Raw genomic sequence first — 112,357 nt, 5'->3', positions numbered from 1 at the left:
GCTGGGGGTCCGTCAGCAGCAGCGCGACCAGGAGATCGTGGTGCTGCTGCTCGACGACGCGTCCGAGCTCGTAGTGCCGATCGTCATCGGCCCGCGGGAGGCGAGCGCGATCGCCATGGCGCAGGCAGGGCTGCCCACGCCGCGGCCCATGACGCACGACCTGCTGCGGGACCTGCTCGACGCGGTGGGCGTGCGGCTCGAGCGGGCGGAGATCGTCGCCCTCGACGGCGGCATCTTCTTCGCCGAGCTCGTGCTCAGCAACGGCGTGCGGCTCGACTCGCGCGCGTCGGACGCGATCGCCGTCGCGGTGCGCACCGGGAGCCCGGTGCTGTGCTCGGCGGAGGTCGTGGCGACGGCGGGCGTCGAGGTCGTCGACGTCGCGCAGCAGGAGGAGGTCGAGAAGTTCCGCGACTTCCTCGACCACGTCCAGCCCGAGGACTTCTCGGTGGACGAGTAGAGCGGTCCCGGTGCGTGGCGGCCCGACCCTCGGGTCGTGGTCGAGGCTTCGGGACACACCGGACAAGACAGACCTTCGACCTCGGGTCGAGGGTTCAGCGGTCGACGCGACGACGTGGCGGGCGCGACACGCCCGCACGCCCGGGGCGTCGGTCGTTGACGGCCCCGGACCGCGCCCATAGTTTGGTCGTGACATCACCCCAGGAGGCGACAGTGAACAGCAGCGGTGAGGCGAGCGTCGGTGTCGGCGCGGCAGTTCCGCAGGGCGCGCAGGGCCTCCTCTTCGGGGAGGACATCACCGAGCAGGACACCACGACCGGCTACCGCGGCCCGACGGCATGCCGCGCGGCAGGCATCACGTACCGCCAGCTCGACTACTGGGCCCGCACCGGCCTCGTCGAGCCCACCGTCCGCCCGGCGTCCGGGTCGGGCTCGCACCGCCTGTACAGCTTCCGCGACATCCTCGTGCTCAAGGTCGTCAAGCGCCTGCTCGACACCGGGGTGTCGCTCCAGCAGATCCGCACGGCCGTCGAGCACCTGCGCGAGCGCGGCGTGGACGACCTGGCGCAGATCACCCTCATGAGCGACGGCGCGAGCGTCTACGAGTGCACCTCGCCCGACGAGGTCGTGGACCTCGTCCAGGGCGGCCAGGGCGTGTTCGGGATCGCCGTCGGGCGCGTGTGGCGCGAGGTCGAGGGCACGCTCGCCGAGCTGCCGACCGAGTCCCTCGAGGACGAGGACGGCACCGCGACGAGCCCGCAGGACGAGCTCGCCCAGCGCCGTCAGGCCCGCACCGCGGGCTGACCCCTCGCCCGGCCGGACCATGGGCGGACCGACCGCGAGCGCCGTGGCACCCCCGCGAGGCGTGTGGACCTCGTCACAGCGGGTGCGGTGACCCGTCCGGCGACGCCGTGGGAGGATCGCCCGGTACGCGGTGCGTGGCGCCCTCCCCGGCCCGACGACGCCGCCACGCTCGACGGATGGAGTGCCGGTGTTCTCGAAGGTCCTGGTCGCCAACCGCGCGGAGATCGCCGTCAGGGCGTTCCGCGCCGCCTACGAGCTGGGGGCCCGCACGGTCGCGGTGTTCCCGCAGGAGGACCGCAACTCCGAGCACCGGCTCAAGGCCGACGAGGCGTACCTCATCGGGGAGCCCGGCCACCCGGTCCGGGCGTACCTGGACATCGAGGAGATCGTGCGCGTCGCCCGGGAGGCGGGCGCGGACGCCGTCTACCCGGGGTACGGGTTCCTCTCGGAGAACCCCGACCTGGCGCGGGCGTGCGCGGAGGCGGGGCTGACGTTCGTCGGGCCGCCGCCGGAGGTGCTCGAGCTCGCGGGCAACAAGGTGCGGGCGCTCAAGGCGGCGCGTGAGGCGGGCCTGCCGGTGCTCGCGTCGAGCGAGCCGTCGGCGGACGTCGACGAGCTCGTCGCGGCCGCGGACGAGATCGGGTTCCCGGTGTTCGTCAAGGCCGTCGCGGGCGGTGGCGGTCGCGGGATGCGGCGCGTCGACGTGCGCGAGGACCTGCCGGAGGCGCTGGCTGCGGCGATGCGCGAGGCGGACGGCGCGTTCGGTGACCCGACGGTGTTCCTGGAGCAGGCGGTGCTGCGGCCGCGGCACATCGAGGTGCAGATCCTGGCGGACGGCGCGGGGAACGTCGTGCACCTGTACGAGCGGGACTGCTCGTTGCAGCGTCGTCACCAGAAGGTCATCGAGATCGCGCCGGCGCCGAACCTCGACCCGGCGGTCCGGGACGCGCTGTGCGCGGACGCGGTGCGGTTCGCGCGGCACATCGGGTACCAGAACGCGGGCACGGTCGAGTTCCTCGTCGACACGGTGGGCGAGCGTGCGGGGCAGCACGTGTTCATCGAGATGAACCCGCGCATCCAGGTGGAGCACACGGTGACCGAGGAGGTCACGGACGTCGACCTCGTGTCCGCGCAGATGCGGATCGCGGCGGGCGAGACGCTGGCGGACCTGGGCATCCGGCAGGAGGACGTGCGCGTCAACGGCGCGGCCCTGCAGACCCGGATCACCACGGAGGACCCGGCGAACGGGTTCCGTCCCGACACGGGCCGGATCATCGCCTACCGGTCGCCGGGCGGGGCGGGTGTCCGGCTCGACGGGGCGACGGCGACGGCGGGGTCGGTCGTGTCGGGCCACTTCGACTCGATGCTGGTGAAGCTCACGTGCCGGGGGCGGGACTTCCCGACGGCGGTGCGGCGCGCGCGTCGTGCGCTGGCGGAGTTCCGCATCCGCGGCATCCGGACGAACATCCCGTTCCTGCAGGCGGTCCTCGCCGACCCGGAATTCGTGGCGGGCAACGTGGCGACGTCGTTCATCGACGAGCGGCCCGAGCTGCTCGCCGCGCGCGAGAGCGCGGACCGGGGCACGCGCCTGCTCGCGTACGTGGGGGACACCACCGTCAACCGGCCGCACGGGGAGCCGCGGGTCACGACCGACCCGGCGGCGAAGCTGCCGCCGTTCGACCTGACGGTCGCGCCCCCGCCCGGGTCGCGCCAGCAGCTCCTCGAGCTCGGCCCGGAGGGGTTCGCGCGGGCGCTGCGGGGCGAGCAGCGGCTGCGCGTCACGGACACGACGTTCCGCGACGCGCACCAGTCGCTGCTCGCGACGCGGGTGCGCACGCACGACCTGGCGGCCGTCGCGCCGTACGTGGCGCGGGCGACGCCGCAGCTGTGGTCGGTCGAGGCGTGGGGCGGGGCGACGTACGACGTCGCGCTGCGCTTCCTCGGGGAAGACCCGTGGGAGCGGCTCGCGACCCTGCGTGCCGCGATGCCGAACCTCGCGATCCAGATGCTGCTGCGCGGTCGCAACACGGTCGGGTACACGCCGTACCCGACGCGCGTCACGGAGGCGTTCGTCGAGGAGGCCGCGGCGACGGGCATCGACGTGTTCCGCATCTTCGACGCGCTCAACGACGTCGACCAGATGCGTCCCGCGATCGAGGCCGTGCGCGCGACCGGCACGACGGTCGCGGAGGTCGCGCTGTGCTACACGGGCAACCTGCTCGACCCGGCCGAGGACCTGTACACGCTCGACTACTACCTGCGCCTCGCGGACCGCATCGTCGACGCCGGTGCGCACGTCCTCGCGATCAAGGACATGGCCGGGCTGCTGCGGCCCGCCGCCGCGAGCCGGCTCGTGACCGCGCTGCGCGAGCGGTTCGACCTGCCCGTGCACCTGCACACCCACGACACGTCCGGCGGGCAGATGGCCACGCTGCTCGCCGCCGCCGCGGCGGGCGTCGACGCGGTCGACGCCGCGAGCGCCGCGATGGCGGGGACGACGAGCCAGCCGCCGCTGTCGGCGCTGGTCGCCGCGCTGGAGCACACCGAGCGCGACACCGGGCTGTCGCTGGCGGCGGTCGCAGACCTCGAGCCGTACTGGGAAGCGGTGCGCCGCGTCTACGCGCCGTTCGAGTCGGGTCTGCCCGGGCCGACGGGTCGCGTGTACGAGCACGAGATCCCGGGCGGTCAGCTGTCGAACCTGCGCCAGCAGGCGATCGCGCTGGGCCTGGGGGACCGGTTCGAGCAGATCGAGGCGATGTACGCGGCCGCGGACCGGATCCTCGGGCGGCTGGTGAAGGTGACGCCGTCGTCGAAGGTCGTGGGCGACCTCGCGCTGCACCTCGTGGCGGCGGGCGCGGACCCGGCGGAGTTCGCGGCGGACCCGCAGTCGTTCGACATCCCGGACTCCGTGGTCGGGTTCCTGGGCGGCGAGCTGGGCGACCCGCCCGGCGGCTGGCCGGAGCCGTTCCGGTCGCGCGCGCTCGCCGGCCGTGCGGCGCGGGCCGGGGTCACGCCGCTCTCGGCCGAGGACGAGGCGGAGCTCGCGCAGGAGGGCGAGGTGCGCCGTCGTCGGCTCAACCACCTGCTCTTCGCGGGGCCGACGAAGGAGTTCGAGCAGGTGCGCCAGGCGTACGGGGACGTGTCGGTGCTCGACACCCCCACGTACCTGTACGGGCTGGAGCCGGGGCAGGAGGTCGCGGTCGCGCTCGGCAAGGGCGTGCGCCTGCTCGTGGGCCTCGAGGCGATCGGCACGCCCGACGAGCGCGGGATGCGCACGGTGATGTTCACCCTCAACGGCCAGCTGCGCCCGATCCAGGTGCGCGACCGCGCGGTGGACGTGGACGCGCGCACCGCCGAGAAGGCGGACCCGACCCAGCCCGGCCAGGTCGCGGCACCGTTCGCGGGCGCGGTGACGCCGGTCGTCGTCGTGGGCGACGTCGTCGAGGCGGGGCAGACGGTCGCGACCGTCGAGGCGATGAAGATGGAGGCGGCGATCACGACGCCCGTCGGGGGCACGGTCCAGCGGGTCGCGATCGGCGCGGTGCAGCAGCTGGAGGGCGGCGACCTCGTCCTCGTGGTGGGCTGAGGGGCCGGCTCCCGCACGGGCGGGGCGGCCAAGGACGACTCGAGGAGGTTCCATGCAGGTCACGTTCCACGGGCACGCGTGCGTCACGGTGCGCCACGGCGGTCAGGTCGTCGCCATCGACCCCGGCACGTTCAGCGACGCCGCGGCCGCGCTGGCGGACGCCGGCACGGTGCTCCTCACCCACCAGCACCCCGACCACGTGGACACCGGCGCCCTCGGTGACGCCCTCGCGGCCCGGCCGGAGCTCACGGTGTGGGCGCCCGAGGAGGTGGCCGCCGCGGTGCGTCCGGCGCTGCCCGACGGCGCGGCGTCGCGCGTGCACGTCGTCGCGCCGGGGGACGGCCTGGACCTGGGCGGTCTGGAGGTCGTGGTGGGCGGCGGCCGGCACGCGGTGATCCACCCGGACGTCCCGCGGATCGCGAACGTCACGTACCTCGTGCGCGGGGACGGAGCGACGCTCCTGCACCCGGGCGACTCGTTCGACGCGCCGGACCCGGGCGTGCTGGGCGGGCGGCGGCTCGACGTGCTGCTCGCGCCCGTCTCGGCGCCGTGGCTCAAGCTCGCCGAGACGATCGACTTCGTGCGCGCGCTCGACCCGCGGGTCGTGGTGCCGGTGCACGACGCGCTGCTGTCGGACGTCGGGCACGGCCTCGTGAACCGGCTCCTGGGCGAGCAGCGCACCGGCGGCACGTACGAGTACCGGCCGTTGACGACCGGGGAGTCGATCGACGTCGCCGCGGGCACCCTGGACGGCGCGGCGGACGCCGTCGCGCGCGAGCTGCGCGACGAGCACCCCGAGTTCGGGGAGGTCGCGCTGCTCGAGACCGACGAGACCGTGCCGCCGCGGCCGGAGGAGGAGGCGGCCGACGTGCTGCGCTCCGACCCGGCCCGCTGAGCCGTGGAGCCGCCCGCCGTCGTCGTCGCCCGAAGGACGGCGACGACGGCGGCGCTGCTACAGCAGCGGGCGCAGGGGAGTGAGGACGACCTCGCTGAGCTTCGCCGCCACCGAGCGCGAGTCCCACTCGTCGAGCGTCAGCTCGCGCGAGTTCGACAGGTCGACCTCGAAGACCTTCTCCATCTGCTCGGCCACCCCCGGGTCCGTGATCTCGAGGTTCACCTCGTAGTTCCCCGTGAGGGACAGCCGGTCGATGTTCGCCGTGCCGATCGTCGTCCACGCGCCGTCGATGGTCGCGGTCTTCGCGTGCACCATGGCGTTGCGGTACAGGTGGATGCGGACCCCGCCCTTGAGCAGCGCCGTGTACAGGCCGCGCGACAGCCAGTCCGCGAGCACGTGGTTCGAGCGCTCGGGAACGAGGACCCGCACGTCGACGCCGCGCGCCGCGGCCGCGAGCAGCGCGGCCAGGATCTCCCGGTCGGGGATGAAGTACGCCTGCGTGATGTAGACGTGCGAGCTCGCGCGGTCGATCGCGTCGAGATAGATCCCGCGGATCGGGAACACCAGGTGCGCCGGCGCGTTGCGGGCCGCGCGCAGCCGCGGCTCCCAGTGCACCGACCCCGGGTCGGCGAGCAGCGGCTGGTCCGAGGCGCGGTTCGCGTTCCAGAAGTCGACGAACGCGTTGCGCAGCTCCCACGCGCTCGGCCCGACGAGGCGCACGTGCGTGTCGCGCCACTGCGTCGCGTACAGGGCGCCGATGTTGTACCCGCCCACGAACGCGATCTCGTCGTCGACGACGAGGATCTTGCGGTGGTCACGACCGGACTTGCGCACGTTGAGCATGAGCACGCCCGGGCGGAACACCGGGTACCGGATGACGTGGATCGGCTCGGGCAGGTCGAAGAACGCCTGGGGGACGACGAGGTTCGCGAAGCCGTCGTACACGACGAACACCTCGACGCCGCGCTCGCTCGCCTCGACGAGCGCCTGCTTGAACTCCTCGCCGAGCGCGTCGGCCTTCCAGATGTACGTCTCGAGCAGGATGCGGCGCCGTGCGCCGCGGATCGCGCCGAGCATCTCCCGGTACACGTCCTCGCCGTACGTGAAGACGGTCGTCGTGGTGCCCGCGACCTCGACGTCGGCGGGGGCCGAGCGCGGGAACGAGGCCTCGGTGGCGTTGCGGCGCTTGCGGATCGCGTCCGCGGTGACGAGCACGCCCGCGACCGTCACGGGTGCCGCGACGGCGACCACGAGCGCACGGGAGAGCAGACGGCGGGCGGTGCGCAGGGCGGAGTCGGCGGACAGGTGCACGCACTCACCGTAGCGGGCGGCACCCCGGGCGCGACCGGAAGACGGTCGCGCCGCGGGTGAGATCCCGCACGGGCCCGTCCTCGGCCCGTCCTCGGTGCGTCCTCAGTGCGAGCGCAGCGCGCGGACCAGCTCCGCCTTGCGCATGGAGGACCGGCCCTCGATGCCGATCTCGGCGGCGCGCTTGCGCAGCCTCTCGACGGTCCAGTCCTCGTAGTCGCCGGCCTTGCCGCCCTTGCGGCCCACGCTCGAGCGCGACGAGCCCGCCGCGGCGTTCGCGATGCGCGCCGCCTTCTCCTTCGAGTCGCCCTCGTCCCGCAGCTTCTCGTACAGGTCGGGGTCCTTCACGCTCGGACCCGGATCACGCTTCGGCACGACGGCCTCCTTCACCTCGGTCCGGCGGCCCGGACGGCAGCGCCGGTCTCCCGACAGGCTCTCGCCCTCGTCGCCCTCTCGCACGCGGACGACTCCTCCCGCACGGACGACGCTCCAGCACGACGACGCGCGACGTCCCCGCGTCCACGTGCCCCACGTACCCCGCCAGGGCCGTGAACCCGGACGGGTCGCCGTCACCGACGACGTCCCAGCGCACGTCCCCGTCCTCGAGCGAGAGGGCGACCGTCCGCGAGCGCCGCGACGAGCCGTCGGGGACGACCAGGGCGAGCGTGACGCCGTCGGTGAACGCGGCCGCGACACCACGGGTGAGATCGACCCGGGGGCCCGTGGTGCCCGGGCCGTCGTCCGCCGTCGTGGTGGTGCTCCCGGGCGCCGTGCCGACGCCCGGCACGGCAGCGCGACCGGCGGGCGAGCTGCGCGGCCACGACCACACGGGCTCGCCCGAGCGCGCGTCCAGGGCGACGACCCGTTCGCCGGTGACGACGACGGCGCGCTCAGCCGCGAGCGCGACGACCTGGGCGACGGGCTGCGCGAGCCGCCACCGCTCGCGCAGCCCGTCGCCGGAGCCGTCCGCGGCCGCGAGGGCGCGCACACCGTCGGCGGTGGCGACCAGCCAGGGGGCAGCGTCGTCCTCGGGGCCGACGAGCGGCCGCAGGAGCCGACCGTCGACGGCGGCGAGCACCGCCGCGTCCGGGGCGACGAGCTCGGTCGTCGCCCCGCGCCCGGGCGGCAGCACGCGGGTGCGCAGGAACGTCCCGTCGGGCAGCGGGACGACGTCGGTCGTGACGGCCGGGCCGGGGGCGTCGATGCGGGCGCCGGCGAGGGTGAGGACGGCGCTGACGCGACATCCCCGCACGACGAGCAGGCCGTCCTCGACGGTGGCGGCGGCCTGCCCGGCGACCTGGGGCCGGCACATCGGGGTGCGTTCCGCGTCGTCGGGCGGCACGTCGTGCCGCCAGCGCACGCGCGCCGTGCGGGCGTCCTGGAGCGCGAGGTGCACGACCCCTCCGGTGCGGGCCCACCGCAGCACGGTCCCGTCGGGCGCGGGGACCGCGCGGCCGAGCGTGTCGCCCAGCGGCACCGGGCCGGTCACTGGGCCGTCCGGGCCGACGACGTGCGCGACCGGGGCGAGCGCGGGTCCCGTCACGCACACGAGCGCCTCGGTCACCGGTCCCGCCGACTCGTCGGGGGTCGGTCCGCACGTGGCGGTGGCGTCGAGAGCGAGCCAGCGCCGGGCGCCCGAGGCGGCGTCGCGCCCCTCGACCCCGGCGGCGGTGACCGTGACGACCACGTCGTCGACGACGGCGACGCGCGGGGCGGCGGCGTCCGCGGACCAGGCGGGGGTCGGGGGCACCGCGAGCGAACGGACGGCGCCGGTGTGGGCGAGGCGGGCCTGCTCCGCCGTCGACGAGCGCCACGAGGCGACCGCGCCGAGCGCGACCGCGAGCGCGAGCAGAGGCGCCACGACGCGCGCGAGGAGGGTGCGTCGTCGGGCAGGGGCCGCGCGCCCGGGTGCCCCCTCCGCGGGTGTGCCGCGCCCGCCCGGCGCGGGCTCGTCGTCGGGGACGAGCTCCACCCGGTGGAGCGGGGCCATGCCTGCGACGCTACGCCCCGCGCGGCCGGGTGTCAGCGCCCCCGAGGTCACCGCCCGGGTGCTCGGGCCGGTCAGGCCTCGCTGGGTTCGAGCGCCGCGGAGAGCGGGTGGGCCCGGATCGCGGCCGCGAGCTCGCCTTCGATGCGGTCGAGGTAGACGCCGGTGGTCGCGATGGACGCGTGCCCGAGCAGCTCCGCGACGACCTTGACGTCCCAGCCCTCCGCGGCGAGCAGCGTCGCGGTCGTGTGGCGCAACGCGTGCGGGGTCGCCTCGCGACGGTACTGCGCGGGCATACGCTCGACGCAGCGGCGCAGCAGCCCGCGCACGGCCTGGGCGTCGATCCGGCGACCCCGCCACGACAGCAGGAGCGCGCGCTGCGCGTCCGGGTCGTCGGGCCGGCGGGCGAGGAGCGTCGGGCGCAGGTGCGCGAGGTACTCCTCGAGCGCGTCCGCGAGCGGGGGAGACAGCGTGACGGTGCGGACGTGGCCACCCTTGCCCTGGATGCGCCATCGCGTCTGGTCCGGTTCGCGGGAGAAGTCGTCGAGGTTCGCCCGCTCGAGCTCGGACACGCGCGGGCCGAGGACGAGGAGGAGCGCGACGACGAGGCGGTCACGGAGCTGGAGGTCCTGGTCGCGGCGCGAGACGGCGGGCTCCCCGGGTGCGCGGGCGGCGGACACCTCGAGCAGCGAGGCAGCCGAGCCCGCGGACAGCGCGGTGCGGGCGACGCGCAGCCCGTCGCGCAGGCGGGCCGGGGGAGCGGCCCACTGCATCGGGTCGGCCTGCACCCAGCCCTCGCGCGCGGCGTGCGCGAAGAAGCGCGTCACCGACTGGCGGAACCGGTTCACCGTCGCTGCCGAGCGGCCCGTGCTGCCGGGCTTGCGGGACGCATCGGCGTACCGGCCGTCGGGCGTGGTCTGGTAGCGCAGGAGCACGTCGTCGACGTCCTCGCCCGTGACGTCGTCCAGGATGCGCGCGGGTCCCGCGAGGCGCGCGAACTCCGCGACGTCCCGCTCGTAGCTGCGGCGCGTCGTGGGGGACAGGATGCCGCGCAGGGTCTGCGCGGCGACGGACGCGAGATAGCGGTCGGCTGCCTCGGCGACGGTGATCCGCTCGAGGCGGGGCGGGGCGACCATGGTGCGGGCCTCCTGGGGGACGGGTCGCCGTCAGCCTAGGACGCGCCACCCACAGCGCTGCCCGCCCGCGGCGCGCTGACCTGCACCGACGCTCTTGTGGTCGTCAGCCGCGCGCCTCGGTGCCCGCGGCGAGGTGCGCGACGTCGCCCAGGGCGACGACGGCGCGGTTGTGGAAGTAGCCGTCCTCACGCAGCGTCGTGATGCTGCCCGAGGGCACCGGGAAGGCGACGTGCCCCGCGGCGTCGACGGGCATGCCGATCCAGGCCGCGACGACGAACGTGGCGGCGAACCCGTGCGTCACGACGACCTGGTGGTCCACGTCCCGGCGCAGGAGGTCCGTCGTCGCCGCGTACACGCGCAGCGCGACGTCGAGGCGGGTCTCGGCGCCGGCGACACCGACGTCGTGCCGCAGGCGGTCGCCCGTCGCGGGCGGCGGGACGAACCGTGCGTCGAGCCACGCCTGGGGCCGCCCGCCGGCCTCGCCGTAGGACGCCTCGCGCAGCCGGGGGTCGAGGCGCACCGCCGTGCCGAGCGCGTCGGCGACCGCGGTCGCGGTGCGGCGCGTGCGCAGGAGGTCGGACGTGACGACGTCCGTGCTCGCACCGGCCGGGACACGCGCGCGCAGCGCCGCCGCGACGAGGTGCGCCTGCCGCAGCCCGGCGGGCGTGAGGTCGGAGTCGTGCTGGCCGCCGACGAGTCCGTCGACGTGGTGCGTCGCCTCCGGGTGGGTGACGACGTGCACGGTGCGCTCGCGCACACCGACGAGGTCGGGCAGCGGGGGAGGGAGGAGCGGTCGGGGAGCGTCGGGCACCGGGACAGGGTGGCACATATGGCGGACAGGACGGTGGTGGCGAGGGGAGCGTCGTGGCGGGCGTGCACCGTGACGCAGGGGCAGCCTCGCCTGGAGCGGGGGATCGATAGCTCCGGCGGACCCGGCGGCAGGATGGTGATCCGAAAAAACGCCGGCGACCCGTCGTGCGGTCACCGCTCGCACGCGCGCGTCACCATGGTGTTGACCTAAACACAATGGTTTGGGGTCTATGTCCGATTCTAGGCATCGTAGCCGATGGTGCGGTCCCGAACCACCCGTCGGCTGCTCGGCGCTGCGACGGGTCGCGGCGAGCTCGCGGACGACGGCCGGTCGCCACGCTGGTCGGCACCGTTCGTGGGCCGGGCCTGCACGGGGGACACCGTGCGCCAGGTCCACACGCCGGCCGCCGCGAGGCCGCCGACGGCGCCGATGACGAGGAACGCCAGGACGGTCAGGACGAGCACCGGCAACCAGACGAGCGTCGCGCACGTCGTCAGGACGCGTCCAGACCGACGAGCATCCGGTGCGGCGGCCGTGAACACCGAGGTCGACGCGCCCGGCGATGCCGAGACGGAGTTCGAGGGCGCCGGTGCGACGGACGCGCCGATGCCGGTCCGCGACGCACGCTGCAGGGATCGCACGGCGCGGCGAGCCGCTCGGCGGTCGGCGTTGCGGGCGGCCAGGGCGAGAAGCTGCGGTGCGTACGTCGTCGTGCTCATGACGAAGGGGAGCCCATCAGGGCGCCTGGTGATGCGCCGGAGGGCGCTTCATCTCCGGCTTAATGACATAATGTACATTATCGGCGGCTGATGATGAGTGTTGCCATGGGTCGCCAAGCTCCTGCCAGCACGGGTCCGGAGCCTGTTCGACGGCTCGCTCTGACATCATCGCCGCATGGAGCTCGTGTGCCGCCGGTGCCATCGAAGCGTGCGCGTGGGCGCGGCCGAGTACGAGACCTTCGAGCGGATGCACTACGTCTGCTTCCCCTACGAGTTCGAGCACCAGGACTTCGACGTCGACGAGAGCTGTGGACTGGCCGGCTGCCCCTCCGAGGCGAACGGCTCCGGCAGGCGGACGGTCATCGCGACGGCCCGAGCCTTGGCGACCGCCGCAGCTGCCGACGACCCTTGGAGCAACCGTTCCCTCCACGAGTACCTCGAGGCGCTCGCGCGATGGCTCGAGAACTCAGACGCGTACTACCGCAACGATGCCGACCGCAGGACCACACCCCCCGACGGGTGGACGGTCGTCGACGATGCCCTGCGCGCCGCTGCGACGCACGAATGAAGACCCGTTGCCTCACGCGCGCCAGGACATCCGCGTGGTGTTCGCGCCACCGGGCGGTTCCAGGACCTCACGAACGACTTTCCCTGGTCTTGGCATGCTGCTGACCTGGACGCGCAGATCGCCGAACGCTGTTCCACGGACGCGACAGGCACGTGAGATGCGAGGTACCAACTACTCCCCCGGCGCCCTCGTCGAGCAGAGGTGCGGCCGAGAGCCGCCGAGCACCGCGGCCTTCGACGGCACCCTGCGGGTCCGCGGGTGTGTACTGGCCCTATGGGATCCGCCGGCCTGGAACCGTCCACCCGCTGCGCGATCGACGCGGTCACCGCGCTGCGTCTCGTGCACGACGACGTGACCCTCGGTGCGCGCCGCCCGCTCGTCGGGCCGTCCGTCCTGCGCAGCCACGCGCTGTCGATGCTGTACCAGGACGTGCGCCGCGGCGCCCTCGACGACAAGACGGCGCGCGAGCGTCTTGAAGGTGTCGCGTCGCTGCGGATCCGTCTGCTCGGTGACCGGGTCTCGCGCGCGACGGCGTTCCGCATCGCGCGCGAGCTCGACGCCGACGACACGTCGGCCACCGAGTACGTCGCGGTCGCGACGCTCCAGGCCGACGTTCTCGTGGCCGGTGACGAGCAGGTCGCCGCCGCGGCGGACGGCCGGATCCCGCTCGTCGCGTACGAGGACCTCCTGCGCTGAGCGACCACGTTCGTCAGCGCTCGTGACACCACGGTCGAACCCGTCCGAGCCGGGCTCGGGGTCAGTCGTCGAACACGTGCCAGCAGATCGCGCTGCGACGCCTCTGGTCGTCGAGCACGAGCTCGCGCAGCTCGGCCGGGATACGCCCGCGCTGCCGGTCCCGTTCCGCGAGGCGCGCCGCCTCGGCGTCCTCCCCGCGTGCTGCGGCGTCCGCGGCAGCCGCGCGGATCGCGTACGCCGCAGCGCCCAGCCCGTGGGCGGCGACGTGCGCCACGGCGACGGCCTGACCGGCCGCGAGCGCCGCGTACTTGACGGGTGCGGTCTGGTCGCGGCCGGCGGCGTTGGCGACGAAGGCGGTGGTGTGGGCGGTCTTCATGGGGACGTCTCCGCGTACCCAGGCGCGGGCGACGTCGAGGGCGTCCCGGGGTCGGGTGTCGTCTGGTCGTGCGCGTTCGAAGATCGGCAGGACGTGCTCGGCGCAGTCGACGGCCCATCGTGCGATCTGGTGGTGGTGCTCGTCGGTGAGGGTGCCTCCGCGTCGGATGGTGACGAGGCGGGGGTCTCGGTCGGTGGGCAGGATCGGCATGGTGCGATGCTCCCCCGGTCCGGTGTCGGGGCACCAGCCCTGGGGGCGCGTGGGCCAGGTCGTGGGGCCGATGGCCGGGGGCTCTGGTGGGGCGAGGGTCGGGCGGCGTACGGTGCGAACGTCCCCGTTCGTCGTCCGTCCGGGAGGTGCTGAGGCCTCTCCCCCGGGCCGGGACCCTCGTGCCGTGTCGTCGGCGCGATGGGTCCTCTCCCCCGGGTCTGGCGTGTCCTGTCGGGCGGGTCGTTCTCGAGGAGGCGCTCATGGTCCGGTTCACCCGCTCCGACGATCTGCGGGGTGCGACGTTCGAGGGTGTGGACCTGCGGGGTGCGCGGTTCGTGGAGCCGGACCTGTCGGGCGTCGTGGTGCGGGGTGCGCAGGTGGAGGGTCTGGACGTCGACGCGCCGTGGTTGTCGGACGGCGATGCTCCGGTGCTGGTGAACGGTGTGGACGTGCGGGGGTTCGTGGAGGCGGAGCTGGACCGGCGGTTCCCTGGCAGGGAGCTGCGGCGGGCGGCGGACCCGGACGGTCTGCGGGTGGCGTGGGCGGCGCTGGAGTCCACGTGGGCGGCGACGCTGGAGCGGGTGGCGGCGTTGCCCGCGATCGCCGTGGACGTGTCGGTGGACGGTGAGTGGTCGTTCGCGCAGACGGTGCGGCACCTGGTGCTGGCGACGGACGTGTGGCTGGGGCGTGCGGTGCTGGGGGTGGAGCGGCCGTTCCATCCTCTGGGGCAGCCGGGTCCGCAGGCGGCGGAGGACGGGTTGGACCTGTCGCTGTTCGCTGTGGGGACGCCGTCGTTCGCGGAGGTGCTGGAGGCGCGGGCGGGCCGGGTGGCGATGGTGCGGGACTTCCTGGTGGGGGTGACGCCGGAGTCGTTGGGGGTGGTGCGTCGCAACCCGTGGTCGCCGGAGTATCCGGAGACGACGTTGTCGTGCGTGCACGTGATCCTGGAGGAGGAGTGGGAGCACCATCGGTTCGCGGTGCGGGACCTGGCTGTGGTCGAGGCGTCGCTGGCGGGGTGAGCACGGGTGGCCCGGTTGCGGTGCGTGGGGTCAGGTGGTGCGTGACACCTGGGCGGCGAGGTTGGGGGTGAGCCGGGTGAGGTCGGGGTCGGTGGGGAGCCCGTCGGGGACGAGGGTGGCGGTGACGAGAGTCTGGGCGTCACCGTACTCCACGCGGAGGTGGCCGTCGTCGAGGTCGGTGACGAGGCCGCAGGTGGAGGCTCCGGCGTCGTCGTCCGGGGTGTCGCCTTCGACGACGGTGACGAGGCAGACGACGTCCTGCCCGTCGCGGGTGCCCGACCCGGCGTAGAAGATGGCCCCGTCGAGCTCGCCGAGGCGTCGCGCGGAGGTGGGGTCCATCTCGTCGGGCGTCATCGTGTCGACGAGGGCGTCGTCGGGGGTGGGTGCGTCGGCGAGGCGGGTGACGAGGTCCTGCGGTGTCACGGGCCCGGAGCAGGCGGTGAGGGCGACGAGCGCGGCACCGACGAGGAGGGCGGGTCGGGCCGGGTGGCGGGACAGGTCCATCGTGGATGGATATCACGGCGGAGGCTACGGTGGCAGCATGGATCGTGGGGAGTTCGTCGGCTTCGTCCGTTCTCAGGGGTGGGGCGTCGTGGCGTCCCTCGGCGACGACGGTGGCCCGCAGGCGGCGTTCCTCGCGGTGGCGGCGACGGACGCGGGTGAGCTGGTGTTCGACGCGCGCGCGTCGTCGCGCAAGGTGGCGAACGTGGCCCGGGACCCGCGCGTCGCCGTGACGGTCGGCGGGACGGACGGGACGACCGTGCAGTGCGAGGGCGTCGCGGACGTCCCGGCCGGTGCGGACCGGCGGCGCTGCGCCGCGGCGTACGCGGCGGCGTTCCCGCAGTTCGCGGGGTCGCTGCTGGACGACGGCATCGTGCTGCTGCGGGTGACCCTGGCGTGGGCGCGGTACGGGGACTTCCGCGACGGCCGGTCCGTGATGATCGAGGTCGACGTGACCGGGTGGGGCACGGCCGGGGACTGACGTAGTCCCCCGTCGGGTCGGGCCCGTCAGCCGAGCAGGGCCTGCTTGGCGCGGGCGTACTCGGTGTCGGTGAGGTCTCCGGCGCGGTGGAGCGCGGCGAGGCGTTCGAGCCGGGTGACGAGGTCCGCTCCCCTGCCGGTGGGTGCCGGGTCGGTGGTGGCGCGCCCGACGACGCGCCACAGGGCACGCGTGAACACTCCCGGTCGGCGGTCGGTCCCGGCATGGTCGGGGCGCAGGTGCGGGAGCCGGGTGGAGGGCACAGTGCGGTCGTCGAGCTCGATGGCGCCGGGGCGGGTGGCGGCGAGCGAGCGGGCGAAGCGCGCGAACCGTGCGGAGGAGCCCTCGAGCAGGACGGCGCGCGTGGCGCGGGCGGTGGGGTGCTGGTCGTCGCGCCAGGTGACGGCGACGGTGGGGCCGTCGCCGGTGACGGTGACGACAGGCCGCCCGGCGGGCTGCACGACGGTGTCGTCGCCGCGCACGAGGCGCAGGCGCGTGCCGTCCCACACGAGGCGGCCCCCGGCGACGTGGAACATGGCGGGGTACCGGGGTGCGGCGGTGAACCGGGCGGCGTCGGGGGTGGGCTGCGGTGCCCGGACGATGCCGACGGGCCGGCGCCGGGGTGGGGCCGCGACGTCCTGGTCGGGGCGGGGCGCGTGGTCGGCGAGGGCTTCGACGACGGGGACGGCGAGGGTCTGCGGGGCGGCGGGGCGCGTGGCCGGTTCCGGGTCGCCGGGTCGCGCGGCCTGGTCCTCGGTGGTGCTGCGGCGCATGGTGCTCCCCCGTCGTCGTCGGTCCCCCGATCCTGCCGCGACGGGCCTGCCGGGGGCAAGGCCGGTCGCGGTGCGGGCGGGGTGTCGTCGCAGGTCGGGCGGGGGTGCGCGCCCCGGCCGGAGCACCGGTGGCCGGGGCGCGCGGTCAGGAGGTCACAGGCCGCCGAGCAGGGCCGTGAAGTCGGGCGTCCCGGCGAACGGGTCCGCGGGGCCGGTGTTCTTGCGCAGCGCGACCTTCTCCGCGAGCTCGCTGCCCGCGCGGGCGATGCGAGCGGGCAGGCCACCCCCGGAGTCGCCCTCGGCGGCCGCCCAGTCGTCGGTCGCGGCGAACACGGACGTCGTAGCGACGTCGGCCCGCAGGTAGGTGAACAGGGGGCGCAGCGAGTACTCGAGCGCGAGCGAGTGGCGGGCGGTGCCGCCGGTCGCGCCGAGCAGGACGGGCGTGCCGGTGAGCGAGTCCTTGTCGAGGACGTCGACGAACGACTTGAGCAGCCCGGAGTAGGTGGTGGTGAACAGCGGGGTGGTCACGACGATCCCGTCGGCGGCGGTGAGGCGCTCGAGCACGCCCGCGAGGTCGCCGGTCGGGAAGCCGGTGAGCATGGCGTCGACGACGGCGTGCGCGTGGTCGCGCAGCTCGACGGTCTCGATCTCGGCGCTCACGCCGAGGCCCTGCAGCTCGCGCACCGTGGCCTCGCCGAGCCGGTCGGCGAGCAGGCGCGTGGAGGACGGCTTGGACAGCCCGGCGGACACCACGACGAGGCGGCGGTCCGGGGCGGGGGTGCTGGCGGTCATGCGGTGCTCCTGAGGTGCTGACGTGCGGTGCGGGGTGCGGCCCGTCGTGGGCCGGGTGCTGCCATGCCCGACGGCGGCCGGTCGCGGGTGCGGGGCACTCCTCGACCGTACGCCGTCGGGCGGGTGGTCACGGCGCGGGTGTCGCCGGCGTCACAGGCCGAACGCGGCACCGGCGGTGGCGGTGCGGGTGTCGTCCTCGGCGGTGCGCCCGGTCCACAGGTCCTCGGTGCCGCCGACGTGCGCGGCGCCCTCGGTCCCGGCGGCGCGGGCGGCCGCGACGCGCTCGGCGTGGCTCGGCGGGTTCGCCGGCACGTGCGCCGGGCGCACGGCCTCCATCTCCTTGCGCAGCACGGGCACGACCTCGCCCGCGAGGAGGTCGATCTGCTCGAGCACGGTCTTGAGCGGCAGGCCCGCGTGGTCGACGAGGAACAGCTGACGCTGGTAGTCGCCCACGTGGTCGCGCATCGCGGCGTACCGGTCGATGACCTGCTGCGGCGAGCCGACGGTGAGCGGCGTCTCGCGCGTGAAGTCCTCCATCGAGGGCCCGTGCCCGTAGACGGGCGCGTTGTCGAAGTAGGGACGGAACTCGTCCCACGCCTTCTGGGAGTCCTTGCGCATGAACACCTGGCCGCCGAGCCCGACGATCGCGGTGTCCGCGGGGCCGTGGCCGTGGTGCTCCCAGCGCTGACGGTAGAACTGCACCATCTGCTTCGTGTGGCTCATGGGCCAGAAGATGTTGTTGTGGAAGAACCCGTCACCGTAGTACGCGGCCTGCTCGGCGATCTCGGGGCTGCGGATCGACCCGTGCCACACGAACGGCGGGACGCCGTCCAGCGGCCGCGGCGTCGAGGTGAAGCCCTGGAGCGGGGTGCGGAACTTGCCCTCCCAGTCCACGACGTCCTCGGTCCACAGCCGGCGCAGCAGCGCGTAGTTCTCGATCGCGAGCGGGATGCCCTGCCGGATGTCCTGCCCGAACCACGGGTACACCGGGCCGGTGTTGCCGCGGCCCATCATGAGGTCCATGCGGCCGTCGGAGATGACCTGGAGCATCGCGTACTCCTCCGCGAGGCGCACCGGGTCGTTCGTCGTGATGAGCGTGGTCGAGGTCGACAGGACGATGTTCTTCGTCACGCCCGTCAGGTAGCCGAGCATCGTCGTCGGCGAGGACGGGACGAACGGCGGGTTGTGGTGCTCCCCCGTGGCGAAGACGTCCAGCCCCGCCTCGTCCGCGTGCTTCGCGATCGTCAGCATGGACCGCACGCGCTCGGTGTCGTCGGGGGTCCGGCCCGTCGTGGGGTCCGTCGTGACGTCGCCGACGGTGAAGATGCCGAACTGCATGGTGTGCTCCCGAGAGTCCTAGGTCGATGCGTTTGCATGTACATGCCGCTCAACCCGGCTCCCCCCGGGTTTGTTCCCACACTCCCGGCCCGGGGGTGTGAGCGTGCACACGTCCGGGGCCGGGCGGGGGCCGCGGAGTTGCGCGGGGCATCGAAACCCGGGAGCCTGGGACGGCGCGCCGAGGCGGGCCGGCACGACGCACCGCGGGGGCCACCAGGTCGTGAGGCCCCGCGACGTTCACCGGACCTTCACGGCGCGTCGGAACACCGACCGCACGTGAGGCGTTGCCTCTCGTAGACCGGGCCGCTGCCCGCACCCCCACCGGGCGCGCCCACCCACCCCCGAAGACCCCTCAGGAGGACACCATGGCCGACCGTTCGCTGCGCGGGATGAGCATCGGTGCGAAGAGCATGGAGTCGGACGAGGGCGTCGACTTCGCCCCCCGCTTCCAGGCGCACTACGACTGCCCCAACGGGCACACCATCATCCTGCCGTTCTCGACCGACGCCGAGGTCCCCCCGGTGTGGGAGTGCCGCTGCGGCGCCGAGGCGCTGCTGCGCGACGCGGAGCGCCCCGAGCCCAAGGCCGGCAAGCCCGCCCGCACCCACTGGGACATGCTGCTCGAGCGCCGCACCATCTCCGAGCTCGAGGAGCTCCTCGACGAGCGCCTCGGCCTGCTGCGCGCCGGCAAGCTGCGCCGCAGCGCCTGACGCCTCGCCGCACCCGTCACGAGAGGCCCGGACCCCCGCGAGGGGGTCCGGGCCTCTCCACGTCGCGGCCATCACCGCGGCGACACCTCAGCGCGTGCCGCTCCGCCCCGCGACCGACCGCGCGAGGCTCGCGAGCTGGGCCGCGCGCCGTCGGGCACCCCAGACCGTGACCTTCCACAGCGCCTCGGTGACGATCGCGCGGCTCATCTTCGACCGCCCCGCCGTGCGCTCGACGAACGTGATCGGCACCTCCGTCGCGCGGCCACCCGTCCGCACGACCCGCCACGCCATGTCGACCTGGAAGCAGTACCCGTGCGACTCCACGCTCGCGAGGTCGACGGCGCGCAGCGCGGACGCGCGGTAGGCGCGGTAGCCCGCCGTCGCGTCGCCCAGGTGCAGCCCCAGCGCGAGGCGCACGTACGCGTTGCCCGCGCGCGAGAGCACCTCGCGGTGCCGCGGCCAGTTCTCCACGCGCCCGCCCGGGACCCACCGCGACCCGATGACGAGGTCCGCGCCGTCGTACGCGCCGTCCACCGTGGCGGGGCCGAGGGCGGCGAGCAGGGACGGCAGCTGCTCCGGCTGGTGGGAGCCGTCGGCGTCCATCTCCACGAGCACGTCGTACCCGGCGTCCAGCCCCCACCCGAACCCCGCGACGTACGCGGCGCCCAGGCCCTCCTTCCCGGCCCGGTGCAGCACGTGCACGCCCGGGTCGACGGCGGCCGCGGCGTCGGCGAGGTCGCCCGTCCCGTCCGGGCTCGCGTCGTCCACGACGAGCACGTCCGCGTCCGGGACGGCGGCGCGCAGGCGCGCGAGCGTGCTCGGCAGGGTCAGCGCCTCGTCGTACGTCGGCACGACGACGAGCACGCGCCCGCCCGGGACGCCGCCCTCCCCCGCGCGCGGACTCACGGTGCCTCGTCCCCGGCCGGCGCCGCGGCGGTCCGGGTGCGCCGCTCGCGGACGGCGGTGACGACGCCCGCGGCGAGGAGGCCGAGGGCGAGGAGCTCGACGACGCGGCCCGGCCAGTCCCCGGCCCGCACGGCAGGCGTGAGGCTCGTGCGCAGCGGCAGGTCGGCGACCATCTGGTCGGCGGTGAACAGGCCCGTGCTCTGCAGGAGCGTGCCGTCGGGGGCGATGACGCCGCTCACGCCGACGGTCGAGACCTGCACGGTCGCGCGGCCCGTCGACACGGCGCGCAGCCGCGACATCGCGAGCTGCTGCGTCGACTCGACGGTGTACCCGAACGAGGCGTTGTTGGTCGGCACGACGAGCAGCTCGGCGCCCGCGTCGACCGCGTCGTTCACGAGGCCGTCGTAGGCGACCTCGAAGCAGATGACGACGCCGAGCGGCACCGTGCGCCCCAGGCGGGGCGCGTCGAGGTCGACGACGCCGGTCTCGCTGCCCGCGATCATGTCGATGCTCACGCGGTCGACCTGGTCGGAGAACACGCGCAGCAGGGAGCGCAGCGGGATGTACTCGCCGAACGGTGCCGGGTGCTGCTTGGCGTAGCGGTCGACGACGCCGGTGCCCGGCTCCCACAGGAGCGACACGTTGTACCGGCCGCCGGTCTCGGGGTACTCCTGCGCGCCGACGAGGATCGGCGCGCCGACCTCCTGCGCGACGTCGTCGATGGCGCGCGCCACCTCGGGCGTGGTCTGCGGGTCGAGGTCGGACCCGTTCTCGGGCCACAGCACGACGTCGAGGTCGCCCGGCTCGACGTCGTCGAGGAGCGCGAGCGTGCCCTGCAGGTGGTTGTTCAGCACCTCGGCCCGGTTCGCGAACGACCCGAGGCCGGGCTCGCCCACGTTGCCCTGCACGGCCCCGACGGCGAGCGTGCCCGCCTCGGCGCGCGTGTCGAGCGGCACGAGCATCGGTGCGACCACGAGCGCGGCCGCGACGGCCACGGGGACGACGGCGCCGGTCACGACGTCACGGCGGCGCAGCACGGCGAGCACCGCGACCGCGAGCAGCGCCCCGACGAGCGCGACGAGCAGCGACACGAGGACCTCTCCCCCGAGCCACGCCGCGCGACCCAGCGGGGAGTCCGCCTGGGAGAACGCGAGCCGGCCCCAGGGGAACCCGCCGAACGGCACCTCGGTGCGCGCCTGCTCGGCCCCGACGAACAGCACCGCGAACGCGACGGCCTGCCGCCCGGGGTGCCCCGTGAGCCACGACCAGCGGCGCGCCCAGACCCACGCGGCACCGAGCAGCCCGACGAAGCACGCCTCCATGACGGACAGCGCGAGCCACGGCACGGTCTCGGTCGCGTAGTTCGCCCACCACAGGTGCGGCAGGAAGAACGCCAGGCCCCACACCAGGCCAACGAGGAAGCCCCAGCGCGCGCCGTCGCGGCGCAGCGCCCAGAACAGGGCGGCCACGCCGACGAACGCGAGCGGCCACCACCCGCGGTCGGGGAACGCGGTGTCGGTGAGCAGGCCGCCCGCCAGGGCGAGCAGGAGCGTCAGGGGCCGCGACGGGACGGCGGTCGACGGACCCGCGGGGACCTCGCGCTCGGGTCGGCCGTCGGGCCGTGCGTTTGGCCCAGCGTCCGGCACGGCGTCGGGCTGCCGGTCGTGGGGCGTGCCCGTCTCGGGCGCACGGGCGGCCGTGCCTGCGGGGCGGGATCGCCCGGCGGGAGCGGCCGGGGGCTCGGGGGCGTGCACGGGTGCACCCTACGCCACGGACCTGCACGAAGACCTGGCGGGCCGCCGCCGTCCGCGGAGGGTCGGCGGGGGCGGGAAAGGAGGGTGTGCGGGCTCGCGCGCCCTTCGGCCCGTACGACGCCGCCACCGGCGGAGCACGTTTTCTACTGAGCGCGCGAGCCCGGCCAGGTACCCGGCGCGGCACGCCGAGGGGTCGTCGTCGGTGGCTGATCCCCCTGCGGCCACGGGGGCCGGAACACCCTGTCGAAACTACTCCGGCTCACCGCCCTGTCAAGCGGGAGCGATCAGACGAAGGTGTCGAACAGGGGCACTCCGGCCCGCACGGTCTGCAGGCACCGCGGTCGCGGCACGTCCGGCCCGAGCTCGGGCAGCAGCGGCTGCCCTGCGCGCGCGTCCGTGCTCCACGACGACGTCGTGCGGCCCAGCGCGCCCTGCACCACGAGGTGCTCGCCGCGCCACACCGCGAGGTGCGCGGGCGCCCCCACGCGCAGCTGCCCGGCGCCGGTGTGGTCGAGCCCGGCGATGCGCCACCCGCCGCGCGTGTGCGCACGGAACGCGGCACGGGCCGAGATCTGCTGGTCCGGGTCGACGTGCGACATCGCGGCGAGCACGCCCGCCCACGGGTCGATCCGCGTCACCGGCGCGTCCGACCCGAACGCGAGCGGCACGCCCGCACCCGCGAGGTCCGCGAAGGGGCTCAGGCCCTGCGCCCGCATCGCCCCCACGCGCGCCGCGTACATGCCGTCCGGGCCGCCCCACGCGGCGTCGAACGCGGGCTGGATGCTCAGGCTCACCCCGTACAGCAGGAGCGTGGCGAGCGCGGTCGCGTCGACGAACAGCGCGTGCTCGACCCGGTGCCGCGCCGCGCGCACCGCGCCCTGCCCGTGCGCCTCGGCCGCGAGGCCGAGCCCGAGCACGAGCTCGTCCATCGCACGGTCCCCGATGACGTGGAACCCGCCCTGCGTGCCGGCCGCCGCGACCGCGGACAGGTGGTCCGCGATCTGCTCCGCCGTGAGGTACAGGTTCCCGCGGTCGCCGCGGTCCGGCCCGTCCTGGTACGGCAGCCGCATCGCCGCCGTGCGCGACCCGATCGACCCGTCCACGTTGAGGTCGCCCGCGATGCCAGCGAGCCCGGGCACGTCCGCGAGGAGCGCACGGGCGTCGTCGGCCGTGGCGCACAGCTCGCCCCGGTACCCCACGACGTGCGGCAGGCCCGACGACGCGTCCGCCGTGAGGGCGAGGATCTCCCGCAGCCCGGCGCGCGTGTCGATGTGCGGGGCGCTCATCTCGTGCACCGACACCACGCCCTGCTCGGCCGCGGCCTGCAGCGCCGTGCGGTACAGGTCCGTGCGCCGCGCCGGGGACACCGCCCGGGCGACGTCGCGCGCGACGTGGTGCGCCTCCCCCGCGACCCAGCCCGACTCGTCCCACCCGGGCCGCGTCTCGAGCGCGCAGCGGCGCGCGAGCGTCGTGGACACCACCGCCGAGTGCACGTCGACCCGAGCCGCGTACACCGCGCGGCCGCCCGCCGCGGCGTCGAGCTCCTCGCGCGTCGGGGGCCGCCCCTCGGGCCAGGACCGCTCGTCCCACCCGAAGGCGAGCACGACGTCGTCCTCGTGCGCACCGGCCGCCGCCTTCGCGACGGCGTCGAGCGCGGCCGCGAGCGACGTCACGCCGGCGCTCGCGGACAGGTCGACGCCCGCCAGGGCGAGCCCGACCTCGAACAGGTGGACGTGGGCGTCGACGAACCCGGGGGCGACGAGCGCCCCGTCGAGGTCGATGACGCGGTCGGCGCGGGCGGCGAGCCCGTCGGCCGTGTCGTCGGCACCGATCCAGGCGATGACGCCGTCGTCGACGAGGAGCGCTTCCGCGAACGGATCGGCCGGGGAGTGGATCACGCCGCCGCGGTACAGGGTTGAGGCCACAGTCCTTCACGATACCGCCACAACCCGCCGTGCTTCACCGCCCGGTGGCGGCGTCGGCGCAGGTCCGGGCGCGTGTCGTGCACGTCACGCCGTACGGCCGCAGCGCCGACCTTCCGAGCCGACCTTCCGAGCCGGCCTCGCGAGCCGGTCCCACGCCCGGGCCGACGGGGGCGCCGCCGGTGCGGGGTGCGCTCAGACGCTGGAGTAGGCGACGACGCCGCGGCGCAGGCGGTCGATCGCCTGGCGCGCGGTGCGGCGGACCTCGGGGGTGGGTGCGGCGCCCGCGACCTGGTCGAGGACGTCGATGACCTGCTTGCACCAGCGCACGAAGTCGCCGGCCGCGATCTCGGAGCCGCGCAGCACGGCGTCGAGGCTGCGCCCCACGGCCCAGCGGTGCACGGCGGTGACGAGGCCCTCGTCGAGCGGGCCGGTCGCGTCGATGTCGTGCTCGTCCTCGAGGTCGTCGACCTCGGACCACACGCGCGTGGTGGCCTCGAGCGCGCGCGCCAGCCTGCCCTGGGGGCCGCCGGGGACGTCGGGCTCGCCGTGGTCCTCGCGGCGCCCGGCGTAGACGCACGTGGACACGACGGCGGCCAGGGCGGGGGCGTCGAGGTCCTCCCACACGCCGCGGCGCAGGCACTCGGCCAGGAGCAGGTCGTTCTCGGCGTAGAGGCGGCGCAGCCACTGCCCGTCGGGAGTGACCTGCAGCCCGGTGCGCGCGGCCTCGCGGGCGGCGCGACCGGTGGTCGGGGCGCCAGGGGTGTCGGTCTCCTCCTCGTCGAGAGCGTCCTCGAGCGGTGCGGCCGGGTCCTGCGCGGGCTCGGCGGGCGCGAGGTAGCCGAGCGTGACGAGGACGTCGCAGATGCGGTCGAAGACGCGCGCGATGGAGCCGGTGCGGCCCTCGACGCGCCGCACGAGCTGGTCGTGCTCCTTCTTCAGCCGCGCCCACCGCTCCGCCCAGCGGGCGTGGTCCTCCCGGTCGGGGCAGTCGTGGCACGGGTGGGCACGCAGCTGGGCGCGCAGGCGCGCGAGCTGGGCGTCGTCGGACGCGCCGGACCGGGCGCGGGTGGTGCGGCCGGGGCGCGTGCCCGGCTCGTCGAGCGCGCCGAGCGCGTTGCGCAGGGTGGAGGCGAGGTCGCGCCGCTGGGCGGGCACGCGCGCGTTGAACGTCTTGGGGATGCGCACGCGCGCGACGGTGCGGATCCCGCCGGGTGCGTCGGCGACGGTGAGCTTCTTCACCTGGCGGTCCTGCGTCAGGACGGTGGGGCGCGGTCCGTCGAACCCGGCGCCCTCCCCCGGGTCGAGCACGACGACGTAGCCCGCGCGCCGCCCGGACGGCACCTCGACGACGTCCCCGGGCCGCAGGCGCTCGAACGCGGCGACGACCTCGGCGCGGCGCGACCGGCTCGCGGCGCGCGACAGGTCGCCCTCGCGCGCGGTGATGCGCCGCCGCAGCGCCGCGTACTCGGCGAAGTCGCCGCGGTCGCACGTCATCGCCTGCGCGTACCCGTCGAGGGCCTCGGCGTGCGCCTGCGCCTGCTTGGCCAGGCCGACGACGCCCCGGTCGGCCTGGAACTGCGCGAACGACGTCTCCAGGACCTCGCGCGCCCGGTCGCGCCCGACCTGCGCGACGAGGTTGACCGCCATGTTGTACGTGGGCCGGAAGCTCGAGCGCAGCGGGTACAGACGCTTGGACGCCAGGCCCGCGAGGTGCACCGGGTCCAGGCCCGCGTGGTCGACGACGACGGCGTGCCCCTCGACGTCGATGCCGCGCCGCCCGGCGCGCCCGGTGAGCTGGGTGTACTCCCCCGGGGTGACGTCGACGTGCGCGGTGCCGTCCCACTTGACGAGCTTCTCCAGCGCGACGGACCGGGCGGGCATGTTGATGCCCAGCGCGAGCGTCTCGGTGGCGAACACGACCTTGATGAGGCCGCGGCTGAACAGCTCCTCGACCGTCTCCTTGAACACGGGCAGCAGGCCCGCGTGGTGGGCCGCGATGCCGCGCGCGAGGGACTCCGTCCACGTCCAGTACCCGAGGACCTCCAGGTCCTCGGTGGGGATGGTCGCGGTGCGTTCCTCCGCGACGCGCCGGATCTCGGCCTCCTCCGCAGGCGACGTCAGGCGCAGGCCCGCGGTGAGGCACTGCTGCACGGCGCCCTCGCACCCGGCGCGGGAGAAGATGAAGTAGATCGCGGGCAGCAGCCCGTCCGCGTCGAGCGCGTCCACGACGGCGAACCGGGCAGGGGTGCGCCGCCCGACAACGGACCGGTCCGGCCCCGGGCGACGCCCGCCGCGGCCCCGGTACCCGCGGTCGCCGGACCCCCGCCGTCCGCCCGGCCCGGGCCCGCCGGTGCGGGGCGCGGTGCGGAACGCGGCGAGCAGGTCGGGGTTGATGGGCGGGTTCACGCCCGGGTCGGTGGGGTCCACCGTCCCGGCGTACAGGTCGAGCAGGTCCGCGCCGGGCGCGCGCCCACCGCCTGCGTGCGCGACCGCGGCCGCGGGGTTCGCGGACGCGACGAGGACGTGCTGCCACAGCGGCACGGGCCGGCGCTCGCTGACGACGACGGTCGTGTCGCCGCGCACCATCTCCAGCCAGTCGCCGAACTCCTCCGCGTTGGACACGGTCGCGGACAGGGACACGAGCTGGACGTCGTCGGGCAGGTGGATGATCACTTCTTCCCACACGGGCCCGCGGAACCGGTCGGCGAGGTAGTGCACCTCGTCCATGACGACGTACGCGAGCCCGTCCAGGGTGCGCGACCCCGCGTACAGCATGTTGCGCAGCACCTCGGTCGTCATGACGACGACGGGCGCCTCCCCGTTGATCGTCGTGTCACCGGTGAGCAGGCCCACGGCGTCGGCGCCGTGGCGGCGCACGAGGTCGGCGTACTTCTGGTTGGACAGCGCCTTGATGGGGGTGGTGTAGAACGCCTTGCGCCCGCTCGCGAGGGCGAGGTGGACCGCGAACTCGCCCACGACCGTCTTCCCCGCTCCGGTGGGCGCGGCGACGAGCACGCCGCGGCCCTCCTCGAGCGCCTCGCACGCGCGCACCTGGAAGTCGTCGAGGGGAAAGTCGAGCACCTGCCGGAAGTCCGCGAGCCGCGTGCGGGACGCCGCCTGGCGGGCCCGGGACGCGGCGTAGCGGGCGGCGGGCGATTCGTCGGCCGTCATGCCGTCAGCCTACGGTCCGCCGCCCACCTCGCCGGTCGAGAGCCCCCTGCTCAGCGGGCAGGGACGGCGGCGTCGAGCACGCGCAGCGCGCCGGGGACGACGTCGACGCGCAGCGGCAGCGGCCCGAGGTGCTCCCCGTCGGCGAACGCGTGCGGCGGCGCGGCGCCTGCTGTGGTCGGCTCGACCGTGACCGACGTCGCGCGCACGGTCCCGACCGCGCGGTGGGTGAGGTGGCGCCCCGCGTACATGCCGGGGAAGACGCGCGCGGCGCCCCACCGCCCGAGCGGGCCCGCGACAACGACGTCCAGCAGGCCGTCGTCGGGCGCGGCGTCGGGCGCGACGCGGACCCCGCCGCCGAAGCGGGGGCTGTTCGCGACGGCGACGAGCGCGCCCGGCGACTCCCACACGAACGCCCGCCCGTCCGGGCCGTCGGCCGCGTCGGGGTGCTGCGCGGCGTCGGGCACGGGCAGCAGGGGCGCCCCGGCGAGGACGTCCGGCACGTCGTCTCCCGCGGGCACGCCGCGCACCGTGACGCGGTACCCGTAGGGCCGGTAGCGGGTGATCTCGGTCAGGGCGGAGCGCGCGTACCGGGACCGTCCGCGCGGCCAGGTCGCCGCGTTGGCGTGCGCGTTCACCGCGGCGTCGATCCCGGCGGACAGCACGCCCGCGTACCAGCGCGCGACGGGCACGTGCTCGCCCGCGACCCGGGCGGCGTCGACCACGCGCACGCGCGCCCCGGCGCTCGCGGCGGGCCCGAGCGCGCCCAGGAGCGCGTCGACGCAGCGGTCGGGGCGGCCGGTGGGCAGGTCGAGGGCGTGCGCGAAGTCGTTGCCGGTCCCCACGGCGACGATGCCGAGCGGCACGCCGGTGCCCGCGGTGGCGTTGACGCCGAGGTGCACCATGCCGTCGCCGCCGACGACGACGAGCGCGTCCACCCCCGCGGCCGCGCCGGTGCCGCGGACGGCGGCGTCGGCGGACTCCTGCGCGAGGGGCAGGCTGGGGGCGCTGAGGTCGAGGACGTCGTGCCCGGCCGCGGTGAGCGCCTCGGCCGTGCGTGCGCCTGCGGTGCGGCCACGCCCGCGCCCGGCCGTCGGGTTGACGACGAGCGCGACCGTGCTCACGCGCTGCCCCCGCGCCCGGTGGGGCGCGGTCGGGGCGGGGTGCTCACAGGGCGAGCCGTGCGGCGTCGCGCTGGTCGACGCGCCGGTCGTGCAGGACGGAGATCCCGTAGGCGAGGAAGTACAGGGCGCAGATGGGCAGCGCGACGCAGAACATGGTGAGCACGTCGGGCGTGGGCGTCATGATCGCGGCGAACAGGAACGAGATGAGCACGGCCCAGCGCCATCCGGCGAGCCACGTCGCGGCGCGCACCACGCCCATCGTGTTGAGCGCGACCATGATCACGGGCACGAGGAACGCGATGCCGAACGCGAGCATGAGGCGCATGACGAACCCGAGGTACATCTGGGCGTTGATGAGGTTCGCGCTGCCGTCGGGCACGAACTCGTTGAGGAGCGCGACCGCGCGCGGCAGCATGACCCACGCGAGCGCGACGCCGGCGAGGAACAGCGGGACGGCGGCGCCGATGAACCCGAACGCGTACCGCTTCTCCTTGGACGTCAGGCCGGGCGTGATGAACGCGAAGAGCTGGTACAGCCACCACGGGCTCGACAGCAGGACGCCGAGGAACAGGGAGACCTTGACCTTCATGTCGATGGCCGTGGCGACGCCCTCGAAGTTCAGTCCCGTCAGGACGTTGCGGCGCTCGGCTGCGTCGACGAGCGGCTGCTGCAGGGCCTGCAGCACCGGCTCGTACACGATCCACCCGACGACGGCACCCAGGACGATGCCGATCGCGGCGAGGAAGAGGCGCTTGCGGATCTCGACGAGATGCTCGCGCAGGGGCATGCGCCCCTCGGGGTCACGGGGAGTGCGGGACACCGACTACGCCTTGGGGGTGTCGTCCTGCGTGGACGACGCCGTGCCCCCCGTCACGCTCGTCGCACCCGTGCCCGTCGCGCCGGTGGTGGTGCCGGTGCTCGTCGTCGCGGTGGTGCCCGACGGCGTGGTGGTCGTCGTCGTGTCGTCGTCCTCGCGCAGGTCCTTGACCTCCTTCTTGAAGATCTTCAGCGACTGGCCGACGGAGCGCGCCATGTCGGGGAGCCGCTTCGACCCGAAGAGCAGCAGGACCAGGAGGATGAGGACGACGATCGTCGCGGGGTGACGAAGGATGTTCACGGCGGGAACCTACTACCTACTCGTGGGCGGCCAGGGGCGACGTTGCTCTTCGCGCCATCATAGGTCACGGTCCTTGCGCCCCGAGGCGTCGCCCGCGCGCCGTGCACGGTCGCGACGGGTGCCCGTCAGGCGTTGAACCGCCGCCAGCGGGACCACACCTGCTCGTCGCGGCGGCGCCGCTGCACGCGCCGCTCCTCGCGGTCCGCGTGCAGCACGTCCACCCGGGCGCGCAGCTCGACCGGGTCGTCGAACAGCGTGGGCGCGGTCGAGGGCTGCGCCTCCTGCTGGGCGCGCGCCAGCTCGTCCGCCCGCGCACCGAGGTCCGCCGCGACCTGCGACGCGCGCGACAGCTCACGCCCCAGGCCCTTGACGGAGCGCCACAGGCGCCGCGCGAGGAAGAACGCGCCCACGAGCGTGCCCACGACGAGCAGCGTCCAGACCCAGAACCACATGCCGCCCACCCTAACCAGCGGCGCGGTCGTCGCCCGACGGGTCGCCACCCGGGACGTCGGCGGGCAGGTGCGCGTACGCGGCCAGGGCGGCGCTCGCGGCCTCGCGCACGTCCTGCGCGACGGCGGCCGGCTCGACGGCCAGGACGTGGCGGGCGCGCTCGGTGAGGAGCTGGCGCAGCCACACCGGGTTGGTGACGCGCAGCCGCACCTCGAACGCGCCGTCCGGCAGGTTGCGCACCGCCTCCACGGGGACCTGCTCGGCCACGGCGCGCGCGGGGCTGGCGAACGTGATGGTCGCGAGGGGCGCGTCGCCGGTGGGCGTGAAGTCCACGTCGGGATCGACGTCGTGCCCCTCGACGGCCTGGTCGAGCTCGGTCGCGGCGAGGATGCGGTCGACGCGGAACGTGCGCCGCCCCTGGGCGCGGTGGCACCACGCGAGCAGGTACGCGTGCTCGTCCTGCGTGTGCAGGGACACGGGGTCGACCTCGCGCTCGGACTCCTCGTCCGCCGCGGTGACGTACCGGATGCGCAGCCGGTGGCCCGCGACGAGCGCGCTCGTGATCGCCGCGACCACGCGCGGGTCGCCCTCGGGTGCGAGCTGCACGTCGAGCGCCGCCGCGGCCTCCCCGGTCGCGTCGGTCAGCTTGCGCAGCACCGACTCCACGACGCCCGCCCGCTCCGGATCGGCCTGCACCGCCGCCGTCTCGCGCATCGCGCGCAGCGCCGCGATGAGCGCGACCGCCTCGCGTGTGCCGAGCCGCAGCGGACGGGTCATGCCGCGGGCCTCGGTGAGGCGCACCACGCCGCGCTCGATCGAGTCCGCGTCGAAGTCGATGAGGTCGTCGGGCCAGTACCCGGGCGTGCCCGACACCCACAGGGCGTCGACGTCGTCCAGGACCTGGCGCTCGCTGACGCCGAAGTGCCGGGCGAGCTCGCCCACCGGCACCGGGCCCGCCCCGTCGAGGTACGCCACGATGCCCAGCAGGCGCACCAGCCGGTCGTCCGCGCGCTCAGCCACGCTCCACCTCCGCCTGTCCGGCGCCGTCGGCCGGGCCCGTCGCCAGTCCCGCCGCGTCGCGCAGCCGCCGCACGACCGCCTCGCGCAGGTCCGGCGGGCCCAGCACCAGCACCGCGTCCCCGTACCCCACGACCTCGTCCGCCATGGCGTACCGCACGTCGTACGCCACCTCGAGCACGTCGCGGCCCGCGCCGTCGCCCGCGCGCGCGTCGGGCACCGAGCCCACGACCGTGCCGCGCGCCCGCAGCGCCCCCGCACGCTCGGGCACCACCGCGAGGCGCGCCAGCCCGCCCGCGTCGCGCGTGCCCAGCGCCGCGTCCACGTCCACGTGCGCCGGCACCTCGAACGCGTCGCGCGGCCCCGACGCCCGCACCCGGCCCTCCACCCGGCTCAGCCGGTAGGACCGCGGCGCGCCCCGGTCCAGGTCCAGGCCCACCAGGTACCAGCCGCCGCGGCGTGCCGCGATGCGCCACGGCTGCACCCGGCGTGGCCGCACCTCGCCCGTGCTCGCCGCCCGGTACGTGAACGACACCACGCGCCGCGCCGAGATCGCGTCCATGAGCGTCGCGTACGCGTCCCCCACCGCCCGCACCCGCGGCGCCAGACCCGCCACGACGTCCATCGCGGTCTCCCCCGCCCCGGCCGCCCGCAGCTTCGTCAGCGCCCGGGAGATGTCCGTCCGCAGCGTCTTGTCCTGCCAGAACTGCGCCGCCAGCGCCAGCACACCCAGCTCCGCCGGCGTCAGGTCCACCGCAGGTAGCGCGTACGCGTCCTGGTCGATCCGGTACCCGACATCGTCCGCGTGCCCGCCCGCGTCCACCGTGACGATCGGGATACCGAGGTCGCGCAACGTGTCCTTGTCCCGCTCGAACATCCGTTCGAACGCGTCGGGCGAGGGGGCGTCCCCGTACCCCGCCACGCTCGACCGGATCTGCTGCTTCGTCATCGACGCGTTCGTGTTCACCAAAGCGATCACCAGGTTCAGCAGACGCGCCGCAGGGTTCGTCGACGAACCCCCCGACGACGACGCGACGGAGGGCGCGGAGGCAGCAGTGGGCTCGGACATCGGCACCACGCTAGTCGGTCGATAGGGTGTGCCGCGTGATCACGTGGCGGACCGCGACCGTGGTGTCGCACGCGAAGGCCTGGACCGGAGCCCAAGAGCTCAACGTCAAGCTCCACACACCCCTGCCCGGACGGCCCGACGACCCCCACGCCACCGTGCGCGCCCTCGCCTACACCCAGCTCGTCGGCACCCCCCACCCCGGCGACCACGTCCTCCTCAACGTCTCCGCCCTCGCCCGCGGCCTCGGCACCGGCGGCTACGCCCTCGTCGTCGGCCCCGCCCAGCCCGCCACCCCCCTCCCGCCCGACCCCACACCCGGCCCCGGCCACCTCGTCAAGGCCCGCTACACCCCCCTGCAAGCCCTCGTCCTCGGCGTCGACGAGCAGGAGTCCCCCCACCACGACACCCTGCGCGACGCCGACGACCTCGCCCACACCCCCGTCGTCGTCGCCGACCTCCACTCCGCCCTGCCCGCCATCGTCGCCGGCGCCCGCCACGCCGCGGCGCTCGCAGGCCGCCCCACCCCCCGCATCGCCTACGTCATGACCGACGGCGGCGCCCTGCCCGCCGCGTTCTCCCGCACCATCGCCACCCTGCGCGACACCGGCTGGATCGACACCTGCATCACCGTCGGCCAAGCCTTCGGCGGCGACCTCGAAGCCGTCACCGTCCACACCGGCCTCCTCGCCGCCCACCACGTCACCGGCGCCGACCTCGTCGTCGTCGCCCAAGGACCCGGCAACCTCGGCACCGGCACCCGCTGGGGCTTCTCCGGCGTCGCCGCCGGCGAAGCCCTCAACGCCGTCGCCACCCTCCGCGGCCGACCCGTCGCCTCCCTGCGCGTCTCCGGCGCCGACCCCCGCGACCGCCACCTCGGCATCTCCCACCACTCCCTCACCGCCTACGGCCGCGTCGCCCTCGCCCCCAGCGACCTCCCCCTGCCCGTCCCCACCCCCGACATCGAGAACCTCCCCGGCTGGGGCCCCGACCTCACCGCCCGCATCACCCACCAGACCCACACCCTCGCCGCCCCCACCGGCCGCCACCACCCCGTCCACGTCCCCGCCGGACCCGACCTCCTCCACGCCCTGCACGACACCCCCGTCCGCCTGTCCACCATGGGCCGCGGACTCGACACCGACCCCGCCGCCTTCCTCACCGCCGCCGTCGCCGGCGCCCACGCCGAGTCCCTCAGACCCGCATGACCACGACGCAGGGGGACCACGACCACCGCCGGCCCGGCCCGGCCCGCTTCACCGCCGTCACCGCACTGGCGCTCGCGGCCGTCCTCGCCGCCGCGACCAGCGCCCCCTGGAGCTGGGAGGCACCCACCTGGCTCAGCGACCTCGCCCGCGACCCCACCGGCCCGCCGCCCGAGAACGTGCCCCAGGAAGCACCCACCGCACCGCAAGAGCTCGAGACCGCCCTCGACGCGACCGGCATGTCCTTCGACGCCTACCTCCTGTGGTTCCTCGGCGCCGTCGTCCTCGTGGTCCTCGTCGTCCTCGCCCGCCGCCACCTCCCACGGCTCCTCGCCCGACGACGCCACCGCGACCTCCTCCTCGCCCCACCCGGCGACACCGCGCTCCTTGCGCAGGACCAGGTCGTCCCCGAGCTCCGCGACGCCGTCCACCGCGTCCGCGCCCACCTGCGAACCCCCGACGCCGACCCCCACGACGCCGTCGTCGCCGCCTGGGTCGCCCTTGAGCACGCCGCCGCCCGCGCCGGCACCCGACGCGACCCCGCCCAGACCCCCACCGAGTTCACCACCGCCGTCCTCACCAGCACACCGGCCGACCCCCACGCCGTCGCCACCCTGCGCCGCCTCTACCACCGCGCACGCTTCGGCGAGAACCCCCTCGGCACCACCGACCTCGACGCCGCCCGCCACGCCCTCACCCGCATCGCGACGGACCTCGGCGCCCCACCCGACACCGCCGCCCCCACCGACCACCGAGCACGACCGTGACCCCCCGCGCACGCTGGGCCCGCCTCCGACCCACCGACCGGACCACCCTGCGCACCGCCGCCATCGTCGCCGGGCTCGGCATCCTCCTCACCGCCCTCGGCATCGCCGCCACCCTGCTCCGACACCGCACCGGCTACGCCGGCGACACCGTCTGGCCCCACCTCCCCACCCTCCGACGCGACGGCAACCGACGCGACGTCTCCGACCTCGGCTGGTCCGTCCTCGGACGCGACGGACGCGTCACCCCCTCCGCAGCACGCCGCATGCGCCACCTCACCGACCAGACCCTCCACCGCCACGGCACCGGACCCCTCCACGACCCCACGGCAGCACCCGACATCGCCCGCCTCCTCGGCCCCCGCGTCGCCCGCACCACCCATGACCTCACCACCACCGGACGCCTCCCCACCCCCGCCGAGCTGCGCGCCTGGCTCACCGCCCTCGACCGCCTCCCCACCACCCCGGACCGCCCCGACGAAGGGACACCCCGATGACCCCCCACCCCGGCACCACGCCGCCCGCGACCCTCGACGTCCCCACCGTCGCCGCGCACGGCCACGCCGTCCTCGACGAGGTCGCCACCGCCGTCGTCGGAGCCCGCGAACCCCTCACCCTGGCGCTCGCGGCCGTCCTCGCCGGGGGCCACGTCCTGTTCGAGGACGTGCCGGGGCTCGGCAAGACCCTCGCCGCACGCAGCCTCGCGCGCGCCCTCGGTCTCGACTTCACGCGCCTGCAGTGCACGCCCGACCTGCTGCCCTCGGACGTCACCGGCTCCTCCGTGTACGACCCCGCGACCCGGACCTTCGAGTTCCGGCCCGGGCCGGTGTTCACCGGGCTCCTGCTCGCCGACGAGATCAACCGCACCGCCCCCAAGACCCAGTCCGCGCTGCTCGAGTCCATGGCCGAGCGCCAGGTCACCGTCGAGGGCGCCACGTACCCCCTGCCCCGGCCCTTCCACGTCGTCGCGACGTCGAACCCCGTCGAGCACGAGGGCACCTACCCGCTCCCGGAGGCCCAGCTCGACCGCTTCATGGTCCGGCTGTCCGTCGGGTACCCGGGCCGCGACGAGGAGCGCGAGGTCCTCGCCCGCCGCATCGCGCGCCGGCACGACGACCCCGTCGTGCGCCAGGTCGTCGACCGCGACACCGTCCTCGCCATGCAGGCCGCCGTCGAGCAGGTCGACGTCCACCCCGACGTCCTCGCCTACTGCGTCGACCTCGCCGCCGCGACCCGCACCCACCGCGACCTCGAGGTCGGCGCGTCGCCCCGCGGTTCCCAGAACCTCGCGCTCCTCGCGCGCGGCGTCGCCGTGCTCGACGGGCGCGAGGTCGTGCTCCCCGAGGACGTCAAGCGCGTCGCCGTCCCCGTCCTCGCGCACCGCCTCACCCTCACGCCCGGCGCCTGGGCCGCCGACCTGCGCCCCGAGGCGCTCGTCGACGACCTCCTGCGCACCGTCCCCGGACCCGCCACCGTCGGCCGGGCCGCATGACCGCCCCCGGGACGCCGGACCCCGACGCGCCGCCGCCCTGGCGCACCACCGTCCACCTCGGTGCCGGCCTCCTCCTGGGCACCACGCTCCTCGCGCTCGGCGTCCTCGTGCGCCGACCCGACGTGGCGCTCCTCGGCGTCGCGCCCCTCCTCGCCGCGGTCTGGGGCTGGACCCACCGGCCGCGAGGGCCCGTCACGCTCCGCGTCGCCCTCGACCCCGCCGCGGCTCCCGGGACCGTCACCGCGCGCACGCACGCCCACGTCCCTCCGGGCGTCGAGCTGCTGCGCCTGCGCGGCGTCGCCCCCGGCGGCCTCGTCACCGAACGCCTCGTCGACGTCACCCGCGGCTCGCGCGACCTCGCCTGGCACGCCCCGTCGGTCCGCACCGGCCCGACCGACACCCTGCGCGTCGACCTCGCCGCCTACGGGCCCGACGGCGTCGAGGAGCAGCCTCCGCACGTCGCCGCCGGGCCGCGGCGCCTCGTGCTGCCCCGCGCCACGCCGCTCGGCCGCACGCCCCTGTCCTCCCGCCTGCGCGGGCTCTCCGGTCCCCGCACCTCCCGCCGGCCCGGAGACGGCACCGAGCTCCGCGACGTCGACGCGTACCGCCCCGGTGACCGTCTGCGCCGCATCGACTGGCACGCCACGGCCCGTCGCGCACCCGACCTCGACACCCTGCACGTCCGCCGCACCTACGGCACCGCCGAGGCCACCGTCGTCCTCGTCGTCGACTCCCGGGACGACGTCGCCCCCGACCTCGCCACCTGGAACGGTGTCGGCGAGCAGCGCCCCGACGAGCCCACGTCCCTCGACCTGGCGCGGCACGCCGCCGCGTCCGTCGCGCACGCCGTCCTCGCCGACGGCGACCGCGTCGCCCTGGACGACCTCGGTCGCCTCGCCCGGCCCGTCCGCCCCGGCGGCGGACGGCGCCACCTGCGCCGCATCCTCCACGGGCTCGCCCTGGCCCGGCCCGTCGGCGACCCCACCGCGCGCCACCGACCGCCCCAGGTCCCGGCCGGCGCCGCCGTCTACCTCTTCTCCACCCTCCTCGACGACGAGGCGCCCCGCCTCGCCCACCAGTGGCACGACACGGGCCACGTGGTCGTCGTCGTCGACGTCCTCCCGCCCGTCAGCGTCGCCGACGTCGACGAGCACGTCGCCGTCGCCTGGCGCATCACCCACCACGAGCGCGAGGCCCGCATCCACGAGCTGCGCCGCCGGGGCGTCACCGTCGTCCGCTGGTACGACGGCACCCCCGACGCCGACGGCGCCCGCGGCGCGCTCGAGCTCGCGGCACGACGCCTCGACCGGCACCCCGCGGGCGCGACCCCGGGCGGTCGGCCATGAGGATGCCCGCACGCCGCGAGACCGTCACCCCCGGGCCGCCGCCCCGGCTCGTCGTCGAGACGGGCCCCACATTCCCCGCGTGGACGGCGCGCGCCGCCCTGCTCCTCCTCGCGACCGGGTTCGGGGCCGCCGCCCTCCAGACGACCGGGCTCGCCCCGTCCTTCGTGTGGGGCGTCGCCCTCGGCCTCGGCATCGTCACCGCGTACCTCCCCGCCCCGCCCGTGCCCCACCTCCTCTTCCTCGTCGGCGGCGTCGTGCTCCTCGTGGACGGCACCGCGCCCTTCGACCCCGCCGTCTTCGCCCTCCTCCCGCTCGGGCACCTCGTGCTCCGCGCCGCGTGGTGGAGCGATCACGTACCGCCCGGAGCGCGTGCCGAGCTGCGCGCCCTCGCACCCGACCTGCGCCGCGTCGTCGTGCTCCAATCCGCGATGCTCGTCGTCGCGCTCGCCGTGCGGTCGGTCGCGCTGGCCGACGTCTCGTCCGCGGTCGCGGCGGCGCTCGGCGGCCTCGCCGTGCTCGGCGTCGTCCTGCTCGTGCGGCCGCGGGACTGAGCACTCGTCCTGCGAGGACCGCGCCTCGGCACCACGATGGACGCAGACGGCACCCGCGCCGTCGTCCCGCCGCCGTCCCGGCGCGCGTCACCGACCCCGAGGAGGCAACCCATGGCTGCTCGTTCCGACCTGCCGAAGTACACGGTCCCGTCGCTCACCCCTGAGGAAGGGGCCCAGGTCGCCGGGATCCTCCAGGAGCGGCTGCACGCGCTCAACGACCTGCAGCTCACGCTCAAGCACATCCACTGGAACGTCGTCGGCCCGCACTTCATCGCGGTCCACGAGATGATCGACCCCCAGGTCGACGCCGTCCGCGCGATGGTCGACGCGACCGCCGAGCGCATCGCGACCCTCGGCGTCTCCCCGCAGGGCACGCCCGGCGCGCTCGTCGCCGCCCGCACCTGGGAGGACTACTCCCTGGGCCGCGCCTCGACGATCGCGCACCTCGGCGCCCTCGACGAGGTGTACGTCGGCGTCATCACGGCCCACCGCGAGGCAGCGGCCGCGACCGAGGAGCTCGACGACGTCACGAACGACCTGCTCATCGGACACCTGCACGACCTCGAGCTCTTCCACTGGTTCGTCCGCGCGCACCTCGAGTCGACGGGCGGCGACCTGTCCACCGAGGGTGCGCGCACCGAGGCCGGTGCCGCGCGCAAGGCCGAGGAGGCGGCGGCCGGTCAGCCCTGACCCCGCTCCCCTCCACCGCCGTCGTCCCGACGGCGACCGGGCCCCGCCACGCGAGTCGTGGCGGGGCCCTCGCTTTTCGGGGCTGGTTGGTGAGCTTTCCGCTCGGGGTGTGGATGGTATGCGTGCGCTTGGCACACTATTTATTCCGAGAGGAGCGTAGGGTCTCGGCATGACCGATCCGCACGCCGCACCGCCGCCCGTCCGCCAGCTCCGGCTCGTCGTCGAGGCGGAGGACTACGACGCCGCCCTCGCGTTCTACCGCGACGTCCTGGGCCTCCCCCAGCAGATCGCCTACGCGGACGGCGAGGACGACCGGGTGGCGATCCTCGACGTCGGGCGGGCGACGCTCGAGATCGCCTCCCCCGGGCACGTGCGGGCGATCGACGACCTGGAGGTCGGGCGTCGCGTCGCGGGGCATCTCCGGGTCGCGCTCGAGGTGGACGACGCTGAGGGTGCGACCGACCGGGCCGTCGCCGCCGGGGCGTCGCTCGTCGCCCCGCCGACGCGCACGCCCTGGGGGTCGCTCAACTCACGCCTCGACGCCCCCGCCAGCCTCCACCTCACGCTGTTCCAGGAGCTCGGCGGCGAGGAGGGCATCCCGCCCGGCGTCGTCGCCGAGACCGGGCCCGGCGACGATCCCGCTCCCCGCCGGGGCTGACGCCTCGACCCAGGCCCGCCGGACCTGCTCGAAGCGCGTCGGGAGCGGCGCCCGCACGGCCCCGTAGCGCGCGTTCGTGCGGTGCACGAACCGCCGCCACGACAGCACGAGGCCCTGCTTCGTGATGGGCAGGCCGCTGGACACCGTGACGCCGTTGTCGTGCGTGTGGTGGACCGTGAGCAGCAGCGCGCGCGGCACCGAACCCTCGAGGTCCGCCGCGAGCACCTCCCGCACCGCCATCCAGCGACGCAGCACGACGACGACGCTCGCGCTCAGCACGTGCTCGCGCACCGTGCGGTGCTTGCCGTGCGTGAGCACGACCCTCCCCTCCCCCGCGCGCTCCGTCGCCGGGCCGAGGTCGATCGCGTCGACCGTGCAGCGCAGCAGGTCGCCATAGCGCGCGCCCGTCGCGCGCGTGAGGCCGGCGATCACCGCGAGGCGCACGGTCTCCGGCTTCGCGGCCTCGACCATCGCCTCCGTCGCCAGCAGGCGCCACACCCACTCGGCCTCGTCGAGCGTGACGGTGGGGCGCGGGTAGCGGGACGCGGCACTGGTGCTGGTGCTGGTGCTGGTGGTCGCGCGGCCGGCCGTGTCCGGGCTGGTGGGTGACGTCGCGTCGTCGGGCATGGGTGGACCCTACCGCTTGGCACACTTTTTGTGCCGAAGTGACTGGCGGGCGTGTCGCCGCCAGGAGCGTCGCGACCCCTGACCGCCGAATTGAATACGTATGCAGAATGCTGCATACTCGTGCCCATGTCCAAGGTTCTCACCTCCCTGCCCGTGGGAGAGCGCGTCGGGATCGCGTTCTCCGGGGGCCTCGACACGTCCGTCGCCGTCGCGTGGATGCGCGACAAGGGCGCGGTGCCGTGCACCTACACCGCCGACATCGGCCAGTACGACGAGCCGGACATCGGCTCCGTGCCCGGTCGCGCGACCGCCTACGGCGCCGAGATCGCGCGCCTCGTGGACTGCCGCGCCGCGCTCGTCGAGGAGGGCTTGGCCGCGCTCGCGTGCGGCGCGTTCCACATCCGCTCCGGCGGCCGCGCGTACTTCAACACCACTCCCCTGGGCCGCGCGGTCACGGGCACGCTCCTCGTCCGCGCGATGCAGGAGGACGACGTCCAGATCTGGGGCGACGGGTCGACCTTCAAGGGCAACGACATCGAGCGGTTCTACCGCTACGGGCTGCTCGCCAACCCGCACCTGCGCATCTACAAGCCCTGGCTCGACGCGGACTTCGTCGCAGAGCTCGGCGGCCGCAAGGAGATGTCCGAGTGGCTGCTCGCGCACGACCTGCCGTACCGGGACAGCACCGAGAAGGCGTACTCCACGGACGCGAACATCTGGGGCGCGACGCACGAGGCGAAGACGCTCGAGCACCTCGACACGGGCATCGAGACCGTCGACCCGATCATGGGCGTACGGTTCTGGGACCCCGCGGTCGAGATCGAGACCGAGGACGTGACGATCGGCTTCGTCCAGGGCCGTCCGGTGACGATCAACGGGGAGGAGTTCGAGTCGGCCGTCGCGCTGGTCCAGGAGGCCAACGCGATCGGCGGCCGCCACGGGCTCGGCATGTCCGACCAGATCGAGAACCGCATCATCGAGGCCAAGAGCCGCGGCATCTACGAGGCCCCCGGCATGGCGCTCCTGCACGCCGCGTACGAGCGCCTCGTCAACGCGATCCACAACGAGGACACCCTCGCGCAGTACCACGCGGAGGGCCGCCGCCTCGGCCGCCTCATGTACGAGGGCCGGTGGCTCGACCCGCAGGCGCTCATGATCCGCGAGTCGCTCCAGCGCTGGGTCAGCACGGCCGTCACCGGTGAGGTCACGCTGCGCCTGCGCCGCGGCGAGGACTACTCGATCCTCGACACCACCGGGCCTGCGTTCAGCTACCACCCGGACAAGCTGTCGATGGAGCGCACCGAGGACTCCGCGTTCGGCCCGATGGACCGGATCGGCCAGCTCACCATGCGCAACCTCGACATCGCCGACTCGCGGGCCAAGCTCGAGCAGTACGCCGGCATCGGGATCGTCGGCACCACGCACGCGGCGCTCATCGGCGCCGTGCAGGCCTCCACCGAGCTCATCGGCGCGATGCCCGAGGGCGGCGCCGAGGTCATCGCGTCGCGCGGCATGGCCGAGGGCGACGACGCGCTCCTCGACCGCGCCGCGATGGAGTCCGGCACGGACTGACCGCCACGACGCCCGTCGGCGGCGCCCGGGTCGACGACCGACCCGGGCGCCGTCGCGGCTAGGCTCGCAGGGTGAGCGCGGGCACCGGGGAGCTGTGGGGGACGATCGCCGGCCCCGTCGACCACGAGCTGGTCGTCAAGAAGTCCCGCTTCCTCGCGCACCTCTCCCCCGTCCCGTCCGTCGCCGCGGCCGACGCCGTCGTCGCACGCGTGCGCAAGGAGCACTGGGACGCGCGCCACCACTGCGTCGCGCTCGTCGTCGGCCCGCACGCCGACCAGCAGCGCTCCACCGACGACGGCGAGCCCTCCGGCACCGCGGGCATCCCCATGCTCGAGGTGCTGCGGCACCGGCACGTGACCGACGTCGTCGCCGTCGTCACGCGGTACTTCGGCGGCGTCCTGCTCGGCGCGGGCGGCCTCGTGCGCGCCTACTCGAGCGCGGTGAGCGAGGCGCTCGACCTCGCGCGACCCGTGCGACGCGCCGTGCTCACCGCGGTGCATGTCGACGTCCCGCACGCCGACGCCGGGCGGCTCCACGGCCTCCTGCGCGACTGGTGCGACCACCACCACGGCACGCTCGAGGGCGTCGACTACGGCACGACGGCCGCGTTCACCGTCCTCGTCCCCCCGGCCGGACTCGACCGGTTCGACGCCGACCTCGCCGCCGCGTCGTCCGGCGCCCTCGTCGCGCGCCGGGGCGAAAGCCGCGTCGTCGACGTCCCCGCCTGACCGCGCCCGCACAAGAACCCCGCGCACCGCGAGGTAGAGCCGTGGTCGCGCGAGGTAGAGCCGTGGTCGCGCGAGGTAGAGGCCCGGTCACGCGAAGTAGAGCCGTCGTCGCGTGACGCAGAGCTGCTCGCAGGTCGATGCTTGCTCGCTCGACCCGTCGGTGCAGGCGACCACGACAAGCCGGGCCGCCACCGCCGTCGGGCCGAGAGGCGAGGCGAGGCGAGGCGAGGGCAGCGCACCCGCCCGGCGCCTGCAGTGCCCGGCCGACCACGCCTCTACCCCGGCGGACCAGGCCTCTACCTCGGCCGACTACGCCTCTGCCCCGGCGGACCGGGGCTCTACCTCGGCCGACCGGGGCTCTACCTCGGCCGACCGGGCTCTACCTCGGCCGACCCGGGCTCTGCCTCCGCGTCAGGCGCTGAGGCCGTCCGGGCCGACGACGGCGCCGTCGGGGACGCGGGCGGAGCCGCCCGGGTCGGCGAGCTCGGCCTCGCCGGTGACGGTCACGCCGGAGCCGAAGGTCCAGTCCCCGCGCACCGTGAGCGAGCGGGCTGCGCGCAGGGACGGGGTGCCGTCGTCGAACCGGGCGTCGAACGCGGCGATGGTCTTGTAGTGAGCCGGGTCGAGGTCCACGAACGGCGCGTCGGTGCGCGCGACGAACCGGTACGCGTCGTCGAGGTCGTAGACGTCGGAGCGGAGCACGAGGAGGTCGTTCGTCGTCTTCACCGGCAGGAACCGGTCGCGGCCGACCTCGATCGCGACGGCGCCGTCGAACACCTCGACCGCGGCTCCCATGGCGGACTCGATCTGCACGACCTCGGGCGACGACGGGTCGGTCGGGTCGACGGTCTTGGTGTTCTTGATGAGCGGGAGCTCGAGCACCCCGCCGGTGCGGTCGAGCTCGGCCGACAGCGCCTCGAGGTCGAACCACAGGTTGTTGGTGTTGAAGTACCGGTGCCGGCCGATGTCGGCGGCGGCGTCCTGGTCCTCGGCCGGGGTCTGCGCCGTCTCACGCAGGACGAGGCGCCCGTCGCTGCGGCGCACGACGAGGTGGCCGCCCTTGCGGTCCGCGGGCGTGCGGCGTGCGACCTCGGCGGCGAACGGCGCCCCGCTCGCGGCGAACCAGCCGGCCATCGCGGCGTCGGGCGCGGCGCCGAGGTTGTCGGAGTTCGAGACGCTCGCGTACCGGTACCCGGCGTCGAGCAGCGCGCGCAGCGCGCCGGACGCGTAGAGGGCGGTGTACAGGTCGCCGTGGCCGGGCGGGCACCACTCCAGCTCCGGGTCGGCGGGCCAGTCGACGGGCGTGAGGTCGCTCGCGAGGAGCTTGGGCTCGCGGTTCTGCAGGAAGTCGAGCGGGAGGTCGCCGACGGCGAGGTCGTCGTGCGGGGCGAGCGCAGCGAGCGTGTCGGCCTGCGTGCGGAACGAGTTCATGAGCAGCAGCGGCAGGGGCGCCCCGGTCGCGCGCCGGGCGGCGCGGACCTGCGCGACGATGACGTCGAGGAAGGTCAGCGGTCCGCCGTCGGGGCGCTGCGGGTCGGCGTCGCGCACCGTGAGGAGCGACTTGGCGCGGTCCATGCCCATCGAGGTCCCGAGGCCGCCGTTGAGCTTGATGACCGCCGTGCGGCGCAGCGCCTCGCGGGCGGCGCCCTCGGGCACCTCGAGCTCGTCGCGGTGCGTGACGTCGGTGAGCGGCTCGACGTCGGCCTCGGGGATCATGCCGGTCGCGCCGGACTCGAGGAGCCGGTAGAACCGGGCGAAGACGTCGATAGCGGGGGGCGCGACGCCCGCGTCGCGCATGCGGTCGGTGGACTGGCTCAGGCCCTGGCTGCTCATGCCCCGATGGTAGGGGCGCGACGCGGTCGTGGCCCGGCGCGGGGACGGCCGGACCGCGGGTGAGACAGGGCTCACAGCCCTACCGTGGGCAGATGGCGGACGTCCTGCCCGACGACGTGGCGACCTGGCTCGGGTCGTGGTTCTGGGCGCCCGGCTACGACGTCGCGCGCGAGGTGCTGCAGCGCGGCACGGCAGCGGTCCTCGTCGTCGCGTTCCTCGTCGTCGTGCGGCAGTGGCGCCCGCTGCTGGGCGAGCGCGGGCTGCTGCCCGCCGCGACGTTCGTGGCGCGCACGACGTGGCGCGACGCCCCGAGCCTGCTCCGGTGGCGGTGCTCGGACCGGTTCGTCGGCGCGCTCGCGTGGGGCGGGGCGGGGCTGGCGGCGCTCCTCGTCATGGGGGTCCCGCAGCGCGGGCCGTGGTGGCTGACGACGCTCGCGTACCTCGTGCTGTGGGCCGTCTACCTGTCGGTGGTGAACGTCGGGCAGCGGTTCTACGGGTTCGGCTGGGAGTCGCTCCTGTGCGAGGTGACGTTCCTCGTGGGGTGGCTGGGCTCGTCCGGCGAGGGCGCCCCTCCCCCGCTGCTCGTCCTGCTCCTCGCCCGCTGGTGCCTGTTCCGGGTCGAGCTCGGCGCGGGACTCATCAAGCTCCGCGGGGACCGCGCGTGGCGCGACCTCACGGCCCTGGAATACCACCACGAGACGCAGCCCCTCCCCGGCCCGTTCTCGTGGCACGCGCACCACCTGCCGCGGTGGTGGCACCGCGTCGAGGTGGCGGGCAACCACGTGACGCAGCTCGTCGTGCCGTTCGCGCTCTTCGCGCCGCAGCCGGTCGCGAGCGTCGCGGGCGGGGTCGTGGTGCTCACGCAGGCGTGGCTGCTCGTGACCGGGAACTTCGCGTGGCTGAACTGGCTGACGATCGTGCTCGGGCTCGGCGTCGTGAGCGACGGCGCGTGGGCCGCCGTCGGGTCGTGGCTCGTGCCCGCGCTCGGCCGCGGCGAGGATCCGGTGCCCGACGGCGGCGCCGCCCTGGGCGGCCCGGTCACCCTCGTCGTGGCCGTGCTCGCGGTGTCGGCGCTCCTGCTCGTCCTCGGCGTGCGCCCGGCGCGCAACCTCGTCGCGCGTCGGCAGCTCATGAACGCGAGCTTCGAGCCGCTCCGGCTCGTCAACGCGTACGGCGCGTTCGGCTCGGTCTCGCGGCGCCGCGACGAGGTCGTCGTGGAGGGGACGACGGCTCGCTCCCCCGGTCCCGACGACTGGGTCGAGTACGCCTTCCGGGGCAAGCCGGGCGACGTGGGCCGCCGCCCGCCGCAGGTCGCGCCCTACCACCTGCGGCTGGACTGGCAGATGTGGTTCCTCGCGCTCGGGTCGCCCGGCACGCGGTGGTTCGAGGTGCTGCTGCTCCGGCTCCTGGAAGCCGACCGCCCGACCCTGCGCCTGCTCGCGACGGACCCGTTCGCCGACGACCCCGACGGCCCCGCCCCGCGGTGGGTGCGGGCACGCGTCTTCCGCTACCGGTACACGACGCGCGCCGAGCGACGACGCACCGGCGACTGGTGGGTGCGCGAGGAGCGCGGGGCGCTCGTCGACCCGGTGGACCGCGAGCGGCTGCGGCTGCTCCTGGGCCCGCGGGCCTGAGCGGCCGGCGGGCGCGGCCGATCCCGTCCGGGGTGGCCGCGACGACGGCCCGGCAGTGTCCTACTCGAAGCGGGACGGGTCGCCCGCGCCGACGCGCACGACCTCGGGGGCGCCGTCGGAGAAGTCGACGACGGTCGTCGGCGCGCTGCCCCGCTCGCCGCCGTCGACGACCGCGTCGACGACGTGGTCGAGCTCCTCCTTGATCGCCCAGCCGTCGGTGAGCGCCTCGGTCGAGCCGGGGAGGATGAGCGAGCTCGACAGGATCGGCTCCCCGAGCGCGGCGACGATGGCCTGGGCGACGGTGTCCTCGGGGATGCGGACGCCCACGGTCTTCTTCTTCGGGTGCGCGAGGCGGCGCGGGACCTCCGACGTCGCGCGCAGGATGAAGGTGTACGGGCCCGGGGTGGCCGCCTTGATCGACCGGAACGCCGCGTTGTCGACCATGACGAAGTGGCCGAGCTGGGCGAAGTCGGCGCACACGAGCGTGAAGTGGTGCCGGTCGTCGAGGTGGCGGATGCGGCGGATGCGGTCGGCGCCCTCGCGGTCGTCCATGCGGCAGCCGAGCGCGTAGCCGGAGTCGGTCGGGTAGGCCACGAGGCCGCCGTCCTCAAGGAGGGCGACGACCTGCGCGATCGCGCGCGGCTGCGGGTTGTCGGGGTGCACGTCGAGGTAGCGGGCCATGGGGCGAGCCTAGGCCCGGGGCCGCGGTCCGGCCGCCGGGACCGCCGTCGTCGCGCGCTCCGGCTCCGAGGCGGCTACCGGGGCAGGTGCGCGGAGACGCGGCGCAGCTCCGCCGGGCTCGCGTTCCCGCCCGAGCAGACGACGCCGACGCGGCGCCCGGCGAACCGGTCGGGGTCGGCGAGGACGGCGGCGAGAGCGGCGGCGCCGGCCCCCTCGGCGACGGTCCGGGCCGCGGTCAGGTAGAGCGCGGCCGCACGGTCGATCGTGTCGTCGTCGACGAGGACGAAGTCGTCGAGGTGCTCGCGCAGGACGGCCTGGGTGAGCGCGAAGCCGGTGCCGGTGGCGAGGCCCTCGGCGCGCGAGGTGTTGGGCCGGGCGACGAGGTCGCGCGCGCGCCACGAGTCGTGCGCGGCGGGCGAGGCGGCCGACTGGACGGCGACCACCTCGAGCCCGGGGGCGAGCGCCTGGGCGACGAGGCACGCCGCGGCAGCGCCGCTCCCCCCGCCCACGGGGACCACGAGCACATCGAGGTCCGGCGCGTCGGCGAGGAGCTCGAGGTACGCCGTCGCGACCCCGGCGACGAGGAGCGGCTCGTTCGCCGCGCTGACGAGCCGGGACCCGTCCTCGCCCGCGAGCGCCGTGGCGTGCTCGCGGGCGTCGTCGAAGGTGGTGCCGGTGAGGACGAGGCGGGCGCCGAGGTCGCGGACGGCGTCGGCCTTGGTGGGGTTGGGGTGGGTGGGCATGACGATGATGCAGGGGGTGGCGGTGGTGCGGGCTGCGTGGGCGACGGCCTGGGCGTGGTTGCCGGTGGAGAAGGCGGTGACGCCGTGGGTGCGCTCGTCGGGGGTGAGGCGCAGGAGGAGGTTGAGGGCGCCGCGGACCTTGAAGGCTCCGGTGGGCTGGTGGTTCTCGTGCTTGACGACGACGTGGGTGCCGGTGGCGCGGTCGAGCGCGGGGTAGCTGCGGGTGGGGGTGGGCTGGAGGTGGGTGGCGAGGAGGCGGCGGGCGTCGAGGACGTCGCGCATCGTGGGCGGGGCGAGGTCTGCGGGGGGCACGGGTCCACGGTGCCGCGAGGCGTCTCATCGGTCCAATGCCTGTTCTGTGGCGACTGATCGACGGGATCTATGCTTCGCGCAGGAGGGTGTGGACGTGGACCTGACGCGGTTGCGGGTGCTGGCGGCGGTGGCGCGCGAGGGCTCGGTGACGGGAGCGGCGCGTGCGCTGCACTATGCGCAGCCGTCGGTGAGCCATCATCTGGCGCGCCTGGAGGCGGAGGTGGGGGTGCCGCTGACGGAGCGGCACGGCCGGGGCGTGCGGCTGACGGCGGCGGGTCGGCTGCTCGCGGCGCGGGCGGACGAGATCCTGGGGCGCGTGGGCGCGGCGCGCGAGGAGCTGGACGCCCTGGTGTCGTTGTCGGCGGGTCGGGTGCGCCTGGCGGCGTTCCCGTCGGCGCTGGCGACGCTGGTGCCCGACGTCGTGGGTCGCCTGGCGCGCGAGCACCCGGGGCTGGGCGTGGGGCTCGTGGAGGCGGAGCCGCCGGAGGCTCTGGACGCGCTGCGGCGCGGTGCGGTGGACGTGGCGCTGGTGTTCGAGCACGACCGGTCGCCGCTGGACGTGGAGGGGCTGCGCGCGGTGCCGGTGCTCGCGGAGGAGCTGTTCCTCGTGCGGGCGGGGTCCGGTCCGCAGCCGGGGACGGACCCCGGGAGGGACTCCGCCACGGACGAGGCCGCGGCGTCGTCAGGGGAGGTGGACCTCGCGCCGCTCGCGGACGCGGCGTGGATCGCGGGCTGCGAGCGGTGCCGGGCGGACCTGGTGGGCCGGTGCGAGCGGGCGGGGTTCACGCCGCGCGTCGCGTTCGAGACGGACGACTACGTCGCGGTGCAGGCGCTCGTGGCGTCGGGCGTGGGGGTGTCGCTGCTGCCCGCGCTGGCGCTGCGGGCGCACCGGGACCCGCGGGTGACGGTGCGGGCGCTGCCGGGGGCGGCGCGGCGCGTGCTCGTGGTCACGTACGGGGAGCGTCGGTCCCCGGGTGCGGCGGCCGTGGTCGAGGGTCTGGTGCGCGCGGCCGGCTGACCGTCATGCGGGCTGACCGTCAGCCGGGCACGACGACGGCGAGCGCCGCGAGGACGAGCAGCACGACGCACACGCCCGCGACGGCCATGGAGAGCGCGAACGGGGCGCGGCTGCGCGGGCGCACGACCCCGACGACGCCGGCGGCGAGGGCGAGCGCGACGGCGACGGCGCCCAGGGCCCACGTCACGGGGCCGGGGGGCGTGGGCGGTGCGAGCACGACGAGCGCGGACGCCGCGGCGAGCAGCACGGGCGCGAGAATGGAGCTCGCGCGGCGCCCGAGCCGGTGCGGCAGGCCGCGCACGCCCGTGGCGGCGTCGTCCTCGAGGTCGGGCAGCGTGTTCGCGACGTGCGCGCCGACGCCGAGCAGCGCGGCGGCCGCGACGGCCCACGGGGCGGGGCGACCCTCCCCGGGGGCGGCGAGCACGACGAACACGGCGAGCAGCCCGAAGGAGACGGCGTACGGGGCCCAGGACCACCACGTGGCCTTGAGCAGCGCGTTGTACGACCACGCGACCCCGACGGTGACGACGTGCACCACCCCGGGCAGCAGCCCGGTCGCGAGGGACAGCACGACGCACGCGCCGAGCGCCACGAGCGCCGCGGCACGCAGGGTGGCCGCCGTGACGAGGCCAGTGACCACGGGCTTGTCGGCGCGACCGACGGCGACGTCGCGGCGCGCGTCGAGCCAGTCGTTGGACCAGCCGACGGAGAGCTGGCCGGTGAGGACGGCGAGCGCGACGAGCGTCGTCGTGCGGGCGCCCGCACCGATGCCCGCGGAGAGCGCGAGGGCGAACGCGGTGACCATCACGGTGGGCGGGAAGTGGCTCGCGACCACGAGGCCGCGCACGAGCCCTCGCGAGCGACCGGTCACCATGGCGGCAACCTAGCCCGCCCCCGGCCCGCGCGCCCGGCGCCCGGGCCGGTCGTCGCGGCGCACGCCTCCCCCCGCGCGGGCGGACCGGGCCGGTGGGACGATGCGGGCATGTCGCGCGTCGTCGCCGTCGGGACCTCGCTTCCCGCGCATGCGTACCGCCAGGACGAGATCTCCCGGGTCACGAGCGAGCTGCTCACCGACGACCCGGTCCGCCGTGCGCTCACGCGCCGGCTGCACGCCCACGCGGGCGTCGAGACCCGTCATCTCGCGCTGCCCCTGGAGGACTACGGCGGGCTGTCGTTCGGCTCCGCCAACGACGCCTTCCTCGCGCTCGGGACCGACCTCGCGGAGCAGGCGTGCCGCGCGGCGCTCGACGACGCGGGCCTGCGCCCGGACGAGGTCGACCACGTGGTCCTCACCACGGTCACGGGCGTGGGCGCGCCGACGCTCGACGTGCTCGTCGCGGCCCGGCTGGGCCTGCGACCGGACGTGCGCCGCACGCCGTCGTTCGGGTGGGGCTGCGCCGGCGGCGCGGCGGGCCTGGCGCGGGCGGACGACCTGCTGCGAGGGCGCCCGCGGGACGTCGCGCTCCTCGTCGCCGTCGAGCTGTGCTCCCTGACGCTGCAGCGCACCGACCCGTCGACGGCGAACCTCGTGGCGTCGGGACTGTTCGGCGACGGCGCGGGGGCGGCCGTCCTCGTCGGGGACGAGCACCGCCTCGCCCGCCGCCCGGGCCCGTACGGGCGGGCGGGCGCGGGCGTGCACGCCCGGGGCGTGCGCGTCGTCGACTCGCGCTCGCACCTGCACGCGGGCACGACGGGCGACCTGGGGTGGCGCGTCGGCGACACGGGGTTCGAGATCGTGCTGTCGGCACGCCTGCCCGAGCTCATCGGTGCGCACCTGCTGGGCGACGTCAAGGCGCTGCTCGCCGAGCACGACCTCGAACCGGCCGACGTCGGGGCGTGGGTCGTGCACGCGGGCGGCCCTCGCGTCCTGGACGCCGTCCGCGACACCCTGGGACTCGCCGAGGAGGACCTCGCGCTCAGCCGGGCGTCCCTGCGCGACGTGGGGAACCTGTCGTCGGCGTCCGTGCTGCACGTGCTCGGCGCGACCCTGGCCCGCACGGACGTGCCACCCGGCACGCCGGCCGTCCTCATGGCGTTCGGCCCCGGGGTGAGCACCGAGCTCGTCCTGCTGCGGCTCGACGGCCGCGGCCCGCGCCGGGCGCCCGCGCGACAGGCCGGTCACGCTGCCGGGCACGCGCCCGCCCCGGACGAGGAGGTCCACGGATGAGCCTCGCCTGGTACGTGGTGCTCGTCGGCGCCACCGCCGTCGAACGGCTCGCCGAGCTCGTCGTCTCGGCCCGCAACGCCCGCTGGTCGTTCGCCCGGGGCGGCGTCGAGTCGGGCCGCGGCCACTTCCCCGCGATGGTCGCCCTGCACACGGGTCTGCTGCTCGCGTGCGTGGCCGAGGCGTGGCTCGCCGACCGCCCGTTCCTGCCGTGGCTCGGCTGGCCCATGCTCGTCCTCGTGCTCGCGAGCCAGGGCCTGCGCTGGTGGTGCATCGCGACCCTCGGGCCGCGGTGGAACACGCGCGTCATCGTCGTGCCGGGCCTGCCGCTCGTCGCACGCGGCCCCTACCGGTGGCTGCGCCACCCCAACTACGTCGCCGTCGTGGTCGAGGGCGTCGCGCTGCCGCTCGTGCACTCGTGCTGGATCACGGCCGTCGCGTTCACGCTGCTCAACGCCGTGCTGCTCGCCCGCTTCCGCATCCCTGCCGAGGAGCGCGCCCTCGCCCGCGCGACCGCGGGCGGCGCCGCCGCGCACCCGGCGGTGCCGTGACCCCTCCCCGGTCGACCGACCGCCGCACGACCGACCGCGACGTCGACGTGCTGGTCGTCGGCGGCGGGCCCGTCGGGCTCGCCGCCGCCCTGCACGCCCGCCGCGCCGGGCACGACGTCCTCGTGGTCGACCGCCGCGCGGGCGTCATCGACAAGGCGTGCGGCGAGGGGCTGCTCCCCGGCGCGCTCGCCGCGGTCCTCGCCCTCGGCGTCGACCCGCCGGGCCACCCGCTCGCCGGCATCAGCTACCGCGACGCCACCCGCCACGCCGACCACCCGTTCGCCGCCGGCCCGGGCCGCGGCGTCCGGCGCACGGCGCTGCACGCCGCCCTGCGCGAGCGAGCGCTCGCCGAGGGCGTCACGATCGAGCACGCCACGCTCCGGACCCTGCGCCAGGACGCCCGCGGGGTCGACGTCGTGCTCGGCGCGGCGCGAGCACCCGCCGGAGAGGCACCCGGGCCGGACGGCGGCGCGGACGAGGTCGTGCGGGCCGCCCGCGTGCTCGGCTGCGACGGGCTGCACTCCACCGTGCGCCGTCTGACCGGCCTCGACGCCCCGCCGCACGGGCGCGCCCGGTTCGGCCTGCGCACCCACTACCGGCTCGCCCCGTGGAGCGACCTCGTCGAGGTGCACTGGGCACCGGACGCCGAGGCGTACGTCACCCCGGTCGCGCCCGACGTCGTCGGCGTCGCCGTCCTCACCCACCGCGACGGCACCCGCGGCACACCGCAGGACGCGCACCACGGGCTCGACGCGTTCGGCGAGCTCGCGGACCGCGTGCGCGACGCCCCCGTGCTCGGGCGCGTCCGCGGCGCGGGGCCGCTGCGCCAGCGCGCCCGACGCCGCACCGCCGGGCACGTGCGCCTCGTGGGCGACGCGTCCGGGTACGTCGACGCGCTCACCGGCGAGGGCGTGCGCGTCGGGCTCGCCCAGGCCGAGGCCGCCGTGCGCCACCTCGACGACCCGGCCGGGTACGAGCGCGCCTGGTCCCGCGCCACGCGCGACTACCGCGTCCTCACCTCCGGCCTGCTCGCCTGGGCGGGCAGCCCCGCCCGCCGCGCGATCGTGCCCGCCGCGAGCGCCGCGCCGTGGCTGTACGGGGCGGTCGTGGAGCGCCTGGCCCGCTGACGGGCGGCTCCGTGCCGGTCGCGGTACCCGCCCGCCGCCCTCGTCCGGCGAGCAGCCCGTCGTCTCGCCACGCCCCGGTGTGGGCGCCCACCGCTACCGTGCGGCCATGACCTCGCTCGACCTGCACGTCGTCCCCGACCGCTTCCTGCTCGGCCACGTCCCGGGCGCCACGTTCCCCGAGGACGACGAGTGGGTCGCGCTCGTGCGCGCCCCCGAAGGGCTCACGGTCGTACGGCACGCCTCGCCGTTCGACGACGCCGAGCGGTGGGCGGGCTTCTACGGCTCGGCGCACGGGCTGGAGACGACGGGCGTGCTCGCGTCCGTCGTCGGGCCGCTGGGCGAGGCGGGCGTGCCGGTGTTCGTCGCGTCCACGTTCCACGCGGACCTCGTGCTGGTCCCGGAGGTGCGGCTCGAGCAGGCCACCCGGGTGCTGCGCGACGCCGGTCACGCGGTCGCCGCTCCTCGGTGACCCCGGGTCGCCGCCCGTCGTCGTGCGCGGTCCCCGCACCGGTAGCATGCGCGGATGCGAGCGCGAGGGTGGGTGGCGGCAGCGGCCGTGGTGCTGAGCACGGCGGTCCTGGTCGGGTGCGGGTCCGGCGGTGCGGGCCCGGCGGACGGAACCGAGGAACCGGAGGCGGCGAGCAGCGCTGCGCCGTCGCCCGCCACGGATGCCCCGGCGCAGGACGGTGCCCCGGACGACGCCGCGACCTGCGTCGCCTACAGCGACGTCATGACGATCGTGGAGAACGCCGACCTCGGCCTCGCCGACGGCCGCATGGCGGAGCAGGAGCGGGACGGCTGGTACAGGCTCGCCACCCGCGTGCTCGGCCGCCTGCCGTCCGGCGGGGACAGCGCCGTGCAGACGGCGGTCGGCGACCTCCAGGCGGCCGCGCCGGCCGTCGCGGTCGGGACGTTCGCCGAGTCGACCGGCGTGGGCTCCCCGGAGTGGTCGCAGGCCCAGGCAGACCTCGGCGACGCGTGCGAGGCGCTCGCGACTCCGCTGACGATCGCCCCCTTCACCGGCGGCTGACCCGACGCCCGGCCGCCGCGCCACCGCGCGCGGGGACCGCGCCACCGCGCTCGGCGGCGCAGCCGGTCACCCCCGCGCCGCCGCCTTCTCCGCCCGGTCGAGCAGGTCGCGCGCGCGGTCGCGCGGCAGGAACGCGAGGAGCGCGTCCTTCTCCCCCACGCGCACCCGCTCCGCCACCTCGAAGCCGAGGGCCCGCATCCGGGCGTGCGCCCGCTCGTTCGCCGCGTCCGGCTCGACGACGATCCGGTCCACCCGCGGGTCGGCGAGGCAGAACGCGACGACCAGCGGACCGACGGCGGCCCACAGGTCCGCCCCGCGCGGACCGCGCCCGCCGAGCAGGAAGTGCAGCCCGACGTCGCCCGGCGCCACCGCGTACGCCTCCCCGACGGGGTCGTGCTCCGGCTCGTACGTCTGCAGGAGCGCGACCGGGGCGTCGTCCCACCGCACGAGGAACGCGTGGTGCGTCGGCAACGAGCCGACGTAGGCGTACAGGTCGCGCAGCTCCGTCCGGGACAGGTCCCCGAGTCCCCAGAACCGTGCCCACGGCCGGGTCACCCAGGCGTGCAGCACGTCGAGGTCCGCGTCCGGGTCGAGGGTGCGGAGCGTCAGGCGCCCTCCGCCCGGCGCGCGGTGCGTGAGGAGCAGCTCCCCGGGCGCGCCGGTGCGCAGGCGGCCGGGGGCGGGCGGGTCGGTCGTGGTCATCGGGTCTCCTCGTGGCGCAGCAGGGCCCAGTCGGTCACGACGGGCACGGTCTCGGCATCGGCCCAGGCGGCGAGCCGGTCGGCGAAGTGGGGCGAGCGCAGGTCGCCGCTCGCGCCGAACGGCACGCCCCAGCGGCTCGCGTCCCGGTCGGCGAGGTCCCACACCCAGCGCGCGACCGACCCGCGCACGCACACGTCGCTGACCCCCGGCACGCTCGCGGTGCAGCGCACGGTGTCCGTGTCGCCCCCGAGCGGCACGTCCGGCACGCGCGGGACCGCAGCGCCCGGCACGTCGAGGAGGACGTGCAGCCCGAGCACGCGGTGGGTGTCGCCCCACACCGGCGCCGGGCCCGGCTCGTCGTCCCGCGCCCGCACGACGTCGGCGAGCGCGGCCCACGCGAGCGCGGCGCCGTCGATCCCGAGCCACACGGCGCCGAGGAGCGCGGGCAGCGCGTCGGCGACGCGCGCGGTGACCGACAGCCACGGCGCGAAGACCGGGTCGAGGCCGTGGGGCGCGTGCAGCGGCGCGAGCGCGGGGTGCGCTGCGACCCGGCCGACGAGCGCGCCGCGCCAGGCCGCGAAGAGCGCCGCGTCGGCGCTGTCCGCGTCCATGCGGCGGTCCCACGCGCGCAGCCGTGCCGCCGCGCGGAATGTCGCGGGGTCGGGGCGCGCGGTCGTGCTGTCATCGGCCCCGGCCGCGCCCGGGGCGCGACCGTCGCGGTCGAGCCACCCGAGCAGGTCGTCCGCGCCGCCGAGCAGCGTGTCCGCGTGGACGCGCGACTGGTCCGCCGCGGTCGCGTCGTCGCCCGCGGCCGCGAGGAGCGCCCGGATCCGGCGAGCGCGGTGCGGCGGGGCGTACGTGCGGCCCAGGTCGAGGTCGGGCCGCGCGGGCCGCTCGTTCGCGTCGACCGCGACGTCGTCGACGACCACGGGCGGGGGCGGCACGACCCACGGGCGGGCGCGCCCGGCGTCGGCCCACCCCGGCAGGGGCAGCGCGCGCTCGGCCGGGTCGCGGCGGGGCACGCGCCCCGCCGTCACCGACAGCACGGTCGCGCGGTCCGCCGCCAGCACGCGGTCGACCGGGTCGACCCAGGTCGCGAACGCGTCCGTCACGTCGCGCGCCGACCCGGCCCGCAGGAGCCGTCGCCACGCGGCCACCCCGAGGTCGGCGTCCACGCGAGCGGGCAGGCGCACCGCGAACGTCCGGCCCGGGTCGTCGGGGCCGCCCGTGACGACCACCCCACGCGCCGTCTCGATCGTCTCCACGCGGTGCTCGACCGGGCCGCCGACCGCGCGCACGCGAACCGTGGCGTGGACGACGTCCGCCGGCTCCGGACCGTCCGGCCCTTCCGCGACGACACCGCCGTCCGCGGTGCGGTGCAGCCGCTCCGCCACGACGTCCACGTGGTGCGCCATCGCGTTCGTCACGCCCCACGCCGCCGCGCCCGCGTGCCCGAAGTGCGGGACCCCCGGGACACCGGGGAAGGCGAGGCCGACGACGTCGTACGCGTCGCACGCCAGGCGCACCTGCTGGTAGACGCCCGGCAGCTCCAGGAGGCGGTGCGGGTCGCCCGCGAGCAGCGGCGCCCCGCCGCGCGTGCGGGCGCCCGCGAGCGCCCACGCGTTCGACCCCGAGCCGGGGCCGCCGTCGACGGCGAGCAGGTCGAGCACCGCGGTGGGGGGAACGTCGGGCCGGGACCGCGCGACGGCGGCCCCGAGCGTGCGCGCGACGTGGTCGCGCCACAGCACGTGCGGGAAGCCGGAGAACAGGACGTGGGCGACGAGGAACACGCCGAGCGGCGCCCACGCGGGCCACGGCTCGTGCGGCGGCAGGTCGCCCCCGCCGGGCCAGGCCGGGTCGGCGAGGGCGTGCATCTCGGGCACGTCGCGCCCGCGCTCGAGACCGTCGTTCACGCCCGCGGTGTACGCGTCGACCCAGGCGCGGTCGTCGTCCGCGAGCGCCGCGTAGGCGCGGCGCGCGGTGTCGGCGAGGCGGACGCGGTGGGCGAACCGGTCCCACGCGAGGCCCGGCTCGCCCAGGCGCTCGGCGAGCCGCCCCTCGGCGCGCCACCGGTCGACCTCGATCTGCCAGCCGCGGTCGAGCGCGGTGACGTAGCCCTGGCCGCGCGCGAGCGCGAGCTCGTCAGCGGCGCGCACGTGCGGGACGCCCCACGCGTCGCGGTGCACGGAGAACCCGCCGGGGCTCGCCGTCACGTCAGCCCTCCCGCGCGACGGGGTTGGCGAGGGTGCCCGCGTACAGCAGGGACGCGGACTGGTCGGCGAGGTCGACCATCTGGAGCGTGTTGCGCAGCTGGAGGCGGTTGAGGCACGAGTGCGCGAACCGCGGGGCGCGCAGGTCGACGCCGCCGCGCAGGTCGGGGTGGTCGGCGCGATGGGCGTCGAGGCACTCCGCGACGAGGCGCCAGAACCGGTCCTCGGGCAGCACGCCGTCGCCGTGGAGGATCGCGGCGAGGTGGCGCAGGACGCCGTCGAACACGTCGGTGAAGATCGCGAGCGCCTTCTCCTCGTCGTCGACGACGGCGCGCACGCGCTCGACGCCGGGCGGGAGCGGCGCGTCACCGAGGACGGCGATCTCCTCGCCGACGTCCTTCATGACCGCACGGACCACGACGTGGTCGCGGAGCACGAGGATGAGGTTCTCGCCGTGCGGCATGAACGCGAGGTCGTGCGCGAGGAGCGCGTGGGCGAGCGGGCGCAGGTAGGCGTCGAGGTAGGCGCGCACCCAGTCGGCGGGGTCGAGCCCGGAGGCGCGCACGAGCGCGGTCGCGTGCGCGGCGCCGTCGCGGTCGCGGTGCAGGAGCGCGGCCATGGTGGCGAGGCGCTCCCCGGGCGCGGTGCGCGGCACGGGGCTCTCGCGCCACAGGGCGGCGAGCATCTTGCGGTGCGGGGACGGCGTGGCGGTGCGGTGGTAGACGTCGCCGGTGTACCCGATCGAGGCGAGCTCGCGCAGCACGGTGAACCCGCGGCCGCCGAGCTCCGGGTCGGCGGCGACGAGGTGCGCGACCCAGTCGTTGATCGCGGGGGTGTCGCGCATGTACGCGGGCGACAGCCCGCGCAGGAACCCCATGTTCTGGATCGCGAGCGCGACCTTGACGTAGTGGCGGGCGGGCCGCGTGAGGTTGAACAGGGTGCGGATCGACTGCTGCGGCTGGTACTCGTCGGCGCCCGGCCCGAGCGGGACGAGGTCGCCGCGCGCGACGTCGGCCGCGAACGTGATGGGCACGCGGTGCTCCCACTGCCACGGGTGCACGGGCAGGTAGAGGTAGTCGGCCGGGTCGAGGCCGCGGGCGGCGAGCCGCTCGGCGAACGCGGCGCGCTCGTCGGGCGTGAGCTCGGCCCCGTAGTGCGTCTCCTCGTCGAGCCCGGCACCGAGCGCGAGGTGGGTGTGCTCGCGCCGCGCGGCGAGCCACAGCAGCCGCACGCGGCCCCCGCTCTCGGGCGCGTACGCGCGGTACTCGGCGAGGCCGAAGCCGATGCGCCCGTTGTTCGCGACGAACCCCGGGTGCCCCTCCGTCATCGCCGCCTCGACCTGCTGGAACGACGCGCCGAGGAGGTCGGTGGCGCTCGGCCCGCCGGTGCGCTCGTACCGCTCGAGCTTCGCCGTCGCGCTCGCGAGCGTGGACGACACCTCCTCGAGGTAGGTGGCGAGCAGGTCGTCGGGGATGCGCAGGTCGGGCTGGAGCTCGACGACGAGGTCGAGCGCGTCGACCGGCAGCTCACGCCGCGCGTCCGTGCCGTCCGCACCCGCGGGGTCGCCCGCGTCGCCCGGCCGGCCCGCCGTGCCGTGCCCGGCCGTCGCGGTGCGCCGGATCGACGCCTCGTCGAGCACCCAGTGCTCGAGCGCGTACCGCCGCGCGACGAACCGGTACTCCACCGAGCCGTCCGCGACGGGCAGCACGTACTGCCCCGCCCCGTCGGCCTCGACCGGCCAGACCTCCGCGCGCGGCGCGAGCAGCCGCTCGTGGGTGAGCTCGGCGATCGTCTTCGCGACGAGGTGTCGGTGCGCGCGCTCGGCGAGGTCGGGGCGCAGGTGCGGCGCGTGGTCGACGCCGTCGCCCAGCGGGCTCGCGTCGAGGTCGGCGCGCGTCGCGACGGCGAGGTAAGCCGTCTTGCCGGGGAGCTCCACCTCGCGCAGCACCCGGAACCCGGCCGCGGCGTTCTTCGCCGCGATCGCGGCGTTGCGCACGTCCGGCTCGACGACGACACGGCGGGCGCCACGCCCCGCAGGGTCGAGACAGAACCGCACGACGGCGCCCATCACCGCCGAGGTGAACCCGCCGCGCGCGGGCCCGGCCGGGGGCGCGACGAGCAGGTGCATCCCGACGTCGCCCGGCTCCAGCAGGGCGACGGCCGCGGGGACGTCGGCGAGCGTGACGCGCGCCGGGTCGTACGTCTCCACGAGGAACGCCGGCACGCCGTCGACCCGGCCGAGCCACGCGTCCTGGTGCGGGTCGGCGCGGACCCCCGCGAGGTAGTCCCGCACGCCGTCGACGTCGAGGTGGCCCAGCTGCCAGAACGCCGAGCGGGGGTGCGCGAGCCAGCCCTGCACGAGCGCGGCGTCGCGCACCGGGTCCACATGCTCGAACGAGACGTCCGCGCGGCTGCTGCCGAGCCGGACCCGCACCGCGAAGGCGGCGCCCGGGCTCGCGCTCGGCGCCGCGTCGTCCGACGCCGCAGCACCTGACGCCGTCGGGACCGGCGACGGCACGGCCGACGCCGCCGTCGACGTGGTGGTGGCGCTCATCGAGCCTCACCTCCCGTGCGCTCGCCCGCCGCGACGCGCGCCGCGGCGTCCGGCATGGCGGGGGTCGTCGCGGGAGTGGTGGCCGGGGACGGGGAACCCGAAGGAGCCTCGTCGTCGGGCAGGCCGAACGTCTGGAACGCGATGCGCTCCTCCACCGGGTACACCTCGCGGCCCGTGACGGTGCGCAGCACGACGGCGTTGCGCCACGCGGCGAACCCGAGGTCCGGCGCGGTGATGCCGTGCGTGTGCTCCTCGCCGTTGAGCACGTGGACGCGGCGCGCGTCGTCGACCGTGTAGTCGCGCGCGACGTCGAACCGCCCGAGCTCGTCGAACCGGAGCAGGTGGCGCACCGGGTCGAGGAACGCCGGGACCGAGGCGGCGTAGCCCGTCGCGACGACGAGCGCGCGCGTGCGGCGCTCGACCTCCCGCCCGAGCTGCGCGTGCCGCAGCCGCAGCACGTACTCCCCGGCCGACCCTGCCGCGTCGGGCTGCCCGGCAACGTTCGCCCCGTCACCCCCGCGGGCGGCCGGCTCGTACCGCGCGGCGACGACCTCGGTGTCGGTGAGCAGCGTCGTCGGCACCGGACGGTCGAGGCTCAGGCGGTACAGCGCGTCGTAGATCTCGTCCACGAGGTCGCCGCTGATCCCCTTGTACAAGCCCCGCTGCTCGCGGCCGAGGAGCTGGCGCAGCTCGAGCGGCAGCGCGTGGAAGTGGTCGGTGTACTCCGGCGACGTCATCTCGAGCGTGAGCTTCGTGTACTCCATGGGGAAGAAGCGCGGCGAGCGCGTCACCCAGTCGAGCCGGTAGCCGGGGCGCCGCGCGTCGCCGTGCACGCCGTCGAGCAGGTCGCGGTAGACCTCGGCGGCCGACTGGCCGCTGCCCACGACCGTGACCGAGCCCGCGTCCGCGAGCGCGTCGCGGTGCGGCAGGTACTGCGCGCTGTGCACGAGCGGCCCGGCACCCGGGTGCTCGCCGCGCGCGACCTCGTCCGCGAGCGCCCGCAGCGCGGGCGGCAGCACCGGCGAGGTGCCGACGCCGAGCACGAGGTGGCGACCCCGGTGCTCCTCGGTGCCGGTGACGCTCCCGTCGGGCGCGAGCGTCTCGGCGCGCACGACGAACGCGCCGCCGGCCGGGTCGTGCTCGACGGCGACGACGCGCCGCGACCAGCGCAGCGAGCCCAGGCGGGCCGCGACCCAGCGGCAGTACGCGTCGTACTCGGCGCGCAGCGGGTAGAACGACTCGCGGATGTAGAACGGGTAGAGCCGGCCCGTGGCCTTGAGGAACGCGAGGAACGAGTACGGCGACGTCGGGTCAGCCATCGTGACGAGGTCGGCGAGGAACGGGACCTGGATCGTCGCGCCCTCGATCATCATGCCGGGGTGCCAGCGGAACTCGGGGGCGGCGTCGAGGAACACGGCGTCGACGTCGTCGAGGGGCGCAGACAGCGCCGCGAGGCCGAGGTTGAACGGCCCGATCCCCACGCCGACGACGTCGCGCACGCGCGCCGGGCCGTGGGGCGCCGGGCCGGGGCCGCTCGTCGTGGGGGCAGTCGTGCTCATCGGGTCACCGCCCCGGCGGTCGCGAGGGACGCCACGAGGTCCGCGGCGTGCGCCGCGACGTCGTCGTCGTGCAGCAGCTCGTCGCGCTCGACGAGCGCCTGGGCGGTCGTGCGCACGAGGTCGAGCACGTGGCGCACGTCCGCGAGCGTCACGGTCGGGTTGAGCAGCGTGAGCTTGAGGCACGGGACGCCGTCGAGCACGGTCTTGGCGACCACCGCGCGACCGGACTCGAACAGCACGCGCCGCACGAGCGGCACGAGGCGGTCCGCGTGCGCCGCGGACAGCCCCGGCGGCTCGTAGCGGAACAGGACCGTGGACAGGTCCGTGCGGCCGAGCACGCGCAGCTCGGGGTCGTCCGCGAGGTCGGCGTGCACCTGCGCGGCGAGGTCGCACACGGCGTCGACCATCGCGCCGACCCCGCCGGGCCCGAGCGCGCGCAGCGTCGTCCAGAGCTTGAGCGCGTCGAAGCGGCGCGTCGTCTGGAGCGACACGTCGACCTGGTTCGGCTCGGCGTCCTCGCGCGGGTTGAGGTAGTCCGCGTGGTGCGCGACGCGCTCCAGGTCGGCGCGCTCGCGCACGAGCAGCGCGCTCGCGGACACCGGCTGGAAGAACGCCTTGTGGTAGTCGACGGTCACCGACCGCGAGCGCTCGATGCCGTCGAGCAGGTGCCGGCGCGTCGCGGACACGAGGAGGCCGCACCCGTAGGCGGCGTCGACGTGCAGCCACACGTCGGCCGCGTCGCACACGTCCGCGACCGCGGCGAGCGGGTCGACGCAGCCGCGGTCGGTCGTGCCGGCGGTCGCGACGACCGCCATGACGACCTCGCCCGCGGCGTGCACCGCGGCGACGGCGGCCGCGAGCGCCGCGGGCACGACGCGCCCGTCGGCGTCGGCCTCGACCCGCACGACCGCGTCGTCGGCGAGGCCGAGCAGCAGGGCCGAGCGCGCGACGCTGAAGTGGCTGGACCCCGCGGCCAGGACGCGCAGGCGCGGCAGGACGGCCGAGCGCCCGAGCCCGTCGCGGGCGGCGCGCTCGACGGCGCGCTCGCGGGCGAGGAAGAGCGCGTGGAGGTTGGACTGGGTGCCACCCGACGTGAGGACGCCGTCGCCGGCGACGTACCCGACGCGGCCGGCGGTCCAGGCGACGAGGCGGCGCTCCATGAGGGTCGCGACGGTCGACTGGTCGTAGGTGTCGACGGACGTGTTGATCGCGGCGAGCAGCGCTTCGGCGCCGACGGCGGGCAGCGCGACCGGGCAGTTGAGGTGCGCGGCGTAGGCGGGGTGGTGGAACCACACGGCGTGGGTCGCGTAGAGGTCGGCGGCCTCGCGCAGCGCGGCGTCGGTCCCGACGCCGGGGCCGTCGAGGTCGGCGGCGTCGACGAGCGCGGCCAGACACGTGCGGCTCGCGCCGGACCAGGGCTGGTCGACGGCGGCCACGCGCGCGGCGACGTCGTCCACCACGGCGTGCAGGGTGCTCGCGTAGGCGCCCGCGGTCGCGCCGGTGAGCAGCGCCGGGGCGGTCGGGGTACCGTGCGCGGGCGCGCCGGATCGTGCGGAGAGCATGCGAGGCTCCAGGACGGGAGAGGGCCGCCGCGGATCGCGGCGGGGCAACCTGAGGTTTGCCTTGCCTAAACTAGCGCAGCGCGGTCCCGCGTCGAGAGTGACCTGCGCCACGTCGCCGTGGACGCGCGGCCACGGCGGGGAGAGGATGGCAGTCGCCCGTCCTGGTGCCCGAGGAGGCCGTGTGGAACCCACCGTCGCGACGACCCGCCCCGCCATCGTCACCGTGGACGACGACCCCGGGGTCTCGCGCGCGGTCGCGCGCGACCTGCGCCGCCGCTACGGCGACCGGTACCGGATCGTGCGCGCCGAGTCCGGTGCCGAGACGCTCGCCGCGCTGCGCGAGCTCGCGCTGCGCGGTGAGGACGTGGCCGTCGTCCTCGCCGACCACCGCATGCCCGGCATGACGGGCGTCGAGCTGCTCGAGCAGGCGATGGACCTCTTCCCCGCGGCGCGCCGCGTCCTGCTCACCGCCTACGCGGACACCGAGGCGGCGATCGAGGCGATCAACGTCGTCGACCTCGACTACTACCTGCTCAAGCCGTGGGACCCGCCCGAGGAGAAGCTCTACCCCGTCGTGGACGCCCAGCTCGAGGCGTGGTCCGCGACCGACCGCCGCCGGCCCGCCGAGACCGTCGTCGTCGGGCACCGGTGGTCGGCACGCTCGTCGCAGGTGCGCGAGTTCCTCGCGCGCAACCGCGTCCCCTACCGGTGGTACCCGTCCGAGTCCGCCGAGGGGGCGCGCCTGCTCACCGCCGCGCAGGCCGACGGCGAGACCCTCCCCCTCGTCGTCACGCCCGAGGGCGAGCCCCTCGTCGCGCCCGACGACGCGACGCTCGCCGAGCGCGTCGGGCTCGCCACGCGCCCCGCGGCCGACTTCTACGACCTCGTCGTCGTGGGCGGCGGGCCCGCGGGGCTCAGCGCGGCGCTGTACGGGGCGTCGGAAGGGCTGCGCACGGTGCTCGTCGAGCGCACCGCGACCGGCGGCCAGGCCGGCCAGAGCTCGCGCATCGACAACTACCTCGGCTTCCCCGACGGGATCTCGGGCGCCCAGCTCGCCGAGCGCGCGCGCCGCCAGGCCGTGCGGTTCGGCGCCGAGATCGTCACGACGCGCGACGCCGTCGAGCTCGACGTCGACGGCCCGGCCCGCTCGGTGCGGTTCCCCGACGGCACGTCGATCGACGCGCACACCGTCATCCTCGCGTCCGGCGTCTCCTACCGGCTGCTCGACGGCCCGGGCCTCACCGACCTCGTGGGCCGCGGCGTCTTCTACGGCTCGGCGCTCACCGAGGCGTCCGCGTGCCAGGACCAGGAGGTGTACGTCGTCGGGGGCGCGAACTCCGCCGGGCAGGCGGCGCTCTACCTCGCGCGCGAGGCCAAGCAGGTCACGCTCGTCGTGCGCGGCGACTCGCTCGCCCGGTCCATGTCGTCCTACCTCGTCGAGCAGGTCGAGGCCCACCCGCGCGTGCGGGTCCTCACCCGGACGGAGGTCGTCGCGGCGTCGGGCGACGACCACCTGGAGCACCTCGAGCTGCGCGACCTCGACGCCGCCACGACGTCGCGCGTCGAGTGCGGGTGGGCGTTCGTGTTCATCGGCGCCGCGCCCCGCACCGACTGGCTCGACGGCGTCGTCGCGCGCGACCCGCGCGGGTTCGTGCTCGCGGGACCCGACCTCCTGCACGACGGCGCCCCGCCCGCCGGGTGGACGCTCGACCGCCCGCCCTACCACCTGGAGACGTCCGTGCCCGGCGTGTTCGCCGCCGGCGACGTGCGCGCGGAGTCGGCCAAGCGCGTCGCGTCCGCCGTCGGGGAGGGGGCCATGGCCGTCATGCTCGTCCACCGCTACCTCGAACAGCTCTGACCCCGTCCCGCCACGCTCCCGCCGACACCACCGACACAGCACCACCGACACAGCACCGACGACACAGCCCCGACCGACCCGGAGGCGACACCGTGACCAGCACCGAGGACCCCACCACGACCCCGCCCCCCGCGGGCGCCAGCACCGCGCCCGGCACCGCCGCGGCCGCCGCCGCGCGCGGCTGGCTGCCGTGCGACGTCGACGAGCTGCGCGCCACGTTCCTGTTCGAGCACCTCACCGACGACCAGCTCGCCTGGCTGTGCGCGACCGGCCACGTCGAGCGGCACGACGCGGGCTGGCTGCTGCACGAGGGCGCGCCCGCCGAGGCGTTCTACGTCCTGCTCGACGGCGGCGTGGCGCTCTACCGGCGCGTCGGCGAGGACGAGGTCGAGGTCTCGCGCACCCGTCAGGTCGGGGTCTACCTCGGCGCCTGGAACGCCTACCTCGGCGACCGGCTGCCCCAGACCTACCTCCACTCGGCGCGCGCGCTCGAGCCCTCGCGCTTCTTCGTGCTCGCGGCGCCCGACTTCGCCAAGCTCATGACCGAGTGGTTCCCCATGGCGGTGCACCTGCTCGAGGGCGTGTTCTGGGGCACGCGCGACGCGCAGCAGCTCGTCGGGCAGCGCGAGCGGCTGCTCGCGCTCGGTTCCCTGTCCGCGGGCCTCACCCACGAGCTCAACAACCCCGCCGCGGCCGCCGTGCGCGCCACCGGGACACTGCGCGAGCGCGTCGCGGCCATGCGGCACAAGCTCGCGCTCATCGCCGACGGCCCCTACGACCGCGCCACGCTCGCCGAGCTGATCCGGCTCCAGGAGGAGGCGCTCGAGCGGTACGCGGACACGCGCACCGCGGACGCCGTGGGCGCCCTGGAGACCTCCGACCTCGAGGACCGCCTCACCGACTGGCTCGACGACCACGGCCTGCCCGAGGGGTGGCGGGTCTCCCCCGCGCTCGTCCAGGCAGGCATCGACGAGCCGTGGCTCGACCGCGTCGCCGGACGGGTCGACGCCGGCGCGCTCACCGGCGCGGTGAGCTGGCTCGCGTACACCATCGAGACCGAGCAGCTCATGGCCGAGATCGAGGACGCCACCGTGCGCATCTCCTCCCTCGTCGGCGCCGCCCGCCAGTACTCCCAGCTCGACCGGGCGCCCTTCCGGCCCGTGGACCTGCGGGAGCTGCTCGACTCCACCCTGACGATGCTCGACCACACCCTCGACGGCATCGACGTCGTGCGCCGCTACGACCCCGACCTGCCCCCCGTGCCCGTGTACGCCGCCGAGCTCAACCAGGTGTGGACCAACCTCGTCGAGAACGCCGCCCAGGCCATGGCCGGCACCGGGACCCTCACCGTGACCACCCGGCGCGTCGACGACCACGCCGAGGTCGAGGTCGCCGACACCGGCCCCGGGATCCCCGACGCCGTGCGCCCGCGCATCTTCGAGCCGTTCTTCACGACGAAGCCCGTCGGGCAGGGCACCGGGCTCGGCCTCGACATCTCGTGGCGCATCGTCGTCAACAAGCACCACGGCGACCTCGCCGTGACGTCCGTGCCGGGCGACACGCGGTTCGTCGTGCGGCTCCCGCTCGAACCCGCGCCCGTCCCCACCTCGCCCACCTCACCCACCTCGACCGACGCGCCCGACGCGCCCGACGGCCGCCCGTGACGGCCGCCCCCGCGGCGGGGACCTCGCCCGTCGGCGAGGAGCGCCACGCCTCCTGGCTCGAGCTGTTCTTCGACCTCGTCGTCGTCGCGGGCATCGGCATGCTCGCCCACCTCCTCCAGGAGGACCACGACGGCGGCGGGCTCGCGCTGTACGTCGTGGCGTACACAGCCTTCTGGCTCGTGTGGGCGTGCTTCACGACGTACGGCAACGTCGCGGGAGAGGGCGCGCGGTCCCTGCCGATCCTCGCCGGGATGGCCGCGCTCGCCGTGATGATCGCCGCCGTCCCCGGCATCCACGACGAGCACGCCCGGGCGTTCGCCGTCGCCTACGTCGTGGGCCGCCTCGTGGCCGCACGCCCGTGGCGGCGCACGACCGTCGTCGTCGACCTGCCCGTCGTGCAGGCGCTCGCCGGCGTCGTGCCGTGGGTCGTGTCGTGGTGGGCCGACGGCCAGACCCGCTACGTGCTGTGGGGCGTCGGCCTCGCGATCGACCTGGTGCTGCTCCTCACGCTCTCGGGCGAGCGGCTCGTGCGGCGCGCGCAGGAACGCCTCGACGAGGTCCGCGAGCGCCGGGGCCGGGGTCGTGCGCTCGGCGGCCGTCGTGCACGACCCGGCGCGCCGGACCGCGGGCGGCGGCGCGACCTGGAGGTCCCGACGACGGTCGACGCCGCCGCGAGCGACGTGCCCCACCTCGGCGAGCGGCTCGGGCTGTTCGTCATCATCGTGCTCGGCGAGGGCCTCATCCAGGCGATCGACGCCGCGAGCGAGGCCGAGTGGGACCGCACCCTGCTCGTGGCGGGCGCGGGGGCGTTCACCCTGCTGGTCGGGCTGTGGGCGCTCACGGTGCGCTCCGGGTACGCGGGCGTGGCGCTCCTGCGCCCGGCCGGCGTGCCGCCCCGGGTCGCGTGGTTCCTGCACCTCGTGACGACGGGGGCCCTCGCCACGCTCGCGGGCGCGCTCGGCGGCGTGCTGGACCGCCCGGCGCGCGCCCTCGAGCCGGCCGAGCTCGCGCTGCTCGTCGGGGCGTTCGCCGTCCACGGCCTGGTGTCCGCGGGCGTGCACGCCGTGCTGCGCGACGTCCGCACCGCGCTGGTCCTCGCCGTGCCCGTCGTGGCGGCGGGGGCGGTCGCCGCGCTCGCGGGCGGGTCGGTCTCGGCCGCCGGGCTCGTCTGGGTCCTGTCGGGCGCGCTGCTCGTCCAGCTCTCCGGTGCCGGGCGCGCGCACCGGCCGGCGTCGGGCGACGCGGCGTCGGGCACGGAGCGCGACCCGGGGCCGGGCGCCGAGCCCGGTGCGACGGCGGCGGGGACGGACGCGGGGGACGACGCCTGACGCCGCCCGGGCGCAAAACCGTGGACGTCGCGCGCTCGCGGGCATAGCCTCGTGGCGTCCGGTCGAGACCCGCCCGGACGCTCGACCATGACGACCGGTGAAGGGCAGGTGGACCCGCGTGACGCACGAGTGGTCCGTCGACCCGTCCCGAAGGGCGCTCCTCAGGTAGACGACGTGCGTCGTCCACCTGCAGAGCCGTCCTGGGGCACCGTCCTGGGGCGGCTCTCGTCGTCCCGGGGCACGGCACGCGAACGCACGACAGGAGGAGCGACGATGAGCGAGGTGGTCATCTACAACCTCGGCGGCAGCCAGGTGCTCGGCCGCGTGTCGTTGCGCCACGCGATCCGCATGCTGCACCGGCAGGTCGCCGAGGTGCTGGAGGCCGTCGAGGGCGAGACGTTCGGGCCCTACCAGCGGCCCCGGTCGGTCGCGCTCGTGCGGTACGTGCACGCGCGCTGGGTGTACGAGCGCCAGGGCCGCGTGCCGTACTCGCGCGCCGCGCTCCTGCGCCGCGACCGCTACCGCTGCGCGTACTGCGGCGGCACCGCGACGACGATGGACCACGTCGTCCCGCGGTGCCAGGGCGGCACGACGACGTGGCTCAACGCCGTCGCCGCGTGCGAGCCGTGCAACGCGGCCAAGGGCGGGCGCACGCCCGAGCAGGCAGGCCTGTCGCTCCTGTCCAGACCGTTCGAGCCCGCGTTCCGCGACATCTACCCGTCGGCGCCCGCCCCGCGCAGACGCTGACGGGTCACCGGCCGGCGCGCCCGGCCGGTCACGGGCGGCCCGGCCGGTGGCGGTGACACCGGCCGGGCCGGCCGCGTGGTGCGGTCCTGCGACCGCGGCGGCGTCCGGGACACCGGCCGCGCCCCTCCCTCCAGGTGGAGCCGGTCCGCGCCGCGCACCCATCTCGGGTCCCGGGCCGCGCGAGGGAGCCCACGATGGCGACGGTCCGGATCGGGACGTTCAACGTCGAGAACCTGTTCGAGCGGCCGCGCGCGATGGCGGGCCCGCTGACCGCGGGCAACGCGGTCCTGGCGGCGCACGCGCGGGTCAACGCCCTGATCGCCGAGGAGCGGTACGACCCCGACGTCCGGGCCGAGATCCTGGAGCACCTGGAGACGCTCGGCCTGCTGCGCGCCGACGCCGCCGCGCTCGCGGTGCTGCGCCAGGTGCGCGGGCGGCTCGTGCGCCGCACCGGGTCGCAGGCCGCCGGGACGGCCCGCACCGAGGTGGTCGCGACCGGGCGGGGCGACTGGGTCGGCTGGGTCGACCTCATCAAGGACCGGGTCGACGAGCTCGCGATGGTGCACACGGCGCGCGTCGTGGCCGACGTCGGCGCCGACGTCCTCGCCGTCGTCGAGGCGGAGAGCCGCGTCGCGCTCAAGCGGTTCACCGACGCGGGCGTCACCCGCTCCGGGCGCACGCTCTACCCGCACGTCATGGTCATCGACGGCAACGACGACCGCGGGATCGACGTCGGGCTGCTCACGCGGCGGCCCTACGAGATCGGGACGGTGCGCTCCCACGTCGACGACCGGGACTCGCGCGGACGCCTCGTCTTCGGTCGGGACTGCCCCGAGTACGTCGTCGCGCTGCCGGGCGGCGGCACGCTCACCGTGCTCGTCAACCACTTCAAGTCCAAGGGGTACGGGACGCAGGCCGAGTCGGACGCGACCCGGCGCCGCCAGGCGACCCGCACCGCGGCGATCTACGCGGGTCTGCGCGCCCGCGGCGAGGAGCACGTCGTGGTCGTCGGCGACCTCAACGACACACCGGGGTCGGTGCCGCTGCGCCCGCTCCTCGAGGGGACCGACCTGCGCGACGTGAGCGTGCACCCGGACTTCCGGGGCGACGGGCGTCCCGGGACGTACGGCAACGGGACCGCGAGCCAGAAGATCGACTACGTCCTGCTCTCCCCCGCGCTGTTCGAGCGCACCGTCGGCGGGTCGGTCTTCCGCCGGGGCGTGTGGGGCGGGAAGGACGGGACCCTGTTCCCGCACTACGACACGATGACGTCGCCCGTGCACGCGGCGTCCGACCACGCCGCCCTGTGGGCCGACGTCGACCTCGCGTGACGGGCCCGACCGGGCGCCCGGGGCGGTGGGCGCCCGGCCGGGGCGTCAGTCCGCGCGGGCGAGGGCGATCGTCGTGGAGCCGCGCTGGCCGGCCTCGTAGAACATGTGCAGGCGGCCGTCGACCTCCACGAACGACGGCGCCGCGGCGCGCCCGCGGTCCGGCGCGGCGGACCCCGAGTCGTACAGGACCCCGAGGTGGTCCTCGCGGTCGAAGCCCGTCCCCACGCGCGCGACGTGGATGTTGCCCGAGCCCGCGTGGTAGACGACGTGGCCCCCGCCGTTGCGCGACCAGTAGTGCGCCCCGGAGACCTGGCCGCCCTCCCCGGCCGCAGGCGTGATGAGCGGCTCCGGCTTGACCTGCCAGCCGGACGTCAGCGACTGCGACCAGCCGACGTAGATCTTCCGCGTCCCGCCGTGGTTGCCCATCAGCAGCATGACGTAGACCCCCGACTGCGTCGGGTGCGGGAAGACGCGCGCGTACGACGTCTCGCTCACGCCCGGGAGCATGTACGTGCCCACGACCCGGTTGTGGTACGCGAAGCTGCGGCCGTCGGCGGAGCTCGCGACCCGGGTCGTGTGGTTCTCGCCGTGGAAGAACAAGTAGATCCGGCGGTCCGCCGGGTTCCAGAACGCGTCGGGGCTCGACACGTGGCTCACGTCGAAGCCCGCCCACGTGCGCGGGATGATCGGGTTGGCGGGGTGCTCGCGCCACGGGCCGGTGACGGAGTCCGCGTAGGCCAGGCAGATGCCGCCCGGGGCGTCGTGCGGGGCGTAGTACATGTACCAGCGGCCGAGCGGGTTCTCGACGCGCCCGGCGACGTACCGGACCGAGGGAAAGATCAGCTCGTTCGTCGGGTTGTACCGCAACGTGCTCCGGTCGAGCGGCTGCCCGAGGTAGCGGAAGGTCGGGAAGCCGGGCACCGCCGCGTGCGCGGGCGCCGGGGCGGCGATGCCGCCCACGGTGCCGGCGAGCGTGCCGGTCGCGGTCGCCGCGCCGAGCACGACGGCACCGCGCAGGAGCGCGCGACGGGTCAAGGGACGAGGGACGGGTGGGCGAGGGTCGTCCGGCATGCTGCCTCCACGGTGAGAGAGCGGGTGGGACGGCAGCCACTCTCACGACGGCCCGTGACCAGGGTCAACACGATAATGAGAACTGCCGAACGGCCCGACGGCGGGCGCCGCCCGGGAGCGGGCCGACCCGGAGGCCGCCCGCCGACCGATGAGTCCGCGCACCGCCCCGGGTCTCCCCTTCGACCGCGCAACAGGGACGAGGAGGATCCATGGCCAAGGTGATCGCCGGGGCGACGGTGTCGCTCGACGGGTTCGTGCAGGACGCCGCCGGGAGCAGCGCCGCGCTCTACGCGGACTTCGACACGCTCGTGGGCAGCGACTACATGCGCCGGCTCCAGGACGAGACCGGCGCCGTGCTCATGGGGCGACGCACGTTCGACGGCGCCGAGGACCCCGACAGCTACGCGGAGGACTACGAGTTCCAGGCACCGATCTTCGTCGTGACGCACCACCCGCTGCCCGTCGCGCCGCGCCGCAACGAGCGGCTCTGGATCGAGTTCGTCACCGACGGTGTCGAGGAGGCGGTGCGCCGCGCCGTCGAGGCCGCTGGCGACCGTGACGTGACGTTCGTGGGCGGCGCGGACCTCTTCCGCCAGCTCCTGGCGGCGGACCTCGTCGACGAGCTCGCCGTCGACGTCATGCCGGTGCTGCTCGGCGGCGGCGTCCGGCTGTTCGACGGCGGCGTCCCCGCCACCCTGGAGAAGGTGAGCGTCGACGAGGTGGGCGTCCGCACCGCGCTGCGCTACCGGGTCGTGCGCGACCGCTGATCCGGCTCAGGCGCTCAGCCGCTCGGCGGGGCGAGCCGCCCGGGTCCCGCTTCCCGCGTCCCGCGGCGCGCGGTCGAGGACCGCCAGGGGATCCCGCGCGAGGTCGGCGACCGGCTGCCCGGTCTCCCGGCTGAGGGCGCGCAGCAGGCCGGCCCGCGTGGCGTAGCCGGCGGCGCGCGCCGCCGCGTCCAGCTGCGAGCCGCCCCGCAGCCGCGCGATCGCGACGTTGAGGTGGGCGCGCGTTCGCCAGCGCCCGAACGGGAGCCCCGTCTCCTCGACGAAGAGCCGCTGGACGTGGCGCGCGCTCGCGTGCCGTCGGTCGGCGAGCTCCTCGAGCGTCGCACCCCCGCGCCGGGCGTCCTCGGCCACGGCGCGCGCGACCGGGTGCGACGGGAGCGTCAGCACGAAGTGGTCGCCCGTGACCCCGCGGAGCACCTCCTCGAGGGCCGCGCGGAACGGCGCGACCTGCTCCGGGGTCACCGGGCCCGCGCAGAGCACGGCGGTCAGGACGTCCGTGACGGCCGGCACGACGCCGAGCCGGTGCACCCGGACGGGGGGCTCGACGCCCGGCGAGAGCACCGGCCCCAGGGCCATCGCCCCGCCCGGCAGGCGCACGGAGTGCGGCACGCCGGGGGCGAGCCACACGCTCTCGTGCGTGCGCAGGGTCAGGGGCGCGCCGTCGGCCACGAGCTCCGCGGTGCCCGCGACGACGTGGACCAGGTGCGGCTCGTCGTGCGCGTGGGTGTCGTGGCCGAGGAAGCGGACGGCGTTCTCGGGGACGACGGCGCCCAGCGCGGTCGGGGTCATGCGGCGCTCCTCTCCTCGGCCGGACCCCTCCGGTCCGGCCGTCCTGCGGGACGACCTCGGACGCGTCCCGCGGCGCACGTGCAGACGTATCGTGCCCGGTCGTGTCGCGTCCGGGAGCGTCCGTGTCATGTCCGGACAGGGCACGGCGCGTAGGTGTGGTTAGCCTAACCTCGCGAGGTGCGCCCCGGTCACGCCGTGCGGCCCCCGCGTCCCTGCTCCCGAGTGCGAGGTCCCATGCTGCCGTCCCGCCGTCCCACCCGCCGCCCCCTCACCGCGCTGGCCGCGCTCGTCGCCGCCGCGACGCTCGCGCTCTCCGCGTGCTCGGGCGGCACCACCACGTCCGACGCCGGGGCGGAGGGCTCCGGAGAGCCCACCGGCTCGTCCGCAGCGGAGCGCGTCGTCGCCACGGACCAGGGCGACGTCACCGTCCCGACGGAGCCGCAGCGCGTCGTCGTGCTCAACCACGCGCTCGCCGGCTACCTCTACGCGCTCGACGTCCCGGTCCTCGCCACCGTGCCCGAGGTGACCGACGACCCCGAGCCGGCCTTCTCCCCGCTCTGGGCGCAGGAGGCCGAGGCCGACGGCACGGAGCTCCTGGAGTGGAGCGCCGACGGCTTCAACCTCGAGGCGATCCTCGCGCTCGAGCCCGACCTCATCGTCGGTGGCGGGTGGGGCTTCCCGCTCAAGCAGGCGACGGACGTCTACGACGGCCTGAGCCAGATCGCCCCGACCGTCCTCGTGAGCGGCACGTACACGACCTGGCAGGAGCAGCTCGCGTTCCTCGCGGAGGACGTGTTCGACGACGCGACGACGTCCGAGGAGCTCGCCGCCGGGTACGAGGACCGGCTCGCGGAGGTGCGCGACGCGATCACCGTGCCCGCGGGCGAGACGGCGTTCCTCGCCCGCACGGCGGAGGGCACCACGTACGCCCTCCAGGAGGGCGAGGGGCTGCCCGCGATCTTCGAGCGGCTCGGGTTCGCGGTCCAGCCGATCCAGGAGCAGACCGGCGCCGAGCCGTACACGCCGGGCGGTGACATGTTCGAGGTGTCGGCCGAGCAGGTGACGTCGGTGGTCACGGCGCCGAACGTGTTCGTCATCGGCTTCAACGGCGCGGAGGTCGACCTCGACGCGCTCGCCGCCGACCCGGTGTTCGCCGCGCTGCCGTCGTTCGCCGCCGGGACCGCGCACGAGCTGCCCACGTGGACGATCCGCAGTGACTACCACGAGGCGATGGCCCTGCTCGACGTCGTCGAGGAGCAGTTCTCCTGATGGCCCAGCACCGCCTGCGCACCCACCCCCTCGTCCTGCGGCGCGTCGAGGTCGCGCGCGTCGTCGACGTCACGCCCCGCATGCGCCGCGTGACGCTCGTCGGGCCGGAGCTCGGCGCGTTCGAGCGCGACGGCCTGCCGATGCCGGCGTTCGACGCCCCGGGGTTCGACGATCACGTGAAGCTCGTCCTCGCGTCCGACGGCGACGTCGCGTCCGCGCTGCCCGTGCAGCGCGCGCACGGCATCGACTGGCCGCCCGCGCCGAACCGGCAGGGTCGGGACTACACGCCGCGCCGCTGGGACCCGGTGGCGGGCGAGCTCGACCTCGACCTCGTGCTGCACGGCGACGGGCCCGCCGCCGCGTGGGCCGGGGCGGCGCGCCCCGGCGACGCGCTGTGGTTCGTCGGCCCCAAGGCCTCCACCGTGTGGCCCGACGACGTCGACTGGGCCCTGCTCGCGGGCGACGAGACCGCGCTGCCCGCGATCGGCCGCTTCCTCGACGAGCGCCCCGTCGACGTGCCCGTGCAGGTCGTCGTGACGGTCGGCGACGCGTCCGCGCACCAGGACCTCGCGCTGCGCGACGGCGACACCGTCCGCTGGGTCGTCGCGCCCGAGGGCGACCGCGTCGCGCTCGGCGAGGCGGTGCGCGCGATCACGTGGTGGCCCGGGCGCGTCTACGCGTGGGCCGCGAGCGAGAGCCGGGCCCTGCTGCCGGTGCGCCGCCACCTCACGCGCGAGCGCGGCGTGCCCCGCACGCACGTCGATGTCACCGGGTACTGGCACGCACAGCCGGCGCCCTCGGGCGCGAGGCCGGGCGACACCGCGGGCAGCACCGTCGGCGACACCGCGGGCGGCGTCCCGGGCAGCACCGCGAGCGACGTGCCCAGCAGCACCGCGACCGGCACCGTCCCCGCGACGCAGCCCGCGGGCGTGCCGTCCCCCGTGCCGTGGTTCGCGACGCGCGCCGCGCTGCAGCTCGGGCTGCTCGACGCGCTCGGCGACGGCCCGCGCGACGTCGCGGTGCTCGCCGAGGCGGCCCGCGTCGCGCCCGCGGCGGTCCGGGTCCTCGTGGACGTCCTCGCGGCGTCGGGGGTCGTGACCGCCGACGGTGACAAGGTGGCCCTGGCCGACGCCGGCGAGGACCTCCTCGACGACGAGCACGCGCGCGAGGAGTACGAGGGTCTCGAGGCCGACGCGGTCCTCGCGCTCGCCGCGCTCGCCCCGGCGCTGCGCGAGGACGCCCCGGCGTGGGCGCGCTCGCGCGGCCGGACCCTGCGCGCAGAGGTCGAGGCCGACGCCGACCTCGCCGCGGAGGTCGTCGAGGGCGCCGACGTCCTGCCCTACGTGCTCACCGGCCTCCCGACGTGGCCCGTGTGGTCGGGCGTGCGGTCGGTGGCCGTCGGAGGGCCGGGGGCCCTCGTCGTGGCCGACCTGCTCGCGGACGTGCCCGGTGACCGCACGACGACGCTCGTCGAGGACCCCGTGCCGCTCGCCGTCCTGCGCGAGCAGGCCGGCACGGGCTCGCCCCACGCCACGTCCGGCTCCTGGCCCGGCGCCGACCTGGCCGTGTGCGCGCTCGGGACCGGGCACCGCACCGACGACGAGGTGGTCGCGCTCCTCGCCGCGATGGGGGCGGCCGCGCGTCGGGCCGTGCTCGTCGAGGACCTCACGCCCGACGGCCTGAGCCCGCACGCGCACGAGCACGCGCTGCTGTCCCTCGCGACGACGGGGTCCGGACCGCGAACGCCCGACGACGTGGCGCGGCTCGCGGCGCGCGCCGGGTGGCGCGTCGTCGGGCACGACGCCCTCGGCTGGGGCGTCGCGCGGGTCGAGCTCGCCCGCTGACCCACGGCACGGCGGGGCGGACCGCGGTCCGCCCCGCCCGCTCAGGACCGGCGTGCCAGGCCCGGCGCGGCCGCCGCGACGAGCAGCGCGGTGGCCGCCGCGAACACGACGACCATGAGGCGCAGCGGCTCGACCGTGAGCGAGACCCCCAGGAGCAGCACAGGGACGGCGAGCCCCAGGTATGCAACGAGGAAGACTCCCGCCAGGACCTCGCCCCGGCGGCCGGGCTCCGCCAGGGCCCCCGCCGTCGCGAGCGCGCCCCGGAAGAGGATGCCCACGCCCGCGCCCGCGACGACGGCGCTCGCAACGAACCCGGGCAGGCTCGCGGTGCCGACGGAGACGGCGAGCACGGCGAGCCCGGCGAGCGTCAGCGTGACGGCGAGCGCGGCCTGGCGCCGACGGGCGAGCCGGCCCGTGGCGAGCTGCGCGACGGCGGCCGCGGCGAAGACCGCGGCCGAGACGAGCCCGGCGACGAGGCGCGACTCCTCGTGCATCACGGTCGCGAGCACGCTCGGGGTGAGGGACGTGAAGAGGCCGAAGACGGCGAAGCCCGCGAACGCGGCGGCCGCCGCGGCGGCGAAGGTGCCGCGCCCGGCGCGCGGCACGGCGACGCGCTGCGGGCGGTAGCGGTACGGGGCGGCGGCGGGCGGCACGGTCTCGGGCACGAGCGCGGCGGCGAGGACCGCCGCGGCGAGCAGGACGGCGAAGCCGACGTACGGCGTCGTGAGCGGCGCAGGCGCGGCCTGGGCGAGCAGCCCGCCGACGAGCGGTCCGAGCGCGAGGCCGCCGATGTTCGCCAGGCCTGCGACGGCGCTCGTGTCTGCCGGGCCGCCGGGCCGGGCGGCCGCGCGGAGCTCGGCGAGGTGGGCGGTCGCCGTCGCGGTGACGGCCCCGATCCCCACGCCCGAGACGAGCCGCGCGACGACGAGGCCGCCCAGACCGTCCAGCAGCAGGAACAGCACGGCCGCGACGAGCTCGGCCACGAGGCCGAGGACCAGGACGCGGCGACGCCCGAACCGGTCGCTGAGGTGCCCGACGAGGTAGAGGCTCGCGGCGACCCCGACGGCGTACGCGGCGAAGACGACGGTCACGGCCACGGTCGGCAGGCCGTCGCGCGCCTGGTACAGCGGGTAGAGCGGCGTCGGGACCGTCGAGAACGCCATGGCCGTCGCGAACGCGAGCGCCACCACGAGGAACCCGGACCCGTGCGAGACGAGCGGCCGCGCGCGCAGCGCACGCGGCGGCCGGGAGGGCCGCTGCGCGTCGTCCGGTCGCGCGGGTGCGGGGCGGGTCGGAGGTGCCGAGGTCGTCGTCATGCGTCCACCGTGCGCCTGCGCGATTGATCGTGTCCAACGACTTGTACCGATCCGTCTGATCGATGTCAGCGATGAGACGTCGTAGGGTGAGCGGCATGGAGACGCGCCAGCTCGAGTACTTCGTCGCCGTGGCCGAGGAGCTGAGCTTCACGCGCGCCGCCGCGCGCGTCTTCGCCGTGCAGTCGAGCGTCTCGGCGGGCGTGCGTGCCCTGGAGGCCGAGCTCGGCGCTCGTCTGTTCGAGCGCACGCGGCGCTCGGTCGCGCTCACGTCGCAGGGCGAGGCGCTGCTCCCCCGGGCCCGGGCGGTGCTCGACGCCGTCGACCAGGCCCGCGCCGCCGTCGCCCCCGGGCCGCACCACGTGCGCGGCACGGTGCGGCTCGGGGTGTTCACGAACCTCGGGTACCTCGGCCTGCCGCGCACCCTCGCCGCGTTCCGGGACCGGCACCCCGGCGTGGTGCTGCGCCTCACCCCGTCGCCCGCCGGGTCGACGGGCCTCGGGGAGGACGTGCGGCGCGGTGTCGTGGACGTCGCGTTCACCGGGCTCGGGCCCGAGGACCACCCCGGTCTGCGGTACACGCGCCTCACGTCGTCGACGTTCGTCGCGGTGCTGCCCGCGGGCCACCCGCTCGCCGGGGCGCGGTCGGTGGCGCCCGGCGACCTGGCCGACGAGCACGTCGTGACGACGCCGCGCGGGTTCGGCAACCGGGTGGTCGCCGAGCGCGCGTTCGTGCACGCGGGCGTCGCGCCGCGCGCGGACACGGAGGTGGCCGACGTCGGCGACCTGCCCGCGTTCGTCGCCGCCGGGTTCGGCGTCGCGGTGGTCCCCGCGGACATGTACGAGCCCGCGCCGGGCGCGGTCGCGGTGCCGCTCGACGCGCCGGAGGCGTGGTCCCTCGGGCTCGTGACGCGGCCGCACCCGGGCGCGGCCGCCGCGGCGCTCGTCGCCTCGCTCGTCGCCTCGCTCGCCACGGGTCGGGAGCAGGCTCCGGCGGGGTGACGGGCCCCCGCGCCCGCAGACCCCGCCGGGCCGCGCTGCTAGCATCGGCACGTGCTCATCGAGGTCGACAGACTCTAGCCGCCGAGCCGTCGGCGGCCCGTCCCAGCGCACCCCTCGCCCGCTCCGCCCCGTCGGAGCCCTCGTCGGCGACCCCTGCCCGGCTCGTGCCGCGGCCTCGGCGTGCCGGGACGACGCCCCACCGCTCCCGCCACCGGCGGCCCGTCCGCGCGCCCGCGCGACGACGGCCCGCCCGACCTTCCCGGCACGACCACGCCCGCGGCACCGCGGGCCGAGGAGCACACCCATGTCCACCCTGCACCGGTCCGCGGTGACGCTGACCGACCTCACGTTCGAGTGGCCCGACGGCACCGTCGCGCTCTCCCACCTTTCCGGCACGTTCGGCACCGGCCGCACGGGCCTCGTCGGCGACAACGGCGCCGGCAAGTCGACGCTCCTGCGCCTCGTCGCCGGCCTGCTCACGCCCACCTCCGGGCGCGTGACGACCACCGGCGACGTCGCCTACCTCCCCCAGACGCTCACGCTCGGCCGCGACGCGAGCGTCGCGCGCCTGCTCGGCATCGACGCGACGCTCGACGCCCTGCGCGCGATCGAGTCCGGCGACGTCGACGAGCGGCACTTCGACGCCGTCGGCGACGACTGGGACGTCGAGGCGCGCGCCGCCCAGGCGCTCGCCGAGATCGGGCTCGACGGCGTCGGCCTCGACCGGCGCGTCGGCGAGCTGTCCGGCGGCGAGGCGATGCTCGTCGCGATCAGCGGCCTGCGCGTGCGGCGCAGCGCGATCACGCTGCTCGACGAGCCGACGAACAACCTCGACCGTGCCACCCGGGCCCGGCTCGCCGTGCTCGTCGACGACTGGCCCGGGGCTCTCGTCGTCGTGAGCCACGACCTGGAGCTGCTCGAGCACGTCGACGAGACCGCCGAGCTGCACGCGGGCGCGCTGACCACGTTCGGCGGCCCGTACAGCGCGTGGCGCGCGCAGCTGGAGGTCGACCAGGCCGCGGCGGCGCAGGCCGCGCGGAGCGCCGAGCAGGCCCTGCGCGCCGAGAAGCGCCGGCGCGTCGAGGCCGAGACGAAGCTCGCGCGCCGCGAGCGGACGGCGCGGACCGCCCAGGCGAACCGCACCGGGTCACGCATCTCCATGGGGCTGCGCGCGTCCGCGGCCCAGGTCTCGGCGGGCTCGATGCGCCAGGGCCTGGACGCCAAGGTCCAGGCCGCGCAGCAGGCGCTCGACGCGGCGGCGGCCCGAGTGCGCGACGACGAGCACGTGCACCTCGTGCTGCCGGACCCGGACGTCCCGCGCGGCCGTCGGCTCGCCGAGCTGCACGGGACGAACCGCACGGTCGTCGTCCAGGGGCCCGAGCGGGTCGCGCTCGTGGGGGCGAACGGCACCGGCAAGACGACGCTCCTGGAGAACCTGCTCGCCGGGCGCGCGCCCGAGCCGGGACGCGCCGGCGGGACGCTCCTCACGGACCGGGTCGGTTACCTCCCGCAGCGGCGCGACGGCCTCGACGACGCGCGCAGCGCGCTCGACACCGTCCGCGACGGCGCCCCGGGCGTGGCGCCGGGCACGGTCCGCAACCACCTCGCGCGCCTGCTCCTGCGCGGGTCGGCCGTCGACCGCCCGGTGGGCACGCTGTCGGGCGGCGAGCGGTTCCGCGTCGCGCTCGCACGGCTCCTGCTCGCCGACCCGCCCGCCCAGCTCCTCGTGCTCGACGAGCCGACGAACGACCTCGACGTGCGCAGCGTCGAGCGGCTCGTCGAGGCGCTGTCGGGCTACGCGGGCGCGCTGCTCGTGGTGAGCCACGACGACGGGTTCCTCGCCCGCCTCGGGGTCGACGTGCTGCTCGAGCTCGACCGGGACGGCCGGCTCCACGAGGTGGCGCCGGGCGCGGAGCAACCCGCCCGCTGAGCGCCGGTCCGGGGCGGCCCGCTCGACGGGTCGCCCCGGACCTCGGACGATGGACCCAGGACCACCGGCCGGGAGGGGACCGTGGGCTGGTACACCGAGCACGTCGTCGACACGGGCCGCGCCCCGGCGCTGTTCGCGCTCGTCGGGTTCGTCGTGACGTTCGTCGTCGTGCGGTCGATCACGCGCCGCATCCGCGCCCGCGCCGAGGCCGCCGCGGCGACGACCACGGGGGCGCCCGGGCACGAGCCCGCGGACGACGGCCCGCCGCGCTCGCGGCGGTCCCTCCTCGGGGACGTGTCGATCGGGGGCGTCCACGTGCACCACCAGGTGTGGGGCATCCTGCTCGTGCTCCTGACCGGCATGCTCGAGTTCCGCTACTCCCCCGGGCACCCGTGGTCGGAGGTGCTCGCGCTGCTGTTCGGCGCGGGCGCCGCGCTCGCGCTCGACGAGTTCGCGCTGTGGCTCTACGTCGACGACGTCTACTGGGCAGAGGAGGGCCAGCGCTCGATCGACGCGATCCTCGTCGGCGGGGCCCTCGGCGGAGCGCTGCTCCTGTCCGCGTCACCCATCGGTGTCACGTCGGACGACGCGTCCGGCGGCTGGCTCGCCTACACCGTGACGGTCGTCGTGCACCTCGCGCTCGCGTTCGTGTGCGTCCTCAAGGGCAAGCTCGCGACGGGCCTGGTCGGCGTGGTGGTCCCGGTCGTCGCGCTCGTGGGCGCGGTGCGGCTGGCAAAGCCGTCGTCGTTCTGGGCCCGACGTCGGTACGGTCGCCGGCCGCACCGGCTCGCCCGCGCGCAGGAGCGCTTCGGGGCGCGCTACCGAGCGCGCAGGGAGCGCGTGCGGAACCTCGTCGGCGGCCGCGCCGACGACGACCCGCCGCCGGCGTAGGCCGGGGTCGTCAGGGCAGGTCCGGCGCGGCCCGCACGACGGCGGCCATCGCGGCGGTCGCCGCGGCGTCGGCGTCGGCGTGCCGCCAGCCCGGGCTCACGACCCGCGCGTGGTCGTTGAGGGCGGCGAGCACGTCGAGCACCGCGACGCCCAGGGCCCGCGCATGAGGTGTGAGGCCGCCGCGGATCTTCAGCTGTCCGAGCACGATCGCGATCTGCGCGCGGGCCTCGGCCGCGAGCGCCGCCTCGTCGACGTCGCCGCCGCGGAGCCGGTCCGCGACACCCTGCCGCCCGGACGCCCAGACGTCCTCGGGGACGCCGAGGTCCCACGCCGCCAGGAGGCCGTCGACGAAGGCGGGAAGCGCGTCGTCGCGCCCGTCGGCGGCGTACCACTCCTCGAGGTCGCGCAGCGCGTCGTGCCCGGAGTCGTTGCCGAACGGCGCGAGGTCCTCGCCCTCGTCGTAGAACGGCTCCGGCGCGAGGGACACGAAGGCGGGGTGGCTCGTCGCGGGCGACAGACCCTCGTCGAGGTCGTCGAGGAACAGCGTCATGGGGGCGACCCTAGACCGGCGCGGGGCGTGCCGTCGTACGCGCCCGTCGTCGGGACCGCGGCGCGGGCCGACGGTCCGGCGCCGCGGGAATCCCCTCGATGCGCAGGCCACGCACGTGCCAGGGTGGGCGCATGACCGACGCCACCGACGTGCGCCCCGACGCCCTGGAGCGGGTCGCGTGGCCCGTGCGGACTGCTCGCCTGACGCTGCGCCGCGCCCGGCCGGACGACGCCGACGCGTTGTTCGCCTACCGCGGCCTGCCCGAGGTGGACCGGTGGCTCACGCAGCGGTTCACCGCGGTCGAGGAGTGGCGCGAGCACCACGCCGAGCCGGGCCGGCTCGCGACGACCCTCGTCGTGGAGCGCGAGGGTGCCGTGGTCGGCGACCTCTACCTCGCGGTCCGCGACGGCTGGGCGCAGCGCGACGTCGTCGACCGTCCGCACGACGACGAGGCCGAGATCGGCTGGGTGCTCGACCCGGCGCACCAGGGGCAGGGCTACGCGACCGAGGCCGTGCGGGCGCTGCTGCGGGTCTGCTTCGAGGACCTCGGCCTGCGGCGCGTCGTGGCGAGCGCGTTCCTCGCGAACGAGCCGTCGTGGCGGCTCATGGAGCGCGTGGGGATGCGGCGCGAGGGCGTGGGGGTGCGCGACTCCCTGCACCGGGACCTGGGCTGGGTCGACGGCGTCGTGTACGCGCTGCTGGCCGACGAGACGCGCGCGGGCGCTTGACCCTGACGCGACGTCAGGGCGCAGGCTGCCCGCATGACCGACACGTTCCCCGCCTTCGACCTCTCCCCCGTCCCCGTCCCGGGGCCCGACGCCGTCGCCCCGGAGCCGTTCCGCGGCATCTACGGGATGCCGCAGTTCGTGACCGTCCCGACGGACGACCTCGCGGCGTCCGTCGAGCTCTGGACGCACGGGCTCGGGTTCTTCGACCTGTTCTCCGTGCCGGGCGGCATGGTGCACCTGCGCCGTTGGGCGTTCCAGGACGTGCTCCTCGTCCCGGGCACCCCCGCGCCCGACCTGCCGGCCCTGACGGTGAGCTTCTCGTGCGTGCTGTCGCAGGTCGACGCGATCGTCGCCGCGTGCGAGGCGGTGACGCCCGGCTGCACGACGGGCCCGCGCGAGATGCCGTGGGGGTCGGTGGAGGTCGAGGTGCGCACGCCGGAGAACGCGCGCGTCGTCATGACGGCGGCACGCCCGTTCGTCGCCGGGAGCGACCCCGCCCGGTTCCTGGAGGGCATCGGGATCGAGGCGCCCGCCCCGTGAGCACCGCGGCTCCGCGATGGACACTGGGTCACGTGACCACCGACCCGATGCCCGGCCGCGGCGCCGACCCGCTGACGGTCGGCGACGCAGCCGCGGCGGCGGGCGTCACCGTCCGGACGCTGCACCACTGGGACGCGGTCGGGCTCGTGCGCCCCTCGGCACGGACGCCGGCGGGCTACCGGCTCTACGCGGCGGCCGACGTCGCACGGCTGCGGCGGGTGGTGGCGTACCGGGAGCTGGGCGTGGCGATCGAGGACGTCGCGGCGCTCCTCGACGCGACCGGCGACGAGGCGGTGGACGCGCTGCGCAGGCACCGGGCGCTGCTCGGGGAGCGGATCGCCCGGATGGAGCGCACCGCCCGCGCGCTGGACCGCCTCGTCACGGCGCGCGAGCGCGGGCTCCTGCTCACGCGCACCGAGCAGGTGGCGCTGTTCGGCGAGGGCTGGGACCCGGCGTGGCCCGGGCAGGCGCGCGCGCTCTGGGGCGACACCGCGCAGTGGGCGCAGTACGCCGAGCGGTCGGCGGAGCGCACGCCCGAGGACTGGCAGCGCCTGGCCGACGACGTCGCGGCCCTGGAGGCCGACCTCGCGGCGGCGTGCCGCGCGGGCGTCTACCCCGCGTCGCCGCGGGCGGCCGCCCTCGCCGAGCGGCACCGTGCCTCGATGGGCGCGCACTTCGACTGCCCGCCGGCGCGGCACGTGTGCCTCGCGCGGCGGTTCGTCGACGACGCCGGGTTCCGTGCCCACTACGACGACCTCGCCCCGGGCCTGGCCGCGTGGCTGCGCGCCGCGGTCGAGGCGAACGCGCGCTCGCACGGCGTGGACCCGGCGACCGCCACCTGGGACTGACCCCCTGCGCCGTGCCGCACGGGACACGGCGGACGGGGAACCGCGGACGGGCGCGCGACGGGCGCCTCGGGAGGCGCGACGAGCGCTCCCGGCGGACGGGCGTGCGAACGCGGCGCCGGGGTGTGAGGCTGAGATCCCCGCCGCCGCACCACCCTCCCAGGAGCCCCGCATGCCCGCCACCCCCGCCCCCACGGCGGGCCCCTCCCTCGCCGCCCCGGCACGCGGCGCGATCCTCGCGGGCGACGCGGTCCGGGCCGGGGCCGCGCTCAGCGTCGTCGTGGCCGGCGCGACGCTCGACGGCGTCGGCGTCGCGCTGTTCCTGCTCGTGCTCGGCGGGACGATGGTGCCGCGCGCCCTCGGGGTGACCGGCGTGCTCGACGTCGGCTACGGGGCCGCGCTGCTCGCCTCCGCCTGGGCCGCCCAGCTCGAGTGGTACCGCGCGGTGCCCTGGCTCGACCTGCCCGTGCACGCCGTGTGCACCGGTCTGATCGCGGCGCTCGCGACGGTGACGCTCGTCCGCGTCGGGGCGCTGCCCGCCCCGCACGCCGACGACCGACCGTGGCGCACGGGCGTCGCCGTGGTGACCACAGGTCTCGGGGCGGTCCTCGCGATCCTGTGGGAGCTGGGCGAGTGGGCCGGGCACACGTTCCTCGACGACCGGATCGGCGTCGGCTACGGCGACACCGTCACCGACCTCGCGACGGGGCTCCTCGGCTCGGTCGTCGCCGGGGTCCTTCTCGCGCGCGGCACCGCGGTCTGGGAGCACCGGCCGTGACGCCCCGCACCGCCCCGACCGTGTCGGTCGTCGTCCCGGTCCGCGACGACGCCGCCGCGCTCGACCGCTGCCTGGCGCGCATCGCGCGGCAGACCGTCGCGCCGCTCGAGGTCGTGGTCGTCGACAACGCGTCGCGCGACGACTCCGCGCTCGTCGCGCGCCGCTGGGGCGCCGTCGTCGTGCGCGAGGACCGCGTCGGCATCCCGGCCGCCGCCGCGACCGGGTACGACACCGCGCGCGGCGACGTCATCGCGCGGCTCGACGCCGACTCGCTCCCCGACCCGGGGTGGGTGCAGCGCGTCGCGGACCGCATGGCCGCCGACCCGACGCTCGACGCGATGACCGGCACGGGGACGTTCGACGACCTGCCGGGCGGGGCGCGCGCCGCCGTGGCGATCGCCTACCTCGGCGCGTACTACGTGCTGTGCCACCTCGCGCTCGGCCACACCGCGCTCTGGGGCTCGTGCATGGCCCTGCGCCGCTCGGCGTGGACCGCCGTGCGCGACGCCGTCGTGCGCGACGACCCGGAGGTGCACGACGACCTCGACCTGTCGTTCCGCCTCGGCCCGGGCCGGCGCACGGTGCTCGACCGGTCGTGGCGCGTCGGGGTGTCGGCGCGCTCGCTGCGTGGGCGGCGCCAGCGCCGTCGCCGCATGGACCGCGCGTGGCGCACGCTGCGCCTCAACTGGACGGTCGCGCCACCGTGGGAGCGGTGGCGCGACCGCTGGCGCTGACGCGCACGGACACCGCCCCGCCTGTGCCAGTCGGCGACGGCCCGGCGACGGGCCGACTACGGGCCGGCGACAGGCCGAGCGCTCAGTCCGCGCTGCCGCGCCAGGTGCGCCGCCGCGTCGCGCCCGGTGCCTCCTCGCGGTCGAGACGGGCCAGCAGCGCCGCGAGCGCCGCGGCGATCGGCTGCCCGGTCGCGTACTCGACGAACAGCCACTGCCCGGCCGGGTTGATCTCGAGGAACACGTAGTCGCCCTCGGGTGTGCGGCGCAGGTCGACCGCGCCGTACCAGAGACCGAGCACCTCCATGAGCCGCAGGAGCGCGGTGGCGACGTGCTCGGGGAGGTCGTGCACGGACGTCGGGCAGTGGTGGGTGTCGACGCGGAAGTCGTACGCGTACGCCGACTCCTCGGTGCGCAGCTCGGCCGCGAACAGCTGCGTGCCGACGATCGTCACGCGCACGTCCGACCCCGCGACGGCCTCCTGGAAGATGACCGGCGCGTACCGCACGCTCTCGATGAGCGCGAGGTCCGAGTCCCGCACGGGGCGGGTCTCGCGCCACGTCGCGGGCGTGCCGCTGAACGGCTTGAAGATCACGCGACCCGGTTCCCGGTGCAGGAACTCCCGGGCGCGGGCCGGGTCGTTCGTCATGCACGTGCGCGGCACGCGCAGCCCGAGCCGCGCGGCGACCTGGAGCTGCCACATCTTGCGGGAGCCGGCCTCGTCGCGGTCCGGGTCGTTGACCCAGGTGGCGGGCAGGCACGACCACAGCCCGGAGACCGCCGCGGCGACCTCCCCGTGGGCGAAGCCGCGGTCCTGGGCGGAGCGCAGGTCGTCGTGCAGCGCGAACGGCTGCGGTCGGCGCCACCACACGGCGCGCAGCGTGGTGGTGTCCACCGCGCTCACGCCCTCGGCGCTCGTGTCGACCCAGTCGGCGCGCCACCCGGCGGCGTCCTGGGTCGAGGTCAGCGCCACGTCGCGGGGCGCGTGCCCCGTGTCGAGGAGCGCGTGGGGCGCGCCGAGCGCGTCCAGGTGGCGGACGACCTCCGTGGTGTGGAGGTCGTCCGCGTGCGACACGATGCCGATCATCGCGGGCTCCCGGTCCGGTCCGTGGGCGAGGTCGCCCGGGTCACTGCCCGGCCTGGAGGGCGGCGAGCGTCGCCTCGACGGCCTCGAGGGTCGCGCGCGCCTCGGCGACGGCCTCGACGAGGGCGCCGACGACGTCGACCGCCTCGCCCGGACCGTCCTCGTCCACGAGCGACTCCGCGCCCTGGACGAACGGCCGCGCCCCGGCGAGCACGCCGGCCTGCACGAGCCGCCCGATCGCGGGGTTGACCACGGGGTCGAAGACGTCGCCGGGGTCGAAGATCCCCTCCTGGAGCGTGTCGCCGGGTCCGGAGCCGACGTCGCCCGCGGACCCGGTGCCGACGGGGTTGTCCGCGGCGAAGCGGGTGTCGCCCTGGAAGACGGAGTCGAGGGCGCGCGGCGTGCCACCCTGGTCCCGGAGGAACGACGTCCCGATCTGGTCGGCGACCGTGTGCGAGTCGGCCTGCCGGATCGTCAGCACGTCGACGGCGCGCGCGGTGTCGGCGCCCAGGAGCGTGCCGACCTGGTCGGCGGCCTTGACGGTCGCGATGACGTCCTGCGCGAGGGACGTGAAGCCGTCGTCGGCGGTCGCGGTGCGCGCCCCGTGCGGCAGGGCCTGGAGCGTCGGCGACACGGCACGGATGCCCGCGATCGCCGTGCCGAAGTTCGACCCGGTCCCGGCCGCGTTGCAGCCGCCGTTCGTGTGGACGCCGACGAGCTCGCCCGCGGGCCCGAGGATCCCGGACCCGGAGTTCCCGCCGAGCGTGTCGATGTCGTCGTAGCGGATCTGGTTCGTCGTGACGACCGTCGCCGGGCCGGCCTCGACGCGCTTGGGCATCCCGGCGGGGTGGCCGATGATCGCGAGCATGTCGCCCACGGCCGGGTTGGCCGTGGCCACGGCCGTGAACCCGTAGGTGCTGCCCGGGTTGCCGCCCACGCGCACGACGGCCATGTCGAGGCCGCCCAGCCGGTACTCGACGAGCGCGACGATCGGGAAGCTCTGCTCGGTGCGCAGGACACCGGACGGGTCGACCTGGAAGAGCACGTTGATGTGCATGCTCGTCGCGATCTGCTGCGGCGTGAGGACCTGCATCGACCCGTTCTGCCGGGGCAGGGCCCAGCCGTCGGCGCTCTGGTCGAACAGGTGGCCGCACGTGAGGACGAGGTCGGGAGCGATCAGGGTCCCGCTCCCCCAGCGCACGCCGTCGACGTTGCCGGGGTTGGTGAAGACGCCGCCCAGCCCCGCGTTCCACTGGACCTGCACGGCCTGCTTCTGGTGGGCGTCCACGTACGCGCGCGTGACGCCGAGCGTGCCGTCGTACTGCTCGACGGGCTGGGAGTCGTCGGTCGCGCCGCAGATGGACTCGAGCATCTCCGCATACGTGGGCTCGTCGCCCGCGATGGACTCGAGCGTCAACGGGATGCGTTCGGGCAGCGGCGGGTACAGCGCGTCGACGGTGTCGGGCGTCTGCGGCACCTCGCGCCGGCTCGGCTTCCGTGGTGCCGACTTCTTGCTTCCGGGCATGGGTTCCCCCTCGGTTCGGTCCCCCTGCACCTGGAGGGAGGCCGCGGGGTCCCGGCACGTACACCCGCGTCAGCGGTGCGAGCACGGGACCGGCGACCGGATCGGAGGCGATCCGGTCGCCGGTCCCGTGCTCGCCGGTCGACGTCCCGGTCAGCGGGGCGCCGCGACGTCCAGCACCCAGGTCACGCCGAAACGGTCGGTGAGCATGCCGTACGCCGGCGCCCAGTCGGACGACGCGAGCGGCGCGACGACGGTCGAGCCGTCGACGAGCGCGTCCCAGTAGCCGCGGACCTCCTCGACGTCGTCGCCGCGCACGGACACGAAGAACGGCGCCTCACCCGGGCTCCAGGGTCGGTCGGCGGGGACGTCGTAGGCCATGACGCGGAACCCGCTCGGGGCGCTGACCTGGCCCCAGACGACGAGGTCGGCGGTCGCCCGGTCGGCGGCCTGGCCGAGGTCGCCGTACGTCGTGACGACGAGCTCTCCCCCGAACACGGACCGGTAGAGCTCGAGCGCGGCGCGGGCGTCACCGCGGAAGTTGAGGTGCGGGGTGGTCTGGACGGACATGAGGACTCCTCGGGAGGCTCGGGACCCGCGGCGGTCGCCGCGGGCCGTGCGCCGGGCCGACGACCCGGGCGCATCCCACGACTCTCACGCTCCATCAGGACGTATCGTGTCCGCATTGTGCGGGAGCATGGAGCCATGACCGAGACGTCGCGCCGCACCCTCCTGCTGCTCGCGCTGCTCCAGTCGCGCCCGGACCGGACCGGACCCGAGCTGGCCGCGCGTCTCGGCGTCGACGCCCGCACGGTCCGGCGCGACGTCGACCGCCTGCGCGAGCTCGGCTACCAGGTCGTGGCGACGCGCGGACGCGTGGGCGGGTACCGCCTCGACGCGGGCGCCGAGCTCCCGCCGCTCCTGTTCGACGACGAGCAGGTCGTGGCCCTGGCCGTCGCGCTGCGGACGGTCACCGCGAGCGGCGTCGGCGACGACCTCGCGGAGGCGTCCGTCCGGGCGCTCACGACGGTCCGGCAGGTGCTGCCTGCCCGGCTGCGGCACCGCGTCGACGCGGTCGACGTCACGACCGTCGCTCCGACACCTGGGCGCCCGGCTGTCCGGGTCGACCTCGACGTCCTGCTCGCCGTGAGCGCGGCGGCGCGCCGCCGGGAGGTGCTGCGCTTCGACTACGCGACCGTGGCGCTCGACGCGCCACCGGAGGCGACCCCCGACGCGAACCCGGACGCGAGCCCCGGCGCGGCATCCGGGACGGTGCAGCCCGACGACCCGCGCACCGGCCCCCGGCCGCCCCGCCGCGCCGAGGTGCACCACGTCGTCGTGCAGGACGGGCGCTGGTACGCCGTGGCGTGGGACCTCGACCGCGACGACTGGCGCACCTTCCGGCTCGACCGGATGACGCCGCGCACGCCGACGGAACCACGCTTCGTCGCGCGCGAGGTGCCCGGCGGCGACGTCGGCGCGTTCGTCGCGGCGCGCTTCACGGGCGCCGTCGCGGGCCCTGTGCCGTCCGCCGGCAGCACGGCGACAGGCAGCACGGCGACGGGCAGCGCGGCGCGGCAGGCCTCGGGCGCGGCGGTGACGTCCAGGAACCCGGAAGCCCGGGAGACACCGGCCGCGCGGTGGCCGTGCCAGGGCTGGGCCGAGCTCGCCGCCCCGGCACGCGCGGTCGCGCCGTTCGTCGAGGACGGCACGGTCGAGGCCGTGGGCGCGGAGCACTGCCGGGTCACGCTCGGGTCGTGGTCGTGGGTGGCGCTCGCGGCCCGGGTCGCGGCCTTCGACGCCGACGTGCTCGCCGCGGGCCCGGCCGACCTCGTCGCCGCGTGCGACGCCGTCGCCCGGCGCCTCGGCGCAGTCGCCGGGCGGTGACCCCGGCGCACCCGAGACGCTGCGCCGTCGGCGAGGCGAGCCCACGGACCCGGCCGTAGCGTGGAGCGACCCGCCCCCGGCAGATCGGACCCGCCATGAACGCACCGGCACGCCACGACGTGCTCGTCCTCGGCGGCGGCAACGCCGGGCTCTCGCTCGCCGGGCGCCTGCGCCGCGACGGCTGCCCCGACGTCGCCGTCGTCGACCCGCGGACCACGCACCAGTACCGGCCGCTGCTCTCCTACGTCGCGTCGGGCATGGCGACCCTCGACGACCTCACCCGGCCGCAGGAGGACGTCGTGCCCGACGGCGTGCGCGTCTACCCCGACCGCGTCGTCGGCGTCGACCCCGAGCGCTCGCTCGTGCACCTCGCGGGCGGGCGCACCCTCGGCTACGGGGACCTCGCGGTCTGCCCGGGGTCGGAGGTCGACTGGGACGCCGTGCCCGGCGCCGAGCAGGCGATGGGCACGCCGTTCGCCGCGACGAGCTACCTGCCCGACCTCGCGCCGAAGACGTGGGAGATGCTGTCGTCGCTCACCTCCGGCACGGTGGTGTTCGCGATCTCGGCGCGGCACGTGCCGTGCTTCCCCGTGGGCCTCAAGCCGCTGTTCGTCGCCGCCGACCACTGGCGTCGCGCCGGCGTCCTCGACGCGATCCAGGTCGAGCTCGCGGTCGAGTCGCCGCGCCTCGTCGACGACCCGCGCGCGGAGCCCGCGCTGCGTGCCGCCGCGCGGCGCTACGGCGTGCGGGTGCGTACCGCGACGACGCTCGTGTCCGTCGACGCGACCCACCGCACCGTCGGGCTCCGCGGGCCGCACGGGACCGACGAGGTCTCCTACGACGCGCTCTACGTCGCGCCGCCGCACCGCGCCCCGGCATGGGTCGCCGCGAGCGGGCTCGCGACCCCCGAGAGCGACGGGTTCGTCGCGGTCAACCCCGAGACCCTCCAGCACGTCGCGCACCCGCGCGTCTGGGGGCTCGGAGACGCCGCGGCGGTCGACGCGATGCCGTCGGGCGGCGCCCTGCGCCGGCAGGTGCCCGTCGTGGCGCGCAACATCCAGGCCCGACGGCGCGGCACCCCGATGCAGCGCTACGACGGCTACTCGGTCGCGCCCGTCACGACGTCGCGCGACCGCCTCCTCCTCGCGGAGTTCGACCGGAACCGTCGGCCCGACCCGGGGTTCGGTGTCGTCGACCTCGCGCGCCCGCGCCGCAGCCTGCTGCTGTTCGACCGCTACCTGCAGCCCACGATCTACTGGCGGCGGCTGCTCCAGGGCAAGGTGTCCTGACCTGCGGCACGCCGCAGCACGAAGAAGAACGGGCGGCCCATGCCGCGCGCCTCCATGCACCCGACGAGCGTGTCGTCGTCGACGGTGCGCAGCGCGTCCTCGACCGGGAGCGCGTCGTAGGTCATCGCCGCGGTCACCACGCCCCGGTGCACGACGGCGCGCACCCGCGCCCGGGGCGCACGCGTCCGGGTGAGCGGCAGGAGCGCCCGGAGCAGCCGGGCGACCGGCGGGCGGCGCAGCGCCGGCGCCGCCCGCAGCACGAGCGAGAGCGGGACGAGCGCGGGGTTGACGTCCACGAGGCCGCCGCCCGCGCCGTCGAACAGGAGGGGGTGCGCGTCGCCGCCGGGCTCGAACCGCTTGCCCGCCCAGCCCAGCGCCTCGAGCGCGCCGTCGAGCACGTGCCCCGTCGGCCCCGGCGCTGAGACACTGGTGCTCATGCAGCACGGCGTTCCCGAGGCCTTCAACGACCCCGCAGCACAGGCGCTCGCCCGGAGCGTCGCGACGCTCCGCCGCGCGGCCGACCACGCGGACCGCTGGTGGTACCTCGCGAGCGGGCGCGAGCTCGACGGGCGGGCCTACGCGTGGGCGTGCGTGCCGCTCGCGGGCGAGGTGGTCGCCGTGCGACAGGTCGTGGGGCTGGAGGACGGGTCCTGGCGCCGGTACGCGTACGACGAGGTCGTCGAGGACGACGCGGGGTTCCTCACGGACCAGCCGTTCGGTGACGACGACCTCGCCGGGACCGGCGACGTCCACCCGATCGACCCGACGGAGTTCGCCGCCCTCTGGGCGCGCGCGGGGACTGCCAGGGCGTGAGCCCGCCCAGCGCCCGCCGTCAGGACGACGACGACGGCGCGCCGTCGACGGTCTCGTGCCGCTTCTGGCGCGCGAACCGCGCGGGGAGGTCGGGGCCGTCCCAGACCTGGATCGCGCGCCAGATCGACGCCGCGATGGGCACGGCGAGCACGGCGCCCGTGAGGCCCGCCAGCACGGTGCCCGCGGTGAGGGCGATGAGGATCACGAGCGGGTGCAGGCGCAGCGTGCGGCCCATGACGACGGGCTGGAGCAGGTCGCCCTCGAGCTGGTTCACCGCGATGACGATCGCGACCACGATGAGCGCCTCGACCGGCCCGACGGCGACGAGCGCGACGAGCGCGCACAGGACGCCCGCGAGCGTGGCCCCCACGAGCGGGATGAACGCCAGCAGGAACACGAGCACGGACAGCGGGAGGACGAGCGGCACCCCGACGATCGCGAGGCCGATGCCGATCGCGACGGCGTCGACCGCGGCGACGATCGCCGTCCCGCGCACGTAGCCGCCGAGCGTGCGGACCGTCGTCTCGCCGATGCGCTGCCCGCGCGCGTACCGGGCGCCCTCGAACGGCCGCAGCAGGAACTCCCAGATCGCCGGGCCGTCCTTGAGGAAGAAGAACAGCACGACGATCATCACGAAGAACCCGGCGACGAAGTCGACCGTCTGGGAGGCGCCCGCGAGCGCCCCGGCGCCGACCGCGTCGGACTGGAGCAGGCCGACGAGCGAGTCGCGCACCGACGCGATCTGCTCCTCGGTGATGTCGAACGGCAGGTTCTGCACGTAGGTCTGGAGCTCGTCGAAGCCCTCGACGGCCTGGTCGCGCAGCTCCGGCCACTGCTTGACGACCGCCGCCGCGACGAGCCACACCACCACGCCGAGCACGACGACGAGCGCGAGCAGCGCGACGACCGTCGCGAGGAACGACGGCACGCCCTTGCGCCGGAGCAGCCCGACGAGCGGCGAGATCGCCGCGGCGAGCACGAGCGCGATGAGGACCGGGATGACGATGAGCGTCAGCCGCGTCACCGAAAACACCGCGACGGCGACGAGCGCGACCAGGGCGAGCACCTGCACCGAGCGCGTGCCTGCGCGACCGAGGCCGTCCGACCAGAGCGCGGACGCTCCCGCCGGGCGCGCGGGCTCGACGGCGTCGGCCCGGTCCGCGGCGGCATCCGTCTCCCCGCCAGGGCCACGTTCCGCGACGGCGACCCGCTCCGCGGCGGGAGCCTCCTCGGTGCGCTCGTCCGCCCGCTTGCCCGACCGCCGTCTGCCCAGACCCATCCCGCTCCCTCTCTCGCCGCACGTGTGACGGCCAGGGTGCCACGATCGGGCGTCACCCGCCGGGTGCCGGGACCGGGCGCCCCGTAGGCTGCGAGGTATGGCGTCCCGCATCAGCGAGCTGGTCCTCGACTGCGCCGACCCCGAGCTGCTCGCTCGGTTCTGGTGCGACGTGCTCGGCTACGTCGAGCTCGACCGCGAGGAGGACGGCTCGATCGAGATCGGCGGGGCACGTGTTCTGCCTGCTGCGCCGGCGCCTCGACCCCTGAGCCGTCAGGTGGGCTGCGGGCCGGACGACCGGACCGCGAGGTCCTGCGTGCCCACGACCCCGAGCAGCCGGATCCTGTCCGCCGCCTCCGTGCCCGGCGCCGCCGTGAGCACGAGGAGCACCTGGAGCTGGTCCTCCGTGGTGAGCGCCTGGCAGTCCACCTCGATCTCCCCCACCACCGGGTGCACGAGCGTCTTGTGGTCCACGAACCGGCGCGCGACCTCCTGCCGGTCCCACAGCGCGACGAACTCCGGGCTCGTGCGCGACAGCACCTGCACGAGCTCCCCCGCGCGGGACGACGCGCCCAGCACCGCCACGGCCGAGCGCAGGCTCGCGACGAGCGCGCGGCCCTGCCGGTCCCGGTCGTGCGCCGGGTAGATCGCCCGCGCCGTCGCCGGGTGGGCGAACCACCGGTAGATCTCGCTGCGGTCCCACCCCGCGTACGCCGACACGTCGCCGTAGAGCGCGCGCGCCAGGTCGTTCTGCGCGAGCGTCTGCGCGAGCGGGTCGAGGATCAGCGCCGGGGTGTCGTCCAGGCGGTCGAGCACGCGCTGCAGCGCGGGAGCCACGTGCCCGGGATCGGTCGCCCGGTCGGGCACCCCGTGCCCGGCGACCCGGTAGAGGTAGTCGCGCTCGTCGTCGGACAGGCGCAGGGCCCGCGCGATCGACGCGAGCATCTGCGTGCTCGGCTGCGGCCCGCGCTGCTGCTCGAGGCGCGTGTAGTAGTCCGTCGACATGAGCGCGAGCTGCGCCACCTCCTCGCGGCGCAGGCCCGGTGCCCGACGGCGCAGCCCGGCCGGGAGCCCCACGTCGCCCGGCTGCAGCGACTCCCGGCGACGGCGGAGGAAGTCGGCGAGCGCGGCGCGGTCCATGCGCCCATCGTCCGGGGTGCGCGACGCCCGTGCCAGGGATCGCCGGTCCCCCGTCCACCGGACTCTGCCGCGCCGCGCGCACGACGTTCAGGATCGAGGCATGGACATCACGCGCAGCACCGTCTTCATCCCCGGCGCGACGAGCGGCATCGGGCTGGCGCTCGCCGTCGCGCTGCACGAGCAGGGCAGCACCGTCGTCGTCGGCGGGCGCCGCGCCGACCTCCTGGAGCGGATCGCCGTCGAGCACCCCGGCCTCGACACCGTGCGGATCGACACCACCGACCCCGGGAGCATCGCCGCGGCTGCGAAGGAGGTCCTCGACCGTCACCCGGACCTCGACACGCTCGTCACCATGGCCGGGATCATGCGCACCGAGGACTGGCACCACCCCGAGGGCTTCCTCGACACCGCGGAGCAGATCGTCACGACCAACGTGCTCGGCCCGATCCGGCTCGTCGGCGCGTTCGTCGAGCACCTGCAGACCCGGCCGCGCGCGACGATCGTCACCGTGTCGTCCGGGCTGGCGTTCGCGCCGCTCGCGGCCACGCCGACGTACGACGCGTCGAAGGCCGCGATCCACATGCTCAGCGAGGCGCTGCGGCTCCAGCTCGCCGACACGAGCGTCGACGTCGTCGAGCTCGTCCCGCCGTCGGTGGCGACGGATCTCATGCCGGGTCAGCGCGAGAGCGCGATCGCCATGCCGCTGGACGAGTTCGTCACCGAGGTCGTCGACCTGCTGCGCGCGCAGCCCGACGCGCACGAGATCCTCGTGGAGCGCGTGAAGTTCCTCCGGTACGGCGAGGCGCGCGGCGACTACGACGACGTCGTGCGCACCCTCAACGCGTCCGACCCGCACGGTCGCTGAGCCGGCCGGGCCGGTGCGGCCGCCGCGGTCGGGCGGGCTCGGCACAGGGGGCTTCGGTCGGGCGGGGTCGGCGCAGGGGGCTCGGTCAGGCAGGCTCGGGGGCCGGGGCGAGGGTCGCGGCCAGGACCTGCCACGCGCCGTCCGCGCGCACCCACAGGCGCGTGTAGACCAGGCGCGCGGACAGCGCGGTCCCGTCCTGGACCGCGTCCACGGCGGCGACGAGCCGGGTCGTCCCGCTCGGGCCGTCCTCCTGGACGACGAGCGACTCCTCCTCGAGCCGCGTGATCCGCAGCGCGCCCGAGCGGTGGCTCGCGAGGTCGTCCTCCTTGGAGAAGACCGACCCGTCCGGACCGGCGCCGACGCACCGCGGGTGCAGCAGCGCGTCGAGCGCGGCGACGTCGCCCGCGCGCTGGGCTGCCTGGAGAGCGTGCTCGGCGGCAAGAAGGCTCATCGCGCGAGTCTACGCACGGGGTCGGGACCGGCGGACGTCGGGCGCGGCGCCGTCGACGGGTCAGCCGCGGCGACGCGTCAGAACAGCGGCCACGGGACGGCGGGCATGTCGCCCTCCGGTGCGGGGAACCGTGCCGTGCGCAGCAGCCGGTCGCAGCGCTCCGCGAGGGCGGCCACCTCGTCGGGCGCGAGGAGACCGCGCAGGCGGTGGGCGAGGTCGCCGTCGAGGCCCGCGCGCACGCGCTCGACGCCCGCGAGCTCGTCGTCGGCGAGGGGTTCGCCGAGCCAGCCCCAGAGCACGGTGCGGAGCTTGGGCTCGACGTGGAAGGTGACGCCGTGGTCGACGCCGAGGCGCCGCCCGTCCGCCAGCGGCAGCACGTGCCCGCCCTTGCGGTCGGCGTTGTTGACGACGGCGTCGAGCACCGCCATGCGCCGCAGCGCCGGCGAGTCCTCGTGCACGACGCTCACCGGGCGGTCGTCCTCGTCGACGCCCTCCAGCACCGTCCGCACGCCGTCACGCGGCACCTCGTCGGTGGGCACAACGTCGACCGGCGACTGCGCCGCGTCGACGTCCTGCCAGAGCTGCACCATGCCCGGGCCGAGCGGCCCGTCGCGGAGCCACGTGCGCGGCACGACTCCCCCGCCGAACACCTCCGAGACGAGGTACGCGGCGACCTCGCGACCCGCGAGCGTGCCGTCCGGGAAGTCCCACAGCGGCTTCTCGCCCGCGACCGGCTTGTACACGACCGAGACGTCGCCCAGCCGGGCGAGGAACGTCGCGTTCGACGCAACGCGGATCCGCCCGACGACATCGAGCGGCGCCTCGGTGAAGGCGTCGTCGCGCGGGGTCGTCACGCCTCGCCGGGCAGCGCGCACTCGTGCCCGTCGGGGTCGACCGGCCGGCCGCACAGCGGGCACGGGGGGCGGCCCGCGCTCACGACGGCGCGCGTGCGCTGCGCGAACGCGCGGGCCGTCCCCACGGGCATCTTGACGAGGAGCGACTCGGCGGGCTCCGGCTCGTCCGCCTCGGGATCGAGGTCGTCGTCGTCCACGAGCGGGAACGCCTCGACGATGACCTGCGCCGTGCGCGGGTCCCAGGTCAGGCGCATCGCGCCCGTGCGGAACTCCTCCTCGACGGGGAGGTCCAGGGGGTCGTCGTCGACGAGCTCGGCCGGGACGTCGGCGGGGACGCTGTACCGGTTGTCGGGCTCCTCCATGAGCTCGTCCAGCAGGCGCTGGATCGTGTCCGCCAGGACCGCGGACTGCTCCTTCTCGAGCGCCACGCTCGTCGTCCGCGTGCCTTCGCGCGCCTGCAGGTAGAACGTGCGGGAGCCGGGCGCCCCGACGGTCCCCACGACGACGCGGTCCGGCCAGTCGTACTCGTGGACGAGAGTGGGCATGACCTCACTCTACGAGCGCACGGCCCGTCCGCACGGGACGGCCACGGGTCGGACGTCGGCCCGGCTACCGCGCGGCGTCGGCCTGGCCCGGCCCGGCGCCCCCGCCCACCGGCGCGTCACCGGCAGGCGCGGCGCCGCGCAGCCAGGAGAGGTCGCCCGCGTCGGTGTTCATGGCGACGACCTCCGGGCGGTGCGGCCCGTACCGGACGACGGAGATCGACGCCGGGCCGACGACGATGCGCTGGAAGAGGTCCAGGTGCACCCCCAGCGCGTCGGCGAGCACGGACTTGATGACGTCGCCGTGCGAGACCGCCGCCCACACCGCGTCCGCACCGTGACGGGCGGCGACCTCCGCGTCGTGCCGCCGGACCGCTTCGACGCCCCGGGCCTGCATCGCGGCCAGCGACTCGCCGCCCGGGAAGACGGCCGCCGACGGCTGCGCCTGCACGACCGACCACAGCGGCTCCTGGGCGAGGTCCTTGAGCGCACGACCCTGCCACCGCCCGTAGTCGCACTCGGTGATCCCGTGCTCGGTCACGGAGTCCGGCGCATCAGCCTGGTGGTCGAGCAGGGCGCTCGCGGTCTGCCGGCACCGCTCCAGCGGGCTGGTGACGACCCGCGCGAGCGGCACGCCCGCGACGCGCTCGGCCGCCCGGGCCACCTGGTCACGCCCGACGGCGTCCAGCGCGACGCCGTCGGCCCGCCCGGCGAGGATGCCGCTCGCGTTCGCGGTGGTGCGGCCATGACGGACGAGCAGGACGGTCGGCATGCCCCGAGCGTAGGTGACGGACCCTCACCCTGTGGCGGAGACGTCTGGGGGCGGTGGCGCCTCGGTCTGGGTCGAGATCACCCGCGGGGCCAGCTGGTCGGGCAGGGGCGCCAGGCCCGGCCCGCCCGCGCGGATCCAGGAGTGCAGGGCGGCGGTGAGCTCGTCGCCCGCCAGCTGCTCGAACCAGGCGGGGCCGGCGGCGCGTGCGAGGGGGACCGGCCGCACCACGACGACGTCCCCGCGCTCGCACGCGTCGAGGCAGTCCACGACCGTCAGGCGCGCGTCCCCGCTCTCGGCGATCCGGCGCAGACGCTCGAGCTGCCCGCCCGGACGGGTGTCGGTCGCGGCCAGCGTCTCCCCCGCGCACAGCCCGCACGCCGTGATGCCGGGCACCGTGCGCCCTGGGCGGGGACGACGTCCCCGCTCGTCGGTGGGGGTCGTCTCGTCGGTCGAGGTCATCGCCGTCACGCGTCGATGCCCTGGTGCGGCACCTGGTGGCGGGCCTGGTGGCGGACCGCCGTCGGTCCGTGCTCGCCGCGATGTCCCCGGGACGCCATGCCTGTCCTTCTTCCTGTCGTGCCGACGGGACCGACGCCCGCGAGCCATACCCCACAAGGGTATATCGGTCGAGGGAGGGCCCCACCCGCCGGGCGGGGCCCTCCTGCGGTCAGCCCACCCGGATGAAGGTGGGGTTGGACTGCCAGATCTCCCCGTACCGGACGGTCTTGCCCGGCGACGGAGCCTCGATCTGCTGGTTGTCCCCGACGTAGATGCCGATGTGCCCCGGGCTCCAGATCAGGTCACCGGGTTGCGCCTGGTCTCGGGAGATCACCGTCCCCGCGTACCGCTGCTGCGACGAGGTCCGGGGCAGGTCGATGCCGACCTGGGCGTAGACGTAGGACGTGAAGCCGGAGCAGTCGAACCCGTCCGGGGTCGTCCCGCCCCAGAGGTACGGCACGCCGAGGTAGCGCGCCGCGATGCTGACCACGGCCGAGCCCGCCGCCGACGACGGCACCGCGACGGGAGCCGAGGCTTCCTCCGTGGCGCCCTGCTCCGCCGAGGTGCTCGTCCGTTCCTCGCTCCGGGACGGACGCTCCTGACGCTCCGGCTCCGGCTCGGGTTCCGGCTCCGGTTCCGGGGCGGGGGTGACGGTCACCGGTGCCTGCTCGATCGCGAACGACGCGTCGGCGGAGACGGTCACCGCCGGTGCGGCGCTGAGCGCCTGGCGGGCCTGCTCGGTCAGCGCGCTGAGATCGACCCCGGACACGGCCTGGGGCTCCGTGCTCGGCGCGGCGCTGGCAGGCGCCGCGAACCCCGAGACCAGCAGCCCCGACCCGGCGGCCAGGAGGACACCCTTGCGGGCGGCGTTCGCCGTCCCCTCCTGCGCCGTGCGGGCTATCGAGGTCAGCGGCGCGATCGGTCGGTGGGACGCACGGTGGCGTCCCGGGTTTCTTGCGTTCATGGTGGTCTCCTTCGTGCCTACGGGGTGAGCTGTCGGGTTCGGGTCGGAGAGTGACCCGGCCGGACCGGTGGTTGCGGCCCGGCTTCACCCCGAGAGCACCGCGGTGCTCGCCTGAGTGGTTCCCCCGCCCCTGTCGTGGTGGTCGATGGTGTGCTCCCGGAGCTGACAGGGCTCGGCACCCTCCGGGATCCCTCGCGGACCGTTCCGCGAGGAGCATGAGGCTGCGGGCGACGTCTCACCCGCGGTCGGCGCCGAGCGCCGCGTCCCAGCTCGCACCGAGGTCGCGGCTGGTGAACAGGCCGGTCTCCGTGGCGACGAGGATCCACGGCTGGTTGCCGGGGCTGTCGTCGGGCACGTAGGTCATGGCCTGCACGCCCTCGGGCGCGGTGCCGTGGTTGTCCCAGCTCTCGGTGCCGGGAGTGCCGGTCCAGACGACGCCCCGGGCGTCGATCCCGATCAGCGCTCCGCCCCGCTCGTCGTCGACGAGCACGAGGGCGGGCGCCCCCCGGTCGGGAGCGAAGCTCCGGCCGCCGTCGCGGCTGAGCTGCAGGCCGGTGGGCGTGGTCGCGACGACCGTGTCCGGGTCCGCGTCCAGGAGGTGCAGGTCCCGGGCCTCCACGGTCGCGCCCCGCGACCACGTCTCGCCCGAGTCGTCGCTGACGAGCACGGTCGAGGTCCCCGAGTCCAGCCCGACGACGCGGACGGTGCCGTCGCCGGTGCTCGCGGTGCTCAGGGCGTGGAAGTCGACCTCCCCGGTGAGGGAGACGGGATCCCACGTCGCAGCGCCGTCGGTGCTGCGGATCAACCCGAGGTTGGGCTTCTCGAGCTCCGGCTGCTCCCCGGGCGCAGGGTGGCCCGAGGCGTACACGGTGCCGTCGACGGCGAGGGTCATGCCCATCGTGTCCTGGCGGCCGGTGCCGACCCGCTCGACCGGCCCGGGGTCATCCTGGAACGGGTCGCCGAGGGTCCAGACCCCGGTGTGGGTGGCGATGAGGACGGAGTGGTCGTCGCGCACGACCTGGACGTCGTGCACGTGCCCGAAGTCGGGCAGGTCCTGGGACGCGAGCGTCGTCGCGTCCGGTGTCGGCGGTGGAGTCGGGGTGCAGGCGGCCAGCAGCAGCACGGATCCCGCTGCGGCCCACCCGGTCACCCGCCTCGTGAGGGCAGGGTAGAGCACGGTGTGGGGTCCTTCGGCCTGGGCCCGCGGGGCGCGCGCACGTCAGACGCGTGCGACAGCGCGCACGCCCCGCGGGGCGGGATCAGCTCGAGGCGAGCAGGTCTTCCATGGTGGAGATCTCGGCCTGCTGGGTCTCGACGATCTCCTGCGCCATCGCGACCGCGTCCGCGTTCTCGCCCTCGTCGACCTGGGTCTGCGCCATCTCGACGGCACCCTCGTGGTGGACGATCATCTGCTCGAGGAACAGCTGCCCCGCCTCCGCGCCCTGCGCGGCGTCCAGGGCCTGCATGTCCTCCTCGCTCATCATCCCGTCCATGGACCCGTGGCCCATGGCCTCGTGGTCCATGCCGCCGGACTCCTCCATCGGGGAGCCCCACTCCTCCAGCCACGTGGTCAGCTGCTCGATCTCCGGGCCCTGGGCGTCCTTGATCTGGTTCGCCAGGTCCGTGACCTCAGGGTCGACGCCGTCCTTGGCCAGGATGACGTCGGACATCTCGATCGCCTGCTCGTGGTGCGGGATCATCATCTGGGCGAACATCACGTCCTGGTCGTTGAACGCGCCGCCCTCCGCCGTGCCGTCCTGCTCCTCGGCCCCGGTCGTGGCGGACGACGGCGCCGCCCCGCTCCCGGGCTCGTCGTCGGTCGAGCACGCCGCCAGGCTCGCGACGGTCACCAGCGCGATCGCCGGCACCAGCACACTCTTGAACTTCATGGGAAGGACCTCTCGTCTCGGTACTCAGGAACCACACGCGCCCCGGTGCGGGGCGTATCGGTCGACGCAGGGCGCGTCGACGGCGTGCGGCTCCTACGTCCGAGAGATGCCGAGGAGGTGCAGCGACGGCGCGAGGCCGACGAAGGGCTGAGCGCGCCCCGGTTCGACGAGGCGGGACCAGACGGGGGTGAGGCGTGCCAGGAGGCCGCGCCCGGGGCGCACGAGAGCGAGCAGCACGACCAGCACCATGAGGCACATGGCCGACGCCATCTCGTGCCCGCCGCAGTCGAGGCAGCCGCCCTGCTCGTGGTGCCCGGGGCCGTCGTCGGCCACCGGTGCACCCGCAGGGTGGCCCGTCTCCGCGATGACCGCCGCAGGCCCGACGTGGGCCGTCGACGACCCGCTCATCGCGTGCATCGTCACGACGCCCAGGAGCAGCGCAGCGATCAGCAGGGCACCCGAAAGCCCTCGCCGGCGCCCGGCGAGCAGCGAACGGAGTGCGGCCATGAGGTGCATGTCGCCGCCACCCTAGCAAGCGCCCACCGGGTCCGGTCCACGGCGCAGTCAGAAGAGAGACCGGCGCTCGCCGGACCCTCTTCGTGTGTCGACTGCCCTGCGCCCTCCTGACTCTCGTCTCGTGTTCAAGCCACATCCCGAACCTGCGGCGTCGAGCCCCCGGCCCCGAGAGCCGCTTCGCGCTCCTGGGTCGAAGGCCGAACTACGCGGATCCAGTGGGTATCGCCGCCACCCTGAAGCGCTCGTAGGCGCTCAGGTGGATGGCATGCAGCCCTCCCACCGCGGTGAGAGGGATGACGTAGTAGCTGAGCGCACCGTCGATCACGAAGAAGTCGTCGATCTCATCGACGTCGTACACCGTCCGGCCCCGTCGCGACGTCGACAGGTAGACCTTCCACGACTCGCTCGTCCTCACGGTCGTCGTCTTGACCTGGACACGACGCAAACCGGTAGGCGCATCGACGACCAAGTCGTAGCGCGCGGGCTCGAGGGGCCACGAGATGCTCATACCGCACAGCAGGAACCATCCGGCCGCGAGCACTGACCCGGCACGGTCAAGATGGGCGACGTCCGGAGTCGGCGCACTCTCCGGTTCCCGCGCGGAGGACCGTCGCAGATGCTGGACGCCAAGACCGAGTCGGACCGCATGGCCCCTGACGGTCGCGATCGCTGACGTGCTGCCGAGCCCTAGCGCATCGGTCACCTCCGACCACGTCGACGCCGAGGCGACCGCCGCACGCAGTTCGGACTCGGTCCAACGGCGTTGTCCGGTGAAGTGCCCGTAGTCGTATCCCCTCAGGTCGGCACGTGTCCGGACGGACCGGAGTGCGCCAGACGATGTGCCGACGAGGCCAAGTGTCCGGAGGACACCCCGCCACGACGTCGAGATGGCGACGGCTTCGGCCAGCTGGTCGTCCGTGTACGTCCGCGCTCGCCCACGCAGGCAACCTACGACCACCCGGCCACAGGCCGGTGAACACCCCAGCAGCGGCTGACTCTTGATCGGCGGGGACTGTCTTTTCTTCACCGGGAGTATTCCCTCGTGCCCGCCCCATACCGCTGACTTCCGCTTAGGCGTGGTCGTCGCGGCCGGTCAGAGCGGCTCGATCGCGCAGATCAAGAAGGGTGCGGGTCTGGGCGCCAGACCGCGAAGCAGATGCAGTCGCCGAGGACAAAAACAGGCCAGAGGAGTATTCCTCTGGCCTGTTTCTCTTGTCGGGCTGACAGGATTTGAACCTGCGACCCCTTGACCCCCAGTCAAGTGCGCTACCAAGCTGCGCCACAGCCCGTGGCTGGATCACCGAGCCAGATCCGAGCGGATCGGACCCCGTGAAGCCTCGGATACTCTACCCCATCCGCGACGCCTCCAGCGCACCGTTTGCCCCGGTCGGGGCTGTGCGGTCGGTCTCGCCGGAGGTCGCCGCGGCGTCCTGCTCCCCCGTCGGCAGGTGCGCGCGCCACGCGCTCGCCACGATCACCAGGCAGACCGCGGCGATGACCAGGCCGCCGAGGAACATCTGCGCGTACGTCCACCGCACGGACAGCGCCGCGAGCGCCACGGGCACGCAGAACCCGATGTAGGTGAGCGAGTAGTAGACGGCCGTCAGACCGGCGAGATCGTCGGGCGTCGCGATGCGCTGGACCTCGCTGAGCCCCGCGACGAGCGCGAGCCCGTAGCCGGCCCCGAGCACCATCGCGGCGACGAGCGCCGTCGGGAGGTCGAGCCGCGCCGAGGCGTAGGCGCCGAAGCCCATGCCGACGACGACGATGGACATGGCGACGACGGACGCCCGCGCGCTGTGGCGGGTGTCGATGAGGCGGCCGAGCACCTGGATGCCGACCCCGCAGCCCAGGCCGAGCACGGTCATGAGCCCGGAGAACGCGATGGGCGCGCTGCCCGCGCTGGCGGACACGAGGCCGGGCAGCACGGCGTAGGCGCTGCCGGCGCACCCGAACACCCACGGCGCCACGGGTACGACGACGCGCAGGAACCGCCGGTGCGCGACCGCCGGCACGCGCAGGTCGTCGCGCAGCCGGCCCCGGGTCCCGCCGTCGGGCACGACGCGCGTCTCCGGGACGCCCAGCAGCCAGACGCCGGTCGCGACGGCGAGCGCCGCGTGCAGCAGGTAGGCGGTGTGCGTGGGCCACGGCGCCCACTGCGCGAGCACCGCCGCGACGCCGGCCCCGACGAGGAAGCCCAGCGTGAGGGCGAGGCCGGCGCGGCGGGCGCCGGAGCCGCCGTCGGGCACGCCGGACGCACGGGCGGCCGCGTCGCTGAGCTCCTTGACCCAGGTGGTGCCGACGGCCATGACGAGGCCCAGCGCGACGCCGCACAGGACGCGGCCCGTCGCGAGCAGCGCGGCGGACGACTCCCCCGCCGCGAGCACGAGCGACCCCGCCAGCGCGATCGGCGCGGCGGGCAGGAGCAGCGGGCGGCGCCCGTACCGGTCGGAGAGCGGTCCGCCGAGCAGGAGCGCGGGGACGATCCCGAGCACGTAGGCGGCGAGCAGCGCGTCGACGGTCACCGCGGAGAAGTGCCCGACCTCCCGGTACATGACGAGCAGGGGCGTGAACTCGTTGCCGCCCCACGCGACGGCGAACATCACCGCCGCGACGGCAAGCCACGCCCGCGGTCCGACGGCGGCACTCGCCCCCGGCGCGGAGGCCTCGTTCGTGGGGCTCGAGGCAGCCGCGCTCACAGGCCGGCCCTCGCGTCCTCGAGGTGGCGCTGGACGCGGCGCTTGTAGGTGCGGGTGTCGCGCACCTCGAGCGCGTCGACGAGCGCGCGGTGCCCGGCGACGAACGTCGTCGCACGGCCCGGGTCCCACCGGACGCTGTGCGCGACCATCCGCTGCTGGCGCTCGCGCAGGCTCACGAAGAACGTGGTGAGCAGCGCGTTGCCCCCGGCCGCGACGATCTCCTGGTGGAACCGCGCGTCGAGCGTCGCGTACTCCGCGACGTCCCCGTCGGCGACGGCGGCCTCCTGGGCGGTGACGAGGTCGCGCAGGAGCGCGACGAGGGTGCCGAGCTCGGTGTCGGGCAGGCGGACGACGGACTGGGCGGCGTGCGTCTCGACGAGCAGGCGCGCGTCGAGGACGTCGTCGGCCTCGCCGGGCGCGACCGGCACGACGAGCGCGCCGCGCTTCGGGTAGAGCCGGAGCAGTCCCTCGGCCTCCAGGCGCAGGAACGCCTCCCGGACCGGCGTGCGGCTCACGCCGAGCTGTTCGGCGATCTCGCCCTCGCTCGTCATGGACCCGCCGGGCAGGCTCCCGTCGAGGACGAGGGACTTCACGTGCCGGTACGCCTGTTCCGTGGCAGAAGCGCTGGTGGTGCGGGGCATAGATACATGATGCATCTATCGTGTGCACGACATCGACCGCAACCGCTCTCCGGGGCCGTGCGGTTCGACACACCGAGCGCGGAACCCTCAAGTGATAGTTGACGCCGCCCGTTACTTACAGTTTCGCCGAAACTGTAAGTAAGGTGACGTCATGGAAGCAGTTCAGGCGCTCGCCGTCCCAGCGGTAGCTCACGTGAGCCACTACTGGACAGCAGAGAACGACGGCCTCTCGACGCGCGCGCAGGTGGCGGCTGGCTCGGGGCCCTACGAGTCCACCATCCCGACCGCCATCGCGGACTACTCCCCCGTACTGACGCCGCAGCAGTCCGCCGACGCCGAGGAAGCAGCCGCCGCTCTCGCACGCTTCGACTCGTACGCCAGCGCAACGCTCGGGCCGGACAACCCCACCCTGGGTCCGATGTCCTCGATCCTGCTGCGCACCGAGTCCGCCTCCTCGTCGCAGATCGAGAACCTCACGGTCGGCGCCAAGCAGCTCGCGCTCGCCGAGATCGACCAGACGACGAGCACCAACGCACGCACCGTCGTCGCGAACGTCCGGGCCATGCAAGCCGCCATCGACCTCGCCGACCGGCTCGACGAGGCCTCGATCCTCACGATGCACCGCGAGCTCCTCGCCGGGCAGCCCGGATGGGAGGGGCACGCGGGGCGTTACCGAGGCACTCTGGTCTGGGTCGGCTCGTCGAGCATCAGCCCGAGAGGCGCGACCCACGTCGGGCCCCAGCCAGAGCTCGTCCCTGGAGCGATGGCGGACCTCATGGCCTTTGTCCGCCGGGAGGACCTTCCCGTCCTCGTCCAGACCGCCGTCGCGCACGCGCAGCTCGAGACGATCCACCCTTTCACGGACGGCAACGGCCGCACCGGCCGGGCCCTCGTGCACGCCATGCTGCGCTCGAAGGGCCTCACGCGGAACACCATCGCCCCGGTCTCCGCGGGCCTCCTCATCGACACCGAGGCCTACTTCGACGCGCTCACCGCGTTCCGCGCCGGTGACGCCTGGCCGATCGTCGAGCAGCTCTCCCGCGCGAGCCGGTTCGCCGCGACGGCCGGAGCGCGGCTCGTCGACGACCTCGCGGGCCAGGTCGCCACAGCGCGGGAACAGCTTTCCGGGCTGCGGCCCCAGGCCTCCGCCTGGAGCGTCGTGCCGCACCTCGTGGCCCATCCGGTGATCAACGCGGCGTTCCTCCGCGACCACCTCGGCTTCAGTGACGTCACCGCCCAGCGAGCGCTGAGCCAGCTCGCCGACGCGGGTGTCCTCCGCGAGCGCAGCGGCCTCCGGCGCAACCGGGTCTGGCAGCACGAGGGGATCCTCGCCGTCTTGGACCTGTTCGCCCAACGGATCCGGCGCAGCTGACGACGCCTGGAGGTCCCGGCGGGTGCCGACTACGTCCGCTCGTCCGGTACGACGCCCTCCGACGGCCCCGTGTCGTCCCGCAGCGCCGCGTCGAGCCGTCGGACCAGCTCGCCGACACGACCGCCGCCGCCCGGCGCGGGCGGGTAGCGACGCAGCACCGCGACGACCTCGGGCGTCGCGAGCGCCCGCGCGGTGTCGAGCCACCTGCTCGCGACGTTCTCGCCCGACCCGTCCCCGCCCGCGGCGAGCGCGGCGGCGTGCGCCGCGTGGGCGGCGGAGCCGAGGACGTGCTTGACCTGGTGGGCGTCGGCGATCGGGTGCAGGTACGCGGCGCCGGCCGCCGCCATCGCGGCCCGGGCGGCTTCGGCGGCTGCGGGGTCGCCGGCCTCCTTCGCCGCGCGCAGGGCCGCCCAGGCGGTGTCGCGCAGCGCCTTGCCGCGCGCGCCGCCGTCGGCGAACGCGCGGGCCGCGTCGACCGCCTCGCGGGGGCGTGCGTCGTCGGGCCGGACCGCCTCGACGAGCTCCAGCGCCGGCTCCGCGCACCGGGCCGCGTACCCCGTGACCGCCCGCAGGTCCTCGATGCTCAGCTCGACCGCAGCCGCCGTCGTCGTCACCGCTCGTTCCTCGCTCTCGCGCGCTCCCGTCCGTGCCAGGACGCGGAACGCCCTGCGAGCACCGTACCGAGCCGGGCACCCTCACGTCCCGACCCACGACCCGGCCCGCGGTGCACACGACGGCTCACACGACCGGCCCGGCCCCCCGCGCGACCTGGAGCACCCGGGCCACACCGGGCTCGTCGGGGTCGTCGGTGATGTCGCGCCCGTCGAGCCAGCACCCGACGACGTGCGCCAGCTCGCCGGGGTGGCTGAAGTTCATGGCGTGCGGCGCGCCCTCGATCGCCGCGACGGTCACGTGCGGGGGCGCGAGCGCCCCCACCTCCCGCACGCGCCACGGCGGCGGCATGAGCGGGTCGCGCGTGCCGAGGACGGCGAGCGTCGGCACGGGGACGCGCAGCACGCGTTCGAGCGAGGGGAACCGCGCGAGCTCGGCGAAGAGCTGGAGCGCGTTGACCGGCCCGAACCGCACGTAGTCGGGCACGGCAACGCGCGCCATGCGCGGGCTCTCGCGCACGGCGTCGCGCGCGAGCTGGGTGAGGGCGCGCCCGAACGGCTGGTTGTGCACGCCCCCGGCCGGCGAGGCGAGCACCACGCCGGCGACCCGGTCGGGGGCGGCGTGCGCGACCTCGAGGCTGACGGGCCCGCCCATGGAGTTGCCGAGCAGGACGACCCGGTCGAGCCCGAGGGCGTCGAGCGTCGACAGGAGCGCCCACGCGAGGGCGGGGATGCCGAGCGGGTGGCCCCACTCCTCGCTGCGCCCGTACCCGGGCAGGTCCGGCACGACGGCGGTCGCGCGGTGGGCGAGACGCTCGGCCGTCGGGAGGAGGTAGGTGCCGGAGATGGCGAAGCCGTGCACGTGCACGATCGGCACGGCGCCCGCGACCTCGGGTCCGGAGCGCACGAAGACCTCGCGGCCCTCGACGGTGACGTGGCGCGACGTCCACCCCTCTGCGGCCATACCGCGATCCTCCCAGTCCCCCGCGCCGACCTCGGCGGCGCGGGCGGCGGAGCACCCGCGACGGGTGAGGCGCCGGGACGACCCGGGCGGCGAGCATGGACGCCGGACGGGGGTCGACGTGGAGCAGAGCACGGGTCGCACCGCGGGTCGGCCGACGGCGGCCGACCGGCGCCTCGCGCTGCTCCTGGCCGCCGCGATGTTCGTGCTCGTGGTGGACACGTCGTTCATGAACGTGTCGATCTCGGCCGTCGTGCGCGACCTCGGCACGACCGTGAGCGGCGTCCAGACGGCGATCGCGCTCGAGGCGCTCGTGTCGGCGTCGTTCATCCTCGTGGGCAGCAAGGTCGGCGACCTCGTGGGCCGGCGGCGCGCGTACGTCGTCGGGCTGCTCGCGTACGGGGCGGGCGCCGTGGCGATGACGCTCGCCCAGAGCCTCGTGGCGGTCGTGGTCTTCTGGTCGGTCATCGGCGGGCTCGGGGCCGCGCTGCTGCTGCCGGCGATGCAGTCGCTCGTGCACGGCAACTTCGAGGGCACCGCGCGCAAGGCGGCGTACGCGCTCGTGGGCGCGGCGGCGTCGATCGCGGCGGCGGTCGGGCCGCTGCTCGGCGGCGTCATCACGACGACGCTGTCGTGGCGCGTGGCGTTCGGGCTCGAGGCCGTGGTGATCGTCGTCGTCCTCGTGGGCGTGCGGCTCGTGCGCGACGTCCCGTACACGGGCGACCGCGCGGTGGACGTGGTCGGGACGGTCCTGTCCGTCGTCGGGATGGGCGGCGTCGTGCTGGGCGTGCTCGTGTGGCAGGAGGGCGGCGAGGCGGTCGGGGCGCTCGTCCTCGTCGGTGCGCTGGGCCTGGTGGGCCTCGCGTGGTGGCTCGTGCGGCGCGCGCGGGCCGGGCGGACGACGCTCGTCGACCCGGGGCTGTTCCGCTCGCCCGCGTTCCGGATCGGGGTGTCGCAGCAGCTCCTGCAGCAGGTCGCGCTGGGCGGGGCGATGATCGCGCTGCCGATCTTCCTGCAGATGGCGCTCGGGTACGACGCGCTGCTCGCGGGTCTCTCGCTCGCCCCGCTGTCGCTGACGATGTTCGCCGCCGCGCTCGTCGCGGGCAAGCGCCCGGGCCGACGGCGGCCGGCCTCCCGCGTGCTCGCGGGCTTCCTCCTGCTCGTCGTGGGCGTGGTGGCGCTCGTCGTGGTGGTGCCGAGGGCGTCGTCGGGCTGGTGGCTCGCGCTGCCGCTCGTCGTGGCGGGCGCCGGGCTGGGGCTCCTGGTCTCCCAGCTCAACGCGTACACGCTCTCCCCCGTGCCGGAGGAGCGCGCGAGCGAGGCCGCGGGCGTGAGCTCGGCCGCGGGGTCGTTCGGCCTCTCGCTCGGCCTCGCCGTCGCGGGCGCGGTCATGCTGGCGTCGCTCGCGGCGGGGTTCACGGCGCGGGCGGAGGCGAGCGACGTGCTGCCCCCGGACGACAAGGAGCAGGTCGCCCGGGTGCTCGAGGACGACGCCGAGATCATGAGCGACGCCCAGCTCGTCGAGCTCCTCGCCGACGAGCCGCCCGCGGTGCGGGCCGAGGTCGTGGCCATCAACGACGACGTGCGGGCGCGGGCGCTGCAGGTCGCGCTCCTCGTGCCGCTCGTCGCGGGGCTTCTCGGCGTCGTCGCCGCGCTGCGCATGCGCCGCCTGCCGGACCCCGAGGTGCGCGAGGGCGAGCCGCCGGTCCTCGGCTGACCCGCGTCGTCGGGATCGTGACCGGACCGAGACCCTGTTCGTTGCTCGTGCTAACCGTCGCGAAACGCCCGGGAAACAGCGACTTGTGAGCATCGCTGACGGCAGGGGGCCCCACCACACGACCGCCGGTCGCGCCGTACCTCCGCGCGCCCGGAGGAAGGACCGCTCGCCCATGACCCGTCCCGTCCCCCGCAGACGGCTCCGCGTCCGCGCCGCCCTCGTCGGCGGTCTCGCGGTCGCCGCGGCGGCCCTCGCCGCCCCCGCGCACGCCGCACCGTCCGTCGCCCAGGTCTCCCTCACGGCGCCCGCGTCGGTCGAGGTCGGCGCGGAGATCACCGTCACGGTCGCCGCGACCGGCGCCGTCGACCTCTACGCCTACGACCTCGCCGTCACCTACGACCCCGACCTCGTCGAGCTCGTGGACGACTCCGTCGTGACCCCGGACGGCGGGTTCGCCGACGCGACCGACGACGCGGCCGGGACGGTCGTCGTCACGCACACGCGGCTCGGCACCTCGCCCGGCCTCGGGGGCGACGTCACCCTCGCGACCCTGACGTTCACCGCCGTGTCCGACGGCGCGGCGGCCTTCGCCGTCCCGACCGCCACGCTCGTGGGCGCCGACGCCGAGACGGCCACGCTCGCCGACGCCGCGAGCGCCACGACGACCGTCACCGCGGTCGACGTCCCGCCCACGCAGGAGCCGACGGGCGGGGCCACCACGCCGCCGGTCGACGACGGCGGCACCACACCCCCCGGGGACGACGGCGCGTCCGACTCGTCGTCGTCCCCGTCCGGGTCCACCTCGGGCGGCGCGCTCGCGTCGACCGGGGCGAGCGTCGCCTGGTTCGTCGGGGCCGCGCTCCTCGCGGTCGCCGTCGGCACGGGCATCCTGCTCGCGCGGCGTCGGGCGGCCACGCGATGACCGGCCCGCTGACCCGCCCCGACCTGTCGCCCGCGCACCGCGCGCCCGTCCCCTCGAAGGAGCCGTCCGTGACCACGACCCACCGGCGCGCCGCCACCGGCGGGCTCGCCGCCCTGACGATCGGCGGCCTCGTCCTCGGCGTCACGACGGCGCCCGCCGCGACCGGCGCGCCCGCCGCGGAGACCGCGCCGCTCCTCGCCCCCTACTGGACCGAGCTCGACCTCACGGGCGACCGGCAGGTCACGACCGACGACCTCGCGGTCGTCGCCGCGGCGCTCGGCGCGACGTCGGCGGACGCGGTCTGGGACGACGTCGCGCCCGCCGACACGGACGGCGACGGCACGATCACGGTGACCGACCTCGCCGCCGTCTCGCAGCGCATGGTCTACGACGACGGCCCGTTCGAGCTCGTCGAGGCGTCCGTGCTCGACATGCAGGCCGCGATGAACGCGGGCACGACGACGTCGGTCGCGATCACCCAGGAGTACCTCGACCGGATCGAGGCGTACGACACGACGCTCGTCGACACGGGCGCGGGCGGGCGGCCGCTGCACTCGATCATCAGCACGAGCGACGTCGCGCTGGAGGCCGCCGCGCGCGCCGACGCGGTCCGCGCGACGGACGGCATGACGAGCCTGCTGCTCGGCGTGCCCGTAGCGGTGAAGGACAACTACGACACGACGGACATGCCCACCACGGGCGGCTGCGGCTGCTGGGACGACAACCGGACGACGACCGACGCGACGATGGTCGAGGGTCTGCGCGCCGACGGCGCGGTGATCCTCGCGAAGGCCAGCCTGGACGAGTTCGCGTTCGGGTTCGCGTCGGAGTTCTCGTCCTTCCAGGACGCCGGCACGAGCACGCTCGTCGCGAGCCCGTACGTGACGAGCCGCACGGCCGGCGGGTCCAGCGGCGGCACGGGGGCGGCCGTCGCAGCCAACCTCGCCGGGCTCGGCCTCGGCACGGACACGGGCGGGTCGATCCGCGTCCCGTCGTCGTACAACCAGCTCGTCGGCGTGCGCCCGACGGTCGGTCTCGCGAGCCGCGACGGCATCATCCCGCTCGCGCTGAGCCAGGACACGGGCGGGCCGATGGCGCGCACCGTCCTCGACGCGGCCGTCGCGCTCGACGCCGTCACGGGGGTCGACGCCGCCGACCCGGTGACGTCGCGCCAGGAGGGCGAGGTCCCGGCGTCGTACACGCAGTACCTGGACGAGGGCGCGCTCGACGGCGCCCGCATCGGCTACGTGCCGTCGATGCTCGGCAGCAACGCGGCGACGCTCCGCCTGTGGGCGCAGACCCGCGCGACGCTCGAGTCGCTCGGCGCGACCGTCGTCGAGGTCACGCCGCCCACCACGTGGTCGCCGGTCCTGCCCAACGGCTTCGCGAGCGTCCTCTCCGAGGGGTCGGGCTCGACGAACGAGTTCAAGCACGACCTCGACGCGTACGTCGCGACCCACCTCGCGCCGCAGGTCGAGGCCCGCACGCTCCAGGGGATCGTCGACTCGGGCCGCTACGTGCCGTCCCGCCGCAGCACGTACGTCTCGCGCGACGCGGTCACGGAGGAGACGTACCAGGCGTGGGCCGGTCCCGAGGGGTCGCACACCAAGGTGCTCGCCGAGGGCAAGGTGCTCGTCACCGCGATGCTCGACGACGCCGACCTCGACGCGCTGGTCTACCCGAGCGCCAACCCGTACGGGACGATCGGCACCAACCTGCGGCTCAGCCCGAACACCGGGCTGCCCGCCGTGACGGTCCCGGTCGGCCAGGCGGTCGCGACGGACGGCACCGTCACCGGCGGCGGCGTCAACCTCGAGCTGCTCGGCCGCGACTTCGACGAGGGCCCGCTGCTCGGCCTCGCGTACGCGCTCGAGCAGGCCACGCAGGCCCGCACCTCCCCCGCGCTCTACGGCCCGCTCGGCTGAGCGGCCCACCACCAGCGCCGACGGCGGCCGTCCCCTCCCGGGGGCGGCCGCCGTCGTCGGTCAGGAGAGGTCGCCCATCGCGGCGACGACGCGTCAGCGGCGCGGTGTCCGACGGCGCTCGTCGTCGCCGCCGAGCGCGGCACCGAGCGCCGCGAGCACGAGCAGGTCCACCACGAGACCCGCGACGCCGACCCACTGCAGCGCGCGGAACACGAGGAGCTGGGTGAGCAGGAGCGAGACGAGCACGCCGCGCCGGACCCACACGGCGCCGGCCCGGCGGTCCTCGGGCCGCCCGCGGCGGGACACCACCACGCCCACGACGACGCACGCGACCGTCGCGGCGACGCCCGCAGCGATGCCGGCCCCGACCCAGGGGGGCACGTCGACGTCGCCGACCAGCACGCGCAGCCCCGCGAGCAGCGAGCCCAGCGCCGTCCCGAGCACGAGCACGACCACGACGACGGCGGCCCAGCGGCGCTGGAGCGTCTGCGCGAACCAGGCCGACGAGCGCCGCACGAGGGCGCGCACCGGGTCGGGCACGTCGACGTCGTCGCGCGGCACGGCCTCGACGAGCGCCGCGACCTCGTCGGCCGCCGGCTCGCCGCGACCCAGCGTGACGAGCGCGCGGGCCTCGTCGCGCGCGTCGTCGGTGAACCCGCCGGCGACGCCCGCGACGGCGCGGTCGGTCGCGACCGCGAGGTACTCGGCCGGGTGGTGGCGCCGCCACCCGTGCAGCGCCTCGACGACGAGGACGAGCACGACGACCGTCGCGTAGATGAGCGCCGCCGTCGGCTCGTAGAAGTAGTCGTTGTCCGCGGTGACGAACTTGCCGACCTCGTCGACGAACAGCCCGAACCCGATCCCGCCCACGAACGCGCCGAGCGAGCGCAGCGCCGGGCCCACGAAGGACAGCAGCAGCACGAGGGCGAGCGCCATGCCGAGCCCGCCCCACAGCACGTGCGCGACGTGCAGGTCTCCCCCGCCGACCTGCGGATACCCCGACGCCGCGAGGAAGAACCGCGTCACGAGCACCGTCGCGACGGCGACGACGAGGAACGTCACGACGTGCCGCACGGCCGCGGTGTCCCGGGCCGCGCCGAGGCGCAGGGCGCGGCTCCGCCGGGAGGTCCCGGCGGAGGCGCGCCCCGTGCCCGTGCTCACCGCTTGCGCTTCTCCCGCACGCGGACGCTGATCTCGATGGGCGAGCCCTCGAACCCGAACGTCTCGCGCAGACGTCGCTCGATGAACCGGCGGTAGCCCGCCTCGAGGAACCCGGTCGCGAACACCACGAACCGCGGCGGGCGCGTCGAGGCCTGCGTCGCGAAGAGGATGCGGGGCTGCTTGCCGCCGCGCAGCGGGTGCGGGTGGGCGGCGACGAGCTCGCCGAGGAACGCGTTGAGGCGGCCCGTCGGGATGCGCGTGTCCCAGGAGTCGAGCGCGCGCTCCATCGCCGGGGCGAGGCGGTCGGTGTGCCAGCCGGTGCGGGCCGACACGTTGACGCGCGGCGCCCACTGCACCTGGACGAGGTCCTTCTCGATCTCGCGCTCGAGGTACGGGCGACGGTCGTCGTCCATGAGGTCCCACTTGTTGTACGCGATGACGAGCGCGCGGCCCGCGTCCACGACCTGGGAGATGACGCGCGTGTCCTGCTCGGTGAGCGGCACGGACGCGTCCACGAGCACGACGGCGAGCTCCGCTTTCTCGATCGCGGCCTGCGTGCGCAGGGACGCGTAGAAGTCGGCGCCCTTCGTCTGGTGCACGCGGCGACGGATGCCGGCGGTGTCGACGAGGACGTAGGGCACGTCCTTGATCGTCACGAGCTCGTCGACGGGGTCGCGCGTCGTGCCCGCGATCTCGTCGACGACGACGCGGTCGGCGCCCGCGAGCTTGTTCAGCAGGGAGGACTTGCCGACGTTCGGGCGCCCGACGAGCGCGACGCGACGCGGCCCGGTCGGCCGCACCTCGCCGTGCTCGGACTCCGTGGGCAGCGCCGCCATCGCGGCGTCGAGCAGGTCGCCCGTCCCGCGGCCGTGCAGCGCGGACACGGGGTGCGGCTCGCCGAGGCCGAGGCTCCACAGGTACGCGGCGTCCGCCTCGCCCGACTGCCCGTCGACCTTGTTGGCGCACAGCACGACGGGCTTGCCCGACTCG

At 75.7% G+C, this 112,357-nt stretch carries 106 protein-coding genes, 1 tRNA gene, 1 pseudogene and 1 riboswitch (2 of these 109 only partly in view); of the genes and pseudogenes, 51 read left to right on the top strand and 57 right to left on the bottom strand.

Translation table 11 applies throughout. From position 1 onward, the window contains the following. The 4 genes from E1O70_RS04835 to E1O70_RS04820 form a co-directional block, all read left to right on the top strand. Nucleotides 1–457, top strand: the 3' portion of a protein-coding gene (locus E1O70_RS04835; protein ID WP_024839673.1) for a bifunctional nuclease family protein. Its footprint begins 17 nt before the window's first position; the window shows 457 of its 474 coding nt (coding positions 18–474); its start codon lies off the left edge, out of view; the stop codon is at nt 455–457. Between the two features lie 212 nt (nt 458–669). Then, nucleotides 670–1,260: a MerR family transcriptional regulator gene (locus E1O70_RS04830; RefSeq protein WP_021482353.1), complete on the top strand. Its 591-nt coding sequence runs from the start codon at nt 670–672 to the stop codon at nt 1,258–1,260. A gap of 187 nt (nt 1,261–1,447) precedes the next feature. Next, a complete protein-coding gene (locus tag E1O70_RS04825; RefSeq protein WP_061267332.1) occupies nt 1,448–4,846 on the top strand; it encodes a pyruvate carboxylase in 3,399 nt (1,132 codons plus the stop codon). 52 nt (nt 4,847–4,898) lie between these two features. Further along, complete coding sequence (locus tag E1O70_RS04820) at nt 4,899–5,741, top strand: MBL fold metallo-hydrolase (protein ID WP_082774345.1); 843 nt, start codon at nt 4,899–4,901, stop codon at nt 5,739–5,741. A gap of 57 nt (nt 5,742–5,798) precedes the next feature. Here E1O70_RS04820 and E1O70_RS04815 read toward each other — a convergent pair whose 3' ends face one another. The 6 genes from E1O70_RS04815 to E1O70_RS04790 form a co-directional block, all read right to left on the bottom strand. Then, nucleotides 5,799–7,046, bottom strand: coding sequence for a phospholipase D-like domain-containing protein (locus E1O70_RS04815; RefSeq protein WP_206154171.1), 1,248 nt, complete (start codon nt 7,044–7,046; stop codon nt 5,799–5,801). Nucleotides 7,047–7,154: 108 nt separating this feature from the next. Then, complete coding sequence (locus E1O70_RS04810) at nt 7,155–7,424, bottom strand: DUF7218 family protein (RefSeq protein WP_061267333.1); 270 nt, start codon at nt 7,422–7,424, stop codon at nt 7,155–7,157. Further along, nucleotides 7,411–9,039: a PQQ-binding-like beta-propeller repeat protein gene (locus tag E1O70_RS04805; RefSeq protein ID WP_061267300.1), complete on the bottom strand. Its 1,629-nt coding sequence runs from the start codon at nt 9,037–9,039 to the stop codon at nt 7,411–7,413. The genes E1O70_RS04810 and E1O70_RS04805 overlap by 14 nt, the downstream gene beginning before the upstream one ends. Nucleotides 9,040–9,110: 71 nt before the next feature. Then, the gene (locus E1O70_RS04800; RefSeq protein WP_061267301.1) at nt 9,111–10,172 is read right to left on the bottom strand and encodes a tyrosine-type recombinase/integrase; all 1,062 of its coding nucleotides are present in this window, start codon (nt 10,170–10,172) and stop codon (nt 9,111–9,113) included. 103 nt (nt 10,173–10,275) lie between these two features. Continuing rightward, entirely contained in the window at nt 10,276–10,983 is a 708-nt protein-coding gene (locus tag E1O70_RS04795; RefSeq protein ID WP_240696598.1) for a histidine phosphatase family protein, read from the bottom strand. A 239-nt stretch (nt 10,984–11,222) separates the two neighbouring features. Beyond that, on the bottom strand, nt 11,223–11,702 hold the full coding sequence (locus E1O70_RS04790) for a hypothetical protein (RefSeq protein WP_061267304.1): 480 nt from the start codon (nt 11,700–11,702) through the stop codon (nt 11,223–11,225). Between the two features lie 214 nt (nt 11,703–11,916). On the opposite strand from E1O70_RS04790, the gene E1O70_RS04785 reads away from it, so the two are divergent. Together E1O70_RS04785 and E1O70_RS04780 are read left to right on the top strand one after the other, a co-directional pair. Beyond that, nucleotides 11,917–12,270 carry a DUF7660 family protein gene (locus E1O70_RS04785; RefSeq protein WP_061267305.1) on the top strand — a complete coding sequence of 118 codons (354 nt, stop codon included), beginning with the start codon at nt 11,917–11,919 and terminating at the stop codon, nt 12,268–12,270. A gap of 273 nt (nt 12,271–12,543) precedes the next feature. Beyond that, nucleotides 12,544–12,966: a hypothetical protein gene (locus E1O70_RS04780; RefSeq protein ID WP_021483261.1), complete on the top strand. Its 423-nt coding sequence runs from the start codon at nt 12,544–12,546 to the stop codon at nt 12,964–12,966. A gap of 61 nt (nt 12,967–13,027) precedes the next feature. Here the strand turns inward: E1O70_RS04780 and E1O70_RS04775 are convergent, their stop codons facing one another. Further along, nucleotides 13,028–13,552, bottom strand: a complete 525-nt coding sequence (locus tag E1O70_RS04775; RefSeq protein WP_061267306.1) for a putative immunity protein — start codon at nt 13,550–13,552, stop codon at nt 13,028–13,030. A gap of 260 nt (nt 13,553–13,812) precedes the next feature. On the opposite strand from E1O70_RS04775, the gene E1O70_RS04770 reads away from it, so the two are divergent. Then, on the top strand, nt 13,813–14,571 hold the full coding sequence (locus tag E1O70_RS04770; protein ID WP_061267307.1) for a DinB family protein: 759 nt from the start codon (nt 13,813–13,815) through the stop codon (nt 14,569–14,571). 30 nt (nt 14,572–14,601) lie between these two features. On the opposite strand, the gene E1O70_RS04765 is transcribed toward E1O70_RS04770, so the two are convergent. Continuing rightward, nucleotides 14,602–15,075 carry a hypothetical protein gene (locus E1O70_RS04765; RefSeq protein ID WP_061267308.1) on the bottom strand — a complete coding sequence of 158 codons (474 nt, stop codon included), beginning with the start codon at nt 15,073–15,075 and terminating at the stop codon, nt 14,602–14,604. Nucleotides 15,076–15,112: 37 nt separating this feature from the next. Here E1O70_RS04765 and E1O70_RS19825 point away from each other — a divergent pair, with 37 nt between their 5' ends. Further along, on the top strand, nt 15,113–15,553 hold the full coding sequence (locus E1O70_RS19825; protein WP_061267309.1) for a pyridoxamine 5'-phosphate oxidase family protein: 441 nt from the start codon (nt 15,113–15,115) through the stop codon (nt 15,551–15,553). Nucleotides 15,554–15,579: 26 nt separating this feature from the next. On the opposite strand, the gene E1O70_RS04755 is transcribed toward E1O70_RS19825, so the two are convergent. From E1O70_RS04755 to E1O70_RS04745, 3 genes are all read right to left on the bottom strand, one after another. Continuing rightward, entirely contained in the window at nt 15,580–16,323 is a 744-nt protein-coding gene (locus E1O70_RS04755; protein WP_061267310.1) for a hypothetical protein, read from the bottom strand. Nucleotides 16,324–16,476: 153 nt separating this feature from the next. Continuing rightward, nucleotides 16,477–17,115: an FMN reductase gene (locus E1O70_RS04750; RefSeq protein WP_061267311.1), complete on the bottom strand. Its 639-nt coding sequence runs from the start codon at nt 17,113–17,115 to the stop codon at nt 16,477–16,479. Between the two features lie 150 nt (nt 17,116–17,265). Then, nucleotides 17,266–18,453 carry an LLM class flavin-dependent oxidoreductase gene (locus E1O70_RS04745; protein WP_034656123.1) on the bottom strand — a complete coding sequence of 396 codons (1,188 nt, stop codon included), beginning with the start codon at nt 18,451–18,453 and terminating at the stop codon, nt 17,266–17,268. A 365-nt stretch (nt 18,454–18,818) separates the two neighbouring features. On the opposite strand from E1O70_RS04745, the gene E1O70_RS04740 reads away from it, so the two are divergent. After that, nucleotides 18,819–19,163 carry an RNA polymerase-binding protein RbpA gene (locus tag E1O70_RS04740; RefSeq protein ID WP_021483180.1) on the top strand — a complete coding sequence of 115 codons (345 nt, stop codon included), beginning with the start codon at nt 18,819–18,821 and terminating at the stop codon, nt 19,161–19,163. Between the two features lie 87 nt (nt 19,164–19,250). On the opposite strand, the gene E1O70_RS04735 is transcribed toward E1O70_RS04740, so the two are convergent. From E1O70_RS04735 to E1O70_RS04690, 10 genes are all read right to left on the bottom strand, one after another. Beyond that, complete coding sequence (locus tag E1O70_RS04735; protein WP_061267312.1) at nt 19,251–20,069, bottom strand: polyprenol monophosphomannose synthase; 819 nt, start codon at nt 20,067–20,069, stop codon at nt 19,251–19,253. Beyond that, nucleotides 20,066–21,823, bottom strand: coding sequence for an apolipoprotein N-acyltransferase (gene lnt, locus E1O70_RS04730; protein WP_306303298.1), 1,758 nt, complete (start codon nt 21,821–21,823; stop codon nt 20,066–20,068). The genes E1O70_RS04735 and lnt overlap by 4 nt, the downstream gene beginning before the upstream one ends. A 284-nt stretch (nt 21,824–22,107) precedes the next feature. Further along, nucleotides 22,108–23,748 carry an amidohydrolase gene (locus E1O70_RS04725; RefSeq protein WP_061267313.1) on the bottom strand — a complete coding sequence of 547 codons (1,641 nt, stop codon included), beginning with the start codon at nt 23,746–23,748 and terminating at the stop codon, nt 22,108–22,110. Nucleotides 23,749–23,940: 192 nt separating this feature from the next. Then, complete coding sequence (locus E1O70_RS04720; protein ID WP_061267314.1) at nt 23,941–26,919, bottom strand: DEAD/DEAH box helicase; 2,979 nt, start codon at nt 26,917–26,919, stop codon at nt 23,941–23,943. A 50-nt stretch (nt 26,920–26,969) separates the two neighbouring features. Further along, nucleotides 26,970–28,040 (bottom strand): diacylglycerol/lipid kinase family protein, encoded by a 1,071-nt coding sequence (locus E1O70_RS04715; protein WP_061267315.1) that lies wholly within the window; start codon nt 28,038–28,040, stop codon nt 26,970–26,972. A gap of 43 nt (nt 28,041–28,083) precedes the next feature. Next, nucleotides 28,084–28,827 (bottom strand): twin-arginine translocase subunit TatC, encoded by a 744-nt coding sequence (gene tatC / locus E1O70_RS04710; RefSeq protein ID WP_043660075.1) that lies wholly within the window; start codon nt 28,825–28,827, stop codon nt 28,084–28,086. Nucleotides 28,828–28,863: 36 nt separating this feature from the next. Continuing rightward, complete coding sequence (tatA, locus tag E1O70_RS04705) at nt 28,864–29,157, bottom strand: Sec-independent protein translocase subunit TatA (RefSeq protein WP_043660072.1); 294 nt, start codon at nt 29,155–29,157, stop codon at nt 28,864–28,866. A 125-nt stretch (nt 29,158–29,282) separates the two neighbouring features. Beyond that, nucleotides 29,283–29,609: a hypothetical protein gene (locus E1O70_RS04700; RefSeq protein WP_061267335.1), complete on the bottom strand. Its 327-nt coding sequence runs from the start codon at nt 29,607–29,609 to the stop codon at nt 29,283–29,285. 10 nt (nt 29,610–29,619) lie between these two features. Continuing rightward, a complete protein-coding gene (locus E1O70_RS04695; protein WP_061267316.1) occupies nt 29,620–30,627 on the bottom strand; it encodes a helix-turn-helix transcriptional regulator in 1,008 nt (335 codons plus the stop codon). Continuing rightward, nucleotides 30,620–31,573 (bottom strand): helix-turn-helix transcriptional regulator, encoded by a 954-nt coding sequence (locus E1O70_RS04690; protein ID WP_240696597.1) that lies wholly within the window; start codon nt 31,571–31,573, stop codon nt 30,620–30,622. Before E1O70_RS04690 ends, E1O70_RS04695 begins: the two co-directional genes overlap by 8 nt. A gap of 155 nt (nt 31,574–31,728) precedes the next feature. On the opposite strand from E1O70_RS04690, the gene E1O70_RS04685 reads away from it, so the two are divergent. From E1O70_RS04685 to E1O70_RS04635, 10 genes are all read left to right on the top strand, one after another. Further along, entirely contained in the window at nt 31,729–32,898 is a 1,170-nt protein-coding gene (locus E1O70_RS04685; protein ID WP_128957513.1) for a DUF3866 family protein, read from the top strand. Continuing rightward, a complete protein-coding gene (locus E1O70_RS04680; RefSeq protein WP_061268426.1) occupies nt 32,895–33,662 on the top strand; it encodes a DUF4129 domain-containing protein in 768 nt (255 codons plus the stop codon). The genes E1O70_RS04685 and E1O70_RS04680 overlap by 4 nt, the downstream gene beginning before the upstream one ends. Beyond that, nucleotides 33,659–34,156 (top strand): hypothetical protein, encoded by a 498-nt coding sequence (locus tag E1O70_RS04675; protein ID WP_061268427.1) that lies wholly within the window; start codon nt 33,659–33,661, stop codon nt 34,154–34,156. The genes E1O70_RS04680 and E1O70_RS04675 overlap by 4 nt, the downstream gene beginning before the upstream one ends. Continuing rightward, entirely contained in the window at nt 34,153–35,151 is a 999-nt protein-coding gene (locus tag E1O70_RS04670) for an AAA family ATPase (RefSeq protein WP_061268428.1), read from the top strand. Before E1O70_RS04675 ends, E1O70_RS04670 begins: the two co-directional genes overlap by 4 nt. Next, nucleotides 35,148–36,497, top strand: a complete 1,350-nt coding sequence (locus tag E1O70_RS04665) for a DUF58 domain-containing protein (protein WP_082774626.1) — start codon at nt 35,148–35,150, stop codon at nt 36,495–36,497. Before E1O70_RS04670 ends, E1O70_RS04665 begins: the two co-directional genes overlap by 4 nt. Continuing rightward, a complete protein-coding gene (locus E1O70_RS04660; protein WP_128957512.1) occupies nt 36,494–37,048 on the top strand; it encodes a hypothetical protein in 555 nt (184 codons plus the stop codon). Before E1O70_RS04665 ends, E1O70_RS04660 begins: the two co-directional genes overlap by 4 nt. A gap of 111 nt (nt 37,049–37,159) precedes the next feature. Next, nucleotides 37,160–37,738: a Dps family protein gene (locus E1O70_RS04655; RefSeq protein WP_021483850.1), complete on the top strand. Its 579-nt coding sequence runs from the start codon at nt 37,160–37,162 to the stop codon at nt 37,736–37,738. A gap of 169 nt (nt 37,739–37,907) precedes the next feature. Beyond that, on the top strand, nt 37,908–38,396 hold the full coding sequence (locus tag E1O70_RS04650) for a VOC family protein (RefSeq protein WP_082774627.1): 489 nt from the start codon (nt 37,908–37,910) through the stop codon (nt 38,394–38,396). Nucleotides 38,397–39,149: 753 nt separating this feature from the next. Then, the gene (gene argG, locus E1O70_RS04640) at nt 39,150–40,595 is read left to right on the top strand and encodes an argininosuccinate synthase (RefSeq protein ID WP_061268430.1); all 1,446 of its coding nucleotides are present in this window, start codon (nt 39,150–39,152) and stop codon (nt 40,593–40,595) included. Between the two features lie 71 nt (nt 40,596–40,666). Then, nucleotides 40,667–41,323, top strand: coding sequence for an IMPACT family protein (locus tag E1O70_RS04635; protein WP_061268431.1), 657 nt, complete (start codon nt 40,667–40,669; stop codon nt 41,321–41,323). A gap of 411 nt (nt 41,324–41,734) precedes the next feature. Here E1O70_RS04635 and E1O70_RS04630 read toward each other — a convergent pair whose 3' ends face one another. Continuing rightward, nucleotides 41,735–43,156, bottom strand: coding sequence for a UTP--glucose-1-phosphate uridylyltransferase (locus E1O70_RS04630; RefSeq protein WP_061268432.1), 1,422 nt, complete (start codon nt 43,154–43,156; stop codon nt 41,735–41,737). Nucleotides 43,157–43,248: 92 nt separating this feature from the next. Here E1O70_RS04630 and E1O70_RS04625 point away from each other — a divergent pair, with 92 nt between their 5' ends. Next, complete coding sequence (locus E1O70_RS04625; RefSeq protein WP_061268433.1) at nt 43,249–44,790, top strand: lipase maturation factor family protein; 1,542 nt, start codon at nt 43,249–43,251, stop codon at nt 44,788–44,790. A gap of 60 nt (nt 44,791–44,850) precedes the next feature. Here the strand turns inward: E1O70_RS04625 and E1O70_RS04620 are convergent, their stop codons facing one another. Both E1O70_RS04620 and E1O70_RS04615 read right to left on the bottom strand, forming a co-directional pair. After that, a complete protein-coding gene (locus E1O70_RS04620; RefSeq protein ID WP_061268434.1) occupies nt 44,851–45,471 on the bottom strand; it encodes an L-threonylcarbamoyladenylate synthase in 621 nt (206 codons plus the stop codon). Nucleotides 45,472–45,545: 74 nt separating this feature from the next. After that, on the bottom strand, nt 45,546–46,526 hold the full coding sequence (locus E1O70_RS04615) for a threonine ammonia-lyase (protein ID WP_240696596.1): 981 nt from the start codon (nt 46,524–46,526) through the stop codon (nt 45,546–45,548). 94 nt (nt 46,527–46,620) lie between these two features. Between E1O70_RS04615 and E1O70_RS04610 the strand changes: the two genes are divergently transcribed. Further along, a complete protein-coding gene (locus E1O70_RS04610; RefSeq protein ID WP_061268459.1) occupies nt 46,621–47,544 on the top strand; it encodes a LysR substrate-binding domain-containing protein in 924 nt (307 codons plus the stop codon). Between the two features lie 19 nt (nt 47,545–47,563). Here the strand turns inward: E1O70_RS04610 and E1O70_RS04605 are convergent, their stop codons facing one another. Continuing rightward, nucleotides 47,564–48,418 carry a UbiA family prenyltransferase gene (locus E1O70_RS04605; RefSeq protein WP_061268436.1) on the bottom strand — a complete coding sequence of 285 codons (855 nt, stop codon included), beginning with the start codon at nt 48,416–48,418 and terminating at the stop codon, nt 47,564–47,566. Between the two features lie 108 nt (nt 48,419–48,526). Between E1O70_RS04605 and E1O70_RS04600 the strand changes: the two genes are divergently transcribed. From E1O70_RS04600 to E1O70_RS04580, 5 genes are all read left to right on the top strand, one after another. Next, nucleotides 48,527–49,711, top strand: coding sequence for a type III polyketide synthase (locus tag E1O70_RS04600; RefSeq protein ID WP_082774628.1), 1,185 nt, complete (start codon nt 48,527–48,529; stop codon nt 49,709–49,711). After that, nucleotides 49,708–50,259, top strand: coding sequence for an isoprenylcysteine carboxyl methyltransferase family protein (locus E1O70_RS04595; protein ID WP_061268437.1), 552 nt, complete (start codon nt 49,708–49,710; stop codon nt 50,257–50,259). Before E1O70_RS04600 ends, E1O70_RS04595 begins: the two co-directional genes overlap by 4 nt. Continuing rightward, nucleotides 50,256–51,386, top strand: coding sequence for an NAD(P)/FAD-dependent oxidoreductase (locus tag E1O70_RS04590; protein WP_061268438.1), 1,131 nt, complete (start codon nt 50,256–50,258; stop codon nt 51,384–51,386). The genes E1O70_RS04595 and E1O70_RS04590 overlap by 4 nt, the downstream gene beginning before the upstream one ends. A gap of 106 nt (nt 51,387–51,492) precedes the next feature. Further along, a complete protein-coding gene (locus tag E1O70_RS04585; protein WP_061268460.1) occupies nt 51,493–51,855 on the top strand; it encodes an ACT domain-containing protein in 363 nt (120 codons plus the stop codon). 54 nt (nt 51,856–51,909) lie between these two features. Then, nucleotides 51,910–52,416: a hypothetical protein gene (locus E1O70_RS04580; RefSeq protein ID WP_128957510.1), complete on the top strand. Its 507-nt coding sequence runs from the start codon at nt 51,910–51,912 to the stop codon at nt 52,414–52,416. A 66-nt stretch (nt 52,417–52,482) separates the two neighbouring features. On the opposite strand, the gene E1O70_RS04575 is transcribed toward E1O70_RS04580, so the two are convergent. The 5 genes from E1O70_RS04575 to E1O70_RS04555 are packed head-to-tail and all read right to left on the bottom strand — an operon-like array spanning nt 52,483 to nt 61,003. Next, on the bottom strand, nt 52,483–53,118 hold the full coding sequence (locus E1O70_RS04575) for a GNAT family N-acetyltransferase (RefSeq protein ID WP_061268440.1): 636 nt from the start codon (nt 53,116–53,118) through the stop codon (nt 52,483–52,485). Then, on the bottom strand, nt 53,115–55,331 hold the full coding sequence (locus E1O70_RS04570) for a penicillin acylase family protein (protein WP_082774629.1): 2,217 nt from the start codon (nt 55,329–55,331) through the stop codon (nt 53,115–53,117). Before E1O70_RS04570 ends, E1O70_RS04575 begins: the two co-directional genes overlap by 4 nt. 1 nt (nt 55,332) lies before the next feature. Further along, the gene (locus tag E1O70_RS04565) at nt 55,333–57,882 is read right to left on the bottom strand and encodes a GNAT family N-acetyltransferase (RefSeq protein ID WP_082774630.1); all 2,550 of its coding nucleotides are present in this window, start codon (nt 57,880–57,882) and stop codon (nt 55,333–55,335) included. After that, nucleotides 57,879–59,441, bottom strand: coding sequence for a lysine N(6)-hydroxylase/L-ornithine N(5)-oxygenase family protein (locus tag E1O70_RS04560; RefSeq protein ID WP_082774631.1), 1,563 nt, complete (start codon nt 59,439–59,441; stop codon nt 57,879–57,881). Before E1O70_RS04560 ends, E1O70_RS04565 begins: the two co-directional genes overlap by 4 nt. After that, nucleotides 59,438–61,003 carry a pyridoxal phosphate-dependent decarboxylase family protein gene (locus tag E1O70_RS04555; protein ID WP_061268441.1) on the bottom strand — a complete coding sequence of 522 codons (1,566 nt, stop codon included), beginning with the start codon at nt 61,001–61,003 and terminating at the stop codon, nt 59,438–59,440. The genes E1O70_RS04560 and E1O70_RS04555 overlap by 4 nt, the downstream gene beginning before the upstream one ends. A gap of 181 nt (nt 61,004–61,184) precedes the next feature. On the opposite strand from E1O70_RS04555, the gene E1O70_RS04550 reads away from it, so the two are divergent. The 5 genes from E1O70_RS04550 (at nt 61,185) to E1O70_RS04530 (ending at nt 67,931) form a co-directional block, all read left to right on the top strand. Then, nucleotides 61,185–62,861: an NAD(P)/FAD-dependent oxidoreductase gene (locus E1O70_RS04550; protein ID WP_061268442.1), complete on the top strand. Its 1,677-nt coding sequence runs from the start codon at nt 61,185–61,187 to the stop codon at nt 62,859–62,861. A gap of 92 nt (nt 62,862–62,953) precedes the next feature. Beyond that, on the top strand, nt 62,954–64,525 hold the full coding sequence (locus tag E1O70_RS04545) for an ATP-binding protein (RefSeq protein WP_240696595.1): 1,572 nt from the start codon (nt 62,954–62,956) through the stop codon (nt 64,523–64,525). Further along, nucleotides 64,522–65,853, top strand: coding sequence for a low temperature requirement protein A (locus tag E1O70_RS04540; RefSeq protein ID WP_061268443.1), 1,332 nt, complete (start codon nt 64,522–64,524; stop codon nt 65,851–65,853). Before E1O70_RS04545 ends, E1O70_RS04540 begins: the two co-directional genes overlap by 4 nt. A gap of 273 nt (nt 65,854–66,126) precedes the next feature. Next, entirely contained in the window at nt 66,127–66,600 is a 474-nt protein-coding gene (locus tag E1O70_RS04535; RefSeq protein WP_009863577.1) for an HNH endonuclease, read from the top strand. A 194-nt stretch (nt 66,601–66,794) separates the two neighbouring features. Beyond that, entirely contained in the window at nt 66,795–67,931 is a 1,137-nt protein-coding gene (locus E1O70_RS04530; RefSeq protein ID WP_061268444.1) for an endonuclease/exonuclease/phosphatase family protein, read from the top strand. Between the two features lie 45 nt (nt 67,932–67,976). Here E1O70_RS04530 and E1O70_RS04525 read toward each other — a convergent pair whose 3' ends face one another. Next, entirely contained in the window at nt 67,977–68,966 is a 990-nt protein-coding gene (locus E1O70_RS04525; RefSeq protein ID WP_167496838.1) for a glycoside hydrolase family protein, read from the bottom strand. Nucleotides 68,967–69,211: 245 nt separating this feature from the next. Here E1O70_RS04525 and E1O70_RS04520 point away from each other — a divergent pair, with 245 nt between their 5' ends. Next, the gene (locus tag E1O70_RS04520; RefSeq protein ID WP_043659185.1) at nt 69,212–69,769 is read left to right on the top strand and encodes a dihydrofolate reductase family protein; all 558 of its coding nucleotides are present in this window, start codon (nt 69,212–69,214) and stop codon (nt 69,767–69,769) included. Between the two features lie 6 nt (nt 69,770–69,775). On the opposite strand, the gene E1O70_RS04515 is transcribed toward E1O70_RS04520, so the two are convergent. Then, complete coding sequence (locus E1O70_RS04515) at nt 69,776–70,576, bottom strand: AraC family transcriptional regulator (RefSeq protein ID WP_061268446.1); 801 nt, start codon at nt 70,574–70,576, stop codon at nt 69,776–69,778. A 234-nt stretch (nt 70,577–70,810) separates the two neighbouring features. Here E1O70_RS04515 and E1O70_RS04510 point away from each other — a divergent pair, with 234 nt between their 5' ends. Then, complete coding sequence (locus tag E1O70_RS04510; protein WP_021483185.1) at nt 70,811–71,845, top strand: ABC transporter substrate-binding protein; 1,035 nt, start codon at nt 70,811–70,813, stop codon at nt 71,843–71,845. Continuing rightward, nucleotides 71,845–73,689: a siderophore-interacting protein gene (locus tag E1O70_RS04505; RefSeq protein WP_061268447.1), complete on the top strand. Its 1,845-nt coding sequence runs from the start codon at nt 71,845–71,847 to the stop codon at nt 73,687–73,689. The genes E1O70_RS04510 and E1O70_RS04505 overlap by 1 nt, the downstream gene beginning before the upstream one ends. Nucleotides 73,690–73,730: 41 nt before the next feature. Here the strand turns inward: E1O70_RS04505 and E1O70_RS04500 are convergent, their stop codons facing one another. Further along, entirely contained in the window at nt 73,731–75,005 is a 1,275-nt protein-coding gene (locus E1O70_RS04500) for an MFS transporter (protein ID WP_061268448.1), read from the bottom strand. A gap of 95 nt (nt 75,006–75,100) precedes the next feature. On the opposite strand from E1O70_RS04500, the gene E1O70_RS04495 reads away from it, so the two are divergent. The 3 genes from E1O70_RS04495 (at nt 75,101) to E1O70_RS04485 (ending at nt 78,824) form a co-directional block, all read left to right on the top strand. After that, on the top strand, nt 75,101–76,003 hold the full coding sequence (locus tag E1O70_RS04495; protein ID WP_061268449.1) for a LysR family transcriptional regulator: 903 nt from the start codon (nt 75,101–75,103) through the stop codon (nt 76,001–76,003). A 304-nt stretch (nt 76,004–76,307) separates the two neighbouring features. Beyond that, nucleotides 76,308–77,933 carry an ABC-F family ATP-binding cassette domain-containing protein gene (locus E1O70_RS04490; protein ID WP_061268450.1) on the top strand — a complete coding sequence of 542 codons (1,626 nt, stop codon included), beginning with the start codon at nt 76,308–76,310 and terminating at the stop codon, nt 77,931–77,933. 81 nt (nt 77,934–78,014) lie between these two features. After that, the gene (locus tag E1O70_RS04485) at nt 78,015–78,824 is read left to right on the top strand and encodes a hypothetical protein (RefSeq protein ID WP_061268451.1); all 810 of its coding nucleotides are present in this window, start codon (nt 78,015–78,017) and stop codon (nt 78,822–78,824) included. Nucleotides 78,825–78,834: 10 nt separating this feature from the next. On the opposite strand, the gene E1O70_RS04480 is transcribed toward E1O70_RS04485, so the two are convergent. Then, nucleotides 78,835–79,374 carry a hypothetical protein gene (locus tag E1O70_RS04480; protein ID WP_061268452.1) on the bottom strand — a complete coding sequence of 180 codons (540 nt, stop codon included), beginning with the start codon at nt 79,372–79,374 and terminating at the stop codon, nt 78,835–78,837. A 131-nt stretch (nt 79,375–79,505) separates the two neighbouring features. On the opposite strand from E1O70_RS04480, the gene E1O70_RS04475 reads away from it, so the two are divergent. The 5 genes from E1O70_RS04475 to E1O70_RS04455 all read left to right on the top strand — a co-directional run bounded on the left by E1O70_RS04475 (nt 79,506) and on the right by E1O70_RS04455 (nt 82,999). Beyond that, entirely contained in the window at nt 79,506–80,102 is a 597-nt protein-coding gene (locus tag E1O70_RS04475; protein WP_061268453.1) for a GNAT family N-acetyltransferase, read from the top strand. 33 nt (nt 80,103–80,135) lie between these two features. Beyond that, nucleotides 80,136–80,642, top strand: a complete 507-nt coding sequence (locus E1O70_RS04470) for a VOC family protein (protein ID WP_061268454.1) — start codon at nt 80,136–80,138, stop codon at nt 80,640–80,642. Nucleotides 80,643–80,674: 32 nt separating this feature from the next. Beyond that, nucleotides 80,675–81,490, top strand: coding sequence for a MerR family transcriptional regulator (locus E1O70_RS04465; RefSeq protein WP_240696594.1), 816 nt, complete (start codon nt 80,675–80,677; stop codon nt 81,488–81,490). A 169-nt stretch (nt 81,491–81,659) separates the two neighbouring features. Continuing rightward, nucleotides 81,660–82,265, top strand: a complete 606-nt coding sequence (locus E1O70_RS04460; protein ID WP_240696593.1) for a DUF2238 domain-containing protein — start codon at nt 81,660–81,662, stop codon at nt 82,263–82,265. Then, nucleotides 82,262–82,999 (top strand): glycosyltransferase family 2 protein, encoded by a 738-nt coding sequence (locus E1O70_RS04455; protein WP_061268455.1) that lies wholly within the window; start codon nt 82,262–82,264, stop codon nt 82,997–82,999. The genes E1O70_RS04460 and E1O70_RS04455 overlap by 4 nt, the downstream gene beginning before the upstream one ends. Nucleotides 83,000–83,081: 82 nt before the next feature. Here E1O70_RS04455 and E1O70_RS04450 read toward each other — a convergent pair whose 3' ends face one another. From E1O70_RS04450 to E1O70_RS04440, 3 genes are all read right to left on the bottom strand, one after another. After that, complete coding sequence (locus tag E1O70_RS04450) at nt 83,082–84,083, bottom strand: MvdC/MvdD family ATP grasp protein (RefSeq protein WP_061268456.1); 1,002 nt, start codon at nt 84,081–84,083, stop codon at nt 83,082–83,084. 40 nt (nt 84,084–84,123) lie between these two features. Then, a complete protein-coding gene (locus E1O70_RS04445) occupies nt 84,124–85,605 on the bottom strand; it encodes a trypsin-like serine peptidase (protein ID WP_082774633.1) in 1,482 nt (493 codons plus the stop codon). Nucleotides 85,606–85,755: 150 nt separating this feature from the next. Beyond that, nucleotides 85,756–86,172, bottom strand: a complete 417-nt coding sequence (locus E1O70_RS04440; RefSeq protein WP_061268466.1) for a VOC family protein — start codon at nt 86,170–86,172, stop codon at nt 85,756–85,758. Between the two features lie 135 nt (nt 86,173–86,307). Here E1O70_RS04440 and E1O70_RS04435 point away from each other — a divergent pair, with 135 nt between their 5' ends. Then, a complete protein-coding gene (locus E1O70_RS04435; RefSeq protein ID WP_061268467.1) occupies nt 86,308–87,489 on the top strand; it encodes a helix-turn-helix transcriptional regulator in 1,182 nt (393 codons plus the stop codon). Between the two features lie 95 nt (nt 87,490–87,584). Further along, nucleotides 87,585–88,778, top strand: a complete 1,194-nt coding sequence (locus E1O70_RS04430) for an NAD(P)/FAD-dependent oxidoreductase (RefSeq protein ID WP_061268468.1) — start codon at nt 87,585–87,587, stop codon at nt 88,776–88,778. On the opposite strand, the gene E1O70_RS04425 is transcribed toward E1O70_RS04430, so the two are convergent. Continuing rightward, nucleotides 88,742–89,215 (bottom strand): DUF4334 domain-containing protein, encoded by a 474-nt coding sequence (locus E1O70_RS04425; RefSeq protein ID WP_082774635.1) that lies wholly within the window; start codon nt 89,213–89,215, stop codon nt 88,742–88,744. The genes E1O70_RS04430 and E1O70_RS04425 overlap by 37 nt on opposite strands. On the opposite strand from E1O70_RS04425, the gene E1O70_RS04420 reads away from it, so the two are divergent. Beyond that, complete coding sequence (locus E1O70_RS04420) at nt 89,214–89,591, top strand: hypothetical protein (RefSeq protein WP_128957509.1); 378 nt, start codon at nt 89,214–89,216, stop codon at nt 89,589–89,591. The genes E1O70_RS04425 and E1O70_RS04420 overlap by 2 nt on opposite strands. A gap of 19 nt (nt 89,592–89,610) precedes the next feature. Here the strand turns inward: E1O70_RS04420 and E1O70_RS04415 are convergent, their stop codons facing one another. Continuing rightward, the gene (locus E1O70_RS04415; protein ID WP_061268471.1) at nt 89,611–90,870 is read right to left on the bottom strand and encodes an AI-2E family transporter; all 1,260 of its coding nucleotides are present in this window, start codon (nt 90,868–90,870) and stop codon (nt 89,611–89,613) included. 97 nt (nt 90,871–90,967) lie between these two features. On the opposite strand from E1O70_RS04415, the pseudogene E1O70_RS04410 reads away from it, so the two are divergent. Beyond that, a pseudogene (locus E1O70_RS04410) lies at nt 90,968–91,093 on the top strand (VOC family protein); the annotation flags it as partial. Between the two features lie 47 nt (nt 91,094–91,140). Here E1O70_RS04410 and E1O70_RS04405 read toward each other — a convergent pair. Next, nucleotides 91,141–92,007, bottom strand: coding sequence for a helix-turn-helix transcriptional regulator (locus tag E1O70_RS04405; protein WP_061268472.1), 867 nt, complete (start codon nt 92,005–92,007; stop codon nt 91,141–91,143). Nucleotides 92,008–92,107: 100 nt separating this feature from the next. Between E1O70_RS04405 and E1O70_RS04400 the strand changes: the two genes are divergently transcribed. Then, nucleotides 92,108–92,872, top strand: a complete 765-nt coding sequence (locus tag E1O70_RS04400) for an SDR family oxidoreductase (protein WP_061268473.1) — start codon at nt 92,108–92,110, stop codon at nt 92,870–92,872. Nucleotides 92,873–92,957: 85 nt separating this feature from the next. On the opposite strand, the gene E1O70_RS04395 is transcribed toward E1O70_RS04400, so the two are convergent. The 13 genes from E1O70_RS04395 to E1O70_RS04330 all read right to left on the bottom strand — a co-directional run bounded on the left by E1O70_RS04395 (nt 92,958) and on the right by E1O70_RS04330 (nt 102,698). Continuing rightward, nucleotides 92,958–93,323: a nuclear transport factor 2 family protein gene (locus E1O70_RS04395; protein ID WP_061268474.1), complete on the bottom strand. Its 366-nt coding sequence runs from the start codon at nt 93,321–93,323 to the stop codon at nt 92,958–92,960. Nucleotides 93,324–93,400: 77 nt separating this feature from the next. Further along, nucleotides 93,401–94,177, bottom strand: coding sequence for an SCO1664 family protein (locus E1O70_RS04390; protein ID WP_061268475.1), 777 nt, complete (start codon nt 94,175–94,177; stop codon nt 93,401–93,403). Further along, the gene (locus E1O70_RS04385; RefSeq protein WP_061268476.1) at nt 94,174–94,722 is read right to left on the bottom strand and encodes a DUF3090 domain-containing protein; all 549 of its coding nucleotides are present in this window, start codon (nt 94,720–94,722) and stop codon (nt 94,174–94,176) included. The genes E1O70_RS04390 and E1O70_RS04385 overlap by 4 nt, the downstream gene beginning before the upstream one ends. A 64-nt stretch (nt 94,723–94,786) precedes the next feature. Then, nucleotides 94,787–95,491 (bottom strand): MSMEG_4193 family putative phosphomutase, encoded by a 705-nt coding sequence (locus E1O70_RS04380; RefSeq protein ID WP_061268477.1) that lies wholly within the window; start codon nt 95,489–95,491, stop codon nt 94,787–94,789. A gap of 24 nt (nt 95,492–95,515) precedes the next feature. Then, the gene (locus E1O70_RS04375; protein WP_240696592.1) at nt 95,516–95,950 is read right to left on the bottom strand and encodes a hypothetical protein; all 435 of its coding nucleotides are present in this window, start codon (nt 95,948–95,950) and stop codon (nt 95,516–95,518) included. 208 nt (nt 95,951–96,158) lie between these two features. Further along, entirely contained in the window at nt 96,159–96,953 is a 795-nt protein-coding gene (locus E1O70_RS04370; RefSeq protein ID WP_061268478.1) for a C40 family peptidase, read from the bottom strand. A gap of 18 nt (nt 96,954–96,971) precedes the next feature. Then, nucleotides 96,972–97,093: riboswitch (cyclic di-AMP (ydaO/yuaA leader) on the bottom strand. 95 nt (nt 97,094–97,188) lie between these two features. Beyond that, on the bottom strand, nt 97,189–98,130 hold the full coding sequence (locus E1O70_RS04365) for a F510_1955 family glycosylhydrolase (protein WP_157464313.1): 942 nt from the start codon (nt 98,128–98,130) through the stop codon (nt 97,189–97,191). Between the two features lie 82 nt (nt 98,131–98,212). Continuing rightward, nucleotides 98,213–98,842, bottom strand: a complete 630-nt coding sequence (locus tag E1O70_RS04355; protein WP_061268480.1) for a DUF305 domain-containing protein — start codon at nt 98,840–98,842, stop codon at nt 98,213–98,215. Between the two features lie 93 nt (nt 98,843–98,935). Then, on the bottom strand, nt 98,936–99,349 hold the full coding sequence (locus tag E1O70_RS04350) for a DUF6153 family protein (protein WP_128957506.1): 414 nt from the start codon (nt 99,347–99,349) through the stop codon (nt 98,936–98,938). Nucleotides 99,350–99,560: 211 nt separating this feature from the next. Further along, a complete protein-coding gene (locus E1O70_RS04345) occupies nt 99,561–99,899 on the bottom strand; it encodes a group I intron-associated PD-(D/E)XK endonuclease (RefSeq protein ID WP_061268482.1) in 339 nt (112 codons plus the stop codon). A 674-nt stretch (nt 99,900–100,573) separates the two neighbouring features. Beyond that, nucleotides 100,574–100,647, bottom strand: a tRNA-Pro gene (locus E1O70_RS04340). 57 nt (nt 100,648–100,704) lie between these two features. After that, nucleotides 100,705–102,057 (bottom strand): MFS transporter, encoded by a 1,353-nt coding sequence (locus E1O70_RS04335; RefSeq protein WP_240696591.1) that lies wholly within the window; start codon nt 102,055–102,057, stop codon nt 100,705–100,707. After that, entirely contained in the window at nt 102,054–102,698 is a 645-nt protein-coding gene (locus tag E1O70_RS04330; protein ID WP_061268483.1) for a GntR family transcriptional regulator, read from the bottom strand. The genes E1O70_RS04335 and E1O70_RS04330 overlap by 4 nt, the downstream gene beginning before the upstream one ends. Nucleotides 102,699–102,849: 151 nt before the next feature. On the opposite strand from E1O70_RS04330, the gene E1O70_RS04325 reads away from it, so the two are divergent. Next, complete coding sequence (locus E1O70_RS04325; protein WP_061268484.1) at nt 102,850–104,070, top strand: Fic family protein; 1,221 nt, start codon at nt 102,850–102,852, stop codon at nt 104,068–104,070. 29 nt (nt 104,071–104,099) lie between these two features. Here E1O70_RS04325 and E1O70_RS04320 read toward each other — a convergent pair whose 3' ends face one another. Then, the gene (locus E1O70_RS04320; RefSeq protein ID WP_061268485.1) at nt 104,100–104,684 is read right to left on the bottom strand and encodes a putative immunity protein; all 585 of its coding nucleotides are present in this window, start codon (nt 104,682–104,684) and stop codon (nt 104,100–104,102) included. Between the two features lie 124 nt (nt 104,685–104,808). Continuing rightward, nucleotides 104,809–105,645: an alpha/beta fold hydrolase gene (locus tag E1O70_RS04315; RefSeq protein ID WP_051028337.1), complete on the bottom strand. Its 837-nt coding sequence runs from the start codon at nt 105,643–105,645 to the stop codon at nt 104,809–104,811. 196 nt (nt 105,646–105,841) lie between these two features. On the opposite strand from E1O70_RS04315, the gene E1O70_RS04310 reads away from it, so the two are divergent. From E1O70_RS04310 to E1O70_RS04300, 3 genes are all read left to right on the top strand, one after another. Next, nucleotides 105,842–107,359 (top strand): MFS transporter, encoded by a 1,518-nt coding sequence (locus E1O70_RS04310; RefSeq protein ID WP_082774639.1) that lies wholly within the window; start codon nt 105,842–105,844, stop codon nt 107,357–107,359. Nucleotides 107,360–107,531: 172 nt separating this feature from the next. Then, nucleotides 107,532–108,281: a cohesin domain-containing protein gene (locus E1O70_RS04305; protein ID WP_061268487.1), complete on the top strand. Its 750-nt coding sequence runs from the start codon at nt 107,532–107,534 to the stop codon at nt 108,279–108,281. Nucleotides 108,282–108,349: 68 nt separating this feature from the next. After that, complete coding sequence (locus E1O70_RS04300; RefSeq protein ID WP_061268492.1) at nt 108,350–110,206, top strand: amidase family protein; 1,857 nt, start codon at nt 108,350–108,352, stop codon at nt 110,204–110,206. 93 nt (nt 110,207–110,299) lie between these two features. Here the strand turns inward: E1O70_RS04300 and E1O70_RS04295 are convergent, their stop codons facing one another. Next, the gene (locus E1O70_RS04295) at nt 110,300–111,367 is read right to left on the bottom strand and encodes a hypothetical protein (protein WP_061268488.1); all 1,068 of its coding nucleotides are present in this window, start codon (nt 111,365–111,367) and stop codon (nt 110,300–110,302) included. Then, nucleotides 111,364–112,357 carry the 3' portion of a ribosome biogenesis GTPase Der gene (gene der, locus E1O70_RS04290; protein ID WP_082774637.1) on the bottom strand. 542 nt of this gene lie beyond the right edge of the window, so the window shows 994 of its 1,536 coding nt (coding positions 543–1,536); the start codon falls outside the window, past its right edge; the stop codon is at nt 111,364–111,366. The genes E1O70_RS04295 and der overlap by 4 nt, the downstream gene beginning before the upstream one ends.

The organism is Cellulosimicrobium funkei, assembly GCF_004519295.1.
Taxonomy (GTDB): domain Bacteria; phylum Actinomycetota; class Actinomycetes; order Actinomycetales; family Cellulomonadaceae; genus Cellulosimicrobium; species Cellulosimicrobium funkei.
Note: the sequence above shows the minus strand (reverse complement) of the source record. Positions and strands in the feature narration are given on the sequence as shown.

What these genes read in the sequence shown, in the direction of transcription:
- E1O70_RS04820 (WP_082774345.1), top strand. Translation starts at nt 4,899, where the DNA reads ATGCAGGTCACGTTCCACGGGCACGCGTGCGTCACGGTGCGCCACGGC.
- E1O70_RS04805 (WP_061267300.1), bottom strand. Translation starts at nt 9,039, where the DNA reads ATGGCCCCGCTCCACCGGGTGGAGCTCGTCCCCGACGACGAGCCCGCG.
- E1O70_RS04800 (WP_061267301.1), bottom strand. Translation starts at nt 10,172, where the DNA reads ATGGTCGCCCCGCCCCGCCTCGAGCGGATCACCGTCGCCGAGGCAGCC.
- E1O70_RS04790 (WP_061267304.1), bottom strand. Translation starts at nt 11,702, where the DNA reads ATGAGCACGACGACGTACGCACCGCAGCTTCTCGCCCTGGCCGCCCGC.
- E1O70_RS04780 (WP_021483261.1), top strand. Translation starts at nt 12,544, where the DNA reads ATGGGATCCGCCGGCCTGGAACCGTCCACCCGCTGCGCGATCGACGCG.
- E1O70_RS04775 (WP_061267306.1), bottom strand. Translation starts at nt 13,552, where the DNA reads ATGCCGATCCTGCCCACCGACCGAGACCCCCGCCTCGTCACCATCCGA.
- E1O70_RS04770 (WP_061267307.1), top strand. Translation starts at nt 13,813, where the DNA reads ATGGTCCGGTTCACCCGCTCCGACGATCTGCGGGGTGCGACGTTCGAG.
- E1O70_RS04765 (WP_061267308.1), bottom strand. Translation starts at nt 15,075, where the DNA reads ATGGACCTGTCCCGCCACCCGGCCCGACCCGCCCTCCTCGTCGGTGCC.
- E1O70_RS19825 (WP_061267309.1), top strand. Translation starts at nt 15,113, where the DNA reads ATGGATCGTGGGGAGTTCGTCGGCTTCGTCCGTTCTCAGGGGTGGGGC.
- E1O70_RS04755 (WP_061267310.1), bottom strand. Translation starts at nt 16,323, where the DNA reads ATGCGCCGCAGCACCACCGAGGACCAGGCCGCGCGACCCGGCGACCCG.
- E1O70_RS04750 (WP_061267311.1), bottom strand. Translation starts at nt 17,115, where the DNA reads ATGACCGCCAGCACCCCCGCCCCGGACCGCCGCCTCGTCGTGGTGTCC.
- E1O70_RS04745 (WP_034656123.1), bottom strand. Translation starts at nt 18,453, where the DNA reads ATGCAGTTCGGCATCTTCACCGTCGGCGACGTCACGACGGACCCCACG.
- E1O70_RS04740 (WP_021483180.1), top strand. Translation starts at nt 18,819, where the DNA reads ATGGCCGACCGTTCGCTGCGCGGGATGAGCATCGGTGCGAAGAGCATG.
- E1O70_RS04720 (WP_061267314.1), bottom strand. Translation starts at nt 26,919, where the DNA reads ATGACGGCCGACGAATCGCCCGCCGCCCGCTACGCCGCGTCCCGGGCC.
- tatC (WP_043660075.1), bottom strand. Translation starts at nt 28,827, where the DNA reads ATGCCCCTGCGCGAGCATCTCGTCGAGATCCGCAAGCGCCTCTTCCTC.
- E1O70_RS04700 (WP_061267335.1), bottom strand. Translation starts at nt 29,609, where the DNA reads ATGTGGTTCTGGGTCTGGACGCTGCTCGTCGTGGGCACGCTCGTGGGC.
- E1O70_RS04690 (WP_240696597.1), bottom strand. Translation starts at nt 31,573, where the DNA reads ATGACGAAGCAGCAGATCCGGTCGAGCGTGGCGGGGTACGGGGACGCC.
- E1O70_RS04680 (WP_061268426.1), top strand. Translation starts at nt 32,895, where the DNA reads ATGACCACGACGCAGGGGGACCACGACCACCGCCGGCCCGGCCCGGCC.
- E1O70_RS04670 (WP_061268428.1), top strand. Translation starts at nt 34,153, where the DNA reads ATGACCCCCCACCCCGGCACCACGCCGCCCGCGACCCTCGACGTCCCC.
- E1O70_RS04665 (WP_082774626.1), top strand. Translation starts at nt 35,148, where the DNA reads ATGACCGCCCCCGGGACGCCGGACCCCGACGCGCCGCCGCCCTGGCGC.
- E1O70_RS04660 (WP_128957512.1), top strand. Translation starts at nt 36,494, where the DNA reads ATGAGGATGCCCGCACGCCGCGAGACCGTCACCCCCGGGCCGCCGCCC.
- E1O70_RS04655 (WP_021483850.1), top strand. Translation starts at nt 37,160, where the DNA reads ATGGCTGCTCGTTCCGACCTGCCGAAGTACACGGTCCCGTCGCTCACC.
- E1O70_RS04650 (WP_082774627.1), top strand. Translation starts at nt 37,908, where the DNA reads ATGACCGATCCGCACGCCGCACCGCCGCCCGTCCGCCAGCTCCGGCTC.
- argG (WP_061268430.1), top strand. Translation starts at nt 39,150, where the DNA reads ATGTCCAAGGTTCTCACCTCCCTGCCCGTGGGAGAGCGCGTCGGGATC.
- E1O70_RS04630 (WP_061268432.1), bottom strand. Translation starts at nt 43,156, where the DNA reads ATGAGCAGCCAGGGCCTGAGCCAGTCCACCGACCGCATGCGCGACGCG.
- E1O70_RS04625 (WP_061268433.1), top strand. Translation starts at nt 43,249, where the DNA reads ATGGCGGACGTCCTGCCCGACGACGTGGCGACCTGGCTCGGGTCGTGG.
- E1O70_RS04620 (WP_061268434.1), bottom strand. Translation starts at nt 45,471, where the DNA reads ATGGCCCGCTACCTCGACGTGCACCCCGACAACCCGCAGCCGCGCGCG.
- E1O70_RS04605 (WP_061268436.1), bottom strand. Translation starts at nt 48,418, where the DNA reads ATGGTGACCGGTCGCTCGCGAGGGCTCGTGCGCGGCCTCGTGGTCGCG.
- E1O70_RS04600 (WP_082774628.1), top strand. Translation starts at nt 48,527, where the DNA reads ATGTCGCGCGTCGTCGCCGTCGGGACCTCGCTTCCCGCGCATGCGTAC.
- E1O70_RS04595 (WP_061268437.1), top strand. Translation starts at nt 49,708, where the DNA reads ATGAGCCTCGCCTGGTACGTGGTGCTCGTCGGCGCCACCGCCGTCGAA.
- E1O70_RS04585 (WP_061268460.1), top strand. Translation starts at nt 51,493, where the DNA reads ATGACCTCGCTCGACCTGCACGTCGTCCCCGACCGCTTCCTGCTCGGC.
- E1O70_RS04580 (WP_128957510.1), top strand. Translation starts at nt 51,910, where the DNA reads ATGCGAGCGCGAGGGTGGGTGGCGGCAGCGGCCGTGGTGCTGAGCACG.
- E1O70_RS04575 (WP_061268440.1), bottom strand. Translation starts at nt 53,118, where the DNA reads ATGACCACGACCGACCCGCCCGCCCCCGGCCGCCTGCGCACCGGCGCG.
- E1O70_RS04565 (WP_082774630.1), bottom strand. Translation starts at nt 57,882, where the DNA reads ATGAGCGCCACCACCACGTCGACGGCGGCGTCGGCCGTGCCGTCGCCG.
- E1O70_RS04560 (WP_082774631.1), bottom strand. Translation starts at nt 59,441, where the DNA reads ATGAGCACGACTGCCCCCACGACGAGCGGCCCCGGCCCGGCGCCCCAC.
- E1O70_RS04555 (WP_061268441.1), bottom strand. Translation starts at nt 61,003, where the DNA reads ATGCTCTCCGCACGATCCGGCGCGCCCGCGCACGGTACCCCGACCGCC.
- E1O70_RS04535 (WP_009863577.1), top strand. Translation starts at nt 66,127, where the DNA reads ATGAGCGAGGTGGTCATCTACAACCTCGGCGGCAGCCAGGTGCTCGGC.
- E1O70_RS04530 (WP_061268444.1), top strand. Translation starts at nt 66,795, where the DNA reads ATGGCGACGGTCCGGATCGGGACGTTCAACGTCGAGAACCTGTTCGAG.
- E1O70_RS04520 (WP_043659185.1), top strand. Translation starts at nt 69,212, where the DNA reads ATGGCCAAGGTGATCGCCGGGGCGACGGTGTCGCTCGACGGGTTCGTG.
- E1O70_RS04515 (WP_061268446.1), bottom strand. Translation starts at nt 70,576, where the DNA reads ATGACCCCGACCGCGCTGGGCGCCGTCGTCCCCGAGAACGCCGTCCGC.
- E1O70_RS04510 (WP_021483185.1), top strand. Translation starts at nt 70,811, where the DNA reads ATGCTGCCGTCCCGCCGTCCCACCCGCCGCCCCCTCACCGCGCTGGCC.
- E1O70_RS04505 (WP_061268447.1), top strand. Translation starts at nt 71,845, where the DNA reads ATGGCCCAGCACCGCCTGCGCACCCACCCCCTCGTCCTGCGGCGCGTC.
- E1O70_RS04500 (WP_061268448.1), bottom strand. Translation starts at nt 75,005, where the DNA reads ATGACGACGACCTCGGCACCTCCGACCCGCCCCGCACCCGCGCGACCG.
- E1O70_RS04495 (WP_061268449.1), top strand. Translation starts at nt 75,101, where the DNA reads ATGGAGACGCGCCAGCTCGAGTACTTCGTCGCCGTGGCCGAGGAGCTG.
- E1O70_RS04490 (WP_061268450.1), top strand. Translation starts at nt 76,308, where the DNA reads ATGTCCACCCTGCACCGGTCCGCGGTGACGCTGACCGACCTCACGTTC.
- E1O70_RS04480 (WP_061268452.1), bottom strand. Translation starts at nt 79,374, where the DNA reads ATGACGCTGTTCCTCGACGACCTCGACGAGGGTCTGTCGCCCGCGACG.
- E1O70_RS04475 (WP_061268453.1), top strand. Translation starts at nt 79,506, where the DNA reads ATGACCGACGCCACCGACGTGCGCCCCGACGCCCTGGAGCGGGTCGCG.
- E1O70_RS04470 (WP_061268454.1), top strand. Translation starts at nt 80,136, where the DNA reads ATGACCGACACGTTCCCCGCCTTCGACCTCTCCCCCGTCCCCGTCCCG.
- E1O70_RS04460 (WP_240696593.1), top strand. Translation starts at nt 81,660, where the DNA reads ATGCCCGCCACCCCCGCCCCCACGGCGGGCCCCTCCCTCGCCGCCCCG.
- E1O70_RS04450 (WP_061268456.1), bottom strand. Translation starts at nt 84,083, where the DNA reads ATGATCGGCATCGTGTCGCACGCGGACGACCTCCACACCACGGAGGTC.
- E1O70_RS04445 (WP_082774633.1), bottom strand. Translation starts at nt 85,605, where the DNA reads ATGCCCGGAAGCAAGAAGTCGGCACCACGGAAGCCGAGCCGGCGCGAG.
- E1O70_RS04440 (WP_061268466.1), bottom strand. Translation starts at nt 86,172, where the DNA reads ATGTCCGTCCAGACCACCCCGCACCTCAACTTCCGCGGTGACGCCCGC.
- E1O70_RS04435 (WP_061268467.1), top strand. Translation starts at nt 86,308, where the DNA reads ATGACCGAGACGTCGCGCCGCACCCTCCTGCTGCTCGCGCTGCTCCAG.
- E1O70_RS04430 (WP_061268468.1), top strand. Translation starts at nt 87,585, where the DNA reads ATGAACGCACCGGCACGCCACGACGTGCTCGTCCTCGGCGGCGGCAAC.
- E1O70_RS04420 (WP_128957509.1), top strand. Translation starts at nt 89,214, where the DNA reads ATGCAGCACGGCGTTCCCGAGGCCTTCAACGACCCCGCAGCACAGGCG.
- E1O70_RS04425 (WP_082774635.1), bottom strand. Translation starts at nt 89,215, where the DNA reads ATGAGCACCAGTGTCTCAGCGCCGGGGCCGACGGGGCACGTGCTCGAC.
- E1O70_RS04415 (WP_061268471.1), bottom strand. Translation starts at nt 90,870, where the DNA reads ATGGGTCTGGGCAGACGGCGGTCGGGCAAGCGGGCGGACGAGCGCACC.
- E1O70_RS04405 (WP_061268472.1), bottom strand. Translation starts at nt 92,007, where the DNA reads ATGGACCGCGCCGCGCTCGCCGACTTCCTCCGCCGTCGCCGGGAGTCG.
- E1O70_RS04400 (WP_061268473.1), top strand. Translation starts at nt 92,108, where the DNA reads ATGGACATCACGCGCAGCACCGTCTTCATCCCCGGCGCGACGAGCGGC.
- E1O70_RS04395 (WP_061268474.1), bottom strand. Translation starts at nt 93,323, where the DNA reads ATGAGCCTTCTTGCCGCCGAGCACGCTCTCCAGGCAGCCCAGCGCGCG.
- E1O70_RS04385 (WP_061268476.1), bottom strand. Translation starts at nt 94,722, where the DNA reads ATGCCCACTCTCGTCCACGAGTACGACTGGCCGGACCGCGTCGTCGTG.
- E1O70_RS04380 (WP_061268477.1), bottom strand. Translation starts at nt 95,491, where the DNA reads ATGCCGACCGTCCTGCTCGTCCGTCATGGCCGCACCACCGCGAACGCG.
- E1O70_RS04375 (WP_240696592.1), bottom strand. Translation starts at nt 95,950, where the DNA reads ATGACCTCGACCGACGAGACGACCCCCACCGACGAGCGGGGACGTCGT.
- E1O70_RS04370 (WP_061268478.1), bottom strand. Translation starts at nt 96,953, where the DNA reads ATGAACGCAAGAAACCCGGGACGCCACCGTGCGTCCCACCGACCGATC.
- E1O70_RS04355 (WP_061268480.1), bottom strand. Translation starts at nt 98,842, where the DNA reads ATGAAGTTCAAGAGTGTGCTGGTGCCGGCGATCGCGCTGGTGACCGTC.
- E1O70_RS04350 (WP_128957506.1), bottom strand. Translation starts at nt 99,349, where the DNA reads ATGGCCGCACTCCGTTCGCTGCTCGCCGGGCGCCGGCGAGGGCTTTCG.
- E1O70_RS04330 (WP_061268483.1), bottom strand. Translation starts at nt 102,698, where the DNA reads ATGCCCCGCACCACCAGCGCTTCTGCCACGGAACAGGCGTACCGGCAC.
- E1O70_RS04325 (WP_061268484.1), top strand. Translation starts at nt 102,850, where the DNA reads ATGGAAGCAGTTCAGGCGCTCGCCGTCCCAGCGGTAGCTCACGTGAGC.
- E1O70_RS04315 (WP_051028337.1), bottom strand. Translation starts at nt 105,645, where the DNA reads ATGGCCGCAGAGGGGTGGACGTCGCGCCACGTCACCGTCGAGGGCCGC.
- E1O70_RS04310 (WP_082774639.1), top strand. Translation starts at nt 105,842, where the DNA reads ATGTTCGTGCTCGTGGTGGACACGTCGTTCATGAACGTGTCGATCTCG.
- E1O70_RS04305 (WP_061268487.1), top strand. Translation starts at nt 107,532, where the DNA reads ATGACCCGTCCCGTCCCCCGCAGACGGCTCCGCGTCCGCGCCGCCCTC.